Below are 113,434 nucleotides of genomic sequence, written 5' to 3' on the forward strand. Positions count from 1 at the left end.
GAGCCGGCCGAGTTTGCTCACACCGGCGAAGCGTACTGGCTCAAAGATTTTCTTCCCGTATATCTCGGGAATCGCGTTGCTGCTGATCTCCAGCGTGCGCGGTTGGGTATTCCATGCCATCCATGCATCTCCTTCAGAAAGCGCCGCGTGTGCCGGTGCGCGTCGGCCAGGTGAATATTTCGCCGCGCATGGAGGCAGATGCGAATCCGTTGCGCGAATTAGCCGCGGCGTGACTCAGTGATATCAATCAGTTCTTTCTGCTAGTCCCGGGCGAATTACGGGTCCACCATTCGCGCCTCAATCTTATTTAGTTATACGAATTTATTATCCAATCATCGCGCGACATAAGATCAACAATTATGTGGGGTAACAAGTCACTTTCCACACATGGGCTACCGCGATGCTTGCTGTGCATCAGAGACTCGATCGTGACAGCATCGCCGTCCCCTGTCGCACCGCATGCGAAACGCGTCGGCGTGACGCACGCGCGGGCACCGCGCGCGAAGTTCGCAAATGCCATCGCCGTCTGCTACCCGAACGCTCCTATCCTGGTAACCAGAACGCAGCGGACAGTCGTCACCCCAACCCACCGTCCAGATAACAAAATGGATATATCCGCGCTCGCGCCCCCCAACCTTGTCCACAGAAATTGTTCAAAGCCCTGTGCGTAACCTTGGGACATCGAAGCTAACTCACTGATGCGCATCGGATTACGCGCATGACGCGCGCGATTGGCACCGTATTCGTCAACACACCCTATCGCCCAGCGGATTTATCCACAGAAATCGTGAGCAACCCTGTGCATATCTCGCCGACACATTGCACAGGTCCTTGAACGCACAGAGAATTTCCTCCTCGCCTGCACGCCCGACACGCGATCGCCTCCTCTGCCCAGTCGCGCAAGCCCATGCGCCATGACTAAAAACGTCAACCTCCCCCCACCAAAAGCCCTAAAGAAATTAAGGAAAATGCCGTTATTCCCGGCATGTTGTTGGGTCTGCGTAGACCCCCCTGGAAGGAAACCCATGCGCAACAATCAACCCGTCACGCAGCAGGAGTTCGACTACCCTGCTTCGCAGATGCTTGTCTCGGCCACCGATCTCAAAGGCCGCATCCAGTATTGCAATCCCGCGTTCGTCGCTGTCTCGGGCTTTTCGAAGGACGAGCTGATCGGCAAGGCGCACAACATCATCCGCCATCCCGACATGCCGGCCGAAGCGTTCGCCGACCTGTGGGACACCGTCAAGGCCGGCCGTCCCTGGACCGCGCTCGTCAAGAACCGCCGCAAGTCCGGCGACCACTACTGGGTGCGTGCGAACGTCACGCCCGTGTCCGAGCAGGGCACCGTGGTCGGCTATCTGAGCGTGCGCGTCAAGCCCACGCGCGACGAAGTGCGCGAAGCCGAAGCGCTCTACGCGCAGATGCGCGAAGGCCGTCTGCGCGGCGTGCGTCTGCTGCACGGCGACCTCGCGCGCACCGGCCTCGTCGGCGCGATGAAGTCGGTGATGCGTCTGCCGATCGCCACGCGCATCGCCATCGGTTACGCGCTCGTGCCCGCCGCGCTCGCGGCCGCGGGCTTCGGCGCCTATCAAGGTCTGCCGCCCACGCCGTTCTGGTGCGCGTTCGGCGCGGCGGCGGTGTGCAGCGTCGCCGCCTGGCGTCTCTCGACGCGTCATCTCGGCGAGCCGCTCGCGCAGATGTCGGAGGCCTCCACGCGCATGGCCGCGGGCGACCTCACCGCCACGCTCGCCATCGCCTCGAAGGACGATCTCGGCGACGTGCTGCAAGCGCTCAATCAGCTTCAGGCCAATCTCACGGCGATCGTCTGCGACGTGCGCTCGCAGATCGACGGCATGCTCGACGCCGCGCACGAAATCTCGACCGGCAATCTCGACCTCTCGCGCCGCACCGAATTGCAGGCGGCCTCGCTCGAAGAAACGGCCGCCACGATGGATCAGCTCACGACCACCGTGCAGGCCAACGCCGAAGCCAGCACGCGCGCGCTCGATCTCGCGCGCGAGGCGAAGGAAGCGGCCGCCGAAGGCGGTTCGATCGCGGGCCGCATGGAGCGCACGATGTCGGGCATCACCGACGCCTCGAAGCGGATCGCCGACATCACCGGCGTGATCGACGGCATCGCGTTCCAGACCAACATCCTCGCGCTCAACGCGGCCGTCGAAGCGGCGCGCGCGGGCGAGGCGGGCCGCTCGTTCGCGGTCGTCGCGGGCGAGGTGCGCATGCTCGCGCAGCGCTGCGCGGCATCGGCGAAGGAGATCAAGCAGGTCGTCGATGCGAGCGTCCACGAGATCGCGCGCGGCACCGAACTGGTCGGCCACACGACTTCGCAGATGCGCGCCATCGACGAGGCCGTGAGCCGTGTGCAGTCGATCATCGTCGAAGTCGCGAACGCGAGCGGCGAGCAGGCCGAGGGCATTCGCCAGGTCAATCAGGCCGTCGCGCATCTGGACAGCGCGACGCAGCAGAACGCGGCGCTCGTCGAGCAGGCGGCCGCCACCGCGCAGCGCCTCGCCGAACAGGCCGACGTGCTCGACGAAGCCGTGCGTCTGTTCACGGTCGCGGGCAGTCAGTCGACCTTGACCACGTCGTCGGCGCGCACGAGCGTGCGGCCGGCGCGCGCCCACGCGCGAGAGGCAGAAGCCATCGAGGCGTGACCACCGGGCCCGGCCTCGCGGTACCTTTCGCGCGACGAAAGCGTACCGTAAGCGCCTATCGAGGCCCGATCCGCGCCTGGCTCACGTCGTGTCACGTCGTGTTCAGCACGGCGCGCATTGTTCAGATAGATCGGCGTTAGCCCCATCTCGACAGCATGTTCGCCACGCCCCAAACTGAACTTGTCAGCGCTCATCACGTGGGTGTCTGATCCGAGTAACAACGGCGTTTCGACGGCTCGCCTGGCCTCTACCGGGCGAGCCGTTTTTTCTTGCTCGATCGGTGAGAACTTTCGGGAGCCCGCGTGGCGGCGCGCCCACGGCGCGCGGACCACTAGAGCCGCATTGCGTCACGACCATGACAACGGCGCGCGCCGCAATACGTGCCGCATCCACCGTTGCATGGCGCGCAAAAATGCGTGAAAACGCGCGTAGTCGCGTTACACTCACCGGACGGACTGGACGCTTGCGCCGTTGTGTGCGCCCGCGCTCACTCGATCGAGACGCCACGCGAACGAGACCGTACAATGATTTGGCCATCTATCTGGCCATGCATCGCACGCAGCCCCCGCAACCGGCCGGTTCGACCACAGTTCGACCACCCAAACGCACGAGGACAACATCAATGCGCATGACCGGGTCTTCTGGAACCATGACCCTGCTCACCGAGCATGACGAAGCCACCGGACGCGAACTGCGTACGCTGCGCCTCGAATCGGCGGCCGACGGCAAGAGTCTATTGCTGATCGAAGTCGACGAGCGCAAGGCGGGTATCCACCGCGAAGTGCGTTACGAAATCACGCCCGCAGAGTTGATCGCGGCCATTCGCGCACAAGGCGCCGAGATACCCGGGGAATCGCATAACCGGTAAGCCGGACAGTCGGTCCATCACGGGCGTTCCGCCCTCGCCCGCCGCCGCGCTCGCACGGCGTCGTGGTCATCCCGCGCGCCGTGTTCGCGGCGCGCGTTTTTATCGGCGATTGATGTTTCGTGCATGAGTTTTGCGTAGGCATTTCATGCATGAATTTCGCGCATGAACCGGCGACGTCCGACGCGTGTTCACACGCATGCCGCGCGCATCGTTCAAGCTGCCCGCACGCACAATCACGACTCAATCGGGACCCACCCCGGACTCAACCAGGGACGCCACACGAGCCGCATGACACGGCCCGCCGCCCGCGCCACCGCTTAAGCGCACCGGATCCGCATTCGGCGTATGCTTTGGCGCTCGCTTGCACGCCTTCGAAATGCGTCCATAATCGTTACGTTACTCTTGCCATTGCGCCGCGCCGTTTCACCGGCAGCGGCTTTCAGGCCACGGAAGTAAGCCGATGCTACATGACCTCATCGCGCAGTACGGGCCTGCGCTCGTGTTTTTGAACGTGCTCGCCGGCTCGCTCGGCCTGCCCGTGCCCGCGATGCCCGCGCTCGTGCTGTTCGGTGCGATGGCCGCCATGCATCCCGGATCGATCGGCCAGCAGGTCGCGCCGGTGCTCGGTCTGTCGATCGTCGCCATGCTGATTGGCGACAGCGTCTGGTTCCTCGCCGGCCGCCTCTATGGCGGCAACACGCTCAAGACGCTCTGCAAGCTCTCGCTCTCGCGCGACACCTGCGTGAAAAAAACCGAGCGCTTTTTCGGCCGCTGGGGCGTGCGCGTGCTCGCCATCGCCAAGTTCGTGCCGGGGCTGTCGCTCGTCTCGGTGCCGCTGGCCGGCGCGATGGGCACGCCGTATCGGCAATTCGTGGGTTTCGACGGCATCGGCGCGGCGCTCTGGTCGGGCACCGGTCTGCTGATCGGCGTGCTGTTCGCCCCGCAGATCGACATGATGCTCGCGGGCGCGAGCCGCCTCGGGCGCTTCGCGGCGGTCGTGGTGGTCGCGCTGCTGCTGCTCTACGCGATGTACCGCTGGCAGCGCCGCCGCCAGCTCATCAAGAAGCTCGCGAACGCACGCATCACCGTGGACGATCTCTATCGCGCGATGGCGAACAAGCCGCCGCCCGTGGTGTTCGACATCCGCTCGGAGGAAAAGCGCAAGCTCGATCCGTTCATCATTCCGGGCGCCTTGTTCGCCGACGAGCGCCAGCTCGAAGAGATCCTGAGCAAGTATCCGCGCGAGCAGAAGCTTGTGATCTACTGCTCGTGCCCCAATGAAATTTCCGCGGCCTGGATGGCGAAGAAGCTCGTCGAGGCCGGTTTCACCGACGTCGTGCCGCTGCTCGGCGGTCTCGACGCCTGGCGCGATTCGGGCCGCACGCTCGAATCGCTGTCCCTGGCGCCGCATCCCGAAGTACCGGTCAGCATCACGCCGAAAGCGATCTGATTCCCGCGTGGTTTCCCGCGTTTTTTCTCGCGCGGATCCGGGCCGCTTTCTGTCCGCATCGTGTCCGTTTCGCGCGCGGCGCCGCCGCCTCGCGCGCACGAGGAGAAACGCCTGATGGGCTCTCTAGCCACCGAGCCGCCTCGCTACGAGGCTGCGCCGTCCACGCCTGAATCCGCCTCGCATTCCACGCTGTCCGACACCCAGCCGCAACCCGCCGAGGCGCCGTTCTCGACGCTCTCCACGCGGCGTCACCAGATGTTCCCCGAGCTGACCGAAGACGAAATCGCGCGCCTCTCGCGCTTCGGCGAGCAACGCCATTGGGAAGCCGGCGAGTGGCTGTTCCACACCGGTGAGACCGGCCCCGGCATGTTCGTGCTGCTCTCGGGTTCCGTGAAGGTGTTCCAGCGCGACGGCCTCGGCCGCGAGCGGCTGATCGTCGAGCATGGGCGCGGCCATTTCCTCGCCGAAGTCGGCCAGTTGTCGGGCGGCCCGGCGCTCGTGGACGGCATGGCGCTCGAACCCGTCGATGCCGTGCTGATTCCGCCCGAACGCCTGCGCGCGGCCATCGTCGCCGAAGCCGAACTGGGCGAGCGCATCGTGCGCGCGCTGATCCTGCGGCGCGTCTCGCTGATCGAAAAGGGCGCGGGCGGCCCGATCCTCGTCGGTAAGCACGACGACCCCGCGATGCTCTCGCTGCAAGGCTTCCTCTCGCGCAACGGCCATCCGTATTCGGTGCTCGACGAGCGCGACGCAAGCAGCATGATCGGCGTGATCGAACGCTTCGCGGCGCGCTGCGAGGACCTGCCGCTCGTGATCTGCCCCGACGGCTCGGTGCTGCGCCATCCGTCCGCGCCCGAACTCGCGACCTGCCTCGGCCTGCTGCCCGAACTGAACGGCGAACGCGTCTACGACGTGGCCGTGGTCGGCGCGGGCCCGGCGGGCCTGGCGACGGCGGTCTACGCCGCGTCCGAAGGGCTTTCGGTGATCGTGCTCGACTCGCGCGCGCCGGGCGGCCAGGCGGGCGCGAGCGCGCGCATCGAAAACTATCTGGGCTTCCCGACCGGCATCTCGGGCCAGGCGCTCGCGGGCCGCGCATTCGTGCAGGCGCAGAAGTTCGGCGCGCACGTGGCGATTCCGGTCACCGTGAAAAAGCTCCATTGCGACGAGCAGCCGCGCCGCCTCGAAACCTGTAGCGGCGACGTGCGCGCGCGCAGCGTGGTGATCGCGAGCGGCGCGATCTACCGTCGCCCGACCATCGCCGGGCTCGACCGTTACACCGGGCGCGGCGTTTACTACTGGGCCTCGCCGGTCGAAGCCAAACTCTGCAAGCACGAGAACGTCGTGCTCGTGGGCGGCGGCAATTCGGCGGGCCAGGCGATCGTCTATCTCTCCACGCACGCGCGCCAGATCGACGTGCTGATCCGCAAGGCCGGTTTCGAATCGACGATGTCGCGCTATCTGATCGACCGCATCGCCGCGCTGCCGAACGTGACCGTGCATCCGGGCAGCGAGATCGGCGCGCTCGACGAGGACGAAGCCGGGCTCGCCGCGATTCGCCTGAAATCGCCGTGTCCGGCGGGCATCGACCACTTCGATGCGCGTCATCTGTTCCTCTTCACGGGCGCCGATCCGAACACGAACTGGCTGCACGATTGCGGCGTGGCGCTCGATCCGAACGGCTTCGTGCTGACCGGCGTGGGCGACGAATCGTGCAGCCTCGCGACCTCGGTCGAAGGCGTCTACGCGATCGGCGACGCACGCGCGGGTTCGACCAAACGCGTCGCGGCGGCCGTCGGCGAAGGCGCGGCCGTGGTCGCGCAGATTCATCAGATGCTCGGCGCGTCGCCGGTGCCGAACGCGACCGTCACGCCGGTCGCAGCGATGGCGGGCCTGCATGCGTGACGACGACGGCTGCGAGACCGCGAGCGCACCCGAAGCGGCGCTCGCGCGCAGTGGCGTGACGCTGCCGCTCGCGGCGGTGCGCACGCTGCATCTCGCGGCCCAGGGCCTGCTCGCGCCGCCGCGCCGCAAGGCCACGAAAGACGACGTGCTCGACGCGATCCGCCGCATGGCGCAACTGCAGATCGACACCATCCACGTGGTCGCGCGCAGCCCGTATTTCGTGCTGTTCAGCCGCGTGGGCGCGTACGATCCGCGCTGGCTCGACGCGCATCTCGCCGAAGGCCGCCTGTTCGAATACTGGGCGCACGAAGCCTGTTTCGTGCCGATCGAAGACTACGGCCTGCTGCGTCATCGCATGCTCGACCCGTCGGACATGGGCTGGAAATACGCGGGCGAATGGCACGCCAAACATCGCCGCGAAATCGACGCGCTGCTCGAACGCATCCGCGCGAACGGCCCGGTGCGCTCGGCCGATTTCGCGCGCGCGGCGGGCGAGAAAGGCGACGGCTGGTGGGACTGGAAACCGGAAAAGCGCCACCTCGAAGTGCTGTTCGCGATCGGCGCGCTGATGGTGGCCGAGCGCCGTAATTTCCAGCGCGTCTACGACGTGACCGAGCGCGTGCTGCCGCATTGGCGCGACGCGCGCGACCTGCCCACGCGCGCCGACGCCGAACGCGCGCTGCTGCTGCGCACCTGCAAGGCGCTGGGCGCGCTGCGCGCCGACTGGGCCGCCGACTATTACCGCCTGCCGCGCCGCCCGTACACCGAGGCGCTGCATGCACTCGCCGACGCGGGCCATCTCGTGCCCGCGCGCGTGGAAGGCTGGAAGCACGACGTCTTCGTGCATCGGGATTACGTGTCGCTCATCGACGAAACCGCGAGCGGCGCGCTCGCCTCGACGGTCACCACGCTGCTCTCGCCGTTCGATCCGGTGGTGTGGGATCGCAGGCGCGCGGTGGCGCTGTTCGATTTCGATTACGCGATCGAATGCTACGTGCCCGCGCACAAGCGCAAGTACGGTTATTTCGTACTGCCGATATTAAATCGCGGCAAGCTGATCGGACGCGTCGATGCCAAAGCGCATCGCACGCAGGGCGTGTTCGAAGTGAAGTCGCTGCATCTGGAACCGGGCGTGCGCGTGAGCGGCCGCCTCGTGACCGACTTGCGCCGGGCGCTGCAACGTTGCGCCGACTGGCACGGCACGCCGGAATTGAAGGTCGGCGACGCGCCGGGCGCACTGGCCGCGGCGCTGCTCGCCGAATCGTGATGACGGGAGCGTGAAGGCCTGCGGTTTCGCGCAGGCCGCCCGCGTCAGCGCTCGATCTTCACGCGCAGTTCGCGCGCCGCTTCGAGCAGGCCCACATAGCCCGAGCGGGCGTGTTCGGGCAGGTCCGGGTCGCCGACCAGCGCGCCCAGCGTTTCGATGAGGCTATACACGAGGCCCTTGGCCGCGCCAGCCGCGATATTGCCGCTCCGCACGCCTTCGTCGACGTGCGAGAACGCCGCGTTCAGATGTTCCAGATCGGGTTGCGGCGTGGCCCCGGAGGGCGTTTGAGCGTCATGCTTTTGCGTGTCGTCGCTCGTCATGATGAACAGGTTCCTCTTGCTGAAACGGAATCGAAAGAATGCCTTAATGCAGTTATATACCCATCGCGTGCAGCCGTCCAATGGCGACCCCGAGGCGACCCTGAGCGTCGCGCGACCGGCTCCCGAATCTTCTCACCTTTGCGCGCGCCGTGGAGTCGAAGCCGCCAGGACTGTTTGATGCAGCGACGGCGCACCCGCGCGAATACCCCTGAAAAACAGGCGTCGATTCGACGCTGCGGTCTTCTCGGGCGCGCCGCGCGCAGGGCAAAATGCCCGCCTGGCACGCCGCATCGGCGCACTCCCGCAAACGCTCACCTTAACGTCGCCAAAGCCGCGCGACGCCCGCATGACGGTCGCACGAAGCGTGCCGCGATCCTTTCCCGCCTGGCGCCGCGATTACGTTTTATCCCTTGTTTGAAGGGCTAAACCGTTTCGTCGATGAAAACCGGCTCGATGTATCCACGCTCGAACGGTGCGCGTTTCTCGCCCGCCACACTCACTCCCGAAAAGGCTCACCTGTCGGCGATTCGCCCGACTGGACGCCATCTCGGCGTCATCTCCACGCCGTCTTGACGCCGCCGCCGCGCATCCCCAGACTGTGCGGATTCTGTCCACCGCCCAGCCCGCCCGCGCCATGAACCAGATCACGCCCTTCGTGCCCGACCGCTTCCGCAACGCCGCGCCGCATTATCTGATCGGCCGTCCCGCGTATTCGCCCGCGCTGATTCGCCGCGTCGCGCAGCGCGCCGGGCTCGACGGCACGCAGCGCCTGCTCGACCTCGGCTGCGGCCCCGGCCAGCTTTCGCTGGCCTTCGCGAGCTGGGTCGCGAGCGCCGTCGCCATCGATCCGGAACCCGCCATGCTCGAAGTCGCCGCGCAACTCGGCGCGGGCATCGCGCCCAATATCGACTATCGCCAGGGCAGTTCGTACGATCTCGCGCCGGACCTCGGGCATTTTCATCTCGCGGTGATCGGCCGCGCGTTTCACTGGATGGATCGCGTCAATACGCTCGCGCGGCTCGATGCGCTGCTGGGCGAACGCGGCGCGGTCGCGCTGTTCAACACCACGCAGCTCGACGATCCGCAGCGCCCGTGGGCCGCGCAATACCGCAATCTGCTCGACCGCCACGCGAACACCGACGCCGCCCGCGAGATGCGCCGCTCCGCCGATTACGAAAGCCATACCGACGTGCTCGCGCGCTCCGCGTTCAACGCCATCGAGCGGATTTCGGTGATCGAATACCGGCGCGTGAGCGCGGAACAACTGAAGGCGCGGCCCTTGTCGATGTCGAGCCTGTCGCGCGAACGGCTGGGCGATAAACTCGACACGCTGCTCGCGGACATCGACATGCTCGTCGCCACGCAGGGCAACGACGGCTGGTTGACCGAACGGATCGAATCGAGCGTCACGTTCGCCACGCGTACCGAATGACGCTTATCGAATGACGTCCAGCGAATGACGTGAAGCGGCGTGTTGCGGTATCGTATGACGATGCACCGACACGCCCCAGGAGACGCAATGAGCTATGCCACGAAAGCCCCCGCGCGCAAGGAGATCGATGCGCTGAGCGGCCCCGCCGTGCTGGAGTTCGGCACCGACTGGTGCGGCTATTGCCAGGGCGCGCAGCCTTTGATCGGCGACGCGTTCGCGAAGCATCCGGGCGTGCCGCGCATCAAGGTCGAAGACGGCCCCGGCCGCGCGCTTGGCCGCTCGTTTCGCGTGAAGCTCTGGCCCACGCTGATCTTCCTGCGCGACGGCGCGGAAGTCGCGCGCATCGTGCGTCCCACGGGCGCCGCCGAAATCGACGACGCGTTCAACACGCTCGCCTGAGCGCCCGCCGTTCGGCTTGTTCCTCGCGCCGGGCTTATTCGAGCCCGGCCAGCAGATCGTCGACAGCGCGATACACGCGCTCGACCACCTCCGGCCCCACCTCCGCCTCGAGCGCCTGATAGCGCGCCTCCAGTTCCTTCGAAATCGCCTTCACGAGCTGATGGCTTTTCTTCGTCAACGTGACGAGCACGCGCCGCTGATCGTCGGCGAAACGCGCTTTCGTCACGAGACCGAGCGCCTCCATGCGCGCGAGCACGCCCGCCATGCTCGGGCTCGAAATCGTGCAGATATCCGAAATCTGGCGCGGCTCCAGCGGCCCGCTTTCGTTGAGCGCGCGGATCACGCGCCACTGCTGTTCGGTGAGCCCGTGCGCGGTGATCAGCGGACGAAAGCGCTCCATCATCTTTTCGCGCGCGCGCAGCAGCAGCATGGGCAGATTGCGATGCGCGACGCGCGTGGTGGTGCGTGAGTTCTCGGACATGATGGCTTCGTTGATGGCGCGGAATCGAATAGTCGGAAAGTCAGATGAGGCAGGCGGCGAAGCCCAGGGGAAACCCGCGAAATCCTCGCCGATGGTTGACGCTCGATGATCGCCAGCGCAAACTCACTCACATATTAGCATTTTCGGGAAAGCACGACACACCATGTTTGCCCTTGCCGATCATCTGCTGCATCTCGAAGGCGAAGCGCTGCCGCGCGACGTCAGCGCCGCGACAGCGCATGCGCTGCTCGCCAGCGGCGTTCGCTGCCGCGCGCCCGTTTCGGGTGCCGTCTACGGCACGCTGCTCAACGACCGCCACGCGCTCGAAGCGCTCGGTGACGCGATGAATGCGCCACCGTACAAGGCACTGCCGCGCGCGCCCATTCTCTACCTCAAGCCGCGCAATACGCTTGCGGGCCACGGCGCGCGCGTGATCGTGCCTGATGCGAATGGCGTGCAGGTGGGCGCTTCGCTGGGCATCGTCATTGGCCGCACTGCCGCGCGCGTTCAGGCACACGATGCGTTCGACTACATCGCGGGCTATACGCTGGTCGCCGATCTGTGCGTGCCGCATGCGAGCGTCTATCGGCCTTCGGTGCGCTTTCGGGCGCGCGATCATTTCTGCGTGATCGGTCCCGCGTTGATCGCTCGCGAATACGTTAGCAATCCCGATGATATGGCGATACACGTCGATATCAACAGCGCGCCGCGCTTCAGCGCCACGACCTCGACGAGCGTGCGCGGCGTCGCGCAACTGCTCGCCGACGTCACCGATTTCATGACGCTCGCGCCCGGCGACGTCATCACGCTCGGCGTGCCGCACGGCGCGCCCGTCGCGCACGCAGGCCAGCGCGCCACGCTCGCGATCGGCGACTGGCCCGCGCTCGATATCGCGTTCGCCGCACAAGGAGACGCAGCATGATGCGAGCACGCGTCGCCTACGCAGGCGCCATTCACGAAGCCACGCCCATCGTTACCGCCGACGGCCCGCGCGTGCGTCTCGCCGACGGACGCGTGCGCGACGAGCGCGACGTGGTCTGGCTCGCGCCGTTCGAACCGGGCACGATCCTCGCACTCGGCCTGAACTACGCCGAGCACGCGAAGGAACTGCAATTCACCAAGCAGGAAGAACCGCTCGTCTTTCTCAAAGGACCGGGCAGCGTGATCGGCCATCGCGGCGTCACGCGCCGCCCCGACGACGTCACGTTCATGCACTACGAGTGCGAACTCGCCGTCGTGATCGGCCGCGCCGCGCAACACGTCAAGCGCGAGGACGCGATGCAGTACGTCGCCGGCTATACGATCGCGAACGACTACGCGATCCGCGACTATCTGGAGAACTACTACCGCCCGAATCTGCGCGTGAAAAATCGCGACGGCGGCACCGTGCTCGGCCCCTGGCTCGTCGACGCCGCCGATATCGCCGACGTCAACGCGCTCGAATTGCGCACTTACGTGAACGGCGATCTGAAACAGCGCGGCAACACGCGCGATCTCGTCACCGGCATCGCCGAACTGATCGAATATCTGAGCGGCTTCATGACGCTCGCGCCCGGCGACGTCATTCTCACCGGCACGCCCGAAGGCGTCGTCAACGTGAACGCGGGCGACGAAGTCATGTGCGAAATCGACGGCCTCGGCCGCCTGATCAACACGATCGCGTCCGACGCCGAATTCGGCCGCGTCTCCACCACGGCCTCCACCACGGAATAAGCACGCCATGCGCATCGACCATCTGATCGACGGCCGCGCCCACGCGGGTCGCGATTACTTTGAAACCGTGAATCCCGCGACTCAGGACGTGCTCGCCGAAGTCGCGCGAGGCGGCGCCGAGGAAGTCGATCTCGCCGTGCGCGCGGCGAAAAACGCGTTTCCCGCGTGGGCCGCGAAGCCCGCGAGCGAGCGCGCGAAACTCGTGCGCAAGCTCGGCGAACTGATCGCGAAGAACGTGCCCGAGATCGCGCAGACCGAAACGAAAGACACGGGCCAGACGATTTCGCAAACCGGCAAGCAACTCGTGCCGCGCGCCGCCGACAACTTCACGTATTTCGCGGAAATGTGCACGGCCGTGGACGGCCACACCTATCCCACGAACACGCACCTGAACTACACGCTGTTTCATCCGGTGGGCGTGTGCGCGCTCATTTCGCCGTGGAATGTGCCGTTCATGACGGCTACGTGGAAAGTCGCGCCGTGCCTTGCGTTCGGCAATACGGCGGTGCTCAAGATGAGCGAGCTCTCGCCGCTCACGGCGTCGATGCTCGGCCAGCTCGCGCTCGATGCGGGCATTCCAGCAGGTGTCCTGAATATCGTGCACGGCTATGGTCAGGAAACGGGCGAGCCGCTCGTCGCGCATGCCGACGTGCGCGCCGTTTCATTCACCGGATCGACGGCGACCGGCAACCGCATCGTCAAGGCCGCCGGCCTCAAGAAGTTTTCGATGGAACTGGGCGGCAAGTCGCCGTTCGTGATCTTCGACGACGCCGACTTCGAACGCGCGCTCGACGCCGCCGTGTTCATGATCTTCTCGAACAACGGCGAGCGCTGCACGGCGGGCTCACGCATTTTCGTGCAACGCTCGATCTACGCACAATTCGCGGAGCGCTTTATCGAGCGCGCGAAACGCATCACGGTCGGCGATCCGCTCGACGAGAAGACGCTCGTCGGCCCGATGATCAGCCCCGGTCATCTCGCGAAAGTGCGCAGCTATATCGAACTCGGACCGAAGGAAGGCGCGACGCTCGCGTGCGGCGGTCTCGATGCGCCCGATCTGCCGGAGGCCTTGAAACAAGGCAATTTCGTACGCCCGACCGTGTTCGTCGATGTCGATAACCGCATGCGCATCGCGCAGGAAGAGATCTTCGGGCCGGTCGCCTGCCTGATTCCGTTCGACGACGAAGCCGACGCCGTCCGCCTCGCCAACGACATCGCCTATGGCCTGTCGAGCTATGTGTGGACCGAGAACACGGGCCGCGCCTTGCGCGTGGCCGCCGCGATCGAAGCGGGCATGTGCTTCGTGAACAGCCAGAACGTGCGCGATCTGCGCCAGCCCTTCGGCGGCACCAAGGCCTCGGGCGTGGGCCGCGAAGGCGGCACGTGGAGCTATGACGTGTTTCTCGAACCGAAGAACGTGTGCGTGTCGATGGGCGCGCATCACATACCGCACTGGGGCGCTTGAGTCACGCAGCGCGCACGGGCACACGCGAAAAACAGGAGACCGCGATGGGCAAACTCGCGTTGGCGGCAAAGATCACCCACGTGCCGTCGATGTATCTTTCGGAACTCGATGGCCCGCACAAAGGCTGCCGCCAGGCCGCCATCGAGGGCCACCAGGAAATCGGCCGCCGTTGCCGCGAACTCGGCGTCGATACGATCGTCGTGTTCGACGTGCACTGGCTCGTGAACAGCGAATATCACATCAATTGCGCGCCGCATTTCGCGGGCAATTACACGAGCAACGAGTTGCCGCATTTCATCAAGAACCTACGTTATGCGTACTCGGGCAATCCCACGCTCGGCCATCTGATCGCCGATGTCGCCAACGAAATGGGCGTGAAAACGCGCGCGCATAGCGACACCACGCTCGGACTCGAATACGGCACGCTCGTGCCGATGCGTTATATGAACGCCGATCAGCACTTCAAGACCGTGTCGGTGGCGGGCTGGTGCAACTGGCACGATCTCGCCAGCAGCGCGCGCTTCGGCCTTGCGGTGCGCAAGGCCATCGAGGAACGCTACGAAGGCACGGTGGCGATACTCGCGAGCGGTTCGCTGAGCCATCACTTCGCGAACAACGGCAGCGCCGAGCAGTTCATGCACAAGGTCTGGGACCCGTTTCTCGAACAGACCGACCGCCAGGTGGTGTCGCTCTGGGAACGCGGCGACTGGAAAACCTTCTGCGCCATGCTGCCGATGTACAACGAAAAATGCTGGGGCGAAGGCGGCATGCACGACACGGCCATGCTGCTGGGCGCGCTCGGCTGGGATCGCTACGAAGGGCGCGCGGAAATCATCACGCCGTATTTCGGCAGTTCGGGCACCGGGCAAATAAACGCCGTGCTGCCGGTCACGCCTTTGCAGGTTCGATAGCTGTTTTCATACGCGCCCGATCTCAGGAGACACGCACCGTGCCGCATCTCACGCTTGAATACAGCGCCAATCTCGCCGATGCCGCAAGTATTGGCGCACTCTGCGCCACGCTCGCGCAGGTGCTCGACGCGCAGCGCGACGCGACCGGCGCGCGTGTCTATCCGCGCGGCGGCATCCGCACGCGCGCCCTTCGTTGCGAGCAGTATTTCATCGCCGATGGCGATCCGCACCACGCGTTTCTGCACGGCTGCCTGAAGATCGGTGCGGGCCGCAGCGCCGAAGTGCGCCGCGCGACCGGCGACGCGCTGTTCGCCGCGATCAAGCAGCAATTCGCCGAGGCGTTCGAGACGCACGGGCTCGCGCTTTCGCTGGAGATCGTCGAGTTCAGCGAGGAAGGCGCGTGGAAGCACAACAATCTGCACGCGCGGCTCAAGGCCTGAGCGCGCGGGCGAACCGGACATCATCATGCTAGATCCGCAACGCATCCGCGAGCTGGCCGCGCAACTCGACGAAGCCGAGCGCACGCGCACGCAACTGCGCCACTTTTCGCGCGCGCATCCCGAGATGACCATCGACGACGGTTACGCGATCCAGCGCGAGTGGGTCAAGCTCAAGCTCGCGGCGGGCCACGTCGTCAAAGGGCGCAAGATCGGTCTCACGTCGCGCGCGATGCAGCGTGCCTCGCAGATCGACGAACCCGATTACGCGCCGCTGCTCGACAGCATGTTCATTGCCGCAGGCACCGACATTCGCGCGGACCGCTTCATCGCGCCGCGCGTGGAAGTCGAACTGGCCTTCGTGCTGAGCCGTCCGCTGCAAGGCTCGGACGTCACGCTGTTCGACGTGCTCGACGCGACCGCTTACGTCACGCCCGCGATCGAGATCATCGACGCGCGCATCGAGCAGTTCGATCGCGACACCCAGGCGCCGCGCAAAGTCTTCGACACGATTTCCGATTTCGCGGCGAACGCGGGCGTGGTTCTTGGCGGACGTCCCGTGAAGCCACTCGATGTCGATCTGCGCTGGGTGGGCGCGCTGCTCTACAAGAACGGCGCGGTGGAAGAAAGCGGCCTGGCCGCCGCTGTGCTCAATCATCCGGCAACGGGCGTGGCGTGGCTCGCGAACAAGATCGCGCGCCACGACGAACGGCTCGAAGCGGGCGACGTGATTCTGAGCGGATCGTTTACGGCGCCCATCGCGGCGCGCGCGGGCGATACGTTTCATGCCGATTACGGTCCGCTCGGCGGCATCGGTTTCAAATTCGTCTGATCGTGCACCGCGCAATTCATCAATATCCCTAACTAATTTCATGCCCGTTATCGTCAATCCGTTCAAACAGGCGCTTGCCGAAAACCGTCCGCAAATTGGCCTGTGGGCCGCGCTCGCCAACGCCTACGTGACCGAACTGCTCGCGACCACGGGCTTCGACTGGCTGTTGATCGACGGCGAGCACGCGCCCAACGATCTGCGCAGCACGCTGGCGCAGTTGCAGGCGGTCGCGCCTTATGCCACGCATCCGATCGTGCGTCCCGTTCGCAACGACGCCGCGCTCATCAAGCAGCTGCTCGACATCGGCACGCAAACACTGCTCGTGCCGATGATCGAAAGCGCCGACGAAGCGCGCGCCGCCGTCGCGGCCACGCGTTATCCGCCGCTGGGCGTGCGCGGCGTGGGCAGCGCGCTCGCGCGCGCGTCGCGCTGGAATGGTGCGGCCGATTATCTGCATGGCGCGGCCGAGCAACTGTGCGTGCTCGTGCAGGTGGAGACGGCGAACGCGCTGGCGCAACTCGACGACATCGCCGCCGTCGAGGGCGTGGACGGCGTGTTCTTCGGCCCGGCGGATTTGAGCGCGTCGATGGGCTTGCTCGGGCAGCCCGGCGCGGCGGCGGTGCGCGCGGCGATCGTCGATGGCATCCGCGCCGTGCGTGCGCGCGGCAAGGCGGCGGGCGTGCTTGCCGCCGATCACGCCATCGCGCGCGAGTACCTGGAAGCGGGCGCGACCTTCGTGGCCGTGGGCAGCGACGTGAGCCTGCTCGCGCGCAGCGCGAGCGATCTGGCCGCGAAATTCCGCCAGCCCGCCAGCTGAACGTGCCTTAACGCGGCCTCGATTTCAGGCTCAATCTTCCGCGCCGCCCTGCTCGACCAGCTTCGCGAGCGCGGCGTGCAACACCTCGCGTTCTTGCGCGCTGAGCACGGCGAGAATCGCCTCGTTGCCCGACTTCGATATCGCCGACGCGCGCCGGTACGTGTTGCGCCCCTGCGCCGTGAGCTTGATCAGCACGCCGCGCGCATCGGCGGCATTGGTGGTCTTTTCGAGCAGGCCGCGGCGCTCCAGCACGTCGGTGGCGCGGCTCGCCTGGCTGCGGTCGAGATTCGATGCGCGCCCGAGATCCGACACCGAAATCGGCCCGAACGCGCCCACGCTGATCAGGAGCCGCGCCTCCGTGAGCGACAGCGCGAGCGCCGACGCAAACGCCTCGTTCATCGTGCGGTCGGTCTGCTTTTTCAGCACGTGCAGCCGGTAAGTGAACAGTTCTTCGATGGGGTGTTTGCCCGTCATGGCCCGTCTCGCGCAAGGGTTCGATACAACTCGGATGCGTCGCCCGATGGCGTCGACAGCGTTAGCATACCATTGCAGAAAGCCTTTAAAACATGGCCTTTTACGCCAAATTTGATGCTTGCACACGCATTTATTTGAGCGTAGCATCAGCCCATCGACGAGGAGACGGAGACACCATGAGCGCAGTCCCCGAAGCATCCGCGCGTCCCGCCTGGTGCGAGCCCGAAGAATGGGCCGCCCGCGTGAAGCTCGCGGCCACCTATCGCGTGTTTCATCAACTCGGCTGGACCGAGCTGATCTTCAATCACATCACGCTGCGTGTGCCGGGCCCGCAGCCGAATGTGCTCATCAATCCGTTCGGGCTCACGTACGACGAAATCAAGGCCTCGAATCTCGTCAAGATCGATCTCGACGGCCACATCCTGAGTCCGAGCGAGTATCCGATCAATCCCGCCGGCTTCGTGATTCACAGCGCGATTCACGCGAACGTGCCCGACGCGCATTGCGTCATGCACACGCACACCACGGCGGGGCTCGCGGTCGCGTGCATGGAAGGCGGGCTCGCGCCCACGAACTTCTATTCGGCGCAGTTGCACGACATGGTCGCGTATCACGACTTCGAAGGCATCACCGTGCACGACGAAGAAAAGCCGCGCCTGCTGAAGTCGATGGGCGAACGCCGCCTGCTCATCCTGCGCAATCACGGCCTGCTCGCGCACGGCGCGAACCTCGCGCACGCGTTCGCGCTACTCTGGACGCTCAACCGCGCCTGCGAAATCCAGGTCGTCACCGATTCGATGCGCGGCCAACCCATTCCGATCGATCCCGCCATCACCGCGCGCGCCACGCGCGACGCGCTGCAGTTCTCGCCCGAGCATGGCGCGGGCGAAAACGTGCTCGCGGCGCTGATCCGCCGCGTGGAGCGCATCGATCCCTCATACAAGGAGTAAGCCGTGAGTCTTGCGCAGCCCAGCCATTCGCAGCCCGGCACGCGTTCGATCGCCGTGGTCGGCGCGGGCGCGATCGGCGGCCTGATCGCCGCGCGCCTCGCGCGCGCCCATCGCGACCTGCAGATCAGCGTGCTCGCGCGCGGCGCGCATCTGCAGGCGATGCGCCGCGACGGCCTCACTATCGTCGAAGGGCCGGACGGCGCCACGCGCTACACGGCCTACGTGAATACCGCCGACAACGCGGCCGATCTCGGCGTGCAGGACATCGTGTTCGTCTGCCTCAAAGGTCAGGCGCTCGTGCAGGCCGCCGCCACGCTCGCGCCGCTCGTGGGGCCGCGCACGCATATCGTCTCGGCGATGAACGGCGTGCCGTGGTGGTTCCTCCACGCGTTCGGCGGCGAGTACGCGAACGGGCGGCTCGAATCGGTCGATCCGGGCGGCGTGGTGTCGGCGGCGCTGCCGCCCGCGCAGACGTCGGGCTGCGTCGTGCATCTGTCGTCGGCGATCGCGGGGCCGGGCGAGATCCGCAAGGGCAACGGCAACGGGCTGATACTCGGCGCGGCGTCGCCGCAGATGGCCGCGCGCGCGGAAGAAGCGCGCGCGCTGCTCGCGCAGGCGGGCTTCGACGTGCAGGCCAGCGAGCATATCCAGCACGATATCTGGGCGAAGCTCTGGGGCAACATGACGATGAACCCCATCAGCGCGCTCACGCGCTCGACCGCCGACGTGATCCTCGACGATCCGCGCACGCAGGGCCTCGTCGCCGCCGTGATGGCGGAGGCGCGCGACATCGGCGAGGCGCTCGGCATTCGTCTCGCGATGACGATCGAGGAGCGCAACGCGATCACGCGCAAGCTCGGCGCGTTCAAGACGTCGATGCTGCAGGACGTGGAAGCGGGCCGCTCGCTCGAAGTGGACGCGCTGCTCGGCGCGCCCGACGAACTTGCGCGGCGCGTGGGCGTCGCGGCGCCGTCGCTCGGCATGCTGTACGGTCTCGCGCGGCAGCTCGACGCGAATCTCGAAGCGGCGCGGCAGGCGAGCGCGACGCGTTGAATTCACGGATCTCCGTGCGTTGCGCTTGCCAGCCCGGCGCGCTGCGGCCGCTGCACGCGAACGCGATCGGCAAGGCGATCTTCGGCGAACTCGTGCTCGGCACGAAACTCGATTTCGAGCGTTACACGGAAGTGACGGCCACCGATCTGCCGACGCTCGTTGAGCGTGCCGCCGCCGCGAAGGCGCGCGGGTGGTACGCGAACATCGGCGAGAGCGCGCCGGAACTGCGCGCCGTGGCCGCGGCGCTCGACTTCGGCGGCGACTTCTACGGGCTCTCGATTGGCGGGCCGACCGAGCGCATCCGCCAGCAGCTCGACACGCACGTCGACACGCTGCGCGACGCCAAGGCGCGCATTCTTGCGCATTGGCGCGAGAACGAGGCGGGCTGAGGCTGATTCAGGGCGCTCGCTTTACGTCCGTTCCACCTTTTTTGCGGACCCGCGACGGACCCGCAGTGAATCCGCGCGCGGCTGTGGCCTTGCTCGCCTGACGGCACGCAATCGGCATGAGGCGCATACTTTGGGCCTTCGCGCCGCGCGATTCACTTTCTGATTTCGCGTTCTGATTTCGGCCCTGATTTCACTGCGGATCGTGGTCCCGCTTTCACGCTGCGCGGCACGATATTTGCGACGCGACGTCGAATGTTCCGACGAAACGCGCAGGACACGTCGCGAGGCGCCACCCATCCGCGCGGTTCGCCAACGCGCCAGCCCGATGCGGGCCGCGTGCACCACGCACCCGACGCTGCCGCCGGACCTGACCGACCGGCTAAATGAGCCGCCGAGCGACGATCCGGCCATCGCCGCCAACCACTGACGCTCATCGACCGTCACCGACGCCCGACTCCGTTTTTGCCTATGCCCAGGATGCTCCTTTCTTCCGTCATACGATCGCTGCGCCTGCCGCGCGGCGCCGCCCTGCTCGCGGCGGTTCTGTGCGCGACCGCGCTCGCCTGGACGCCGTCCGCATCGGCTGCCGCCGCGTCCTCCGCCGCAGCCGCCGAGCCCGCGAACCCCGCCGCGCCGGTCGTGCTAACGCCCGCGCAGGCGCATGCCGCGCTCCAGGTGCTCGACGATCCGGTCCAGCGCGCCCACATCGAGGACACCCTGCGCGCCATCGCCGCCGCCGGCGCGCTGGCCACGCCCGCGTCGAGCGCCACGGCGGCGAGCGCGCCCGCGACGGCCTCCGCGGCCACCGCCGCTTCCGCGCCGCTCACCGATGCACTGCGCTCGAACGGCCTCGTCCTGCAACTCGCCGATCACGCCGCGCATAGCGTGCGGCTCATCAGCGAGCGGCTCGCGCACGCGCGCACGGCGCTGTTCGACACCGGGTCCGCGCGCGGCTGGTGGCGCGAACGCCTGAGCACGCCCGAGGGCCATGCGATGCTGCTCGGACTGCTGCGCGTGCTGCTGCTCACGCTCGTGCCCGCGCTGGCGATCGAGGCGCTGCTGCGACGCGCGCTCGCCAAGCCGCATCGCTCGATCGTCGCGCACGCAGCCGCCACGCTCGACGACTCCGTCGACGCCAGCGCGCCCGGCGCCGCGCCGCCAGCGCAACCGCAGACGCCGGAAGCGACCGGCACGGCCACCGCGCTCAAAGCCGAGACGCCATCCGGCGACGACGACGATGCCCTGCGCGCCGCCGCCGGCATGGAAGCCGCCGAAGCGCCCGCCAAGGACGCAAAAACCGCCGGACCGACTTCCGGCACCACCAGCACCACCAGCACCGCCAAAGCCACCGACGCCGATCCGAACGCCGGCCCCAACGCGAACCCGGCCGCGAATGCCGCCGCACGCGCAACCGTGACCGCCGCCGCCAGCGACGCCGCGCCCAACGAAGACCCGCTCACGCGCGCACGCGAAGCGCGCCATCGCAGCCGCGGCGCGCATCACTGGCGCCTGCTGCAACGCCTGCCCGCCGCGCTGCTCGTGACGCTGCTCGATCTCGTGCCCGTGATGGGCTTTGGCCTGATCGCCGCAGGCGTGCTCTCACTCTTTGGCGCCGACGATGCCGCGCCGGCCGCCGCCGTGGGCGAGCTCGTCGACACGTGGGTGATCTGCCGCATCGTGATCGCCGTGGGCGCCCTGCTGTTCGCGCCCGACTCGGACGCGTTGCGCCTGACGCGCATGAGCGCGACGTGGGCCGCGTTCTCGCAGCGCTGGGTCGTGCGCATCGTCGTGATCGGCGGCGTGGGCGGCGCGCTCGCGGGCGCGGTGCCGCTCGGCATGACCGAGGACGCCCATCTCGCCCTCGTGAAGCTCGTCACGCTGATCGGCCATCTCGCGCTCGTCGTGATGATCCTCCAATGCCGCAAACCCGTGGCCGCGTGGCTGCGTAACGTGGCCGCGCAGCGCGGCTCGCTGGCCTGGCTCGCGCACTGGTTCGCCGACATCTGGGCCGTGGCCGCGATCTTCGTGGTCATGGCGCTGTGGTTCGTATGGGCGCTCGACCTGCGCGGCGGCTATCGCGAACTGATGCGCGCGGGCGGCCTTTCGCTCGCGGTGCTGCTGGTCGCGCGCGTGGCCGCCATCGTCGCACTAGGCGCGCTCGGACGCGTGTTCGATCCGCTCGGCAACCGCGCCGACATGACCATCTCGCAACGCCGCGCGTACCGCTACTACCCTGCCTTGCGCCGCGTCGCGATTGCCGCGCTGTGGATCGTCACGCTCGACGTGCTGCTGCACGTTTGGGGCCTACGTCCCTCGCGCCTGCTGATGAACGCGCCGATCGGCCATCTGCTCGGCTCCGCGCTGCTCACGATCGCCGTGGCCGTGGCCGTGGCGATCGTCATCTGGGAGGCCGCGAACGGTGCCGCCGAACGCCGCCTCAACGCCTGGACCGACGCCGGCGATTACGTGCGCGCCGCTCGCCTGCGCACGCTGCTGCCGATGTTCCGCACCACGCTGTTCGTCGCGATCTTCGTGATCGTGGGACTCACCGCGCTTTCGCAGCTCGGCGTGAACACCGCGCCATTGATCGCGGGCGCGAGCATCTTCGGCGTGGCGCTCGGCTTCGGCTCGCAGAAGCTCGTGCAGGACTTCATCACCGGCATCTTCCTGCTCACCGAAAACGCGATGCAGGTCGGCGACTGGGTGACCGTGGCGGGCGTCTCCGGCACGGTGGAGTTCCTCTCGATCCGCACGGTGCGCCTGCGCGGCGGCGACGGCTCGCTCTACACCGTCCCGTTCAGCTCGGTGACGACGGTCAACAACACGAACCGCGGCATCGGCAATGCAGCGGTCAAGGTGGTGATCGCGCACGGCAACGACCTGCAACGCGCGATCGACACGCTCAAGGAGATCGGTGCCTCGATCCGCGCCGACGACGCCTTCAAGAACGGCATACTCAGCGACTTCGCCTACTGGGGCGTGGATCAGGTCGACGGCGCGAGCGTCACGCTCGTCGGCCAGATCCAGTGCAAGGACTCGTCGCGCTGGGGCGTGCAGCGCGAATTCAACCGCCGCGTGCTGGCGCTGTTCACGGAGCGCGGCATCGAACTGGCGAACCCGCAGCGCAATTTCGTGATCGGCGTGCCGCACGAAAGCGACGTGGAAGGCCGCGTGTTCGGCACCGGCGAGCGCGACGGCGATGACGCACGCCCGACGCCGCGCGGGAAGCCTTCCTGATCCCGGAAAAGCTCACCTTTGCGTATGCACGCTCGCCGTGCGACGCGCGAGACGTGACGGGACCTCACGCAGCGGCGGGGCTTTGCGCGCGATCGCATGATGCGATTCGCGCGTGAAGCCACCGCGATGCCGTGGCTCCCGAAGAAGCTCACCTTTGCGCGCGTAGCAATGCACGCGGGGTCATCCACTGCCGGCAAGCGCCGATTGATCGTGGCGCTCACGTGCATAGCGAATGAGCGTAACGATCTTGCGCGACTGCCGCACACACGAACCGACGTCGCGTTCGTTTAGCGTGCGGGTGAGGTCGTAGTCGGCATGGCGGCGTGCCTTCTTGAGCACCGCCAGTTCGCGCGAAACTTGAGACGCCACCGTTCGCCCGCTCACCAGCCTCGCGCCCCAGCCGGTTAACGCGTCGACAACCGCTCGATGCGATTCCGAAGACATCACCCGATCACGCGCCGGCGTGTACTCACGAGGGATGCTTGCGATACAGGCGTGAAAGGCGCCGTAGTACGAACGAGAAATGGCACTCCGCCTGTCCGCTTCACTTGCGGGCTCGCACAGCAGCCGCTCTGCCGTATCGATAAACTCCTCGGGCGTCATCAGACCGTTTCCATTTCACCGAGATTGATGGCAAACGTGCTGAGCACGGAAAGGCCGCCCGTCTCTTGCAGCACCTCCGTCAACGCCTCATCCAGCTGCTCCACCTCCTCGCGCTCCCTCGCGACCTGCACCGTCACATAAACGGCCTCGTCGCCGGGACCGTCGTCGACGAATTCGCAGGCCGCGAGCGCTCGCACGCGACGCGTGGCGAGAAAACCATATAGCGCGTCATGCAGCGCTTCGACGACCGACAGCGGGACCGAGTACTGATCCAGAATGGCCACCGCCTTGCGCCGATACCCCTCGGTTTCACGGTCCGTTGCGTTCGAATGTGAACTCAGCACCTGCGTCAGCTCCAGCGCGCGCACCCAGCGCCCCGCCTGCCACGCCATGTCGATTGCGCCGCGCAGTGCGAGCAGACTGGACGGCTGCGCCTCCCACGCGCGCTCGGCGACTTGCGCGGCTTCGCGAAACCGGTTGCAGGCCGCGAGCGCCACGGCGAAATTGATGCCGACCTGCGCGCCGCGCTCGCAGCGCATGGCGTTCGCGAACAAGGCTTCGACGGCCTCGCCGTCCCAGCGCTCGGCGGCCAGCATGCCGAGCGTTTGCCACGCGAGCGCCGGATGCGCGTCCATGCTTTCCTTCGCGATGCGCTCGAGGCGCTTGCGCGTGGCCGTGTCGAGCTCGCCCGCGTCTTCGTCGAGATGCGCGCAGATCTGGTTGAACGCCGCCGTGACCGCTTCCGCGGAAAGTGTCTTTCGATCCGTCGACATAATTCAGTTCTCCCTTCCGATGACCGCAAAAAATGCAACCGATACGATGCCAAATCGAGGCTAAATCGAGGCCAATCTGGCGTGCGAGATAACGTACGCCGTGCAGCGCACGCGTCGAAAAAATACTAGCAGCGGAGAATCGGCGTTTCTTTGAGGTTCGTACTGCGAAGCTGTCGATGGGACGAAAAAAAACGCTGCGGACAACGGCACAATGAGCCATCGTCCACAGCGTTTTTTAACCGGAGGAGCGCCGCGTGCGCTGCGTGCCTTGCGTCCTTTAAGCTTCCACGTCTTCGAGACTGAAAATTTCCGACTGGTCGTTATACGAGAAGATCTCGCCGTAACGGCCCCAGTCGATCACCGTGTCCAGCGTTTCTTCAGCGGCCGTGTCCGAGAGAAAATCCTCCAGTTCCTGCTCGAAACGCACGCGCGGTGCGCGGTGGCCCGGGCGTTCGTTGAGCACCTTCTTGATCCGCGCCGCGAGCGGCACGTTGCGCAGCAGGTGATCGGCGAACATGAGCTTGCGCGCCTGCGTGCCCATCTCGGCAAACACGCGCGCGGGCGGCGTGAGCAACAGGTCGCCGTCGCGCACATCGGCAAAACCCAGCAATTGCAGCATTTCCGCAATCGGGAACAGGTCGTCCACTTCGAGATGCAGCGAGCGCGCGATTTCCGGCATGTCAGCGCGGCCGTGGTACGGCGCGGCCGCCAGCGTTTCGATCAGACCGGCCATCAGGTTCGTCGAAACGTCGGGCAAACGGCTGCCCACTTCGAGACGGCGCGTGGTGGTTTCGGCCGCGTCGCGCGCGGTCATCTTCGCGTAGATCTCGTCCACGAGCTTGCGGAACGCCGGGTCCAGACGATTGCGCGGGTGTTTGAACGGCACCTTGATTTCGGCCACCACGCGCCCCGGATTCGACGAGAGCACGAGAATGCGGTCGCACATGAACACCGCTTCTTCGATGTTGTGCGTGACGATCAGCATCGACTTGATCGGCATGCGGCCCTGCGTCCAGAGATCGAGCAGGTCGGTACGCAGCGTTTCGGCCGTCAGCACGTCGAGCGCGGAAAACGGCTCGTCCATCAGCAGCAGCGCCGGGTCGACCACGAGCGCGCGCGCGAAGCCCACGCGCTGACGCATGCCGCCCGAGAGTTCGCGCGGGTAGGCGTTTTCGAAGCCGTCGAGACCGATCAGGTCGATGGCGGCCAGCGCGCGCTCGCGGCGCTCGCGCGCGGGCACGCCCTGCGCTTCGAGACCGGCTTCCACGTTCTGCAGCACCGTGAGCCACGGAAACAGCGCGAAGGTCTGGAACACCATCGAGACGCCCTTCGCCGGGCCTTCGAGCGGCTTGCCGAGCCAGTTCACCTCGCCCGCGCTCGCTTCGATGAGGCCCGAGATGATGCGCAGCAGCGTCGATTTACCCGAGCCGGAGCGGCCGAGCAGCCCGACGATTTCGCCTTCGCGCAGCGAGAGATTGACGTCGTCGAGCACGAGGCGCTCGTCGTCTTTCTTCGCGAAACCGCGCGACATGTGCTTGACGGAAAGCACTTCCTCGCCAAGCGTGGGCCGCACGGGCAGCAGGTCGGATGAGACGATTTTCGGATTCAGCATGATGTTTTACTCCATCTCAATCGAGCCGCAGCCGGGACTCGGCGTAGGTGTACAGCGGGCGCCAGAGCACGCGGTTGAACAGCGTCACGAACAGGGACATCATCGCGATGCCCAGAATGATCTTTGGAAAATCGCCGGCGGCGGTCATCTGCGCGATGTAGGCGCCAAGCCCGTGCGCTTCGAGTCGCGTATCGCCCCATTGCACGTATTCGGCAACGATGCTCGCATTCCACGCGCCGCCCGAGGCCGTGATCGCGCCCGTGATGTAGTACGGGAAAATGCCCGGCAGGATCGCCTGACGCCACCACTGCCAGCCGCGAATGCGGAAATTCTTCGCCGCTTCCTTGTAGTCGTTCGGATAGGCGCTCGCACCCGCGATCACGTTGAACAGGATGTACCACTGCGTGCCGAGCACGATCAGCGGCGAGAGCCAGATGTCCGGGTTCAGGTGGAAACGCACGATCACGATCACGAACACCGGGAACAGCAGGTTTGCCGGGAAGGCCGCGAGAAACTGCGCGAGCGGCTGGAACTTTTCCGCGAGCGCCGGGCGCAGTCCGATCAGCACACCGAGCGGCACCCAGATTACCGAGGCAATCGCGATCAGCAACATCACGCGCAGCAGCGTGATGAGGCCGAGCACGAGCACATGGCCCACTTCGTCGAGCGAGACGCCGGTGCGCACGTAAGCCACCACGCGCCAGACCACGAACAGCGTGAGCGCGATCACGCACACGGCCCAGATGGCGTCGCCGACACGCGAACGCTTGCTGAGCGTGAGGTTCACGGCGGGCATCGCCTTCGGCAGTTGCACGCGGAACGGAATGCGCGCGAGCGTCGCGAGCAGGAAGCCCATCGGCACCAGCAGGCGGTGAATCAGATGCGTGCGGCGGATCAGGTCGAGCAGCCAGGACTCGGGCGCGTCGCCGGAACTGGTGTTTTCCATACGGAACTTGTCGGCCCACGCGACGAGCGGACGGAACAACAATTGATCGTAGGCGAGGATCACGACCGTCATCGTCAGGATCACCCAGCCGATGGCGTGCAGATTCTTTTCGGAAATCGCCTGCGCCAGATACGCGCCGATGCCCGGCAGCGTGATCGTGTTGTTGCCGACCGTGATCGCTTCGGAGGCCACGACGAAGAACCAGCCACCCGACATCGACATCATCATGTTCCAGATGAGGCCCGGCATCGAGAACGGCACTTCGAGTTTCCAGAAGCGTTGCCAGCCGGTCAGATGGAAACCCTTCGACACTTCATCGAGATCGCGCGGCACGGTGCGCAGCGACTGATAGAAGCTGAACGTCATGTTCCACGCCTGACTCGTGAAAATCGCGAAGATCGCCGCGAGTTCAGCACCGAGCACGCGCGAGGGAAACAGCGCGAGGAAGAACGTGACCGTGAACGAGATGTAGCCCAGCACCGGCACCGACTGAAGAATGTCGAGAATCGGCACCAGCACGAGTCCGGCGCGGCGGCTTTTCGCGGCAAGCGTGCCGTACACGAGCGTGAAGATCAGCGAGGCGATCATCGCCGCCAGCATGCGCAGCGTCGTGCGCATCGCATACTCGGGCAGGTTCGATGCGTCGAGCGAAATCGGCTGCGCCTTGAGCGTGGCGATCGGCGCCATCGTCTCGTGGAAGCCCACGGCCGCCATCGCGATCAAGCAGATGATGAGCGGGAACGCTACGAAGTCCCAGCGGTTGGGCAGCACGCGCCACGCCGAGGCGTTGGCCGTACGGTTCAGGTTGAATCTGAACTCCATTAGCGGCCTCCCAGGGCGATGGCATGCGCGACGCCGCGTGCGCGCGCAGCACGGCGAGTTGTTCGCATGGAGCGGTTGATCTGATTCATGTCTTGATGCACCGGCGATCTGGATGATGCGCGGCCCGTGCGTCGAGCGCGCCGCCATGCGGGCGGCAGCGCGTTCGGGCGGGGCCGTTCTTTCTTGTCCTAACTTGGGTCAGCCCCGGTCAACCTCGCCCCGACGCGCGGAACACACGCGCGCGCAAGTCGCGCCAGCGCGCGGCAAGGCGGGACGGCGCGCAAGGCGGCGTGCCGCTCGGGCGCTCGAGGGCGCCGAGCTGGTCGGGATGAAGGGTGTGCAGCGTTTGCGGCAGGTGCGGCAGAAGAAGGCCGAAGTCCATGCTGGATCTCCTCACGTCGCGCTCGGGGAGCGGACGCGGTTGCGAGGAAAGCCAGCAGACCCGGCTGCGCGCGGCGTACGCGCGTCAGCGGCTCACGTCTGCGCGCTTTCCTCAGGGAACGAAAAAAGGAAGCGGCATAACGGATAACTGTCACTGTCGGACATCGGAACTCCTTATCGTCACGGCGGCGCGCTGGAAACCGGTCCCAGGCGGCGCATGTGGCGGTCCGCGCGTCGCGCGACGGCCGCAAGGCGGACGATCGGCGTGACGAACGGACCGTGCCGCGAGCGAACAGGGCTCACGGCGCGATATCGGCCTGGCGCGCTGCGCATACGACGCTGCGGCGCCTGGTCGACGCTAAAAAGAGTGCACGAGAATGTACTGCTGGACGCGCACCATCTGCCTGGCTGGCAAGACGGCGGCTGAGAGAAAAGGGAGCGCGGACGTCCTGCCGGTCAGGCAGCGAAACTGTTCGAAGATCGACTACTGCTACTGTCCAAGGCGTCAGCCCCTTTTGTTAAGACGGGCGAATTTTAGTCACGCACGCTGTCGGAAGTCAACACGATTCGCGCCGCGCGTCAAATCCCGTGCCAATGCCGCCACAACGCCGCCAGACGGCGCATTGAGCGCGATGGCGGTGGATGCTCCGATTCGCGCTGTTGTCGCCGCGATTGTCCCTTTCATTACCCTGACACGCGGCAGGGTCGATCGGGGTCTGAACGCTGCGATATCGCTGCGTCGCGACTGCTTGTTGCGGCATCGCTTCAATCGCACGGGGCCATACCCGGGTCAGCGTCGACTCCGAAAGCCGTATCCGCAACCCGCGTGCCCGCGAATTCCGTCACGCGCGCTTGCGCGCCTGCCCGGTCTCGCCCGCGCGCATGCGCTCAAGACGCTCGCTCGCCTCGGTCAGCACCCACATCGGTGCGCTTTGCAGTTGCACGTCGTAGACGCTGATGACCGCGCGCACCGCCTCGAACTGCGTCTCGTCGAGACGCCATTCGCCCTGCGCGCCGCCGCGCGTGAAGCACGCGATGATCGCTTCGTCGGCGGGGCCGACCTGTTCGGGCGTCAGGTCGCCGTAACCGGCGTCCGTAATCGATTGCGCGAGCACGTGCGCGTGCAGGAGCGCCTGGGCGTCATGCTGGGAGCCGCCCGCGCGCAACGCGGCCAGCGCCAGATGCACCTGGAGCGCGAGTTCATCCGCGCTTGCGCGCGGCATCGGCAGCAACTCGGTCTTGGCCTTGTGGCGTCGAGCGCGCGTGGCCTGGAGGTGTTGCGCCGGAAAAGGGATCGTCTTGGCCATGTCACAGGAAAGAATCGGTTCAGGTGCAATAACGGCACGCTGCGCCCAAGGTTGAGCGTCGATTTGCGGCGAGGATGTAACTAAAGGTGTCCACGGCGGCGCGAACGTGCGGGAATGCGTGCCGATCTGCGCCGATGTGCGGGGTTTGGAGGTCAGCGCTCGTCGCCGCTGGCGCGGCGCGCGGCCATGAAAGCCTCGACGTGGCGGATCGCCGCCTCGCACTGATCGAGTGTCAGATGGTGGATCGACGGATTGGGCAAATCGAAGCCCAGTTCCTCGGCGAGCCAGCGCAGCGCGCGGCCGCGCGCCTCGAAGATATTGACCTTGTCGCGCCGCACCTTGGCCGCGACGAGCGGTTCGAGCGCGTCGTGCAGACGGCTCTTGGCGTCGCGCAGCGCGCCGTTGGCGAGGCGGCCGAGCGGCACGTTGCGCGTGCTACGCGCGGGCACGCCGATCCACGCTTCGCACGCGGGGCAGACCCAGAGCGTGCCGTGATCGTCGCGATACGGATAGGCTTCGTCGCCGAAACGCGCGAGCAGCGCCTTCGCGCCGCAGTAGTCGCAGAGCGGCTGCGGCAGCGCCTTGACCGGACGGCCTACGCGCATGGCGTGCTCCAGAAGGCGGACGTCGACGGTAGCTGGCGGGATGACTGGGACATGCTGGTGCTGATTGGGTTGTGGCCTGGGTTTGGCCAGAAAAGCTGGGCGTGGCGGCGCGGGTGCGCTTCCTTTCGCTTCGGCCCAAGGATACCGGGAATCGGCGCGTTTGCCTGGTGTCGGCGTGGCGAAACAGGTCGAAAAACGGTCGAAACGTGCCCAAAACAGGCCCAAATCCGCCCCGAATGCTGCGGATGAGACAGGATGACGCGGCAAACGACGTGGATCACGCCAGCATTCCTTCATCGCCAAGACGTCCGAAGCCGCGCACGACAGTTAGTTGCGACGATCGCCGTTAGTCGCTGCCGTTAGTCGCTGCCGTTAGTCGCTGCCGTTAGTCGCTGCCGTTAGTCGCTGCCGTTAGTCGCTGCCGTTAGTCGCTGCCGTTAGTCGCTGCCCTCAGTCGCCGTCGTTAGTCGCTCCCCTCAGTTGCCGCCGTTAGTCGCCACCGTCAGTCGCCACCGTTAGTCGCCACCGTCAGTCGCCACCGTCAGTCGCCACCCTCAGCCACTCACCCCGCCGCGCTCGCCGTCGCGGGCGCGTCCTCGCGCTCTAGCGAACGCGTATCCCGCAGCGCGGGAAAGAGCTTCATCCACAGCAGCGCCACGCCGATGGTCGCCACGCCGCCCACCAGCACCGCGGGCTGCGCGCCCCACCAGCCGGCGGTCAGGCCCGACTCGAATTCCCCGAGCTGATTCGAGGTGCCGATAAACAGCGAGTTGACCGCGCTCACACGGCCAAGCTTTTCGTCGGGCGTGCGCAACTGCACGAGCGACGTCCGCACGACCACGCTCACGACGTCCGACGCACCGAGCACCGCCAGCGCGATCAGCGAAACGACCACGTTATGCGACAGCCCGAACACGATCGTCGCGCAGCCGAACACGATCACGCCGCCGAACATCGAGAGCCCCGGGCGTCGGCGCAACGGAAAGTGCGCGAGCCAGATCGTCCCGGCGAGCGCGCCCGCTGCCGTCGCCGAGCGCAGCAGCCCCAGTTCGAGCGGCCCCGCGTGCAGGATGTCGCGCGCGAACACCGGCAGCAGCGCGGTCGCGCCGCCGAACAGCACCGCAAACAGGTCCAGCGACAGCGCGCCCAGAATGACCGGCTGCGAGCGGATGAACGCGATGCCCGAAAACACCGACTCCAGCGTCACCGGCGCGCGCGACGGCGGCCGCGCCTTGAGCGGAATCGCCGCCGAAAGCATCGCCGCGATCGCGAACGACACCGCGCAGGCCAGGAAGGCCGGCCCCGCGCCGAGTCCGTAGAGCAGGCCGCCGAGCGCCGGTCCGACGATCTGCGCGGTCTGCGTCGCCGAGGTCGACCACGCGGTCGCGTTCGGCAGTTGCGCGCGCGGCACGACGCCCGGCAGCAGCGACGAGATGGCCGGCGACTCGAACGCGCGCGCCGCGCCCACGCAGGCCGCCAGCACGTAGATCATCGGCGCGCTGAGCCAGCCGCCGAAGGTGCCGCACGCGAACGTCAGCGCGGCCACGCACTCGATGCTCTGGCACACGGCGGCGATGCGCCGGCGGTCGTAACGATCGGCGACATGGCCGACGACGAGCGTCAGCAGGAACATCGGCAAAAATTGCGCGAGACCGAGCAGGCCGAGCGCGAACGCACTCTTGGTGAGCGCGTAAATGTGCCAGCCCATCGCGACGGCCAGCATCTGAAACGACATCGAGCCGAGCACGCGGGCGCCCCAGAAACGCTGGAAACCGCGATTGCGCGCGATGCTCTGCGGCGCGTCGCCGGGAGCGGAAGAAGGTGTGTTCATGGACGGCGGAAGGCGGAAAGGGCGCGGCCGAGGCCACGGCGGCGCATATTTGCGGCGCGCAGGCGTCGCGTAAAGCGCCTGATTCTAGTCGATCGGGCGCCGCGTCGCCGGCGCGCCACGGATTCATGCGCATGAGCGATTATCGGCACCGATATATACATTAGAATATAACGACACCGCCAGCGATCCTTGCCGGGATCCGCGCGGCGACGATTTCCGCAGATGACACGAGGTGGGTAAGTGAGCAGTCGGCCACGGATGATGAATGCAGTTGCGCGCCCCGCGCCGCCGCGCGTGACGGCGACGATCACGGCGCTGCGCCCGGCGTCGGGCCATGAGCGCGCCGAGCGCATCCGCGATGTGATCGACGCGTTCCGGCGTCTGCGCGAGAGCGTCGAGCGCTTCAATCGCTCGCTCGCGCCGGACGCCGACGCAGCGTCCGCCAGCGCCGACGCCGCCACCTCGCTGCAACCGCTGCTGAGCTCGCTCGCGCGCCGCGCCGAACTCGCGGGCTTCGCGCGTCAGCGCGAGCTCAAGCGCGCGATCCGCGACGCGCGCCAACTCGACAAGACCCGCGACGCGCTGTTCTCCGATGCCTTCTGCCTCGATACCGAGGCCATGCGCGCGACGGCTGCCGAGCTGGAACGCATCGATACGGCGCTGGTTTCGCTGTGCGTCGAGCACGTGATGGCGCGCCATGCGCAGCGCGCGGAAGGCGCGGACGGCTTGACCCTCGCGCCTCAAGTCGCGAGCGCGACGACTTCGCCACGGCGCGCCGCGAAACCGCCCAAAACCGAAGCCGACGCGCCGTCCGAGCCCGTGACCGAACACCGCGACGCGGCCTGAAGCACGCGCCGCCGAGCCGCAACCGAAGCCCCAAAACGCAGGCTCCGTCGTCGTCCAGGCGACCCGACGGACACCGCTATATTCCGTGATATATTGCGCTGACGGTGCGCGCCCGACCGTTGCGCGTTCCCAACCGGACAGAGGTCACCATGCACGCACCGCCGTTTCGCCTCGCCCGCACGCCGGGTACCGCGACGCCGGACGAGGCGCCGCATCTGCGCGCCTTCGCCCCATCCGCCGACTGCTGCGGCCCTTCGCAAGACGAACTCGACCGCTCGCATCGACGCACGCGCCTGACCGAACTCGACGCGCATCTGCACTGCTCGATCATCGGCACCTGTCTTTCGACGCATGAACTGCGCAAGCTCGTGCCGAAGTTCGCGCCGCTCGACCCGCGCCACGCAAGCGATCTGGAGATCCATCACACGGCCGTCGAACTGGCGATCCAGGGCGGCGCGGGCGGCAAGGCGCTGCAAAAGGCGCTCGACACGCGCTATGCGGGCGCGCTGCGTCGCTTTGCGGGCGCGCGCGACGCCGACGCCGTGCTCGCGCTCTGGAACGAAGCGCGCGCCAACGGCGACATCCCGCCCGCCTACTGGGCGCTGATGAGCCATCCGGCCACGACGATGGACGTGCGCCAGGCCGCGTTCGGCGAGCTGCACATGCTCTCGCATCTGGTGGGCGCGGCGAATCGCGCCGATCTGCGCCGCCTCGTCGCGCTCGAAGCGGACAACGCCGAACTGCACGCGAAGATCGAACGCCAGCAAACGCGTCTGCACGAAATGAGCCGCGAGCGCGACAGTGCGCGCGATGCGCTCGCCGAGCAGACGGCGCGCAACGCGGCTCAGCGCGTCGAACGCGACGCGTCCGCGCTGCATACGCAAAACGCCGCCTTGCAGGCCGCACTGGCCGCACGCGACGCGCGCCTCGCGCTCGAAACGAGCCGCCGCGAAGCCGCTGAACAACGCGCCAACGCCGACGAAACCGCGCTGCACGCGCTGCGCACGCAACTGGACGACGCCCTCGCGCTAATCGATACGCTGCGCGCCGAAACGCAGGCACTGGAAGACGCCGCTCACCCCGACGACGACGATGACGACAACAGCGGCACGGCCCGCGCCCTGCCGCGCGACGCGCTCAAGAACCGTCGCATCGTCTATGTGGGCGGACGGCCGGGATCGAATCACGCGCTGCGGCGCTGGGTGGCCGCGGCGGGCGGCGAACTGACGGTGCACGACGGCGGTATCGAGGACCGCAAAGGTCTGCTCGCGGCGGCGCTCGCGGGCGCGGATCTCGCGGTGTTTCCGGTCGACTGCATCGACCACGATTCGATGAACACGCTCAAGCGCGTGTGCGAGCGGCATCAGGTGACGTATCACCCGCTGCGCACCGCGAGTCTCGCGAGCTTCGTCGAACTCATTACGCGCCTGCATACGAACGCGGTGCCCACGCTCACCGCCGTGCCGGTGTCGCGCTTCTGCCTGCGGCACGGTTGATACGCGCCAGCGGCGCGTTCGTTTAGCCCTTCACGAGCTTCTTGAGCGCGGCGATCTCGGTCGCGCAGGCCGCAGCCGCGCGCGCTTCGATACCGCGATAAAGGCGGATGATTTCCTCGCCGACGGGCGTGAGCATGCTGCCGCCGCCGCTCTGGCCGCCATGCTCCGAAACCGTGGCCGGCGATTCGAGCGCGCGGTTCAATTCGTCCATGAGCAGCCACGCGCGCCGGTACGACATGTTCAGGCTGCGCGCCGCCGCCGAAATCGAACCGTGTTCGTGCACCGCTTCGAGCAACTGCACCTTGCCCGGCCCGAGCGCGATGGTGTCCGCCTGCATCACGCGCATGCGAAAACGCACCTGCGGTTCGCGACGCGCGCCGGTCTCCCCGGCAGGCGCTTGTGCCGCCATCTGCGCGGCAGTTTGCGGCTTCGCTTTCGCTGATTCGCTCGTCTTCACGGTGGATGTCACGTTCGGGTTGGCAAGGGGCGAAGCGCCCGTCTGCGCGCGGTCTTTTGCGGATCTGGTCATGCGCGCAAGCATACACGATGGTTTTGCGCGCGCGCCTGGCCAAATGGCTAACGCGCGTGGCCGAAACAGAAGCCGAAATCCTCGCAGCCGGGACAACCCGGCGCGGGCCCTGGCACGTCGCCGTTCGCCAGCGCGAGTTCGCGCGCCAGCAGTTTCTTCCAGCGCAGGCCTTCGGTATTGCGCGCGACCACGGCGGGGAAAAAACGCTTGAGCATCTGCGTAACGTCCTCGCGTCCGCTCAGGCCGAGATCGCGCCACAGATGGTCGGGACGCAGGCAGGCGTGCGCGAGGATCGACGCGAGACAGTGCGCGTCCGCGTCATCGACATCGGGCGCTGCAAGGCTGAACAGAAAGCCGCGCATCGCGTCTGCGAAGGCTGCGTGCTTTTCATCGGCGATCGCGACGCCTGCTACGTTCGCCATGTTCGCCATGTTCGCCGACGGTTCACGCAGCACGTCCGCCAGCGAACCAGCCACGAAATGCCGCGCCGCGAGATCGGCGAATTCGGACGCGGACAAACCGAGCAACGCGCGTTCGCCGCGCACTTCGCGCGCCGCCACGAGCCGCGCGAACAGCCACGCATCCGCCGAAGGCGCGCCGCCTGGCATGCCCGTCAAACGATCGCGGCAAGCGGCGGCGAGACGCTCGAAATCGGGCGCTTCGTCGGGCGCTTCGTCTGCCGCTTTGTCGGGCGCCGGCTCGTTCACTTCGCGCTGCGTCATGCCGCGATGCAGCCGGTGCGTTCAGCCATCCACGCCGACGATCACGCTCGACGCCTTGAACAGCGCCGAGGCCGCCTTGCCCGCCGCGAGCCCGAGGCTGTCGACGCTCTGGTTCGTGACGATGGCCGCGATCTGCGCGCCGCCCGGCGCGGCGATCACGACTTCGGCGTTCACCGCGCCCTTCGTGACCGACGCGACGCTGCCCGCGATCACGTTGCGCGTGGACACCTTGCTCGCGTCGCCGTCGACCATGACGATCACCGACGAGGCCTTCACGAGCGCGAACGCGGGCTTGCCCGCCGCGAGACCCAGCGCCGCGGCGCTGCCGTGCGTGATGATGGCGACGATCTCCACCCCGCCGTCGGCTTGCAGCGTGATCTCGTCGTTGACGGCGCCGGGCTTGACGGCGGCGATCTGACCGGTGAAGTGATTGCGGGCGCTCGTGCGCATGATGGTCTCCATGTAAAGCCGCCGCGCGTCGCCAACCGTGGTCGGGCGCGCATGCGATGCGAAGGAAAATGCAAAGGGAAAGAAGGAGCCCAGTGTAGTCGTCCCGATGCCTCGCGCACAGGGGTGATACTAAAAATTGGCCGTTCGGCCAGGTATATAAACGCAGCACTCCTGTCGTAATATAGGGGCCTTTATAACGGAACGGGGTAGAACAGATGATCCGCAAGCTGATCGCATCGGTCGTGATGATGTCGGGCGTGCTCGCCGCAAGTTCGAGCGCATTCGCCGCCGATGACAACGACGTGAACGTGCTCTATGCAGGCTCGCTCGTGAACCTGATGGAGAAAAGCGTCGGTCCGGCGTTCGAGAAGGAAACGGGTCTGCATTTCAAGGGCTACGCCGCCGGTTCGAACAAGATCGCCAACGAGATCAAGGGCAAGCTGCGCCGCGGCGACGTGTTCATCAGCGCGAGCCCGAAGGTCAATGCGAGCCTGACGGGCGAAGCGAACGGCAATCATGTTTCGTGGTACGTGAATTTCGCCGAATCGCCGCTGCTGATCGGCTATAACGCGAAAAGCCGTTTCGCCAACGACTTCAAGACGAAGAAGTGGAGCGACGTGCTGCAGGAACAGGGCATTCGTCTGGGCCGCACCGATCCGAAACTCGACCCGAAGGGCGCGTTCACCGTCGAACTCATGACGAAGGCCGCGCAGGCGTATAACCAGCCGGACCTCGTCGAGAAGACGCTGGGCGCGCCGGAAAATCCCGAGCAGGTGCTGCCGGAGGAAACGCTCGTGGGCCGTCTGCAATCGGGTCAGCTCGACGCGGGCTTTTTCTACTCCACCGAAACGTCCGACCTGAAGATTCCGTCGATCCACCCGGCGCCCGAACTGAAGATCAAGGCGAACTACACGCTCACGATCCTCAACGACGCCCCCAACAACGCGGGCGCCGCGCGCTTCGTCAACTTCCTGCTGTCGGCGGAAGGCCGCAAGCTGCTCGCCGAACACGGCGTCGACGTGACGAAGCCCAGCGTGAACGGCAACGGCCAGGCGATTCCGCCTTCGGTCCAGGCCGTGATCGACGCCGCGCAGCAATGATCGCGCAATCATGACCCAACCCGTGCAGCGTGCCGCGAGGCCGCTCTGGTGGCTCGGCGCGCTGCTCGCGGTGTATCTGTGCGCGCCGTTTCTCGCCAGCATTCCGCAGATCGGCCAGGCCGACTGGAGCGGCGTCGACTGGCATCAAACCTGGTCGGCCGTCGCCGTCTCGGCGGCGAGTGCGAGCGTCGCCTCGCTCGTGATACTCGTGGGCGGCGTGCCGCTCGGTTATTGGCTCGCGCGTTCGCAGGCGCGCGGCGTGGCGCTGCTCGGCTTCGTCGTGCAGTTGCCGCTCGCGTTGCCGCCGCTCACGAGCGGCGTGCTGCTGCTGTTCCTGATCGGCCCGTATAGCGGCATCGGCCAGCTGTTCAACGGCACGCTCACCGATTCGTTCACGGGTATCGTGCTCGCGGAAACCTTCGTGGCCGCGCCCTTCCTGATCGTCGCGGCGCGCTCCGCGTTCGCGGCCGTCGATCCCGTTTTCGACGACGTCGCCGCCACGCTCGGCCATCACGCCGCGAGCCGCTTCTTCCGCGTCACGCTGCCGATCGCCTGGCCCGCCATCCGCGCGGGGCTCGCGCTCGCGTGGCTGCGCGCGTTCGGCGAATTCGGCGCGACCGTGATGGTCGCGTATCACCCGTACTCGCTGCCCGTCTACACCTACGTGGTGTTCGGCGGCCAGGGGCTGCCCGCGATGATGCCGCTGCTGCTGCCCACGCTCGGCATTGCGATCGTCTGCGCGGTGCTGTCCGTCTATACGCGCGGCGCGCGCGCGACGCTCGCGGTGAGCACCGACAACGGCGACGAACTCACCGCCATCACGCCCGCCGCCGCGCCCGAGCGCGCCGATCTGCGGCTCGCGTTCACCGCGCAGCGCAAGCTGGGCGCGTTCACGCTCGACGTCGCCTGGCAGCCGCATACGCGGCGGCTCGCGATCATCGGGCCGTCGGGCTCGGGCAAATCGCTCGCGCTGCGCATCGTCGCGGGGCTGGAGCCGAACGACGCCGGGTCGGTCACGCTCGGCGCGACCGATCTTGGCGCGCTGCCGCCGGAGCGTCGCCAGATCGGATACATGCCGCAGGACTACGGGCTCTTTCCGCACATGACGGTGGCGCAGCAACTCGCGTTTCCCGTCGATGCAGACGCCGCCAGCGCGCGCTACTGGCTCGCGCATCTGGGCCTCGACGCGCTCACGCAGCGTCTGCCGCGTCAGTTGTCGTTCGGCCAGCGTCAGCGCGTGGCGCTCGCACGCGCGCTGACGCGGCACAGCCAGCTGCTGCTGTTCGACGAGCCGTTCGCGGCGCTCGACACGCCGCGCCGCCGCCGCTTGCAGCAATCGCTGCGCGCGTTGCAGCGCGAGATCGGCGCGGTCACGGTGATCGTCACGCACGATCCCGACGAAGCCGCCCTGCTCGCCGACGAAGTGCTCGTGATCGAGCACGGCCGCGCACTCCAGGCGGGCGCCGTCGATGCGGTGTTCGCACGGCCCGCCAGCGTGCGCGTGGCCGAACTGCTCGGACTGCACAACATCGGCGAAGGTATCGTGCGAGCGGCGGGCGAGATCGAGACGGCGTCCGGGCTGCGGCTGCGTTTCAGGAATCCTGCGGATGCGCCGCTCGCGGTGGGCGCGCGCGCGATGTGGCGCGTGTCGCCGCGTGCGCTGCGCGCCGCGCCCGATGGCCGCTACGAAGGCCGGCTCGCGGGCACCTCGCTGCGCCACGGCGACCGCTACGTGACGATCGAACTGGGCGGCGAAGCGTTCGACATCGCCGCCGACGATGCACCGCATGCAGTGCAGACTGAGGTGCTGCGTTTCGAGATCGACGAAGCGGGCGTTTCGGTTTGGGCGGCGGCGGGGTCCTGAAAAGGCTCACCTTTGGGTGAGCGTCGGTTCTGGAATGGATCGTTATCGGAGAGAAAAAGCCCTGTTTTCAGGGCTTTTTTTCGTCTGGTGAAGTTCGGAGGCGGTTGAATCTGCGGGTCCTGAAAAGGCTCACCTTAGGCGCATTCGTGTGTGCGCGCGAGTGATCGCCACCGCATGCCCGAGTTCGAACTTCGCACCCTTCGCGATCAAAAGATTCGCATCGTTTAACCTGGGACTACCAAGAAAATCTTGCGGAATACGCAGAAAAACGCGTGTTTCAGCGCCTTCCGCGTGCCTGAACGCCTCACGGTTTCACCCACGCATTCGGTGATGAACAAGCGGCTCGCTGACCTCACCGCGCGCACCTTGATCAGTGCGCGGCGCGCGGCTCCCGAAAATCCTCACCTTGAACGATTGGCGTACGCGCGATCATCGCGTCGGCGGGTCGCGCCGCATCGAATCGCTTGACCTGGGAGTCCCAGGAAATTTTCTGCCTTGTTTTACAGGCTCAAAGCGTGATTTCTTTCTGCCGTGAAGGAAACAAGGTGAGTATTGAATACGCGTGCGACATCACCTGAGCGTATCCGCGTTGGAGTGCGTAACGATTCCCCTCACTCCTGAAAACACTCACCTTTCCCTCAATTCGCACCACTCGACTCAAATCACGAATCGGCTATCGGCGTCCAGCACGCTCGGCAGCGGCACGAGATCCTTGCGCGCAAAGCGCACCAGCGAAAACGCGCGCAAGCCGGCCGGACTCGCCGGAATGTGCGCGAGCGGCACGACGATCGGCGCGCCCGCCGCACCGCCAGCACTCGGCGCGTCCGGCCCGAGCAATACGTTCATCGGGCTCAAGCGCAGCGAGCGCATTTCGACGTTCGCGTGCTGCGCTGGATGCGCCAGCACATCGCAGATCACGCCCAGTTCGTGCTCCAGCGCGTCGGTCTTGAGTCCGAGCGCCGCGAGCGCCTGCTCGTTCGCGGCAATCTGCGCCTCCAGATGCGCGAGTTCCGTCGCGTTCGCCATCGCCCGTTCGCCGACCATCTTGTGCGTGCCCGCGCCCTGGCGCGTCAGTAATTGCAGGCGCGTGCGCAGCAGCGCGCGCTCCTGTTCGAGCGCGTCGCGGCGTGTTTCGTCGGCGCTGATCTGCGCGAGGCCTTCGAGCGCGATTTGCTCGATCACGCGCTGCACGATCAGCGTGCGCAACTCGGCTTCGGTTTCGCCGCAGACGCGCACCTGATGGTCGTCGAAACTCAGAGTCGTCTGGACGACGTCCGCGTGCACCTGGTCGCCGTGCTGCGCGACGCCGAACGCGCGGCGCTCGCTCATCGCCATGCCGAGCACCGCATAGGTTTCGTTCGCGAACGGATGGCTCTCGAACCACGCATGCAGTTCGACCGAGCGGCTCAGCACGTGCGCGATCTCGTCGGGCGCGGCGAAAAACGCATGAATATAGGGATCGTCAAGCCAGTTCGCGGCGCTCGCCTCGTGCGCGGGCGGCAGGTTGCGCACGACGTCGCTCACATAGGTGAGCGACTGCGCGAGCGGGGGCGTGAGGCGCGTGCGCCAGTCGCGCGCGAGCTTGAGCGCCGGGCTGAGTTCGCTCAGGCGCTCGGCCAGCGCGCGTGTCTGTTCGGATTGAGGGTCCGGCCGCGCAGGCTTGCGCGGCCACAGTCGGTCGAATAAACCCATGTGACGGCTCCGTAGCGCCGCACCGGCCGGTGGGTTCGAGGTGGCGCCTGGCCGGCGCGCATCGTCTTCGACTATACCGCTTCGCCGCTCGCGTCCGATCAGAAGCCGGCAACGGAATTTGTGCTCGATGTGTGGATGCGCTCCCGAAAACGCTCACCTTTGGATTTACAGCCAGACACTCAACGTTAAAAAATCCGCGAAGTAACTTGATGATATCAAGCTACAAATTGCGTTTTCGTGTCGAGTCAGTGAAGAACGGTTCCCGCAAACACTCACCTTTTGCGTTTGGCAGCGTAGAAGTCGAACAGGTGAGCATGGTGGCTCGACCGATCTCACGTTTCCTGGCACTCCCCAGGTCCGGCTCCCGAACGTTCTCACCTTTGTCGGCGCATCGCGCGCCAACGCCTCCCGTATTCCCTCACCTTTGACATCGACACGTTCGCCGAAAAAACCACCACTCAATATTTCGCATGTCGAACCATTCATTGCGACTCGCAAGCGATCAGCCGACTCATTGCGATCCGCGTTCGACGTCATGGCCTTTGCGCACACGAACGCGACGCTTTCCCGGGAACACGATTTGCGCAGCGGCGCCGGCGCGTGTCGCCGTGACATCAGGACAAACCCGCGTTGCACGCGCCCCGAACGAGACAGCGCAAGCGGCGCCGCCCAGCGCCCGGGTTTTAGAGTGATTCGTTCAATTGACAGCGGCCAATGTCATGATCCAATCTTCAGCGCATAAATTATTACGAGACAGGGAGGCAGACACATGTTGGAGAGCATTGTCCGCTGCGTCGCGCTGGCCGCAGCCGCGACGCCGTTACTCGTCGCTTGCGGTGGAGGCAACGCCAGCGACCCCGCACCGGTCACGCCGGCGCAATGTTCGGGCTCGACCTGCACGAACCAGGGCGCGCCGACGAGCCAGCCGGCCGCCACGGCGCTGTGCCCGGCCGATGCCGATATCGCGAAGAACACCTATCTGGGTGGCGCGGGCAGCGGCGAAGTCGTGAGCCTGAGCATCGATCCCACGAAGATGACCTACTCGCTCACCTATCTCGCCTCGCCGATTCCGGCTCAGTCGAGTTCGGTGCAAAACACGCGTGCGGGGCTCACGATCACCGGCGCGGTCCAGCATCCGCCCACCGGCGCGCTGCCGACGGCCGCGCAGATCGCCTGCGCGTTCCAGCTTCAGCAAGGCACCGGCACGCTCAACGGCAACACCTACACCACGGCCTATAACGCCAACAATCCGCCGACCATCTACGTCGGTTACGGCGTGGCGGGCGGCGGCATTCCCGGCGCGACGGTCAATCTCGGCGGCGACAGCACCGCCGCGCTGCTGTTCCCGAACGTGCAGTCGCGCACCTTCGACTTCTATCCCTTCCTCGCTTTCTCGTCGGTCAGCACGAATATCGCGGACCTGCAAGGCAACTGGAACGCGCTGCTCTATCACATCGTGCCGACGCAGAGCTTCGCCTCGGCCGCGACCACGGCGCAGGAAACCTACGACGCGAACGGCAATTGCAGCGTAACGAGCGGCGCGACCAACACGCAATGCGACACGGCTTCGTCGCAATGGGCCGCCGACGCCAACGGCAGCTACTTCACGAGCGCCAACGCTCCGCACATCATCACGCCCTCCTTCTCGGCGCTGGCGAACGGCGGCGCGAGCCACCTGATTCTCGGCAAGCTCAACGGCAAGATCGTGCCGGTGGTCGTGCGCACGGGCTACGTGAACGAGAACCTGCTGACGATCGCGATCGACGACGAATCGGGCATCGCGATGATGGCGCCGGCCACCACGCTCACGTCCGGCTCGTTCGACGGCAGCTACATCGGCGCCGATTCGAACTTCGCCTACACGGCCACGCTCATCAACGGCCAGACCGCCGGCTTCCTCAAGCCCTCGACGATGACGACGCAGAGCACCTTCACGCTCGATTACACGCAGACGCATCCGGGCCTGATCGGCGCAACCGACAACAACGGCAACGCGGGCAACGTGATCGCGGTGGGCGGCCTCTACGGCATCTTCCTGAACGGCGAGGAGAACGGCGGCGTGACCGCGACCTCGGCGAACAGCCAGACGAGCAACTCGCCGTATTTCGGTGTGGGCGCGCTGATCCAGCCGCAGTAATGCTTGCCTGGCACCGGTCCGATATCGATTGATACGGATACCGAATCAATAAGCAGAAAGCTCGAACGGGGCGCAAAGGACAGGGAGCCTGCGCCCCGCCAACAAGAATATTCGGAGACGCGGTATGACATTGAAGCATTCCGTGAAGCACCTCGCGAAGCTCTCGGCGCTCGGCGCGCCGCTGATGCTCACGCTGAGCGCCTGTGGCGGCGGTGGCAGCGGCAGCCCGCCGCTGGTCGAAACCGCGCTGTGCCCGACCTCGCTCGACTACAACACGGTCTACACGGGCGGCGGCGGCGATGGCGAAGTCGTCAAGCTCCAGCTCGACACCACGAAGAAGACCTGGCAGATCACCTATGTGGAGTCGCCGATTCCGGCCACCACCGGCACGGTCACGCCCACGCGCAAGGGCCAGGTGGTCACGGGCACGATTAGTCAGGAGACCGCATTACCGACGGCCAAGCTCAATCAATGCGCGTTCCAGCTCAACGGCGCGAGCCTCGATGCGAACCGTCCAGCGCGCGTGTTCATCGGCTTCGGCGTGGCGGGCGGCACGATTCCGGGGGCGGAAATCCAGTTCGCGGGCTCGGGCGGCATCGGCGTGGTGCCGGACACGAAATTCCCGTATTACCCGTTCATCGGCTTTTCGACGCTCGAAACCAATATCGCCAACGTCGCGGGCACGTATAACCAGCTCGGCTATCACCAGGTGCCGTCACAGAACTTCCTGCCCGCCGCCGTCGACGCGAAGATCACCATCAACGCCGACGGCACGTGGCAGGAATGCGATAACAGCGGCGTGAACGCGGGCACCTGCCAGCAGCCGGGCACGAACTTCACGCAGTCGAGCGACGGCAGCGGCGTGTTCGAAACCGACAACTTCAAGGGGCAGGTCAAGCCCACGCTCGTCACCGGCAAGAACGCCGCGAAGGGCTTCATGATCGTCGGCAAGCTGCGCAACCAGCTCGTGCCGGTGCTCGTGCGCACGGGCGTGGCGTATCCGCAGGTCGGCGTCGATCCGCAGAGCGGCGCAACCGGCCCGGTCGCCGACGACGAATCGGGCATTTCGGTGCTCGCGCCGCAAACGGCCATCGCGCAGGGTTCGCAGGACGGCGAGTACATCGGCGTGGACAGCGAATTCGATTACCGCACGCTCGCGCTGTCGGGCACGCAGGGCACGCTGCTCGATCCGTTCAATGCTTCGCAGGCGGCGCTGGCGACGGCGCTCGATCTGAACTTCGCGCAGAGCGTGCCGGGCGTCGTGACCACCACGCATGTGAGTGCGTCGACCGGCACCACACCCACCGGCAAGATGATTTTCACGGGCGGCGTGTTCGGCTTCCTCGACCTGACGAATGCTTCGTCGCCGTACTTCACGGCGGGCGCGTTCGTGCAGTAGTCCGCACTCACGCCCGCCACGCGCATCGATCGACAGGTAACGATGCCGTGCCCATGAGGCAACCGCTCTCCGTGTGCGCCGCGCCGCCGGCAACGCGCACACGGGCCGCAAGGCGCGCGCAGGACCGGCCGTTCATGAGACGGCCGCCGCGCGCAGGCAGGTTTGCCCGAACCTGAGAGAAACAGGGAGGAACAACAATGATGAGACGTCTCGCGCTGGCGGCGGTGGCCGCCGGCTTGTCCACGGCTGCGCACGCCCAGCATGCGGGCGACAACGTGGCCGTGCTCGGCTGGTTCCACGTCGCGCCCCAGCAATCGAGCACGCCGCTCACCACGACGGTCGCGCCCACGCCGATCAACACGCCGCTGCGTCTGCCGAGTTCGTTCACCTCGCCGGGCACGGGCCTGTCGACGAACCACGCGAACACGGTGGGCCTCGTGTTCAGCCACTTCCTGACCGATCACATCGCGGTCTCGACAGTGGCGGGCGTGCCGCCGACGTTCAAGCTCTATGGCCACGGCACGATCAAGCCGCCGGGTCCGGCAGGCGCGCTCGGCAGCCAGAATCTCGGCGATCCGGCCACCAATCCGATCGTGCAGAGCGTGCGGCAGTGGAGCCCGGCGCTGATCTTCCAGTACTACTTCCGCGACGCCGATGCGAAGTTCCGCCCGTTCGTCGGGATCGGCGTCTCGTATAACTGGTTCTCGGATATTCAGCTCAACCCGAACTTCGTGAAGGCGACTCAGGACAATCTGGGCGCGGTGCTCGCGGCGGGCGCGGGCAAGCCGGGGCAGACGCAGATCAGCGCGAAGGCGTCGTCGTCGTGGCAGCCGGTGTTCAATCTCGGCGCCGAATATCAGCTCACGCAGCATCTCGGGCTCGTGGCGTCGCTCACCTATATTCCGTTGAAGACGACGTCCTCGGTGATCATCAAGGCCGCCGACGGCACCGAACTCGGCGTGAGCCGCGCCGAACTCAAGGCCAATCCGCTCATTTCATTTCTCGCCGTCTCTTACAAGTTCTAACCGGTGCTGACTCACGCGCGCCGCGTTACGCGTGCAGGCCCACATTGGCGGCGAAATAGCGAGGACAGAGTGGGAACAGCGTCTCGCGCGAGCACGGCGGCTCGCGCTAAAATCGGCGCATGCCGAAAACGCCCACGACTCCCGTTCCCGATTCCGCGCCCGAGCGTCCCGACGTCAGCGAGTACACCGTCGACGAACTCGCGCGCGTGACCGGCACCACGGTGCGCAACGTGCGCGCCTATCAGGACCGCGATCTGCTCATGCCGCCCGACAAGCGCGGCCGCGTGGGCATCTATAACGATTCGCACGTGGCGCGGCTCAAACTCATCAATCACCTGCTCGCGCGCGGCTATACGCTCGCGAATATCCAGGACCTCATCAAGGCCATCGACGACGGCGGCGATCTGCGCTCGATCCTCGGCCTCGAAAATGCGATCGGCGGTCCGTGGTCGCATGCGCGGCCCAAAACCTATTCGCTGCCCGAACTGATCAAGCTGTTCGGTCCGCAGGCGCCCAGCAATCTCACGCGTCTCGCCGAATTCGGCCTGCTGGAGCGCAAGGGACTGTCGTTCGTCGCGCGCAATCCGGCCATGCTCGACGCGGCCGCGGCCACGGTGCGCGAAGGCATTCCCGCGCGCGACCTGCTCGAAGTGCTGGAGAAGGCGCGGCCACATTTCGACGCTATCGCGCGCGTGCTCGTGGAAATGGTGGTGCGCCATCTCGACCGCTACGACGCGGGCGCGCTGCCGCCCGCCACCGATATGCCGGGGCTCGTCGAAGCGATCTGGCGGCTGCGGCCGCTTTCCACGGTGTTCGTCGAGAACGAGATCCTGCGCGCGCTCGAAGCGCAATCGAGCGAGTATCTCGGCGGCCGCGTTGCGACGATTCTGGAGGCCAAGCTCGGCCAGCGTGCGAGCGGCAATTCCAGCGCGACCGCCAGCGAGAGCGCCGATACCGATACCGATGCCGATGCGCCCGAACCGGCGCGCAAGCGCGCGTCGCGTACGGCGAAGAAACCGGCAGTCAAAAAGCGCTGATTTTTCCGCCGTTCCTCCGCTGATTCCTGGCTGTTTCCTTCTTTAGCGCGCGCCGCAACCGGCGCGCGCCTGCCGCGTTCGCGCGTCCTCGCGCTGCGTTTGAAGCGTTTCAAACGCCCTCACGCGCTTCCAGCCCCGTTTTTTCATCGCGGATTTTCCCGCGCGTTCGCTCGCCCTGAACACTCGCCATCGGCCTGAAACCCAAGCCAGGCGGGCGTTTGCACGCGTGCTATCGACGCGCGAACTTTGTCCCGAGTGCTCCCTCTAGCCCCTTGCGCGATCCCGCCGCGCGCACTATGTTTACATCATTCAATGTCACAGTTAAAAATGAATCATAGGGAGACGCTCTGGATGAACGCACCCACCCGGTCTTTGGGCGAGCCGCTCGGCGTCGCCATCATCGGCACCGGCTTTGCGGGGCTGGGCATGGCGATCCGCCTGCTTCAGCGCGGCCAAACCGACTTCGCCGTGTTCGAGAAGGCCGGCTCGGTGGGCGGCACCTGGCGCGATAACCATTACCCCGGCTGTGCGTGCGACGTGCAATCGCACGTCTACTCGTTTTCGTTCGCGCCCAATCCGCGCTGGACGCGCATGTTCGCGCCGCAGCCCGAGATTCGCGCGTATCTGAACCGCTGCGTCGACAAATTCCGCCTCTCGCCGTGGCTCAACTTCGACCACGAATTGCAGAGCGCGCAATGGGACGACGCCGCGCATTGCTGGCGCCTCGCCTTCGCGAACGGACGCCGCCTCAGCGCGCGCGTGCTGATTTCGGCGATGGGCGGTCTCTCGCGCGCCGCGCTGCCCGCGATTCCCGGCGTGGAAAGCTTCGCGGGCAAGGCCTTTCACTCGCAACACTGGGACCATGGCTATGCGCTCGACGGCAAGCGCGTGGCCGTGATCGGCACGGGCGCGAGCGCGATCCAGTTCGTGCCGCAGATCGCGCCGAAAGTCGCGAAGCTCGATCTGTTCCAGCGCACGCCACCGTGGATCATGCCCAAGCCCGACCGCGCGCTCTCGCGGTTCGAGCAATGGATGTTTCGCACGCTACCGTTCACGCAGAAGGTCATGCGCACGGGCCTGTACTGGATGCTCGAATCGCGCGTGCTCGGCTTCGCCATTCATCCCTCGCTGATGAAGAACGTGCAGAAGATCGCGCTGCGCCACATTCGCCATCACGTGAAAGATCCCGCATTACGCGCGGCCGTCACGCCCGACTACACGATCGGCTGCAAGCGCGTGCTGATCTCGAACGACTACTATCCGGCGCTCACGCGCGAGAACGTGAGCGTGGTGACAAACGACATCGCGCGCATCGACGCCACCGGCGTGATCACCGCCGACGGCCAGCATCGCGAAGTCGACTGCATCATTTACGGCACCGGTTTTCAGGTCGCCGATCCGTTTCCGCCGGGCGCGATCATCGGGCGCGGCGGCGTCGATATCGTCGAGACGTGGCGCAATGGCGCGCATGCGTATCTCGGCACCGCACTACCTGGTTATCCGAACTTTTTCATGCTGGTCGGTCCGAACACGGGGCTCGGCCACAACTCGATGGTGTTCATGATCGAGTCGCAGATCGAATATGTGCTTGGCGCGCTCGACGCCATGAAGAAAGACCGCGCCGATTCGATCGAGGTGCGCCCGAACGTGGAAGCGCGCTACAACGAGCGCATCCAGCAGAAGCTCGAACGCGCGATCTGGTCGGTGGGCGGCTGCAAGAGCTGGTATCTCGATCCGCGCAACGGCAAGAACACCACGCTCTGGCCGGGCTTCACCTGGCGCTTCCGCCAGGCCACCGCGAGCTTTTCGATCGGCGAATACCAGGTGTTCCGCAAGCCGCATCATCAGGATGCCGAAGTACCGTTGAGCGTCGCAGCACACACGACCGAGGCCGCCTGAGCGGCCCATCAGGGAGAGGGAGAGCACTGACATGAAACACTTCGACAACAAGGTCGCCGCCATCACGGGCGCGGGCTCGGGCATGGGCCGCTCGCTCGCCGTGCAGCTCGCGGGCGCCGGCTGCCATCTCGCGCTCGCCGACAAAAACGCCGTCGGCCTCGCCGAAACCGAGCGCATCGTGCGCGCGCTCGCGCCGTCCGTGCGCGTGACGACGCGCGTGCTCGACGTCGGCAAGCGCGACGCGATGTTCGCGTGGGCCGACGAAACAGCCGCCGCACACGGCCGCGTGAACCTCGTGTTCAACAACGCGGGCGTAGCGCTGTCGAGCACCATCGACGGCATGTCGTACGACGATCTCGACTGGATCGTGAACATCAACTTCTGGGGCGTGGTACACGGCACGAAGGCATTTCTGCCGCATCTGAAAGCGTCGGGCGACGGCCATATCGTCAACACGTCGAGCGTGTTCGGCCTGTTCGCGCAGCCGGGCATGAGCGGCTACAACGCCACCAAGTTCGCGGTGCGCGGCTTCACCGAATCGCTGCGCCAGGAACTCGACATGATGAAGTGCGGCGTCTCGGCCACCTGTGTGCATCCGGGCGGCATCCGCACCAACATCGCCCAGGCAAGCCGCGTCGCGTCGAACATGGTCGGCTTCATGGTCGCGAGCGAGCAGCAGGGCAAGGACGAATTCGAGAAGTTCTTCATCACCACCGCCGATGACGCCGCGCGCACGATCCTCACGGGCGTGCGACGCAACGCGCGGCGCGTGCTGATCGGGCGCGACGCACGCGCCGCCGACTGGCTCGCGCGCGTGCTGCCGTCCGCCTATCAGGCGCTCGTCGTAATGAGCGCGCGCCGCGAGGCCGCCAAGGCGAACAAGCGCGCCAAACGCGCCTCGCGCGAGGCGATGCTCAACGGCGGCGCAAGCAACAACAACGCAGGCAATAATCAGGGAGAAACAGCATGATCATGCCGGTCCGACGCGACATCCGCTTCGCGTTACCGCCCGAGCGGGCTTGTGACTGGCACGTCGAGGGCGTGCCGGTCACTCACTTCTTCAACGCGCTGTCGCTGCTTTTTCCAGCGGGCGAGCGCTTTTTCATGGATGCCGTGCGCCACTATCGCGACCAGATCGACGACCCCGACCTCAAGAAGCAGGTGATGGGTTTCATCGGCCAGGAGGCGATGCACACGCGCGAGCACGTCGAGTACAACGACCTGCTTCAAGCGGCGGGACTGCCCGCGCACAAGCTCGACAAGCGGCTGTGGGCGATCCTCAACTTCGCGCGCAAGGTGTTGCCGCCTTCGCTGCAACTGGCGCAGACGGTCGCGCTCGAACACTACACGGCCATGCTCGCGGATCTGCTGCTCGCCGAAACCGGTTCGCGCATCGAAGGCTCGGTCGAAGGCTACAAGCAGATGTGGCTCTGGCACGCGCTCGAAGAAACCGAGCACAAGGCGGTCTCATACGACGTCTGGAACACCGTCATCAAGCCGGGGCCGAAACGGTATCTGATGCGCACCGGCACGATGCTCGCGACCACCGTGCTGTTCTGGGTCATCGTGTTCGACTATCACCTCGCGCTGATGCGCCGCCACAAGCGCCGCATCGGCAAATTCAGCGGCTGGTGGAAGCTGTTCAAGTTTCTCTACGGTCCGCGTCACGGCGTGTTCCCGAGCATCGCGATGGAATGGCTGCGCTTTTTCAAGCCGGGTTTTCATCCGTGGGATCACAACAACCGCCAGCACCTCGAACGCATCGACGGCCTGATTTCGCAGATCGACGCTACCAACGCGCAGTACGCCTCGCAAGCCGCGCCGCGCCGCGTGCCGCTGCATCCGGCGGGCGCGCCGAAAGCGGCCTGACGCATCATGACCGCGATCGACACTTTCGAAGTCGAAGCCGGCGATGTGCGGCTCGCGGCCTACGCGAGCGGCCCGCGCGACGCGCCGCCGCTTGTGCTCGTGCATGGCTATCCCGATTCGGCGCGCGTGTGGGATGCGTTGCGGCGCGAACTCGACACGCGCTATCGCGTGATCGCCTACGACGTGCGCGGCATGGGCGCGTCGAGTGCGCCTTCGGGTCGCGCGGGTTATCGGCTCGATGCGCTCGCGCGCGATCTGATGACGGTCGCCGACGCCACGTGCGGCACGCGGCCGTTTCATCTCGTCGCGCACGACTGGGGTTCGATTCAATGCTGGGAAGCCGTGACCGATCCGGCCAACGCGGCGCGCATCGCGTCCTACACGTCGATTTCGGGGCCGTGCCTCGATCACGTCTTTCGCGCGCCGTCGAATGTCCGGCAGACGCTCAAGTCCTGGTACATCGCGTTTTTTCATCTACCGCTCGTGCCGCAACTCGTCTGGCGCCTCGGCGGCGCGGCGCTCTGGCCGTGGTGGCTGCACAAGACCGAGGGCGTGCGCGCCGAACGCGACCCGCATCAGTTGCGCAATTGCCTGAACGGCTTGCAGCTTTATCGCGCGAATTTCATCGCGTGCGCGCGGCGGCCACGCGAGCGGCGCACGCAGGTGCCCGTGCAATTCATCGTGCCGCGCTTCGACCGCTATGTGACGCCCGCGATGTCCGAGCACGTCGCGCAATGGCTCGGGCGTTACCGGCGCGAGATCATCGACGCGCCGCATTGGACCGTGGTCCGCGACGCGCCGCTGATCGCCGCGCGCGTGCATCGCTTTATCGCGTGGGCGCGCAACGAGGCGTCGATGCCCGTGCAGGCCAGCGATGCGTCGACGGCGAGCCAAACGCGCGCGAATGTGTTGCCTGAACGAACCTGAGAACCACGGTTGCCGCTTTCGTCGTCATGCGTGAAAACGCGGTCATAACAACATCGAGACACACTCATTCGAAGAGGTCCGCCGGTGAACGTCATCGCCCTGCCCCTTGCAAGCGGAATCGTCGCGATCGTGGCCGTGTGCGCCGCGCTCGCGCTCTACACGCGGCGCGCCACGCGCCGTATCGAAACCGCCGTGCCGATGGATGGCCGTCACATCGAGATCGACGGCGAGCGGTTGCACTACGTCGAGTTCGGCAATCCCGGCGGCCAGGCCGTGTTGTTCGTGCACGGCCTCTGCGGACAGTTGCGCAATTTCGCCTATCTGCCGCTGGAGGCGCTCGCGCGCGACCATCGCGTGATCCTGCTCGACCGGCCCGGCTCCGGCTACTCCACGCGCGCGCCGGATGGCGCGGCGAACATTCGCGCGCAAGCCGATATCGTCGCGCACTTCATCGCCGCGCTGCGGCTCGAACAGACCGTGCTCGTTGGCCACTCGCTCGGCGGCGCGCTCGCGCTCTCCGTCGCGCTCGATCATCCGCAATCGGTGGCGCGCCTCGCCCTGATCGCGCCGCTCACGCACGCTCAAACCGAGGTGCCGAAGGCGTTTCGCCCGCTCGTGCTGCGCTCGAACGCCGTGCGCCGCTTCGTCTCGCGCACCTTCGCCACGCCGTTCGGCCTCGCCACCAGCGCGAGCACGCTGCGCGCGGTGTTCGCGCCCGAAGCGGTGCCGCGCGACTTCCGCACGCGCGGCGGCGCGCTGCTGAGTCTGCGCCCGCAAGGCTTCGTGAACGGATCGCGCGACCTCGTCGCCATCGAGGACGCCGACGATCTCGACCAGATGACCCAGCGTTATGCGCGCCTGACCGTGCCCGTCGACGTGCTGTTCGGCCGCGACGATATCGTGCTCGACTGGGCGCGTCATGGCGAGGCATTGCGGCGCGCGTCGCCGCTCGTCTCGCTCAAGGTCGTGAGCGGCGGCCATATGCTGCCCGTCACCGCGCCGTCGACGACCTACGACTGGCTGTGCAGCGCGATCGCGGGCACGGCGCACGCGAGCGCGGAACGCACGTTCGGCGCCGATCGGCATCATGCGCACGACTTGCCGCTCGACGCGCCCATGCAAGGCCGACCGGCGATCTGAGCGACGCGCGGCGACGCGCCGCTAGAGTGACTGCTCGGTACTGATGCAAGCGGATTGCGAGGCGTCGTTGCTATCGTAAGGGCGGCCGTGACGTTGCCACGCGCGTACGCGGCCCCCAAAACAAAGACAGACTGGAGACGACCATGGCAGCCCAACCGCAAGCGCAGACGGCGGCGCCTGGCGCGCAACACGCCGCGCCCGACACCGACGGCATCTGGTACGCGTCTTATCCCGCCGGCGTGCCGCCCGAAATCGATGTTACGCAATACGAAACAATCTCACAGTACTTCGATGAATGCGCCGCGCAGTTCAGAGAGCGCGTGGCTTATGTGAGCGTGGGTTCGTCGCTGACTTATGGCGCGCTCGCACGCAAGGCCGAAGCGTTCGCGGCCTGGCTGCAAAGCGTGGGCATCGCGCCCAGCGAACGCGTCGCCATCATGCTGCCGAATACGTTTCAGTACCCCATCGCGCTGTTCGGCGCGCTCAAGGCGGGCACCGTGGTCGTCAACGTCAATCCGCTCTATACGCCGCGCGAACTCGCGCATCAGCTCAAGGACAGCGGCGCGCGCGCGATCGTGGTGTTCGAGAACTTCGCGAAGACGCTTGAAGAGGCGCTGCCCGGCACGCGCATCGAGCATATCGCGGTGACGGGTCTCGGCGATCTGCTCGCGGACGGCCTCAATTTCAAGGGCCGTCTGCTCAATTTCGTGCTGCGCCGCGTGAAGAAGATGGTGCCTGAATACACGCTGCCGAACGCGGTGCGTTTGCGCGCGGCACTCGACATCGGCGCGCGGCGCACGCTCGCGAACGCACTGCGCACGAGCGGCGACCTCGCCTTTCTTCAGTACACCGGAGGAACGACCGGCGTGGCGAAAGGCGCGATGCTCACGCACCGCAACATCCTCGCGAACGTCTTGCAGGCGAAGGCGTGGTCGGCCTCGCAACTAAGCGGCGAAGTGGAAACCGTGCTCACGCCGCTACCGCTTTATCACATCTATTCGCTCACGGTGAACGCGCTGATCTTTCTCGGGCTCGGCGGCCGCAACATCCTGATCGCGAATCCGCGCGACACGAAGCGCATGATGATGATCCTGCGTCGCGAGACCTTCACCGGCATCACGGCGATCAACACGCTCTATAACGCGCTGCTCGACAACGACGAGTTTTGCCAGCGCGACTTCTCCGCGCTCAAGCTCGCGATGGCGGGCGGCATGGCCACGCAGAAAGCGGTCGCCGACCGCTTCAAGGCCGTGACCGGACAACCGATTGTCGAAGGCTACGGGCTCACGGAGTGCTCGCCGATCGTCGCGACCAATCCCGTCGATCTGAAGAACATGCGCGATTTCGAAGGCTCGATCGGCTTGCCCGTGCCGTCGACACAGGTGCGTTTTCGCCGCGAGGACGGCACGTGGGCGAATGTCGGCGAGCCCGGCGAACTGTGCGTGAAAGGCCCGCAGGTGATGCTCGGCTACTGGAATCGCCCCGACGAGACCGCGCAGGTGCTCGACGGCCACGGCTGGCTCGCGACCGGCGATATCGGCGTGATGGACGCGCAAGGCTTCATCAAGCTCATCGATCGCAAGAAGGACATGATCATCGTGTCGGGTTTCAACGTGTATCCGAGCGAGATCGAGGACGTGGTGGCGATGCATCCCGATGTGCGCGAAGTGGCCGCCATCGGCGTGCCCGATCCCGTGCAGGGCGAGCGCGTGAAAGTGTTCGTGGTCGCGCGCGATGCGTCGCTCACGGCCGATGCGGTGATCGCGCATTGCCGTCGTCAGCTCACCGGTTACAAGGTGCCGCGCGTCGTGGAGTTTCGCGATTCGCTGCCGCAGACCAACGTCGGCAAGATCCTGCGCCGCGCGCTGCGCGACGAGGAGATCGCCAGGCAACGCGCGGCGTAGATCGCGCGGGCCTCACCGGCTTTTATCGAGCAGGCCAACATAAACAGGGAGACGCATTATGAACACCGAAGCATCGCTTTCTTCGCTGCCTCGCAAACCGTTGCATGCGAGACGTGCAATACACGCGATAACTTGCGCGGCGCTCGCATTCGCGTGCGCAGGCGCGTTCGCGCAGGACGACAACGCCGCCAGCGCGGACACCCAGACCAGCACCAGCGCTGCCGCGCCCACGCCCGCCGAGGTGAGCAAGCTTTCCGTCGATCAGCAGGTCCGCTGGCTTCAAAAGGCGCAAAAGAGCGGCGCGCTCGTGAAGATGGACGACGCGCAGCTCACCGCGCTGTTCCAGGCGCTCGATCCGCTCGTGGTGCCCACGCTCATCAAGCTCGGGCCGTCGGGGTATCCGTCGTATGAATTCACGCTGTCGCGCTGGGAGCGCCTGAACGGCAAGTGGCCCGGCAAGCCCGCGCACATGCTCGTGAAGCTGGACCACGAGCCGCTGCGGATCTACGCGAAGTGGCTGCCCGACGGCGAGCATTCGGGCGAGGAAGTGATCTACGACGCCTCGAAGAAGCCCGATGAAATGTACGGCCACCTGGGCGGCCTGCTCGGCGTGATGCCGATGTGGACCGCGCTCGACGGCACACTCGCGCGCTCGCAGTCGAATCACAAGATCACCGATCTGGGCACCGAGTTCATCGTCAGCCAGTTCATGACCGACGCGAAGAAGTACGTGGAAGTGGGCGCGTCGTACAAGCCCGATGTCGAGGTGAAGACGATCAACGGCGTGCGCGTGGTGGCGCTCACCTATACGTCGCCGAGCGGCAAGCCGCAGTTCTATGCGAAGAAGCAGACGCTCGGGCTCGATCTGCGTCATCCGTATTTCCGCACCGTGGAAGCGTACGGCGATGACGGCCAGATCTTCGAGAAGATCGTGATCGACAGCATCACGCCCAGGAGTTTCGACGCCGAAGCGTTCGATCCGAAGAATCCCGACTACAAGTTCTAGCGCGGCAAAGGTGAGGGTTTTCGGGAGTTTGGGCGCGGTGAAGCGCATGTTGCATCACGCGCTCACCGGAAAAAGCGGCCCATGACTCCTGGAATTCCTCACCTTTTGCTGTTTTCGGGTGCTACGGAGGGCGTTTTGCGCGCCTCGGGTGATAGATCGGCGTACCAGGCGACTCACCGTGACACACCATCGCCTGGAATTCCTCACCTTTCTGCGGATTTAACCGCTTGCGGTGAATACGCGATGCGCGCCGACGCTCACCCTCGACGCGCATCTCCTGGAACAGCTCACCGATACTTCTGCAACTCCGGGTCCGTGATCGGCTGCGCGGGCAGATTGAGCAGGCCCGGCAGCGCGCTCAGCTTCGGCACGCCGTCGTAGTCGGCCCAGCGGCCGCCCGAACCTTGATAGATGATCGCGGGCGTGCCCTGAAAACCGAGGTCCTGGAACAGCTGCATATTGCTGTCGAGCTGCGCCTTCGCCGAAGCGGGAATGGTCGCGAGCGGCGCGATGCCGCCCGATTCGTCCTTCTCGTTGTAGTGCGTTTCGAGTTCCTTCAGGAGTGCCGCGCGGTCTTTCGCTTGCAGCAGCGCCGCCGCCTTGCCCGGCGAATCGGGCTTCAGAAAGCCCATCGGAATCCAGTGCACCTGGAGGCCCGCCGCTTCATACGGTTGCAGCGCCTTCCACACCAGGTGACAGAAAATACAGTTCGGGTCCATGAAGACGTAAAGCGTCGACTTGACGTTCGCGCCGCTCGCGCCTTCGACGATCGCGTTCGCGTTCTGGAATCGCGCGGCCGCCGTTGCGGGCAGCCAGGCGGTCGCGGGGTCGTCCGCAGCCATGGTGGGGGCCGCCGCGCCGAATGCGCTCGCGGCGATCAGGATGCTGATCCACTTCTTCATTGTTCACCTCAGGTTCGTGCCGCGCGCGTCGAATGCAGGCGCGTTGCCCGCGCGCGGAGCCCGTATCTTATGGCGCGGGCGTGGCGCGCCCCTGACGCGAACCTGGCAGGAATGTCAGGTGGGTCGCGCGCAGGCGACTGAAGGTGAGAGTTTGCGGGAGGTGGAGGGGGCGGTGAACCTGGGGGTCCTGAACGCTCGACGTGCGGATCCGGCACGAAGGCCGCATCCCTTCAGAACTTGAAGCGCAACTGAAACCCGATCGTAAACGGCAGATCGTCGGAAGGAATCGGCGGAATAACGATGAAGTTCACGCCGACGCGCTTATACGCGACCATCACGATCGGCGCGACGACCGGACCGATGGTGTGATCGTGGCCGAGGCCCCAGTTGCCGTAGTTGTAGCCGGAGATGATGCCGCCCATCGCGGCGAGCCGCACGAAGCCCCAATGCAGGAATTCGGGCGCCCAGACCGCGCCGCCGTAGTACGAGGGACGACGCAACGAATTGCGGAAGCCGCCCGCCGTGAGCGCCCAGGTATCGCTCGGCCAGCATTCGATGCCGAGGCCCGGATTGAACTGCTCGAAATCCTTGTCGGGATTGATGTGATACGAGCCGACCATGGCGTCGACCCAGAGGCCGCCGCCGCACCAGTCGGCGGCGCGCGCGCTGCTCGCCGCGCCCAGCATGCCGAACGCGCACATCAGCCAGGCCGCGACGTGGCGGCGGGCAGGCCTCGTGCGTTTGCCGCTGTAGGTGCCGATGCGTGAAGTCGCGTCTATTTCTACGCTGTTCCCTGCGCTTGTTCGTGCGCTTGTTCGTATTGAACCGCTCGTCCCTGAACTGCCTTCGCGCGCTTGCCAAAACCGCATGGATTCTCCGTCCTCGCTCGCGGCGGATCGCATCGGTCCGCGCGCTCGCTGTTTTGTTCTTCGATGTATTCCGGCGACTGGAAACTGTACCGCAAGGCGCCGCACGCGCCTATCGCAACTCTCGAGCCCGCGCTCGGAACGCGCCTTGCGGCGGGCTCGCGGCCCGCTTGCAGTCGTCGACGCCACGTGGCGCCGCGGGCATCATGCCAGCCCGATGAGTCGTGGCGATGAACACGCGCCGATCCGATATCGGCGCGAGGCATGAAGAAACGCGGCGAAGAAATGCAGCGAAGAAACGCAGCAAAGAAACGCAGCGAAGAAACACAGCGAAAAAGCACGAAGGAGAACCGCGCGGACGCGGCTCAGAGCCCGAGATCGCTCAGGCCCGGATGATCGTCGGGACGGCGGCCGAGCGGCCAGTGATAGAGACGGTCGGCTTCGCGGATCGGCAGATCGTTGATACACGCATGGCGGCGCGCCATCAGGCCGTGCTCGTCGAACTCCCAGTTCTCGTTGCCGTAGGAGCGGAACCAGTTGCCCGAATCGTCGTGCCATTCATAGGCGAAACGCACGGCGATGCGATTGTCCGTGTACGCCCACAGTTCCTTGATGAGCCGATAGTCGAGCTCGCGCGCCCATTTGCGCGTGAGAAAGCCGACGATGGCCTCGCGCCCCGTGACGAATTCCGCGCGGTTGCGCCACACGCTTTGCGGCGTATAGGCCAGCGAGACGCGCTGCGGATCGCGCGTGTTCCAGCCGTCTTCCGCGCCGCGCACTTTCTGGATGGCGGTTTCGCGCGTGAACGGCGGCAGCGGCGGACGGACTTCGGCGGCGCTCTGAACGGTATCACTCATGGTCGGACTCCTGGAAACGGGCGGCGCGCCGGGTTGGCGTCCGCGAGAGGTTGCGGGTTCTTGCGGCTTGAAAGCGACGATTCGGCTTACGGCGTGAGCGCGTCGAGCATCAACTGGGCGGCGGCGCGCGCATCGAGCGCCGCGTCGGCTTCACCGCTGACGAGCGCCACGCCGATTGCGCCGTCGATCAAAATCAGCCATTGGCGCGCGAGCCGCGCCGCCACGCGCCGGTCCGCGCCCGTGGCGGCGGCCCACGCATCGCTCTGCTCGCGCACGAACGCGAGCAGGCGCGCCTTGTGCTCGCGCGAGACGCGGCGGATCGGATCGTCGGGCGACGCTATCTCGCCCGCGGCGTTCAGAAACGCGCAGCCGTGAAAATCCTCGGAGGCGAACCACTCGCGCAGCACGTCGAACATGGCGAGCAGACGCGTTCGCGGCGTGCGGCCACGTGCGAGCGTGCCGTCGATAAACCAGCGCATCCAGCGCTCGTCGCGGCGTTCGAGCGCGGCGGCCACGAGCGCGTCCTTCGAATCGAAATACGTGTAGAAGCTCTTGCGCGCGGCGCCCGCCGTGCGAACGATCGCATCGACGCCCGTGGCGTGGATGCCGCCCGCGTAGATCAGCGCCTCGGCAGCTTCGAGCAGGCGCTCGCGGACGTCGGTGCTGGGGGCGTTGTCGGTGGTGGTGCTCATGGCGAAGGCTCTTGTTTCAACAGCTGCGGCAACGTGGATCGAGGTAGAACGTTCGTTCTCCATGACGCGTAGAGTAGAACGATCATTCTCCAGCGTCAAGCAAAGATTTTGCGCGGGCTGCACAATATGAAAAAATGGTGGGGAGATGGAAGAAACGCGCGCCGCCAAACGTACTGATTGAATGACGTCGCGCTGTGTGTCGTGCAAAAGGTGCGAATCGATTGTCCAAACGACGCACGCGTTGCACGCACATCGCAGCACCACAGGAGCCCTCATGAACCGCCGTTCATTCTCCGCGCTGGCCGCGCTCGCCGCCACCTGCGCGCTGCTCGCCTGCACGCCGCTGCGCGTGGTCACGCACAGCGTGAGCGCCAGCGAAACCGCCGCGCCCACGGGCACGTACACGCTCGATGCGCATCACTGGAGCATCGTGTTCGACGTCGATCATCTGCACTACACGCGTTTCACGATGCGCTTCGACCGCGCGAGCGCGACGCTCGACTGGCGCGCGAACGGGCTCGACGGCGCCTCGGTGAACGTGTCGATCGACGCCGCCAGTCTCGACACCAACGTGCCCGCGCTCGACCGCATGGTCACCGGCACGCAGATGCTCGACGCGGCGCAGCATCCGCAGATCCGCTTCGCGAGCACGCGCTTCGTGCGCGGCGCGGACGTCAACGGCAAACCGGCAGGCAAGCTCGAAGGGAATCTGACGATACGCGACGTGACGCAGCCCGTCACGCTCGACGTGGTGTTCAACGGCTACGCGCCGAATCCGCTCACGAAGCAGCCGACGCTCGGCTTCTCCGCGCATGGCGCGTTCAGCCGCGCGAAGTTCGGTTTGTCGACGTGGTATCCGGCGGTCGGCGACGACATCGACGTGCGTATCGAGGCCGAATTCGAGCAACAGGCGCAGCCCGCCGGACCGGCCTCGCCATAAGCTGTGACTCAGGCCGCCTGGGTCCAGTCGAGAATCACCTTGCCGCTCTCGCCCGAGAGCATCGCGGCGAAGCCCTTTTCGTAATCGTCCACGCCAAAGCGGTGCGTGATGATCGGCGACAGATCGAGGCCGCTCTGCAGCATCGCGACCATCTTGTACCAGGTCTCGAACATCTCGCGACCATAAATGCCCTTGATTTCAAGGCCCTTGAAGATGACCTGATTCCAGTCGATGGCGGTCTGCGCGGGCGGAATTCCGAGCAGCGCGACCTTGCCGCCGTGGTTCATCGCTTCGAGCAGCGCCGTGAAGGCGCTCGGCACACCCGACATTTCGAGGCCCACGTCGAAGCCTTCGGTCATGTGCAGGTCGGCCATCACGTCGCGCAGCGATTCGCGCGACACGTTCACCGCGCGCGTCGCGCCCATCTTGCGCGCGAGTTCGAGCCGGTAATCGTTGATGTCGGTGATCACCACGTTGCGCGCGCCCACGTGCTTCGCGATCGCCACGGCCATGATGCCGATCGGCCCCGCGCCCGTGATGAGCACGTCCTCGCCGACGAGGTTGAACGACAGCGCCGTATGCGTGGCGTTGCCGAACGGATCGAAGATTGCGGCGAGATCGTCGGAAATTTCGGGCGGAATCTTGAACGCGTTGAAGGCCGGAATCACGAGATATTCGGCGAACGCGCCCTCGCGGTTCACGCCCACGCCCGTCGTGTTGCGGCACAGATGACGCCGTCCCGCGCGGCAGTTTCGACAGAATCCGCAGGTGATATGACCTTCGCCCGAGACGCGGTCGCCAATCGCAAAGCCGCGCACTTCCTGGCCCATTTCGACGATTTCACCCACGTATTCGTGGCCCACGTGCATCGGCACGGGAATGGTTTTCTGCGCCCAGTCGTCCCACTTCCAGATATGAATATCGGTGCCGCAGATCGCCGTCTTGCGGATCTTGATCATCACATCGTTATGGCCGACTTCGGGTTTCTTCACGCGTGTGAGCGTGAGGCCGGGCGCGCGTTCGAGTTTGGCAAGCGCTTTCATGATTGTTCGTTTTCCTTATTGAATCACGCCAAGCTGCTTGCCGACGCGTGCGAACGCGGCCACGGCGCGCTCGACCTGTTCGGGCGTATGCGCCGCGCTCATCTGCGTGCGGATGCGCGCGCGCCCCTTCGGCACCACCGGATACGAGAAGCCGATCACGTAGACACCTTCGTGCAGCAGCGCGTCGGCCATCTTCGATGCAACCTGCGCGTCGCCGAGCATCACCGGAATGATCGGATGTTCGCCGGGCACGAGCGTGAAGCCGAGCGCGCTCATCTCGCGGCGGAAATGCGCGCCGTTTTCCTGCACGCGGCGGCGCAGTTGCGCGCCCTCGTCGCTCGCGATCAGTTCGAGCACCGCGAGCGAGGCGGCGGCGATGCTCGGCGTGAGCGTGTTCGAAAACAGATACGGACGCGAGCGCTGGCGCAGCAGGTCGATCACCGGCTGCTTCGCGGCCACGTAACCGCCCGACGCGCCGCCGAGCGCCTTGCCGAGCGTGCCGGTGATGATGTCCACGCGCTGCGCGACGCCGCAATGTTCGGGCGTGCCTCGGCCGTGTTCGCCGATGAAGCCCACGGCGTGCGAGTCGTCGACCATCACGAGCGCGTTATAACGATCGGCGAGATCGCAGATGCCCTTGAGGTCCGCGATGATGCCGTCCATCGAGAACACGCCGTCGGTCGCGATCAGCTTGTAGCGCGCGCCCGCTTCATCGGCCTCGCGCAGCTTCGCTTCGAGATCGGCGAGATCGTTGTTCTTGTAGCGATAGCGGCGCGACTTCGAGAGCCGCACGCCGTCGATGATGCTCGCGTGATTGAGTTCGTCGCTGATGATCGCGTCTTCGTCGCCGAGCAGCGTTTCGAACAGGCCGCCATTGGCGTCGAAACAGCTCGAATAGAGAATGCAGTCGTTGGTTTGCAGGAACTCGGCGAGCGCGCTTTCCAGTTGCTTGTGCACCGTTTGCGTGCCGCAGATGAAGCGAACCGACGCCATGCCGAAGCCGTCGCGATCGAGTCCGTCCTTTGCGGCTGCGATCAGGCGCGCGTCGTTCGCGAGGCCCAGATAATTGTTGGCGCAGAAGTTCAGCACGTCGCTGCCGTCGGCCAGTCCGATCGCCGACGATTGCGGCGTGGCGATCACGCGCTCGCTTTTGTAGAAACCGTCGGCGCGGATCTGGTCGAGCGTCGCGCGCAGGTGGTCGAGATAGGGTGTGGCCATGGCATAGTGCTCCAGACAAGGGGGGCCGCGGCTGTTATAGTCGCCGTCAGCTCTGAGCGAATATTTTCGTTTTTTCGAACTCAAGTTCGGTATATCGAACAACTCTAATCGATGAGGCAGCGTATGGCAAGCAGCGGTGCGAACAGTGGCGCAAAACCCGGTGGCGGTTCCGGCGCGCGCAAATCCCGCGCCAAGGCGGCGGTTTCTGCGGCTTCCGCGACCGATGCGCCGCTTCCCGCAAGCGCGCCGGCCGCGCCGCCGCGCGTCGGCGAACAGATCCAGCGGCTGCGCGCCGAGCGCAAGATGACGCTCGACGAACTGTCGCGCGCGGCGGGCGTGTCGAAATCCATGCTATCGGAAATCGAGCGCGACAAGGCGAACCCGACCATCGCCGTGGCGTGGCGGCTGACCAACGCGCTGGGCGTGAAACTCGATTCGCTGTTCGCCGCACCCAGGGCACCGGACGCGATCAGCGTGGCCGGGCCGCACGACATTCCGACGCTGCTCGGTCACGACGCGGGTTATCAACTTCGTGTCTGGGGTCCGATCGAACTGGCGGGGCATTTCGAGTGGTATGAGCTGACGCTCAAGCCGGGCGGCGCGCTCGTGTCGAACGCGCACGAACCGGGCACGCGCGAGCATCTGACCGTGCTGCAAGGGAGTATCGACGTGGAATCGGCGGGCGAGCGTCAGCGCCTGAAGGCGGCCGATACGGCGCGCTATATCGCCGATCAGCCGCACGCGATCCGCAACGTGGGCAAAGGCGAGGCGCGCGCCTTGCTGGTGGTGATTCACGGCTGAGGTTGAGTCTAAGACTGTGCCTCAGCTTCGCTGTGCGTAGTTCACGAATCATGCGCACGCGGCCTGAGCGTTCCGGCCGACGCACGAAACTAGCCATTCGGACAGGCTGCAAGATCGGCTCGACTACTGTATATTCATACAGTAAAAAGAACGACCGGAGCCGTCATGGACCTTTCGCCCACCCCGAACGACCAGGCACTCGCCGCCTTGCGCTTTCAGTCAGCCGCGCGCGACCTGGAGCACATCGTGCGCAGCATCGCGCAACGCTACATCGGCCAGCAGGTGCCGCTCACCTGGCGCCTGCTGCACGCGATCGAGGCGGAAGCGCTCGCGGACCTCGGTTTCGCCAGCCGTCACGATGCCCTCATGCTCGGGCTGTTCCAGCGTCCAGGCGACCTCGCTTATCCCGAAACCGACGACACGGTCGACTTCGGTCATTCCAATGCACTTCCGGCGGTGTTTGCCTTCGCCGTGTCCGCCTACGAGCAGGCCGCGCAAACGGCTGAGCAGACTCAACGCGAAAACCGTCGCCGTGAGGCCGTCCGGCGCACCCGCGCCTGGGGCGGCTGATCGCATGTCTCGCGCGCGTCAGTCTGTGAGGACGCGACACACACGTCACGTCCACAGCACGCCTTTTCTCAACTTCGCTACAATCGCATCAGTAATGCAACTAACGGAATGACCGCGATGATTTCCCCACCCCACGATCTCTTCGACCAGCAACGCGCCGACTGGCAGAACGATCCTGTCGCGGCCTTCGACGCCTGGTTAGTTTCGCAAGATCTTCGCCGCTCATCCGCCGACATCTATCGCGTGCAATGGGGGCGCTTTCTCGAATGGCTCGCGCTCAAGCGGCAAACTATTCTGTCGGTCGACACGGGCACGATCTCCGAATTCGTCGCCGGGCTCGACGTGAAAAAGCCGCAACGCCTGCGGTATCTGCGGCTCATCGAACGCGTGCTCGATCACGTGCGCCAGATCGAACTGGCCTCGGCGAATCCCGCCCGCTTCATCGCCCAGGACGGCGAAGCCGCCTGGCGCAACGCGCGCGAAAACGATCCCACTGGTTTTCTGACGGCGGCGGAACGTGCGGCGGTCATCGGCCAGTTGTTTGCTCCGCTCACCGAGCAGTCGGCGGCCAAGCGCTGGCGCGAGCGACGCGACCGCGCGCTCGTCGCCGTCTTTCTAGGCGGCGGCCTGAAAACCGGCGACGCCATCGCGCTCACGCTCGACGCCACCTCGATCGGCTCGGAATGGCTCACGATCGAAGCCGATAATCCGGCGCTCACGCATAGCACGCGGCTCGCGCCGTTCGCCGTCGACGTGATGGGCGCGTGGCTCGAAGCGCGGCGGCTCGCGCAACTGCCCGGCCAACTGGTGTTTCCCGGCTCGCCGAACGGACGGCCGATGCACAAGGCCACGGTTCTGCGCGCGATCGACGCGCAAATGGAAGCGGCCGGCATCGCCAGCACGCGCGCCGAGCGCGCGAGTCCGCAGACGCTGCGCAACAGTTTCGCCGCGGATCTGTTCGAACGTGGAGTGGATGCCGATCAGGTCGGGCAGTGGCTGGGTTTCATGCAGCCGATTTCATCGGGACGACTGCATCGCGCGTGGCGCGTGTGGACCGAGCGCGCGGCAACGGCGCAAGCGATGGCTGAAGCCGAGACTCAAACGCAATCGAAAGCGGACAACAGCAAAGCGTCGCGCGACGCCTGAAAGTCCCGCTATTTCAACGGGCAGCGGCGTGGCCGCTCCCGAAAAGACTCACGCCAAACTCGCGCGACAAGTCCTGTAAAAGCTCACCGCGCGAGACCGCGGGTATCACGCTTGCCGACGGAAAATCGCGCGACGGCTTCTAGGCGTGACGCGCCCGAGCCCGAGCTGTAGTCGCACTCGGGGCACGACAGTTCGAAGCGGCCGTCGACCTGGGAAAGCTCGGGCTCGCCGTCTTCGCAACTCGGGCAGCGAGAGGGGAGGGCTACGTGGCCGTCCACCAATGTGCCGAGCGCCGCCAATTCTTCATCGCCGAGCCGTCCGGCCGCGGCCAGCGAACACAATACCTGCGCCACCGAACCATCGACGCCCTGTTGCGTGCGCAGTTGCGCGACCTGGCGCGTCAGTCCATCGACTTCATCTGAACGCTCGCGCAACACCGCATCAAGCCGGTCGGCGCGCGCCTTGGCCGTGGCCAGTTGCTGGATGAAATCGAATTCCTTCTTGCTGGCTTCGCGCTGCGCCGCCTGCCACGTCGACGACATCGTGCGCAGCGAATCGAGTTCCACCAACATTGGCTTCACGCGGCGTTCGGCTTCGGCGAGCGCGTCCTTGATCTGCTGGGCGTAGTGCTCGGTGCTTCGGCGCATTTCTTCATGCAGGCCATCGATCCGGTCGCGCAAACCGGCATTGGTGGTCTGCTCGGTTTCGATCCGTTTTTGTAGCGAGTCGTTGTCGGCTTCGAGCCGGCGCACCGTCGCCTGCAAATTGTCCTGATGCGATGCGCCATGCGCCGACGATGCGGCAAGCTGATTTTCGAGTTCGCGCACACGAGCCCAGGCAGCCTCGGTACGCGTTTCGCTGCGCTGAAGCAATTCGTCGGCGGCCAGTCGGCGGGCTTCCGCATCGCGCAGAGCCTGGTCGGCATCCTGTCGGCCCACTTCGATCTCGTCGCGTTCGGCTTGCAAGGTCTGACGGGCGATCGTCCGAGCCTCTTCGAAAAGCGCACCGAGCAATTCACCGGCGCGTTCTTCCAGTGCAGGCGGAATCGCGCCGCCGCCGACGCGGACTTTCGACGCGGTGCGGATGCGTTGCCAGAACAGTTCGATATCTTTGGGGATGTCGCTGGCGCTGCCGGTCTGCGTGAGATCGCGGACGGTGGCCATCGAGGGTCGGATGCCGAAATCGAAGAACAAACGCTTGCAGGCGTGAAGCGATAAATCCTGCCGTCGGGCGCCGTCGCTGCGCAGGCGTTCGAGTTCTTCGCGGATAGCGACGCGTTCTTCGTCTCGGATCATGAGGGTCTCAGCGAGCAGTAACGGACCGAATAATAACAAATTACGTAGTATTCGATACGCTTTCTTCGAGACGAGGGAGAACGGCTCAAGCGTGAGCCAAATTGGCTCGAAGAAATCGCGTCGTGACGGTCAAACGCTGGCGATTCCGTGAAACAAAGCGAGCTTTGTTCCATAAGCCATTGTAAACGTTTGGTTTTCCAATGGCGATAGCATTTTGGCGACTGTTTCACGGTGGTCGGATAAACCACAGAGCCTGCGTGTTTGCGGTGGGGGAGTGGGGGTTTCTTCGAGGACGCAGGAATCGGTTTGTTCTTGAGAGCTATAAAAGTAAACACCCTTGATACCCGTTAAAAACGTTAACGCCACGGCAAACCCTTATCAGACGGGGCTTCCAGCCCGATCAGGTGAAGCTTTACGGGAAACCTGGTGAGGCTCTACGGGACACGCGGGTGATGAGGTTCAGGGAAGCCGGTGAGGGCCTGCGGGAAAGAACGTGAGCGGATTCAGGGAACGGCCGATTCTTGACTCTAGAGCAAGGGTGAGCGATTACGGGAGGAGACCGTGCCCGAGCCCGCAGCAGGTGGGGCCAGGTACTGCTGTTACGTGAAATGCAACGGTGAGCGGATTCGGGACCGATGATTGGCGCGGTTTTCGGCGTTAATTTGGCCGTTGAAAAGCCGTCGGTGAGAGAAACCGGGAAAAAACGACGAGCAAAGGTGAAGCTTTTCGGGAGCAGAACGGGCATTTTGGCCGAATCGGGCCGATTTGGGCCCATTCGATCCGGTTCGATACCCCAAGGTGAGACTTTACGGGACGGCAATAATGATTCCCGTGGCGAACGGCGTGCCGGTTTGCCGGGCATCGGACCGGTCTGAGCGGCCAGAGGTGAGGTTTTACGGGAGATTGCGGCGATGCCACGCAATGTTTTCTGCAGGCGACAGGCGTTCTGGGTTGCGTGAGGCTTTTCGGGCAGCCGTTTGGCGCTTTTTTTAGCCTTAAGGTGAGACTTTTCGGGGGAAAGTTGGCGTTCACTAACGCTAGAAGGCTGATAAATCAGGCGATCAAACCTGGCACAACGATGTGGCGGAAATCTAAAGGTGAGGTTTTTCAGGAGCAGCGGACGCGCACCCTGAGACCCGGTTTCAGGTCTCGTTATGCGGATATGGTGAGCGTTTTCGGGAGTTGCCAGCCGGTGGATTTCCGGCTGGCGGCTGTGGATAAGCCTCCGAATCCATTGGTTTTTTCCTGAAAGCCGTCGAGTGGTGAGCTTTTTCAGGAGCGTAGGCGACGGTGAGCGGGTGATTTCGATTTCTGGAACCCCATGGGGCTGCGAATTCCTGAGGTGAGCTTATTCGGGAGAGGTTGGGCGGCTAGTTTCACTCACTGAAGTGATGAAACGGACGCCAGGCCTTGCACCTTGATATCTCAATGGTGAGGCTTTTCAGGAGAAAGTTGGGCGCCATGGCGGGTTTCAACGGTTCGATAGCGGCTGCTGGATGCTGAAATCCGCCGCCTCAGGCCGACCAGGCCTGGTTAAAGATGCAAAAGACCGCCTGGGAGCCCGCTTTTTACGCCTCATTACGCCACCCCTCGAGCCGCCCCGCGCGCGCATCCAGGAAATCGCGAAATGTTGCGTTTGCGCCAGGAAAATTTGAGGTGAGATTTTTCGGGAGCGTTGCGACACCGTCATGGCGCGTGGTTGTCGTGCGCTTTCGTGCCAGGCCGCAGCCCTGCGAGCATGCGGCGGATCGGGCCGCGGAGCAAAGGTGAGCGTCTTCGGGAGCCCTTCGCGGTGAGCCGTCCCGCGAACGGCGGCTTCACCGGCAATGGTGAGAGTCACCCTATAGACGGGTTTCACCCCAGACGGTATCCTTTCGCGAAATTCTCACCTCGACCCGACGCATGGCCACGAAGCGCGTGAAAAAAACCGATGTGGTGAGCCCGAGCTCGGCCGAATTGCGCAAGGCCGTCGAGGCAATCGCGATTCAGCCGAAGAGCGGCAAGATCACTCTGCTGACCCGCAAACTCTTCAACGTGCTGCTCGCCGTCGCGCAGCAGGCGGACGAGGGCGGCGATACCTATCGCGCGCTGCTCTCTGACATCGTCGCGAACTCGGCGTTCGACTCGAACGATACCGCGCTCGTGAAGGAGCATCTGCGGCGTATGGTGTCGGTGCAGGTCGAATGGAGCCAGGGCACCTCGAGCCAGAAGCCCGGCCGCAAGTGGGGCATCTCCACGCTGATCGCCGACGCCGAAATTCTCGAAGATCCGACCACGCGCCGCGTCTGGGTCGAATTCTCGTTCGCGCCCAAGATCAAGAAGAAACTGCTGGACCCGGTCCAGTACGCACGCCTGAGCCTGCAATTCCAGAGCCAGCTGCGCAGCAGCGCCGGCCTCGCGCTCTACGAAATCTGCGTGCGCTATCTCACGAACCCGAGCCATCTGACGATGCGCGAAACGTGGGAATGGTGGCGGCCGATTCTGTCGGGTACGCCCGATACCGAAGCCGGCGACGAAGCGAAACGCGAATACAAGTATTTCAAGCGCGATTACCTGCGTCCGGCCATCGCGGAAGTCAACGCGGTGACCAACATCTTCGTCGAGCTGATCGAGCATCGCGAAGGTCGGCGCGTCGCCGAGATCCAGTTCCGCGTGACCGAGCGCAAGCAGCCGATGCTCGCGCTCGACGAGCACCCGAACGTCTTCGACAGCACGCTGGTCGACCGCATGGTCAAGATCGGCATTCCGCTCAAGGAAGCGCAATCACTCTACGCGGACAGCGAGGAAAACCGCATTCGCGCGGCGCTCCAGTTGACCGAGCAGCGCATGCGCAGCACGAGCCTGCCGCCGGTGCGCAGCGCCGCCGCGCTGTTCAAGGATGCCTTGAAGAAGGGTTACGCGCCGCCGGTCGAGACCGCGGTGGAAAAGCCGGCGGTCGCTGGACGCGTGGCCGCGGGCAGCGTAACGGCCGACGATCCCAAGGCGCGTCTGATGGACGAATACGCGGCGTACCGGCGCAAGGAAGCCCGCGCGCTCTATGACGAGCAGGGCGACCTCGATCGCGAAATGGCGCGCAATTCGTTCGAGAACGACGAACTGCCGGGCCTCGGTGCCCACCTGCGCGATGACTGGCGTCGACGCGGCCTCGACTCGAAACTGGCCGACACCGCATTCTTCGACTGGCTCGCCCGCAAGACCTGGGGCGAACCGACCGATGGCGATCTGCTCGCGTTCACGCTGAACCAGGCGCGCGCCGCCTGAAGAACGGAACGACGCGGCGCTGACGATCCCGCACGCCGCCCCACGCAATTCGCCGGACCATAAAAAAACGGTCTTCACGTATCGAACGTGAAGACCGTTTTTTCTTTTGTCGCCGCAATCAGGCTTTCAGCATTTCTTCGATCTGATGAAGGATCGCATCGCGTCGATCTTTCGAGAGTCCCTTGAGACGTAACTCGAGTCGATCGTCGCCGTACGACTTCAGATCGCCGACCGCCATGCCGTCGAGCTTGATCTCGAGCCGCTGCGCGTAGCGCTGACGGCCGGCCGGCTTCGGGCTTTCCTGCGGTGCGGCCCGACCCTTGACGATGTCCGCCACCTGACGGGTGCTCAGATCGTCGGCGAGAATCCGGTTGATCAGACGCAGCGTGGCGTCGGTGCCGCGCGCGCCGTGGTAGCGGCCCACCTGATAGGCCATGTTCGAACCGAAGCGATCCGGGCGCGCCACCATCTCATGCATGACCAATTCGGGCAGCTTGCCGATGGACAATGCGACCGCCACCGTCGATTCGTCGAGGCCGAGATGGTCCGCGAGTTCGCGCTGACTCTGGAAATGCTTGTCGTCGATAAACCGCTTCCAGACGACTGCATTGTCGAACACCGTCTGCGAGTCACGCTGGACGTTCAGATCGTAGCCGAGCTTGTAGCTCTCCAGACCGATCGGCAAGTCGACGACGATGGCCTTGACGACTTCCTTGTTGGCTTCCTTGAGCGCGCGCACGCGACGCCCACCGTCGCTCACGTAGTAGCTGCCCGGTGCGGCGTAGTCGGGGATCACATGGATCGCCTGCTGCTGGCCTTGCTTCGCGAGATTGACCGCCAGTTCGGCAATCGACGTCTTCAGATAGAAGTGACGCGGATTGAACGGGCTGGCCTTGATCGCCTTGAGCGGCAGTTCGATGATCTGGCCAGGGCGATAGCCCTGCTCCAGACGCCACGCGCGATACTCCGCAGACTCGTTTTCAACCGGCGCGATTGCGTCGTCGGCGGGGACGGCGATCGGCTCCGGCTGGCTCGAACGGCCGGTCGTCTCGCGGGCTTTGGGCTTGTCCTGGACGAGGCCATCGATGGCGTTGAGTCGGTCGAGCGCCGTGCGCTTCTCGCTGCTCGTGGTGTCAGGGCGAGCCTGAAAACCTTTGGCAAATTGTGAGGGCTTCATTCAGGGTCCTTTATGCGCATAAAGTCAGGGGAGCATCTCTGCGATTTCGTCGGCGCAGGCACGCACCTCCATCGCAGCGAGCCGCGCACCGCGGTCGCTCATTTGCAGCACCGTCTGGCCGAGAGCCATGGCCTGCTTATACGCCTCGCGGGTCGGAATCTGGGTTTTGAGCAAGGGGAAGCCCAGTTCTTCCAGCGCACGCTTCAACTCGCGCGTGAGCATGCGCTTCTCTTCGGTCTTGTTCAGCAGGAAGACGGCCTTGAGGTCCTCGTTCATCACTTGAGCCTGCTGGATCAGTTTGACGAGGCCGACGCTCGACCAGTAATCCGCGGGTGACGACGACGTAGGAATGACGGCGACAGTCGCGGCAAGCAGGACGACGCCCGAGACTTTTTCGGTGATCGACGGCGGGCAGTCGACCACGATGATGTCGTAGTCACCGATGAACTTCTTGATCTCGCGATGGATCTGGCCACCGGCTTCGGAGAGGTTGACCACCGGGAACGGAATGCCTGCGTCGCCATCGGACGAAGCGCTGGCCCAGTGAACGAGCGTGTTTTGGCCGTCGGCATCGACCACGAGCACGCGCTTACCTCTTTCGTGGAATGCTGCGCCGAGATGCATCGCGATCGTGCTCTTGCCGACCCCGCCCTTTTGCTGCGTGACTGCGATTATCTCTGCTGCCAATTGGTTTTCTCCTTTTGCTAATCGTTTTGGATTTTACCTGGATTGAGTTGTGATTCAATGATTGAGTTTGTTATTTTCGATCTTCAGTGTGAACGTTAGCCATTCGGCCAAGGTTTATGCGCATAAAGTCGGGGCGTGGGTGGTATTGCCTGAGCCGTGACGACCACGATCGCTCGCGACAGACGACAGACACGGCCGGTGTCGATGCGGCGATAGATGAATGGCGGCCCGAATTGAAGTTGTCGACGTGGCAGAAAAGATCACGCCTGAAATGAGCGATGGAATCGGTGCCCGGCTGTGATCCGCGTGTGAGCGCTCAGCGTTAGAGCAACGAGATGAATGCGCGCGCACCAGTCGCCTTGGCCATGGGAACCGAGTCGGCATCTTTATGCGCATAAAGCTCTCATGCGCATACGCCTCCCCAAACGCATAACATCCTTCCGCGATCCCCCCACGGCTTTATGCGCATAAACCTCGCGAGTCCACGCGCCACGCCATCGTGGGTTTGCGGTCCTGTCCTGCCCTCTTCGCCATTGCCCGTTAAAATCAGCGCGACCGTACGCCGCAGGGCAAAGACCATTACAGTGACGCGACCAGCGTAAGCGCAACTGCCGCCAACATCGGCGCGATGCCTGGTCCCAGTCCACGACCGACCACCCGTCGCTTCAAGCCACCTTGCGCGCGATAGCAGCAATCGCAACCACTACGGTCAGCCACTCACCTCTCACGACAGCAACCGAACAGATGATCACGATCTACCACAACCCGCGATGCTCGAAGTCTCGCGCCACCTGCGAGCTGGTCTCCAGCACCTACAACACGGGCGACGAGCCCGTTGAAGTGATCGAGTATCTGAAGACGCCGCCGACGGTCGAGCAACTCAAAGCCCTGCATGCGATCCTGGGCGGTGCGCTGCGCGACATGATGCGTACCGGCGAAACCGAATACACGGAACTGGGCCTCGACGCCGCCACAGTCACGGATGCTCAGCTCTACGAAGCAATCGCGAGCCACCCGATTCTGCTTCAGCGTCCGATCGTCGTCCGCGATGGCCGGGCGGTGATTGGCCGTCCGCCGGAAAACGTCGCCGCGCTGTTTGCCTGACGCGCAGCGCGCGCCACGCGGATCACCCGCGAGACCGGAAGCCGGCACGGATCATCCAGCACGCCCGATCCGGGCCGATTCGCGTCGATGACGTTTGAAAACATAGTGCGCGCGCACAGGTGAGCCCTACCCCGCTCGCCCGATCGACCCCAGCGCGCAGATAAAGAACGCAACCAATCCGGCGCTCACCCGCCAACCGACAACAACGAGACTTCAGTGGAATCACTTGCAACTCTCCCGCCGTGGTCGTTCCACGACACACGGCTGATCCTTTCCTGCCTGCTGGGCCTCGCGCTGATCATCATCCTGATCAGCGTGCTCAAGCTCGCGCCGTTTCTTTCGATCCTCGTCGGCACCTTTGCGGCCGGCTTCGCCGCGGGCGTGCCGCTCGAAGGCGTCGCTAGCGCGTTCAGCAAGGGCGCGGGCGCGCTGCTCGGCGATGTCGGCATCATCATCGCGCTCGGAGCGATGCTCGGTGCGCTGATGGCCGAGTCCGGCGCGGCCGACCGGCTCGTGACCACCCTGCTCGATCACTCCACGCCGCGCACGCTGCCGTGGATGATGGCGCTCGTCGCCGTGATCATCGGCTTGCCGCTGTTCTTCGAAGTGGGCCTCGTGATGATGGTGCCGATCATCTTCGTGATGGCGCGCCGCTCGAAGCAGCCGATTCTGCGCATCGCAATTCCCGCGCTCGCCGGCATGACCACGCTGCACGCGCTGCTGCCGCCGCATCCGGGTCCGTTGATCGCCGTGAGCGCGCTGCATGCCGATCTCGGCATCACGCTCGGTTTCGGCGTGCTCGTCGCTGTGCCGGCGGTGATCCTCGCGGGTCCGCTCTACGGTTCGTGGCTGTCGCGTCGCATGCACGTCGACGAGCCCGAGGATCTCGGCAAGCTGTTCACGAGCCACGACACGCAACTGGCCGCGCCCAGTTTCGCCGTTTCGCTGCTGACCATTCTGCTGCCCGCCGTGCTGATGCTCTGCCGCACGATCGCGAAACTCGCGCTCACGCCGGACACGCTCGCGTTCACGATTCTCAATTTTCTCGGTGAGCCGCTGATCGCGCTGGGACTCACCGTGTTGTTCGCGATCGTCGTGCTCGGCTGGTCGCGCGGCATGGCGCGCGAGCGCGTCGGCAACATCCTGCGCAAGAGCTTGCCGCCGATCGCGGGTCTGCTGCTGACCATCGGCGCGGGCGGCGGACTCAAGCAGACGCTCGTGCTCGCCGGCATCAGCACGACCATCAGCAAGATCGCCGTCGGTGCGCATCTGCCGCTGCTGCTGCTCGCCTGGCTGATCGCCGTCGCGTTGCGCCAGGCCACGGGCTCGGCCACCGTCGCGACCACCGCGACGGCCGGCATCGTCGCGCCCGTCGTCACCGGTTTGAGCGCCACGCACAACTCGCTGATGGCGCTCGCGATCGGCGCGGGCTCGGTGTTCTTCTGCCACGTCAACGACGCGGGCTTCTGGATGGTGCGCGAGTACTTCGGCCTGAAGCTCAAGCAGACCGTGTTCGTCTGGTCGATCCTGCAAACCATCGTGTCGGTCGTCGGTCTCGTGCTGACGCTGGTGCTGTGGAGCTTGCTGAACTGAGGCCGATGAATGGTCGGATAACGTTGTCGGCGCGATTCCGACCGAGGCCCGGTCCCATGGGGCCTCGTGCGGAGTTGTCCACAAGGTTGTGCCCAAAATCTGTGGATAAACTCGCGCTACCCTCGTTTATCCACAGGCGCGCCTAGCCCTGCCCTGCTGACGGACGTGCGGCATACGCGCGGCGGCGCGCGCGCCTATGATGTCGTTTCGTTCCACCGCGCATCGCGCGCTTTCGAGGAGAGGGAAATGGCTTATCAAGTTGCGGTCGTGGTCGGCAGTCTGCGCAAGGAATCCTTCAATCGGCAACTCGCGCACGCGGTCGCATCGCTGGCGCCGGCCGACTTCTCGTTCGAGTTTCTCGACATCGGCGTGCTGCCGCTCTACAGCCAGGACTACGACGCCGATTTCCCCGAGGTCGCGCGTCAGTTCAAGCAGAAGATCGAGGCCGCCGATGCGCTGCTGTTCGTCACGCCCGAATACAACCGCTCGATTCCCGGCGTGCTGAAGAACGCGATCGACTGGGGTTCGCGGCCGTGGGGCAAAAATTCGTGGACCGGCAAGCCGGGCGCGGTGCTCGGCACCTCGCCGGGCGCGGTCGGGACGGCGCTGTCGCAGGCGCATCTGCGCAACGTGCTCGCCTATCTCGATGTGGTGACGCTCGGTCAGCCGGAGATGTTCATCAAACACGATGCCAGCAGGATCAACGAGAAAGGCGAGATAGTGAACGACGATACGCGCAAATTCCTGCAAACCTTCGTCGATCGCTACGTCGATTGGGTCAAGCGTCAAGTGGGCCGCTGAAGCGGACTGCCGACGAGCGTCGGTGCAATGGGATGGTGCGACGTGATGGCATAAAAAAGCGCGGCTCAGGCCGCGCTTTTTTCGTTTAATGCAGCGTGGGCCGCGAGCCGGTCACGGGGCGATCCGGCGCATCGGAGGCGCGGTGATCGTGCGAATCCTCTTCGTACTCGATGAATTCGTCGGGGATGCTCTGCGCGCCGCTGGCCGTTTGGGTGGCTTGCGGCGCGGCCGGGACGTCCACGTGCGCGGCGTGTGACGGCGCCTGCGTCCCCATCACGGCCCCGGCGCCCGGCGCGCTCGCCGCCGTGAGGACGGTGGCTTCGGCCTCGCTCGCGGGCCGCGCGGGATCGGCGACGCCCGGCTGCGCCGCGGCGGACGCAGTTTGATCCGCCGTGCCTTCCGGCGCGACGCGGCGGCGCATCGCTTCGGCGAGCTTGGCGATGCCCAGTTCCTCCAGCGCCGAATGCTCGCGTGCGACGGGATCGGTGTCGGCGGCCGCCGACCACGCCCAAGTGCCGCCGCGAATCGCGACTTCGAGCGCGTGCTCATCGCGCAGCGTCTCGCGGGCGAGATCGGCGCGCGCCTCGTCGCTCACGCGCACGCCGATCAGCACGTTGCCGCCCGGCGCACTTGCGGCGTCAGCGGCACCCGGCGCGTGCGGCGCGGGTTCGGGCACCGCGCCCGCGTTCGCGCGCACGTCGCCGGTCGTCGAAAAGAAGCTCGACACCAGCCGCTCGATGCCGGCCAGCACGCCGGCTTCGTGCACCGGCAATTCGATGTCGTTCAGCGCAAAGCCGCGCTGCAACAGCGCGTCCTGCGCATGCCGCGCTGCATCCCAGGTCTCGAAGAGACCCGTCACGGTCTGTTTCATGGCTCACTCCTCGCCCATCGGGCAATGGTGGCAAAAGCGGGTGGCAAAAAGCAGTGGCGAAAGCGTATGACAAAGGCTGAAATCGCGACGCAGGCGCGTTCGCTGCGCTCACAAAACTCGCGCGAAAGCAGCGAAAAAACGCAGCCGGAAACCCGCAAACGCGCCCGCCGACGCCCGGTTCAGCATGCAGCAATCCGCGTGCCGCGCGTGTGAATTTCCGGCCTGAATTTTCGACCTAGAGCGTTGCGTCCCGTTCCCGGCGCGTGTTCGTCTGCAGGTCGCGCTGGATCGCTTCGAGCAGCTTCTCCAGCAAGGCGATGTCGAACGGTTTCGACAGCACGCGCACGTCCACGTGACGCGCGCGATCCAGTTCCTCGGCGTAACCGGTGACGAGAATCACGGGCAGTGTCGGCTCGCAGTTCTGCAACGCCTCGGCCAGATCGATGCCGTTCATCTCGCCGGGCATGTGGATGTCCGAGAGCACGAGATCGAAATGCGCGAAGGGCATCGCGTCGTCGCCGCTGGACGTGTCGAGGTGGCCGGCCTTGACGAGCGTGAGCGCGCTCGCCGCGTCGTTCGCGCAGGTGACGTGATGTCCCATCATCTGCAGCAGCGCTTCGGTGCCCGCCGCGACTTCGTCGTTGTCCTCGACCAGCAGCACGCGCAGACCGTTGGGCGGCGCGACGCTGTCCTCGCGCGGCGCCGGTTCGTGCGCGACGGCGGGCGCGGCCGCGGCGCGCGGTAAATACAGATGCACCGAGGTGCCCGCGCCGATCGCGCTGTCGATCGCGGCGAGCCCGCCCGAGCGCTCGCAGAACGCGAACACCTGCGGCAGCCCGAGCCCCGTGCCCATGCCCTTCGGCTTGGTCGTGTAGAGCGGTTCGAACGCGCGCGCGAGCACGTCGGGCGACATGCCGACGCCCGAATCTTCCAGCGAGACGTGCACGAACTCGCCGTCGAGCGGAAAGCCCTCGCCGGGCCGGAACGCGATATTGCGCGCGCGCACCGTGAAGCGGCCGCCGTTGGGCATGGCGTCGCGCGCGTTCACGGCGAGATTGATCAGCGCGAGTTCGAATTCGGCGACGTCGACGTTCACGGGCCACACGCTTTCATCGACTTCGACGACGAGCGAGACCTTCGCGCCCAGCGACGCGCGCAGCAGTTCGCGGCACGCGGGCAGCCAGCGTCCGGCGTGAATCGTCTCGTTGCGCAGCGGCTGCTTGCGCGCCACGCCGAGCAACTGGCGCGTGAGCGACTGGCCGCTCTTGAGCGCGCGCTCGATCGCCGAGAGTTCGCGCTCGAACGCCGCCGCGCCGCGCCGCCGCGCGATCTGCACGTTGGCGGAGACGATCATCAGCAGATTGTTGAAGTCGTGCGCGACGCTGCCGACCAGATTGCCGAGCGCTTCCATCTTGCGCGACTGGCGGTAGGCCGATTCGATCGAGCGGCGCATCGACGCTTCGGCCTGCCAGCGCTCCCACGCTTCCTCTTCGGCGGCGAGGCGGCGCAGCGAGAGCCAGATCACGCACCAGAGCGCGATCGACGGCGTGAACATCGAGATGATCAGCACGCTCAGGTGCCGGTACCACGCGGACCAGATCGCCGAGGCGCGGTACGCGCAGGTCACATAAACCGGATACGCGCCGACGCGGCGGTACGCGAGGATCACCTTGTCGTCGAGCAGTTGCGAGCGCATGTGCACGACGCCCGCGTCCTTGCCGCCCGCGAGCGCCGAGGCGAACGGCGAGCCCGGCGTGATGCCGGGCTGGCTGGCGGCATTCGAGGCGCCCGACGCGCTCGAAGTACCCGACGCGCCTGATGCGCCCGACGCGCCCGTGACGTTCCTGGCGCCGCGCGGCGGCGGCTCGAACGCGAGGATCGCGCCGTCGCTGCGCACGAGGCCGAGCGCCATCGGCGAGTCGGCGCCCAGCAGTTCGCGGTAGAAGGTGCCGAAGTAGGCGGGCCGCAGCGCGACCGAGACGAGGCCGGCGAACTGGCCTTGTGCGTCGTGGCGCGCGATGCCGGTGTTGAACACGGTTTCGCCGCTCACCTGGCCTTGCATCACGCGCGAGACGTGATCGATCATGCGGCCCGCGCGGATGCCCACGAAGTCGTCGCGCGTGAGGATCGAGACGGGCGGCGGCGGCGAGTAGCGGCTGCTCGCGAGCAGATCGCCGTCGCGGCCGAAGATGGAAACGGCGGCCACCTGCGGATAACCGCCGCCGATCGCGTCGAGTTTTTCGTGGATCTGCGTTTCGTTCTGGCGGATGCCGTCGTCGTCGAGCTCCTGCACGCCGTCCACGATGCGCGCGTCGAGCGCGTCGTTCATGTCGAACACCTTGAGCGCGTGCTCCTCGGCCACGCGCACGGTGCGCAGCGTGACGTCGGTGGCGTCGGATTCGCGCGTGCGCAGGTCGTTCCAGGCCATCGTCGCGACATAGACGCAAGGCAGGACGATCGCCGCCGCGAGCAACGCGATCAGCGTGCGGCGGCGGACGGTGAAGTCGTGGCTGGGCGCGGCCGGAAACGGCGCTTCATCGGTGCGCGACGGAGCGGGCGAGCGATCGTCTGGCCCGGCGGGCCGGTCGGGAATCATCGTACGAATAGGGGGTGGAAAGCTGCGGCGGACCTTCTGACATCATAAACGACCGTAGCGTTCCAACCGGGCCGCAGGCGTGCCTGTTTGCGGGGTCGATTGAGCGTCTGATCGCGCCCCGTTTGCACGCCGATCTTGTCTCGATTGCGCCCCTATTTGCCCCTGCTTGCGCTCCCTTTTGCGTGTCCCTTTGCCCTCCCTTTTGCCCTCCCGATCGCCGCCTGCTGCGGCGGTTTGCAGCCGCTAGCGCGGCGCGCGGCGGCGGAAAAAGTTAAATTCGCCCGCCCCAGGACGAAACGTCGCAAAAAAGAAGGAATTTTTCGGACAGACAGGTGATTGCGCGAAAATCCGCGTAGCGCAAACGTACACAAAAGGATAATTGTCGGCGCGGATTCATTCGTTTGATTATTTATTTTCCGAAAAGGCCGAAAAGAAAGTCAAATTTGTTCGCCTAACGATTATCGACGAGTTGCATTTCATTTCATTTGCTTCGAGAATTCGGGGCACGATAAATACGTATGAAAAATGCCGGTGCAAGCTGCGCCCTTTTTTGTCGCGCATTTGCCGCGCATTTGCCGTATTCATTTTGTAAGTCGGTCCGTCCGCTCAGGCAGCGGGGCGGGAGCAGCGGCGGATTTCGGGGCGCCGCTCACCGGACCCGACAGATTGGCCGGATTGACCCGATCGGCCTCGCCCGCCGCGCTTGCCGCCCTTTGTCATATGCGGTAATTCACGCCTCGCGCTTAAAATACGCGTCCGCCCTAAAGAAAGTGCGCACGCGGCCGTTAATACGTCTTAACGCATTCCGTCCAACGCACATTCACTCAGCATATCCATGTCCTTGCCCATCGTGATCGCCGACGATTCGCTGTTAGCCCGCAAGGTGCTCACGAAGGCGCTTCCCGAGGACTGGGACGTCGACATCTCGTACGCGTCGAACGGACATGAAGCGCTGGCGCTTTACCGCGCCGGGCGTGCACCGGTCATGTTTCTCGATCTGACGATGCCCGGCATGACGGGCTTTCAGGTTCTCGAAGCCATGCAGCACGAGGACCTGAATACGTTCGTCATCGTCGTATCCGCCGACGTCCAGCCGCGCGCCCAGGAGCGCGCGCTCGCCTTGGGCGCCATGGCGTTCGTGCCGAAGCCGGTCACCCAGGAGGCGCTGCTACCCATCCTGAAGGAGTACGGGTTGTATGCCTGATCGAGTGTTCACGGAACTGCAGCGCGACGCGCTTCAGGAGATCGCCAATCTGGGAATGGGCCAGGCCGCCACGCGTTTGTCGGGGCTCCTGAATGCCTTCATCGAGCTGTCGGTGCCGCGCGTGCGCGTGGTCGCCGTCAGCGAGGCGGCCGACGCGCTGCGCGAGATGACCGGCATCGACGGTCCGGTGACGGCCGTGCGCCAGGGTTTCCGTTCGGAGATCAAGGGCGAGGCGCTGGTGATTTGCCGCAGCGGCGAAATCGCGGAACTCGGCGCGCTGATCGGCGGCCCGTTCGCGGAATCGACCTGGGACGCGCTCACAGAGCAGGAACTGATCTTCGACGTGGCGAACGTGCTGACCGGCGCGTGTGTCTCGTCGATGCTCGACCAGCTCGGGCGCCTGCCGGTGTTTTCGCAGCCGGGCCTGCTCGGCGACGCCGTCACGCTCGACGAAGTGTTCCAGCCCGGCCTGCTCGCCTGGGATCTCGCACTGCTCGTCGAAGTCAATTTCGCGCTGGAAGACCAGCGTTTTCGCGCGCATCTCGTCATGCTGATGGCCGAAGAATCGATCCATCACGTGAGCCGGGCCATCGACGCGCTGTTGCACAGCCTATGACTACCCCTGAATTGCCGTTGTCGTCGCCCTCGCTGTCCGACCTCGTGGTCGAACGCGTGGGCTTCGGCCTGTTCGTGCTCGACCGCGACATGAACGTGCTGATGTGGAACCGCTTCATGCAGGACCACAGCGGCGTGTCCGCCGAGGACGTGATCGGCCGCCCGATTTTCGAGCGCTTCCCCGACCTGCCGCGCGCGTGGCTCGCGCGCAAGGTCGAAAGCGTGTTCCAGCTCGGCAGCTTCGCGTTCAGCTCGTGGGAGCAGCGGCCCTATCTGTTCCGCTTCGATCACGACCGGCCCATCACGGGCGGCGTGGACTACATGCAGCAGGACTGCACCTTCATGCCGCTGATGCGCGAGCGCGAGGTGATCGCCGTGTGCGTCACGGTGTCCGACGTCACGCACGTGAGCGTGATGCAGCGCGAGCGCGAAGACGCCGTGGCCAAGCTGCGCGAATACGCCGACCGCGACGGCCTCACGGGCATCGCGAACCGGCGCTTCTTCGAGTCGCGCCTGATCGAGGAATTCTCGCGCTGGCAGCGTTACGGCGGCGATCTGTCGGTGCTGCTGTTCGATCTCGACCACTTCAAGAAGATCAACGACGAATTCGGCCACGTCGCCGGCGACACGGTGCTGCGCTCGATGGCGCAGCGTGTGGCCGACGTGGTGCGCAAGCAGGACGTGTTCGGCCGTTTCGGCGGCGAGGAATTCGCGCTGCTGCTGCCGTGCACGCCGCTCGACGACGCGCTGCATGTGGCCGAGAAGATCCGCCACACGATCGGCGACACGCCCGTGGACGTGCAGGGCGTGGTTGTGCCGGTCACGGCGAGCGTCGGCGCCGCGGCGGCGCGGCCTGGCTCGATCGACTACGAAGTCATGATCAACGAGGCCGACGCCGCGCTCTACAGCGCCAAGCGCCAGGGCCGCAACCGCTCGGTGGTGCTGCTGCACGAGCTGTCTTAGCTCCTAGTGGCGGATCGCGCCTTCTGGGGCGGTTTCGTCGAATATGGCGGACGATGGCATGATTTGACGCAGCGTTGTCTGCCATAGCCTGACGATGATGCGCCGGTAGCTCGCCGATCGATCACCGATTGATCCACCGATTGATCCACCGATTGATCGACGGAAAGCCGGCACCGCCGCCAACGTTTGCCCCCGCGCGCCGGCGCGTTTCCATTTGTCCCTGATTGCGGCGCGGTTCCCGACTGCGGCTGCCCGCAAAGGTTGATATACTTTGGCCCGTTTCCGGCCTCGGACCCTGAACGGCGTTCGAGAGAGCCGGTGCCTCGCGCGTGTCCGCGCGCGCGGGCGACCCGCTCCATGCGGGCCCGAATATCTGAAACGCCCCGTCGAGGGCGACCCCAGCGGAGATCGTCTTGGCTGTTTCCAACCTCGTCGTGGACGATACACATCAAACCGACGCCGCCGCCGCATCGTCGGGCAGCTCGTTTTATCTGGCGATGCGCATTCTGCCTGCCGCGCAGCGCGACGCCATGTATCAGGTCTACGCCTTTTGCCGCGCTGTCGACGACATCGCGGACAGCGACCTGCCGCGCGCCGAGCGTGCGGCGGGGCTCGACCAATGGCGCGCCGACATCGACGCGTGCTACGCCGGCACGCCGCGCGCCTCGCTGGCCGCGCTCACGCGCCATATCCACACGTTCGGGCTGCAGCGCGAGGACTTCCACGCGATGATCGACGGCATGGCCATGGACGCCGCCGAAGACATCTGCGCGCCCGACGAGGACACGCTCGACCTCTATTGCGACCGCGTCGCGAGTGCGGCGGGCCGTCTGTCGGTGAGAATTTTCGGGATGGAAGAGGAGCCGGGCCGGCTGCTCTCGCATCACCTCGGCCGCGCGCTGCAGTTGACCAACATCCTGCGCGACATCGACGAGGACGCGGGCATCAACCGCTGCTATCTGCCGCGCGAACTGCTCGCGCGCGAAGGCATCGCGGCCACGGCTCCGCACCCGATCGCCGCCGATCCCCGCCTGCCGCGCGTGTGCGCGACGCTCGTGGAACGCGCGCTCGGCCATTTCGCCGCCGCCGACGCGATCATGGACCGCACGCCGCGCGTCCAGGTCAAGGCGCCGCGCATCATGTCGGGCGTCTATCGCGTACTGCTCGAACGCACCGTGGAGCGCGGCTTCGACCTGCCGCGCACCAAGGTCGCCAAACCGCGCGCGCGGCTCATGTGGATCGTGGCGCGCTACGCGCTGTTCTGATGCCTCGGCTCGTCCACGTGATCGGCGCGGGGCTTGCGGGCCTCGCGACGGCCGTGCGGCTGCAGCGCCGGGGCGTGCAGGTCGCCCTGCACGAAGCGGGCGCCCAGGCAGGTGGACGATGCCGTTCGTACTATGACCGCACGCTGGCGGCCACGCTCGACAGCGGCAACCATCTGGTGCTGGCCAATCACACGCACACGCTCGATTACGTGCGCGCGATCGGCGCCGCCGACGAACTGACGGGACCGGCCGAACCGGGTTTCGCGTTCATGGATCTCGCGGCGCGCTCGCGCTGGAGCGTGCGTTTCTCGCGCTCGCGCGTGCCGTTCTGGATCGGCGACGCCCAGGCGCGCGTGCCGGGCACCCGCGTGTCGGACTATCTCGCGCTGCTGCCGCTGCTGTTCGCCAAACCGGGCCGCACGGTCGCGCAGACCATGCGCAGCGACGGCCTGCTGTGGGAGCGTCTGGTGCGCCCGCTGCTGCTCGCGGGGCTCAACGTCGAGCCGCGCGACGCGAGCGCGGAACTCGCCGCGGCGATGCTGCGCGAGGCGCTGGCGGCGGGCGGCGAGACGCTGCGGCCGCTGGTGGCGCGCAACGGCTTGTCGAGCGCGTTCGTCGATCCGGCGCTGCGCATGCTCCAGCATGGCGGCGCGGCGATCCGGCTCGAATCGCCGCTGAAGGCGATTGCCTACGACGACGCGGCGCGCCGCGCCGTCGCGCTCGATTTCGACAGCGGCCGCGTGCGGCTGGGCACGGACGAAGCCGTGGTGCTGGCGGTGCCGCCCGACGCGGCCGCCGCGCTGGTGCCCGCGTTGCAGACGCCGCAGCGGTTCACGTCGATCATCGACGTGCATTTCGCCGCCGAAGCGCCGCCAGGCCTCGCCACGCCGATGGCGCTCGTCAACGGCACGGCCGACTGGCTGTTCGCCGGCGCGGGCCGCCTCTCGGCGACGATCCACGACGCCGGCTCGCTGGCCCTGCTCGCGCCCGACGTGATCGCGCAGCGCGTCTGGGCCGACATCGCGAACGCGGCGTCGCTGCCCGTGGCGCCGCTGCCCGCGTGGCAGGTCGCCGGCGACGCGCGCGCGACCTTCGCCGCCGTGCCCGACGAGGAACTGCGCCGCCCGTCGGCGCGCACGCGCTGGACCAACTTGATGCTCGCGGGCGACTGGACGGCTACCGGCCTCCCCGCAACGATCGAAGGAGCGATCCGCTCCGGCCGCAAGGCCGCGGACCGGCTCCTGTCTGAACCTTAGGAAGTGCCGATGAACGACTTATCCCAAGCCATGCCGACCGACGAGACGGCGAGCGTCCTGAGCGCCGCCAGCCTGGCGCCAACGCTTGCGCCCGCGCTCGACGACGGCGCCGCCGCGCTGCCGGCCGGAACCCTCGACGCCGCCGTTGCGCGCGCGACCGACGCGATCCTCGCCGACCAGCGCGCCGACGGCCACTGGGTCTACGAACTCGAAGCCGACGCCACGATTCCCGCCGAATACGTGTTGCTCGTCCACTACCTGGGCGAGGAAGCGAACCTCGAGCTCGAACAGAAGATCGCGCGCTACCTGCGCCGCATCCAGCTGCCGGGCGGCGGCTGGCCGCTGTTCACCGACGGCGACATGGACGTCAGCGCGACCATCAAGGCTTATTTCGCACTCAAGATGATCGGCGACGCCGAAGACGCCGAGCACATGGTGCGCGCGCGCGAGGCGATTCTCGCGGCGGGCGGCGCGGAAAAGGCCAACGTCTTCACGCGTATCCTGCTCGCGCTGTTCGGCGTGGTCACGTGGTACGCAGTGCCGATGATGCCGGTCGAAATCACGCTGCTGCCGAAGTGGTTCCCGTTCCATCTCTCGAAGGTCTCGTACTGGGCGCGCACCGTGATCGTGCCGCTGCTCGTGCTCGGCGCGAAGCGTCCGGTCGCGAAGAACCCGCGCGGCGTGCGCATCGACGAACTGTTCCTGAGCGCGCCCGTCACGACCGGTTTGAACGAACGCGCGCCGCATCAGAGCAAGGGCTGGTTCGGTTTCTTCCGCGCCGTGGACGGCGTGCTGCGCGTGACCGATCCGCTGTTCCCCAACTACCTGCGCCAGCGCGCGATCGACGCGGCGGTGGCCTTCGTCGACGAACGCCTGAACGGCGAAGACGGCCTCGGCGCGATTTTCCCGGCGATGGCGAACGCCGTGATGATGTACGACGTGCTCGGCTATCCGGCCGATCATCCGCATCGCGCGATCGCGCGTCAGTCGGTCGAAAAGCTCGTCACGGTGCACACCGACGAAGCCTACGTGCAGCCCTGTCTGTCGCCCATCTGGGATACGTCGCTGGCGGCGCACGCGCTGCTCGAAACCGGCGACGCGCGCGCGGAGGAAGCCGCGCGCCGCGGCCTCGAATGGCTGCGTCCGCTGCAGATTCTCGACGTGCGCGGCGACTGGATCTCGCGCCGTCCCGACGTGCGTCCGGGCGGCTGGGCGTTCCAGTACGCGAACCCGCACTACCCCGACGTCGACGATACGGCCGTGGTCGTGGCCGCGATGGATCGCGTCGACAAGCTCAACAAGACGAATGCCTACGCGGAAGTGATGTCGCGCGCCCGTGAATGGGTGGTCGGCATGCAGAGCAGCAACGGCGGCTGGGGCGCGTTCGAGCCGGAAAACACCCACGAGTACCTGAACAACATCCCGTTCTCGGACCACGGCGCGCTGCTCGATCCGCCGACCGCCGACGTCTCGGGACGCTGTCTGTCGATGCTCGCGCAGATGGGCGAACTGCCCGTCGCGAGCGAGCCGGCGCGCCGCGCGTACAACTACATCCTCGAAGAGCAGGAAGCGGATGGCAGCTGGTACGGCCGCTGGGGCATGAACTACATCTACGGCACGTGGACGGCGCTGTGCGCGCTGAACGCGGCCGGTCTCGAACACGCCGATCCGCGCATGAAGCGCGCGGCGCAGTGGCTGATCTCGATCCAGAACGAGGACGGCGGCTGGGGCGAGGACGGCACCAGCTACAAGCTCGAATATCGCGGCTACGAACGCGCGACGAGCACGGCGTCGCAGACGGCCTGGGCGCTGCTCGGGCTGATGGCGGCGGGCGAAGTGAATCATCCGTCGGTCGCGCGCGGCATCGCGTGGCTGCAACAGACGCAGCAGGACCACGGTCTCTGGGACGAAACGCGCTTCACGGCGACCGGCTTCCCGCGCGTGTTCTATCTGCGCTACCACGGCTATCGCAAGTTCTTCCCGCTGTGGGCGCTCGCGCGCTACCGCAACCTCAAACGCGACGGCGCAACGCGCGTCACGGTCGGCCTGTGACGATGGCGGCCGCATTGAAGCCGCGCGCGGGCGGCGCGCTGCCCGTGATCGCCGTGACCGGCATGGCGTTCGAGGCGAGCATCGCCGCGGGCAAGGGCGGCGACGGCATCGAGGCCGTTTACGCGGCGCGCGCCGATCTGCTGCAACGTGCGCTCGACGCCGCGCTCGATCGCGGCGCGGCGGGCGTGATCAGCTTCGGCACGGCGGGCGGTCTCGGGCCGGATCTCGAACCGGGGACGATCGTGATCGCCGAGGCGATCGACGGTCCGTTTGGCCGCGTGCAATGCGACGCAGCCTGGAGCGAACGGATGGCGGCGGCGCTGATGGCTTCGCCGCTGGCCGCGCAGACGCGCCGGGGCATCGAAGCCGCAGTGGCCGCGCCGCTCACGGGCGCGGCGGACAAGGCGGCGCTGCATCAGTCGAACGGCGCGCTGGCCGTCGATATGGAATCGCATCTGGCGGCCGCCGCCGCTGCTGCGCGCGGCCTGCCGTTCGCGGTGTGCCGCGCGGTGGTCGATCCGGCGTGGCGCAGCTTGCCCAAGGCCGCGATGGCCGGACTGCGCGATGACGGCTCCACGGCCATCCTGCCGATCCTGCGCGAACTCGCGCGCGATCCGCTGCAACTGGGCGGCCTGCTGCGCGTGGCCGCCGACGCCGGTGCCGCGCGCAAGGCGCTGACGGCGGCGCGGCGCGTGCTCACGACATCTGGCGCTTTTTCCCCGCGCTGATTCCTGCTGATCCCTTTGTTCACGATTTCGCGCCAGACTGTTGCTGGCGCGGAATATTGAAATACCTAGGGAAAACCCCTATCTCTGGTAACATCCTAGTGTTAACCCTAGGTCCACGCCTTCTCGATCTGGGGGCGGATCACGCATAGGGAGTTACCAATATGAATTTTCATACTCGCAAGTGGGTCAAGCCGGAAGATCTGAACCCCAATGGCACGCTGTTCGGCGGCAGCCTGCTGCGCTGGATCGACGAAGAAGCGGCCATTTACGCGATTTGCCAGCTCGATAACCAGCGCGTCGTGACCAAGTTCATCTCGGAGGTGAACTTCGTGAGCTCGGCGCGTCAGGGCGACATCATCGAACTGGGCATGACGGCCACCGACTTCGGCCGCACGTCGATCACGCTGCGTTGCGAAGTGCGCAACAAGGTCACGCGCAAGAGCATCCTGACGATCGAACGGATGGTGTTCGTGAACATGGACGCCGAAGGCAAGCCCGCGCCGCATGGCCGCGACCGTATTCGTTACGCTGAAGAGGCGTATGAGCGCTATCGCCAGACGGTGCACACGGCGGTGGATGCCACGGCGGTTGCGGCAGCCCGGGAAGCCGAGCGCGAGGCGCTGAACGAAGGCGAAGCGGTGCACTGAGCGGTTTTGCTGTGCGCATGAAAAAACCCGGCGGGGCGAAAGCCTTGGCCGGGTTTTTTTGTGGTTTGTCGAATGGGGCGTCTGCGTTCTGAGTTGTCGCTCTGCGGGCTTGCTTGATGTCATTGATTAGCCAGACTAGACTAAGTAGCGTGTCGAGGAGCTAACATGACCTACGTGAACATGCTGGAAGCCAAATCGTCGCTGTCCCGCCTCGTCGAGGACGTCGAGCTGGGACGCGAAAAAGAAATCATCATCGCGCGCGGCGGGCGGCCGGTTGCGCGTCTCGTGCCGCTTGCCACGGCAACGCCGGTCGAACTGCGTATCGGTGTGGCCAAAGGCGCGTTCGAGGTGCCCGACGATATCGACGCCCATAACGACGACGTTGCTGCGTTATTCATGGGAGGCGGTGCGTGAACGTGCTGCTCGATACGCATGTTGCGCTATGGGCCATCGCGGACAGCCCGAAACTGCCGGCGGCGGCGCGCGAACTCATTCTGGCGGAGACCACCACGATCTACGTGAGCGTCGCAAGCATCTGGGAGATCGGCATTAAATTCGCGCTGCAACGTGGCGACATGCTGGTATCCGGTAAGGAGGCGCTGCGGTATTTCCGGCAGGCGGGGTATCGCGTACTGTCTATTGAGGCGGAGCATGCGATCGCCGTCGAAGAACTGCCGGCGCATCATCAAGACCCATTCGACAGGCTGCTTGTCGCGCAGGCATTGACGGAGCCGCTACGGCTCGTCACCCACGATCGCCAGGTTGCGAAGTACAGCGACACGATCGTGCTGGTCTGATCCTGGTCTCAGTAGCGCTCAGCAAAGAAAAACCCGGCGGGGCGAAAGCCCCGGCCGGGTTTTTTTGCGTCTGCGCCGCTCGACTTCGAGCGGCGCGAATCAGCGTGCAATCAACGCGTCATCAAGGCGCCGATGCCGGTTTGGCGGGCACCGCCGTGGCCGAAGCCGCAGCCGGTGCCGAAGCTGCTGCAGGCGCAGAAGCCGCTGACACGCCCGAAGCCGCATGCGCCGCCGCACCAGCAGCAACACCCGCCGTCCCGGCCGCCGCCGCTGCACCGGCACCCGCTCCAGCCGCAGCCGCGCCATTCGCGCTGCCCTCGCCCGGATCTTCGTAGTTCGGCAGACCGTTATCCGACGCGCCGCCCTTGGCCGGAGCGGCCGCACCACCCGCGCCATCGGAAGCACCCGGATCGTCGTAGTTCGGCAGCCCGTTCTCCGTCTTGCCCGCGCCACCGCTGTCATCCGACGCACCCGGATCGCCGTAATCCGGCAGCGGCGCATTGTTGTTCTGCGAGCCGCGAATCATCGACTGGCGCTGCTGGCGGTACGCGTCGCGCACGAACGAATACTTGTCGAGCGCCGCCTGTTGCAGCAGATCGGTTGCGCCCAGCAGATCGGCGCGCGCGCTCACGAACTGCGCGATGTACATCGGGTTGCGCACCGCGGGTTCGATGTAGTTGAGGATGTTGAACTTCACATCCACGCCCATGCCGATGCCGTCGCGCACCGAGCTCGGCCCGAACACCGGCAGCACTAGATACGGGCCGGCCGGCACGCCGTAATGGCCCATCGTCAGACCGAAGTCCTGATGGTGCTTCGGCAGGCCAGCGGGCGTCGCGAAGTCGATCAGACCGCCGAGACCGAAGGTCGAGTTCATCGCGAGACGCATGAGGTCTTCGGTGGCGTCGGTGATCTTCAGCTGCAGCAGGTCGTTGGCGAAATTGCTGACGTCGCCGAGATTGGAAAAGAAGTTCGTAAGCGCCTGCCGGATCGGCTGCGGCGTGACTTTCTGATACCCCTTCGCGATCGGTTGAGCAATGTGCGTATCGAGCGCGTCGTTGAACGTAAAGATCGCGCGATTGGCCGGTTCGAACGGATCACCCGGCTTGCGGTCGGGACCTGTGGCGCAGCCCGACGTCACGAGGAGCGTCAGGCTCGCCGCCGCCATGGTGAGCGCGGCTTGTTTCTTCTTCATTAATCGATCCCCTGCTTATGCGATCGTGCGCGCCTGGCGCGCGGCTTGCCCATCAGCACCGGCTGGAACACCACGGCGCCGATCAGCGTACAGAACAAGGACAACGCGAGCAGTTTGCCCATGCTCGACGTGCCCGGATGATGCGAAAGCCACAGGCTGCCGAACGCCGTGGCCGTGGTTGCGGCCGAGAACAGCACCGCGTGCGTGAGGCTCGAATGCAGCAGGCCGGTTTGACCCGCGCGCCAGGCCATCACAAAGTAGATTTTGAACGCGACGCCGACGCCGAGCATCAGGGGAAGCGCGATGATGTTGGCGAAATTGAGTTGGATACCGAGCACAACGCACAACTCCAGCGTCACGAGCGCCGATACCAGCAGAGGAATCAGCGTGCGCAGCACGTCGCCGAAATGACGCAGCGTGATCCACAGCAGTGCGGTGATCAGCAGCACCGACCACCCCGCCGCCTGCAGGAACGCGAGAATGATCACGTTGGCCGAGTGCAGGATCGAGATCGGGCCGCCGATGGCGTTCGGCTCCGCCGCCTTCACGGCGTGCGAGAAGCGCGCGAGCATGGCGTCGTCGTTGGGATCGACGCCCGCCGGCACGCGCGGCGCGATATCGACGATCGCCTGGCCCGTGATCGGCGACACCCAGTCCAGCTCCATCGCCTTCGGCAGATTTTCGCGCGTGATTTCCGACGGCTGCAGCAGGCGTTCGAGCTGCGCGAACGCAAGCTTGAGCGGCTGGCTGAAGGCCTTTTCGGCGCGGTCGCGCGTGGCGGCGTCGGCGTTCGCGAGCTTCGTCAGGCCGTCAGACAGATGCTTGGCCTCGGCCGCGCCCGGACCCGGGTGATCGCCCGCCGCGAGCGCGAGCTGGTTGGCGGCGCGCTTGAGCGTGTCGACGCGCACCGCGTCCGTGACCGGCGACGACGGCTGCTGCGTGAGCGCCGGCATGAGCTGCTGCGCCGCGCTCGAAATCAGCATCAACTTCTGCTGCTGGTCGTCGGGAATCAGCGAACTCAGCGTGGTCGCGCGGCCCACTTCGGGCAGCTTCGAGAGCTTCGCGGCGATCTTGTCGGCGTCGGCGAGCGTGGGCGCGAGCACGCTCACGTCGTTGATCGAAATGACCGGCGAATTCTTCAGCGCAATCAGCGTCGCCATCGACTCCGTATGCGGGTCCTTCAGGTGCAGCGGATTGAAGTCGAAACGCAGATGCAGCAGCAGCGGCGTGGCGCCCAGCACCACGATCAGCGTGCCGATCAGCACGGGATTGCGATGGTCGGCGAGCCATTTGTCGACCGGCGCGAGGAACGCGAAGCCCGGCGAGGCGCGCTCGCCCTTCGGCTTGAACACGCTGATCAGCGCGGGCAGCAGCGTCATGTTCGCGAGGTACGCGACGAACATGCCCACGCCCGCGATCTGGCCGAGTTCGGAGAGGCCCTTGTAGGCGGTCGGCAGGAACGAAAAGAAACTTTCGGCGACGGCGATGGCGGCCAGCGTGAGCGGCACGCCGATCAGGCGCGCGGTCTTGAGCAGCGCCACGTCGAGCCGGTCGTCCTGGAAGCGTTCCTCTCGATACTTCACGCCGAACTGCACGCCGAAATCGACGCCGAGCCCCACGAACAGCACCATGAACGCGACCGACAGCATGTTGAGCGAGCCGATCATCAGCAGGCCGAGCGCCGCCGTGATGGCGAGCCCGACCACCAGCGTGATGAGCACCGCGCCGATGAGACGGCCCGAGCGCAGCGCGAGCCACAGGATCACGAGCACGACGATGGCCGTGATCGCGCCGTTGAGCGCGGCGCCGTCCTGCACCGAGGCGAATTCGTCGTCGGCGAGCGGCTGTTCGCCGGTCAGGCGTATGCGTGCGCCGTATTCCGTGTCGAGATGCAGCGAGGCGGCCGTGTCGCGGATCGCCTGCGTCGCGCTCGCGCCGGCCTTGAGCGCCGCGAAATTCAGCACCGGCTGCACCGTCACGAACGAGAACGCGGGTTTCGCGGCGGCGTCCTTGTCGACGAGCGCGCGCCACGAGAACGCGGCGGGCTTGCCCGCCAGCACCTGATCGACGGTGTCGGCGGCGCTGCCGAGCAGGCCCGCCATTTGCGGCAGCTTGACCTGACCGATCGTCAGCGGCAGTTGCAGCGTGGTGATCAGCGTGCCCGCGAGGCCCGCGAGACTCGGATCTTTCGCGAGCTGGTTGATCAGCGGGCGCGCCTGCACGAGCTGGCCCGTGGTCGACAGCACCGTGGGCGTGGACGGGAACAGCAGGCCGTTGTGCTCGAAGAACGGGCCGCCCGCAGGCTGCGAGACCGCGCTGAATTCGCGCGAGTCCTGCTTGAGGGCGTCGGCGAGCTTGTCGGCGGCGGCGTCGGCGAGTTCGGGCGCGGGCGCTTCCACCACCACGAGCAGCGAGCTGCCGCGTTGCGGGAACGCCTTGTCCTTGGCGTCGCCGAGCGCGGCCCATTCGGCGCTGTTCTCGACGAGGCCGCTGATGTCCGTGTTGATCTTGAAATGCTTCACGACGTACGCGCCGCTCAGGACGGCCAGTACGATCGCAAGTGCGATGACCCACGCCGCGCGGCGAACCGACCAGGCGACGAGGTGAATGATGAATGGCTTCAGCATAAAGGCGAGGGGAGCCTTGGCGATTAATATTCTTGAACGAAGCGCTCAAGTATACCGGCCTCGCCCGACTCGGCGCGCGTCGCGCACACGAGCGCAAACGTCAAAGCCGTTATACTGGTCCGGCCGGGGCGGGATCGAGCCCCAGACGTGCCATTCGAACAGGCCGGTGTAGTGGCCCGTTTTATCGGCGCCTGATATTTACTGTTCCAAAAACGCGTATGAAACGTTATCTGACCGCATTACTCACCGCCGCCTTCCTGTCGGGCGTGTCGGGCGCCGCCTTCGCGCAGTCCTCGCCGGACGCCATCGTCAAGGCGGCCGTGGAAGGCACCGTGAAGGCCATGCAGGCCGACCCGCAAGCGCGCGGCGGCGACATGAAACAGATCACGCAAGTGGTCGAAACCCATTTCGTGCCGGCCACCGATTTCCAGCGCACCACGCGCATCGCGATCGGCAAGGCCTGGACCACGGCCACGCCCGAACAACAGCAGAAGCTCTATGAGCAATTTCAGCTCCTGCTCGTGAAGACCTACGCCTCGTCGCTGGCGCAACTGCGCGACACCCAGGTCAACTTCAAGTTCGTGCCGTCGAACACCGGCGCGAGCGCGAAAGACACCGTCGTGCAATCGCACGTGCTGAGCAACGGCGGCGACGACGCCATCGACTATCGCCTCGAACGCACGGCCAACGGCTGGAAGATCTACGACATCAACATGATGGGCGCGTGGCTCATTCAGGTCTACCAGACGCAGTTCGCCGACCAGATCGCCAAGGGCGGCATCGACGGGCTCATCAAGTTCCTCGTCGATCACAACGCGCGCAGCTAAGGCCATCGGTTCAGCCCGCAGCTTCGCATAAAAAACGGCGCGTCCTCGCAAGAGGCGCGCCGTTTTGTTTTGGGGAGCGAGCGGGCCGTTGCGCGCCCTCGCCCGCTCACTTCCTGCGGTTCTCCACCGCGAACTTGATCAGCTCCGCCTGCCCTTCGATGTCGAGCTTGCGCTTCAGATTGAGCCGATGCGTCTCGACCGTGCGCACCGAGAGCCCTTCGCGCTGCGCGATCTGCTTGCTGGAGAGCCCTTCGGCGAGCGCGTCGAGTATGTCGCGCTCGCGCGGCGTCAGGCGCTCGATGGGCGTGTCCCTGAGCGACGCCTGGATCATGCGCGCGCCGAGTCCCGCGCTGAAATACGTCTGTCCCGCGAGCACCGCCTCGATCGCGCGCACGATTTCCGTGGCCGGCGAATCCTTGAGCACGTAGCCGCTCGCGCCCGCGCGCACGGCTTCCGTCACGTATTCGACGTTGTCGTGCATCGACAGCATCAGCACGCGGATCGCCGGAAAGCGCTCGTGAAAGATGCCCGCGAGCGCGATGCCGTTCATGCCGGCCATGCCCACGTCCATCAGCGCGAGATCGGGTTCGAGCGTGGCGGCGAGGCCGATCGCCTCGTCGGCGTTGCCCGCCTCGCCCGCGACTTCGAGGCCCGGCACGGCTTCGAGACGCGCGCGCAGGCCGTCGCGCACGAGCGGATGATCGTCGACGAGCACGAGGCGCGCCGGTTTGCTGGGGTCGTTCATGTGTGTCTGACTTCGTTCGTTGTGTCGGCGACGTTCGCCGCGCGGATCGGCACCCACGCGCTCACGACCGTGTGGCCGGGCTTCGAGCTGACCGTGAGCGTGCCGCCGAGCGGTTCCAGGCGCTCGCGCATGTTGCGCAGGCCCATGCCCGCGCGCGGATCGGCTTGCGCGTGCGCGACGTCGAAACCGCGGCCATTGTCGGCGATCGAGAGCGACACCGCTTGCGGCGTGACCGCCAGCGTGAGCGCCGCGCGCCGCGCCTGGGCGTGCTTGACGATGTTGGTGAGCGCTTCCTGGGCGATGCGGAACAGCACGGTGTTGACGGCGTCGGGCAAGGGCGCGGCGCTCGTCGGCGTGCGGGTGCGCGTGCGCGGCGGGCAGTCGCCCGAAAGCGTGAAGCCGATCTCGATCTCCGACTCCTCGGCGAGTTCGCGCGTGAGCTGTTCGAGCGCGGCGGCGAGACCGAGATCGTCGAGCATCGCCGGACGCAGCGCGTGCGAGATGCGCCGCACTTCGCGCAGCGTGTCCGAGAGACGCGTGAGGCCGGTCGCGAGCGAGGCTTCTGCGGCGGGAACGCGCGTCTCGCCGCGCTCGAAGCGCGCGAGCGCCGATTCGAGCAGCAGTTTCGCCGACACCAGCATCTGGCTGATGCCGTCGTGCAGTTCGCGCGACAGGCGCGCGCGCTCCTGTTCCTGCGATTCGACCACTTGCTGCGCGAGGCGCTTGAGCTTCGCATCGGTGCTGCGGTATTCGCTCACGTTGAGCACGAGCGCGCCGAGCGCGATCACGCCCACGCCCGCGAGCGCGATCACGCCGAGCCATTGCAGCGTGCGCTCGATATTCGCGGAGGCGCGTTCGTCGATGTGCGCGAGCGTCGAATCGACGTCGTCGAGATAGATGCCCGTGCCGATCATCCAGCCCCAGCGCGGCAGCGGCACGACATAGCCGAGCTTCGGCGCGAGCTTGCCCGTGGACGGACGGTGCCACATGTAGCGCACATAGCCGCCGCCGTGCTGCGCGGCGGCCACGAGTTGCTGGATCGTCAGCGCGCCTTGCGGATCGCGCAGATTCCACAGGTCCTGGCCGACGAGGCCGGGCTCGCGCGGATGCATCAGCGAGCGCCCGTGCAGGTCGTAGACGAAGAAATAGCCGTCGGGGCCGAAGTCCATTTTTTGCAGCACGGCGAGCGCGGCGCGCTGGCGGTCGGCTTCGCTGGCGGTGGCGGGCAGCGCGGTGCGGGCGGCGAGATCGGCGAAGTTGGCGGCGGCGTTGGCGGCGTTGGCGGCGGCGTGGGCGGCGCTGGCCGGATCGGCGGAATCGGGCGTGGAATCCGGTGCATAAAGCGGCGCGATCGCACTGGTGGCGAGCTCAACGTAATGGCGCAGCTCGATTTCCTTGCTCGACAGATACGCGGCCTGCATGGTCGCGTGCTGGGTCTGCGCGAGCGCGGTGGCCTGCTGGCGCACGCCGATCCCGATCCCCGCGATGGCCGCGAGAAACGGCACCACGGCGAGCAGAAAGATTCGGGTCTTCAGAGTCATGATGAGCGGCTCGATGCGCGGTTCGCGCCTACGTAATATCACGTAGTTCGCTTACGTAGTTGTCCGCTTGTGGCGCACAAGGCGAAAGCGAATACTACACGCCCATAGCGTGGCGCAACTGCGCCACCTGCCGCGCCGCCTTCGACTAGTATGAAACGAAGCACGGCGCGTCGCGCGCCGGTCCCGATGCCGGGCGCGCGAAAAAGACCACCCAACGAATCTATAAATAAGACAGGAGACACCGCATGAGTCGGGCATCCAGTTTTGTCGTCTGGACGATCGTCGCGCTACTCGGCGCGTTCGCGTTCGGCACCATCGCGCTCGCGCACGGCGAGCGAATCAGTGCGTTGTGGGTCGTGATCTGCGCCGTGTGCGTGTATCTGATCGCGTACCGCTTCTACAGCCGCTTCATCGCCACCCAGGTGCTGCAACTCGACGGCCTGCGCATGACGCCGGCCGTGCGCCACAACGACGGGCTCGATTACGTGCCCACCAACAAGTACGTGCTGTTCGGCCATCACTTCGCGGCGATCGCGGGCGCAGGCCCGCTGGTCGGCCCCGTGCTGGCCGCGCAGATGGGCTACATGCCCGGCATGCTCTGGATTCTCGCGGGCGTGGTGTTCGCGGGCGCGGTGCAGGACTTCGTGGTGCTGTTCCTCTCCACGCGCCGCGACGGCCGCTCGCTCGGCGACCTCGTGAAGATGGAGCTGGGTCCGGTTCCGGGCGTGATCGCGCTGTTCGGCACCTTCCTCATCATGATCATCATTCTCGCGGTGCTCGCGCTGATCGTGGTGAAGGCGCTGACGAACTCGCCGTGGGGCACGTTCACCGTGGCCGCGACGATTCCCATCGCGATCTTCATGGGCCTGTATGTGCGCTACATCCGTCCGGGCAAGATCGGCGAGATCTCGATCATCGGCTTCGTTCTGCTGATGGCGTCGATCGCGTTCGGCCAGCACGTGCACGATTCGCCGACGCTCGCCGCCTGGTTCACGTTCACGGGCACGCAGCTCACGTGGATCCTGATCGGCTACGGCTTCGTCGCTTCGGTGCTGCCGGTGTGGCTGCTGCTCGCGCCGCGCGACTACCTCTCGACCTTCCTGAAGATCGGCACGATTCTCGCGCTCGCGATCGGCATTCTGATCGTCGCGCCGGAACTCAAAATGCCCGCGTTCACGAAGTTCATCGACGGCACCGGTCCGGTGTGGTCGGGCAACCTGTTCCCGTTCCTCTTCATCACGATTGCGTGCGGTTCGGTCTCGGGCTTCCACGCGCTGATCTCGTCGGGCACCACGCCCAAACTGATCGATAACGAAACCAACGCGCGCTTCATCGGTTACGGCGCGATGCTGATGGAATCGTTCGTCGCGATCATGGCGCTGGTGGCCGCTTCGGTGATCGAGCCGGGCGTCTACTTCGCGATGAACGCGCCGCTCGCCGTGCTCGGCACGACGCCGGACGCGGTCGCGCAGACGGTCGGCCAGTGGGGCTTCGTGCTCACGCCGGACATGCTCACGCACACGGCGCAGGCCGTGGGTGAAACGACCATCGTCGCGCGCGCCGGCGGCGCACCGACGCTGGCGGTCGGCATGGCGCAGATCCTGCACCAGGTCGTGGGCGGCGAAGCGATGATGGCGTTCTGGTATCACTTCGCGATCCTGTTCGAAGCGCTGTTCATCCTGACGGCCGTCGATGCGGGCACGCGCGCGGGCCGCTTCATGCTGCAAGATCTGCTCGGCACTTTCCACCCGTCGCTCAAGCGCACGGAGTCGCTGCCCGCGAACCTGATCGCGACGGCGCTGTGCGTGGCCGCGTGGGGCTACTTCCTGTATCAGGGCGTGGTCGATCCGCTCGGCGGCATCAACACGCTGTGGCCGCTGTTCGGCATCTCGAACCAGATGCTCGCCGGTATCGCACTGATGCTCGCGACCGTCGTGCTGTTCAAGATGAAGCGTGAGAAGTTCGCGTGGGTGACGGCGCTGCCGACGCTGTGGCTGCTCATCTGCACGCTCACGGCGGGCCTGCAGAAGATCTTCGACAGCAACCCGAAGGTGAGCTTCGTCGCGCACGCGCAGAAGCTTTCGGCGGCGCTCGACGCGGGCAAGGTGCTCGCGCCCGCGAAGTCGGTCGAACAGATGCAGCGCATGATCTTCAACGACTATGTCGATGCCGCGCTCTCGGGCCTGTTCATCTTCGTGGTCGTGAGCATCGTGGTGTACGGCCTGATCGCGATTGCGCGCGCGCGCCGCATCGATCGTCCGACGGTGCAGGAAACGCCGTACGAGGCGATGCCGGCGAACGGCGCGGCCGTGGCGCATCGCGTGCATTGATCGACATTTCACGCACTCACTTTACGCACTGAACGGAGCGCATCATGTTCTCGGAACTTCGCGACAACGTGCAGACGGCGGGCCGCTATCTGGGCCAGGCGATGCGTCTGATGGTCGGTCTGCCGGACTACGACGGCTACGTCGCGCACATGCGCGCGACGCATCCCGATCGTCCGGTGATGACCTACGAGGAGTTTTTCCGCGAGCGCCAGAATGCGCGTTACGGTTCGGGCGCGGGGAAATGCTGCTGAGGCGCGGGCTGGAAGGTGAAATGAGCCGCGGCTCATGCCGGTAAAAAAAGCGCGATGGCGAGAGCCGTCGCGCTTTTTTCATGGGCGGCGCAAAGCGCCTACACTACGCGGATTACGGCCGCACGCCGTGTCACGAGGGTCGCCGCCGATCATGTCCGCCCGCGAAGAATTCGATGCCTCGCCGCCTTCCGGGTCCACGGACGCGCTCGAAGATCCCGCGCTGCTGCGCCGCCTGTTGCGCGCGAAGGACCGCATGGACGCCGCCTCGCACGAAGCCTGGCCCGTCAAGCGGCTGGCCGCCGTGAGCGGCGTCTCCGAAGCGCATTTCGCGCGCTCGTTCAAACGCGCCTTCGGTCTGCCGCCGCATCGCTATCTGCTCACGCGGCGCATCGAGCAGGCCACCACGCTCCTGCGCGACACCGACCTCGCCATCACCGATATCGCCTTCGCCACGGGCTGGGAAAGCCTCGGCACTTTCGGGCGGATCTTTCGCGACATCACCGGCAACAGCCCGGGCGTGATGCGCGAGGCGGCGCGCGCGAACATGGCCGAACTGGGCAGCGTGCCCGCCTGCGTGCTGAAGGCGGCGCAGCGCCCCGATCTGACGATGGCAGTTTTGGAGAAGCGCCGCCGCGCGGCGAAGGCTACAGTGCGGCCATCATCCAACGCGCGGCCGAAGGCCGGGGAGACATCATGAATCAGGGCAACGAGCAGGCGAGTCAGCAAGGCGTCAACGTCGTGGGCATCTACGTCGACGATCAGGACGCGGCGCTCGCGTTCTACGTCGACAAACTCGGCTTTCGCGTCCATACGGACGTGCGCAACGGCGCGTATCGCTGGCTGACGGTCCAGCATCCCGAGCAGCCGTCGTTCCAGCTCGGACTCTTCACGCCCGGCCCGCCCGTGCACGACGAGGCCACCGCGCAGACGCTGCGCGCGATGGTGGCCAAGGGCGCGATGCCGCCGCTCGTGCTCGCGGTGGCCGACTGCCGCGCGCGCTACGCCGAATGGTCGGCGCGCGGCGTGGAATTCACGCAGGAGCCGACCGAGCGCTACGGCAGCATCGACGCCGGATTCCGCGATCCGGCGGGCAACGGCTGGAAGATGATTCAGTCGTGATCTTGTTGTGACGCCCAAAAGAAAAAAGCGCAACGGTCTGCACCGTTGCGCTTTTTTGATTCAGCCATCGCGCCTTGCGGCGCGACCACGCTGAAGTCGCTCTGAACGCAGCGCTTAGCCCGCCGCGACCGTCACCGGCTTCTTGGTCTTGGCCGAGTTCTGGATCTCTTCGAGCTTGATCTCGACGTGACGCGAGAACACGTATTCCGCCGGACGCTGGGTATCCAGCGGGATGTCCTTGACGAATGCACCTTCGGTCTTCGGGCCGGTCAACGCGACCTTCAGCGCCTTCAGCGGATGCGCGACCGTGTCCATCACGGCGGTCGCCTCGAAGCCGCAGTGGACCATGCAGTCCGCGCACTTCTCGTACTTGCCCGTGCCGTACTTGTCCCACTCGGTCGTTTCCATCAGTTCCTTGAAGGTCTTCACATAACCTTCGCCGACCAGATAGCACGGCTTTTGCCAGCCGAACACCGTGCGCGCCGGGTTGCCCCACGGCGTGCATTCGTAGGTCTGGTTGCCGGCCAGGAAGTCGAGGAACAGGCTCGACTGGCTGAACGACCACTTCTTGCCGTTGTTGCCGCGCTTGAAGATTTCGCGGAACAGGTTCTTCGTCTTGTCGCGGTTCAGGAAGTGCTGCTGGTCCGGCGCGCGCTCATACGCGTAGCCCGGCGACACCGTGATGCCGTCCACGCCGATCGAGTGAGCCGTGTCGAAGAACTTCGCCACGCGTTCCGGCTGCGCGTCGTTGAACAGCGTGCAGTTGATGTTCACGCGGAAGCCGCGGCGCTTGGCTTCCTTGATGGCCGCGACGGCCTTGTCGTAGACGCCTTCCTGCGAGACCGAATGGTCGTGCGCTTCGCGGTCGCCGTCGAGGTGAACCGACCAGACGAAGTACGGGCTCGGCTCGTAGTCGTCCATCTTCTTTTCCATGAGCAGCGCGTTCGTGCACAGGTACACGAACTTCTTGCGCGCCATGATGCCCTTGACGATCTGGGGCATTTCCTTGTGCAGCAGCGGCTCGCCGCCTGCGATCGACACGACCGGCGCACCGCATTCGTCCACGGCGCCGAGGCACTCGTCCAGCGACAGACGCTGGTTCAGGATGGGATCCGGATAGTCGATCTTGCCGCAGCCGTTACAGGCCAGGTTGCAGCGGAACAGCGGCTCGAGCATGAGCGCGAGCGGATAGCGCTTATTGCCGCCGAAATGTTGGCGGAAGATGTACGCGCCAACGCGGACTTTTTGTAGCAGCGGAATAGACAAGACGTCCTCCTTAAACTTCGCGCGCGACGAGCGGTTGCAACAGCTTCGACGGCAGCTTGAATTCGACTTTTTCTTCACGGCCCGCCATCGTCGACACCTCGACAGGCCCCAACGCGCGCAGCGCGTCAATCACGTTTTCCACCATTTCTTCGGGCGCCGACGCACCGGCCGTGATGCCGACCGTGTGTGCGCCTTCGAACCACTCGGCCTTCACTTCCGAGCCGTCCGCCACGAGGTAGCTCGGCAGACCCGACTCGCTGCCGATTTCGCGCAGACGATTCGAGTTCGAGCTGTTGGTCGCGCCCACGACGAGCAGCACGTCGACCTGCGAGGACAGATCGCGCACAGCCGCCTGGCGATTCTGCGTGGCGTAGCAGATGTCGCGCGTGTCGGGACCGACGATGTCGGAGAACCGCTTGAGCAGCGCGTCGATGATGCCGCGCGTGTCGTCCACCGACAGCGTGGTTTGCGTCACGTACGCGAGCGGCGCGTCGAGCGGCAGCTCGAGCTTGGCCACATCGGCCTCGCTCTGCACCAGCAGCACGGTGCCCGGAATCTGGCCGATCGTGCCTTCCACTTCCGGGTGACCGGCGTGGCCGATCAGGATCAGCGTGCGGCCGGCGGCCACGTACTGGCGGCCCTGAACGTGAACCTTGGTGACGAGCGGACAGGTTGCGTCCAGCACGTCGAGGTCACGGACTTCGGCTGCGCGTTCGACCGTTTTGGCAACGCCGTGGGCGCTGAAAATGGCGACTGCGCCCTCGGGCACTTCGTCGAGCTCTTCCACGAAACGCGCGCCCTTGTTACGCAGGTTTTCGACCACGTGCCGGTTGTGGACGATTTCATGGCGCACGTAGACGGGCGCGCCGTGCTTCTGCAATGCGCGATCGACAATCTCGATCGCACGGACAACCCCCGCACAAAAGCCGCGGGGTTGGGCAAGGATGACTCGCATAAGGTGGCGAACTCCGACTGCCGCGGTTACCGAAAGGGGCGTGTCAGCCCCGCTCGCCGCGACCATCATTATTAATAAGAAGCTAGTAAATGCTTGATCCGCCAGGGGATGGCGGAAAAACCAGACGCGCATTTTAACCCCATCGCCCCGTGTTTGCTGGTTGGCGAACGAGAAGGTGCGGCGCGCACGCGACGATAATCGAATAGGGCCCCGTTTTGGCCTCTATTCGGGCGCGGCTTACGGGCCGTGACAGCGCGGTGTCAGGCAAATGTCAGGTGCGCGGCGATACGGTGACAAGGCCGTGCTGGCGGGGGCGCGGCGGGTTTTCGTCAGGTGATTGAAAGCCGTTCGGGGGCGGATGCGGCGCGGATTCGCCGGCACGCGCGCGCTTTGTCCGACGGCCGGCGGTGGCGCGGTGCAACATGACGCGGGAACCCTTAAACTATCGCTCCCCGCCGTCCGTGCGCCAGAGGCCGGGCGGGACCGACCCCAATGGACGCCATGGAACCCGACCACTACGACGAATTTCCGGTAGCGAAGCTGTTGCTGCCGAAGGCGCTGCGTGCGCCTGTCGGCGTGATCTACCATGTCGCGCGCGCGCTCGACGACATCGCGGACGAAGGCGACTGGCTCCCCGAGGAGCGTCATGCGCGGCTCGCGGACTTTCGCGACGGCCTCGACGCCGTTGCTGAGGGCCGCACGGCGCCCGTCCATCCGATGCTGTTCGCGCGGCTCGCCGACGTCGTGCGCCGCTGCCGCCTGCCGTTGCAGCCGTTCTACGATCTGGTGTCGGCGTTCGATCAGGACATCGACACCACGCGTTACGCCGACCGGCTGGCGCTGCTCGACTTCTGCCATCGCTCCGCGAATCCGGTCGGCCATCTGATGCTGCATCTGATCGACGAGGCCTCGCCCGCGAATCTCGCCGATTCCGATTCCATCTGCACGGCGCTGCAGCTCATCACCTTCCTGCAGGACGTGTCCGCCGACTGGCAGCGCGGCCGCGTCTACTTGCCGCAGGCCGAACGTGCGCGTTTCAACGTGAGCGAGGCGCAGATCGCCGCGGGCGTGGTGGACGACGCGTGGCGCGCGCTGATGCGCCACGAGGTCAACGAAGCGCGCGCGCTGATGCTGAGCGGCGCGCCGCTCGCGCTGCGCGCGCCGGGGCGCTTCGGCCTGGAGCTGTGCAGCGTGGTGCACGGCGGCCTGCGCGTGCTCGAACTCATCGAGCGCGCCGATTACGACATCTTCCGCGTGCGGCCCGCGCTGCGCGCATCCGACTGGGCCGTGGTGCTGATGCGCACGGCGGCCATGTGGCTGTCGCGCCGCGTAGGCGTGCGCGCGCCTTCGATCGAGAGTAATAACGCATGATGACAACGATTCTCTTTGCCGTGTCCTGCCTGTCGCTGGTGATCTGGCTCGTACTGCTGTTCGGGCGCGGCGGCTTCTGGCGCTCGCGTCCGGCCGCGCCGCTGCCGCTCGTCGAGCCCGCGGCGGGCTGGCCGTCGGCGTGCGCCGTGGTGCCCGCGCGCAACGAAGCCGACGCGATCGGCGAAGCCGTCGCCTCGCTGCTCCAGCAGAACTACGGCGGCGACTTCCACGTGATCGTCATCGACGACCACAGCACCGACGGCACCGCCGAAGCCGCGCGCGCCGCCGCGCTCGCGCTGCACTGCCCGGAAAAGCTCACCGTCATCAGCGCGAAGCCGCTGCCGGCGGGCTGGTCGGGCAAGGTCTGGGCGCAGTCGCAGGGCATCGAGGCCGTGCGCACGCTCGGTCTGGACGCCGACTATCTGCTGCTCACCGACGCCGACATCGGCCATCCGCCCGACGCGCTCGCGCAGCTCGTGGTGCGCGCGCAGGCCGAGAAGCGCGACCTGGTTTCGCTGATGGTGCGTCTGCGCTGCGACTCGTTCTGGGAAAAGGCGCTGATTCCGGCCTTCGTGTTCTTCTTCGCCAAGCTCTATCCGTTCGCGTGGGTCAACAATCCGCGCAACAAGACGGCGGCGGCGGCGGGCGGCTGCATGCTGGTGCGCCGCACGGCGCTGGAGGAAGCGGGCGGTATCGAGTCGATCCGCGCCGAACTCATCGACGATTGCAGCCTCGCCGCGCGCATCAAGCATCGCGGCCAGGGCCAGCATCCGATCCGTCTGGACGTGGCGGCGAAAAGCGTGTCGCTGCGCCCCTACGATTCGTGGAAGGACATCTGGAACATGATCGCGCGCACCGCGTTCACGCAGCTGCATTACTCGGCGTGGCAGCTCGCGGGCACGCTGCTGGGCATGGCGGTGATCTATCTCGCGCCGCCCGTGGTCGCGCTCGCGCTGGGCGCGCAGGGCTGGCCCGCGTGGCTCGCCTGGGCGCTGATGTGCTGCGCCTATGCGCCGATGCTCGCGTACTACCGCCGCTCGCCGCTGTGGGCGCCGTTCCTGCCGCTCGTCGCGCTGTTCTACGTGGGCGCGACGTTCGCTTCGGCGTGGCGCTTCTGGCGCGGCAAGGGCGGCCAGTGGAAGGCGCGCGTGCAGGCGCCGGTGCAAGGGCGCTGAGATTCGCCGCTTCAGCCGTTCAGCAGAACAGTAAAAAAGCCGCCGCGTTTTCACGCGGCGGCTTTTTTTACGTCGATGCGGTAGGTCGAGGCGGCGCGGTTTAGCGCTGCGTCAGCATCATGTACATCTGCACGACCATGTCGGGCGAGAACGTGAACGGCACCCAGCCGTGACCGTTGTGGCGCAGCACGAGCAGACGGTCGCCGTTCGACTGCTTCTGCACGGCCATCGTCGGATTCTTCGTCGAAGCGAAGCGCCAGCCGGGCGGAATGCCGGGCGGCGGCTCGGGCTGCATCGAGGCGCGCGCGTTCGCGAGTTCCTCGATCAGCTGGCCGACCTGCATCGGATGCAGCGACACGGTCTGACCGCCGATCGTCATCGTGATCTCGTTCTGCGACGGGCGGCCGACTTCGAGCAGCGGGCCTGCGGCGTTCGCGGCTGCTTCGGCGTTCGCGGGCTGGTCGGCTGCGGATTCGACGGTTTCGACGACTTCAGCGGCTTCGTCAGCCGCGGATTGCAGTTCGGCCTGCGGCGCGGCGACGGCTTGCGCAGGCGCGCACGGCTGCGCCGGCGCAGCGACGGACTCGGCGTCTTCGAAAGGCGAAGGCGGGACTTCGAGCTTCGGCGGGGCTTCGAACGCGGGTGCGTCGTCGGGTGCGAGCGCCGTGGCGGGCGCTGCGGCAGCCGGCGTATCGACGATATGCAGCGCGGGCGCGGTGCGGACGGCCTGGATGAGCTGATCGACACCCACTTCGAGCGCGCCGATCTGGTCTTGAAGATTCATGCGAGGCTTCTCTGGTAAGACCCGCGATTTTACCCATAGCGCACGCGCATTGCCCGTCCGCCGTTGTAAGCATGTCGCAACAAAAGTTGTAACAAAGTGCGCGAGAAGCCGCCGGAAGGCCGCAAATCGGGCGTTTCCGGCGGCGCGTGCCGAGCTTCGCGCGACCTGAGCGCGCCTTACTTCGCGTTCAGATAACCCGCTTCACGGAACCACGCGAGCGCGTCCTTGAGACCTTCGCGATACGGCCGCGCCTGATAGCCCAGCTCGCGCTCCGCCTTCGCCGACGTGAAATACATCTTGTTTTTCGACATCTTCAGCGCGTCGACGGTCACGAACGGCTCGCGCTTCGTGATGCGCGCCACGGCTTCCGCGCCCATCGCGAGCGGATAGAGCGGCCAGCGCGGCAGCGCGATCGTCGGCGGCTTGCGGCCCACCATCCCGGCGATGTCGGCGAGCATCTGCTGGAGCGGCAGGTTTTCGCCGCCGAGGATATAGCGCTCGCCGATGCGTCCGCGCTCCAGCGCGAGAAAGTGGCCGTTCGCCACGTCGTCGACGTGCACGAGGTTCAGGCCCGTGTCGACGAACGCGGGCATCTTGCCCGTCGCCGCCTCGACGATGATGCGGCCCGTGGGCGTGGGCTTCACGTCGCGCGGACCGATCGGCGTCGACGGATTGACGATCACGGCGGGCAGGCCGTCCTGCTCGATCATGCGCTCGACCGCGCGCTCGGCGATCACCTTGCTGCGCTTGTACACGCCGATCGCCTGATCGGCCTTGAGCGGCGAGGTTTCGTCGGCGGAGTTGCCCGAGCTTGTGACCTTGAGCGTGGCCACGCTGCTCGTGTAGACGATGCGCTCCACGCCCGCGGCGAGCGCGGCGCGCATGGTGGCTTCGGCGCCTTCGAGATTGGCGCGCTCGATTTCGAGCGGATCGGGCGCCCACAGGCGGTAGTCGGCGGCCACGTGGAACAGGTAGCGCACGCCGTCGAGCGCACGGCGCATCGAGGCTTCGTCGCGCATGTCGCCGGTGACGATCTCGACGTCGAGCGATTCGAGGTTCTTGCGCGGGCTCGTCGCGCGCACCAGCAGGCGCACGGCAAAGCCTTTTTCCAGCGCGATGCGGGCGACGGCCGAGCCGACGAAGCCGGACGCGCCGGTGATCAGCACGAGGTCCTTGTTAGCGCGGGAAGTGTCGGTCATTCTGGATTTCGCTTTCGGGTTCGATGAGCGGCGCGCCGTTCACGCCGGCCGCCGCAGTGGCACGGATTGTACGTGGCGCGACGGCGGCGCGTGCGCGCGCAGGGTCGCGGCAATCGCGTCTACAATGCCGACCGTATCGTGCATGCATGGCTTAAGGAGATCGAACGATGAGCGAACCGGATCTGGATGCGCGCCTGGAAACGTATTACGTGCGCGTGCGCGGAACGGTGCAGGGCGTGGGCTTTCGTCACGCGACGGTGCGTCAGGCGCACGCGCTGCGCATTCGCGGCTACGTCGCCAATCTTGAGGACGGCTCGGTCGAGGCCGTGATTCAGGGCTCGGCGAATCAGGTGGACCGCATGCTGTCGTGGCTGCGTCACGGGCCGCCCGCCGCGCGCGTGAGTTCGGTGGAGAGCGAGGAGCGCCGCACCGAGAAGCGTTACGAGCGCTTCGAGCAGCACTGAAAACCCATCGACGAAAAAACGGGGCGCTTGCGAAAGCGCCCCGTTTTCGTTTCGGCCAGGGATCACGCCCGGGATAAAAGCTCGCGCGCGTCAGCACACCTCTGCGCACCTCAGCGCACCGCGAGCAGGCTCTCCGCGAAGCCCCACTCTTTCTCGATCCACTGATGCGCGCACTCGAAGCCCGCATCGGCGGCGATCGCGGGGATTTCGTCGGCGTGATACTTGTGGCTGCTTTCGGTCCAGATGGTCTCGCCCGCTTCCATTTCGATGTTCAGACGCGCCGCGCCCACGTGCGCCTCGACGTGGCGCTTCGCGCGCAGATGCATCTCCACGCTGCGCACGTCGGGATTGAAGCGCGCGACGTGCTCGAAGTCGTGCAGGTCGAAGTCGCCGTCAAGCTCGCGGTTGATGCGCGAGAGCAGGTTCAGGTTGAACGCGGCCGTGGCGCCGATCGAATCGTCGTAGGCGGCGATCAGCGTATCGACGGGTTTGACGAGGTCGGTGCCGAGCAGCAGCGTGTCGCCGGGGCGCAGCATCGCGCGGATGTCGCGCAGAAAACGCGTCGCCGCGAGGCGCGCGAAGTTGCCGATGGTGCTGCCGAGAAACAGCACGAACAGGCGCTCGCCGTCCTTGCGCTGGCGGCTCACTTCGGCGAGACCGGCCAGATAGTCGCGCTCGTAGCCGACGATCGAAATGCGCTCGATGTCGGCCAGTTCGCGGCGGCACAGTTGCAGCGCGGTGCGCGAGATCTCGATCGGGCAATACGCGGTCGGACGCTTGCGGCACAGCGCTTCGAGAATGCGGCGCGTCTTGCGGCCGCTGCCGCTGCCGAGTTCGGCGACGGTGACGTCGGCGGGCAGCGCTTCGACGATCTCGTTGGCGTAGCGCGTGAGCAGGCGTTCCTCGGCGCGCGTGACGCCGTATTCGGGCAAGACCGTGATGACTTCGAACAGCGCCGAGCCGACTTCGTCATACAGATACATCGACGGCAATTCCTTCTGCGGGGCGTGCGTGAGACCCGCGCGGACGTCGGCGGCGAAGGTGGAAGGCGGGCTTTGCTGCGGCGTGGGGCGGGACGCAGGAAGTGTCATGCGGGCTCCGTTTGCGTTGGGCGGCTGGCGGCCGGTGCGCGGCGAAGGGTGCCGTGACGCGCGGCGGCCGAAGGTCGGTTCCGTAGCGAGACTTACGTTCTAGTCCATCATCGCGTGCAATTCACGAACTAAATTGGCGGTTTCGCTGCCTCGGCAGACGCCGCATCGGCCGTGCCCGCCGTATCGGCGCGGCTTGCGGGAGACTAGAATGCCGGCAGTCCGGCTCGCGCGAACGCCGCGTCCGGCTGCCGCTAAATCAATACAACATTCAAATGACAACGCTTTTTTCAGCGTCCGCCGCGTTGGACGGACGCGCCGCCGTGTTCTCCGCGCCTCGCGCCCGTCCCGCTTCCTTGTGCGCCGCGTCATGTCGATAACGTACGAACCCGGACGCGGCATCACGCTTTCCGTGACCGCTTCGGCGCTGTTCGCGCTGATGTCGGCGTATACCTTGCTGCTCGCGCCGCTCGGCGGCCTCGACATCTTCGCGTGGCGCGTGATCTGGACCGTGCCGGGCGCGCTCGCGCTGGTGGTGCTGCGCAAGCGCCTGCCGCACCTGCGGGAACTGGTGATGCGCGCGATCCGCGAGCCGCGCATCGCGCTGATGCTGGTGGTAGGCGCGGCCCTGCTCGGCGTGCAGCTTTGGGTGTTCCTGTGGGCGCCGCTGCACGGACGCATGCTCGAAGTGTCGCTCGGCTACTTCATGCTGCCGCTGGTGATGGTGCTGGTCGGGCGCTACTACTACCACGAGCGCCTGGAGCCGCTGCAATGGATCGCGGTGGCCTGCGCGGCGGTGGGCGTGGCGCACGAGCTTTGGGCCACGCACGCGTTTTCGTGGCCGACGCTGATCACGGCGCTCGGCTATCCGCCGTATTTCATGCTGCGCCGCAAGATCCACGCGGATTCGCTGGCGATGTTCGCCGTGGAGATGGTGCTGCTGCTGCCCGTCGCCTTCATCGAAGTGCATGCGGGCGGCTCGCTCGCGATCGTCGGCCAGCATGCGCTGCTCGCTTGGGTGCTGCTGCCGGGCTTGGGCGTGATCAGCACGATTGCGCTCGCGACCTATCTGAAGTCGAGCCGGCTGCTGCCGATGGCGCTGTTCGGCGTGCTCGGCTACGTGGAGCCGGTGTTGCTCGTGATCCTGTCGGTGACGATGCTCGGCGAGCATCTAGGCGTGCGCCAGCTCGCGACTTATGTGCCGATCTGGCTGGCCGTGGCGCTGACGGCGCTGCATGGCGCGCGCCTCGTGCGCGTGTCGCGCTGAGGCGCTGATTGATCGATGCGCCGGGGCGGCGATGCGCGCTGCCGTGACGTAATCGCGATGCGCGAGCTTGCGATGCGCTCGCGCCCGGCAGGCTCGACGTATTCAGCGCACTCAGCGCGCGTGCTGCGCGCGCGGCGGATTGATACGCGTCGGGCCGGTTTTCGCTTCGATCGCCTCGCGCAACGCGGGACGCCAGCCGAACGCGAACAGCGCTTCAGCGAGCACGAACAGCGGACCGACGATCAGGCCGATCACATCGTCGACGAAAGCGGGCTTGCGATGTTCCCAGGCCACGTGCCCGACGAACTGAAAGATCCAGCCGACCACGAACAGCCCCACGCCCGCCGCGAGCCACACGGCCGTCGACTCGCGCGCGAGCCACGCGCCGCAGGCGAGGCAGAGCGCCGAGAACACGGCCATCATCGCGCCGAGCGGCACGTCGAGCACGAAGTAATAGAGCGTCGCGCCGCCGAACAGCAGCCACGCGGGCGAGAGCGGCACGGCGGCGAGCGGCCACGCGGCGACGGCGAAGGCGGGACGCGAAAGCAGCACCGCGAGCGCGAGCACGATCATCGGAATGCCGACGAAATGCGTGGCGATGTTGCGGGCATCGCGGTGATAGCCGGCGTATTGGGTCAGCTGCTCGGTCAGGTTTCTCATGGATGCCCCTCTGTCTCCAAAATCATTATGATCGTCGGGCGCGCGGCCGCGAACCTTCGGCTAGCCGACAATTCGGCGAATCGGCGATTCAGTGATTCGTCGACGACCGCGCCTTTTGCCCGTGCGCCTTCGCGCAGGCACCGACCCGATCCGATGACTTCGACCCGCCCTCCTTCCGTCGCTCCCACGTCTCCCGCCGTGATCGCGGTGCTCGAACGCAGCGCCTGGTTCGCCGCCGCGCCCGCGCCATTGCGCGAAAGCTTGCGCGCGGCGGGCCGCGTGCGTGCGTTGCGCGCGGGCGAGCGCCTGTTTCTGCGCGGCGATGCCGCCGACGGCCTCTACTGCGTGCTCGACGGCGCGATGCGCGTCGGCGCGGCCAGCGTGGCCGGACGCGAGGCGCTGCTCGCGGTGGTCGGGCCCGCGCACTGGTTCGGCGAGATCGCGCTGTTCGATGCGGGCGTGCGCACGCACGATGCCTACGCCGAACGCGACTCGACGCTCTTTCACGTGCCGCTTGCGCCGCTCGCCGCGCTGCTCGACGCCACGCCCGCTTACTGGCACGCCTTCGGCCTGCTGCTCGCGCAGAAGTTGCGCTTTGCCTTCGACGCCATCGAGGAAAGCGCGCTCCTGCCCGCCGCCGCGCGCGTGGCGCGACGTCTGCTCGTGCTGGCGGCCGATTACGGCGGCACGCAGTCTGCGCGCCGCGTGGTGAACGTGCCGCAGGAAGATCTCGCGCTGATGCTCGCGCTCTCGCGTCAGACCGTGAACCAGATCCTGCGCCAGTTCGAGCGCGACGGCCTCGTGCAGTTGCGCTACGGCGAAATCGAGATCGTCGACGCGGTGAAGCTGGAGCAGCAGGCGCATTGATCTCGACAATGCCCGCCATGAAGCATCGCGGTATCAATATTGATCGACAAGATCAACATTGATGATCGCGCAAGACGAGTACCCCCGCGCCATTGCAGCGCCGCGCCGTTTGCATCGACAATGACGCGGCTTACGTTGCTTTCGACCGGCAAGTCCGGCCTTTCGACCTCGCGGATTTCCGCGTTCCCTCTTTCGCTTCATGACCGACCGCGTCGTTGCCGCCTTCGATTTCGACGGCACCATCACCACGTCCGATAGTTTCCGCGCCTTCATGCTCGACGCCGCCGGGCCCGTGCGCTTCGCCTTCGCCGCGCTGCGCTGCCTGCCGTGGCTCGCGGGCATCGCGCCCGGCTGGGCCGACCGCGGCCGCACCAAGGCGCGCTTTCTGCGCGCCGCGCTCGGCAACGTGCGGCGCGAGACGCTCGAAGCCGCCGCGCAGCGTTTCGTCGAAACGCGTCTGCCCGATCTGCTGCGCCCCGAGATGCTCGCGCGCATCCGCGAACATCAGGCGCTCGGCCACGAAGTCGTGCTTGTGAGCGCGTCGCCGTCGATCTATCTGCGCAAATGGGCGCCGGGTGTCGGCATCGGCACCGTGCTGGCGAGCGAGCTGGAATGGCGCGAGGGCGTCTACACTGGACGGCTCGCGGGCAAGAACTGCTGGGGCCCGGAGAAGGTCGCGCGGCTGCGCGGCTGGTGGGGCGCGCAGCCGCCCGCCACGCTCTACGCTTACGGCGACAGCCGCGGCGACCGCGAAATGGCCGAACTCGCGAACCACGCATGGATACGCGGCGAGGCGCCGCTGCCCGCGCTCGCGCCGCAAGGCGGCTTCGCGCCGGGCTGAGCGCGCCGCCCATCCCCGCTACGAACACGCAGACACTCGAACAAACACAAGGAGACGCACCCATGAACGGACAATGGACCCAGGTGACTTCGCGCGACGGCGGCACGTTCCGCGCCTGGACGGCGCTGCCGCCCGAAGGCAGCGGGCCGGGTCTCGTGCTGCTGCAGGAGATCTTCGGCGTGAACGCGTCGATGCGCGCGCTGGCCGAGCGTTACGCCGAAGAAGGTTACGTGGTGATGGTGCCCGACCTGTTCTGGCGTCTGGAGCCGGACGTCGATCTGGGTTACGAAGGCGCCGACATGGCGAAGGCGCTCGATCTCTACGACCGCTTCGACGTCGATCTCGCCATCGACGACATTGCGCAGACGCTCGCGGCGCTGCGCGCGCATCCTTCGCAGCGCGGCAAGGCGGGCGCGCTCGGCTGGTGCCTGGGCGGGCGGCTCGCGTATCTCGCGGCGGCGCGCACCGATGTGGATTGCGCGATCGGCTACTACGCCGTGGGCCTGGAAAACGTGCTGAACGAAGCCGGGACGATCCGCTGCCCGCTCATGCTGCACTTCCCCGCCGAGGACAAATGGTGCGACGCCGCCACGCGCGAGCGCATCGAAACGGCGCTGGCGGGCAAGCCGGGCGTCGAGCTGTACACGTATCCGGGCTGCGATCACGCGTTCGCGTCGGCGGCGCGTCCGCAATACGACAAGCCCGCCGCGATGATGGCGTACTCGCGCACGCTCGCGATGCTGCGCCGCGTGCTCGGCCCGATCTACGACTTCAACGCGCTCTGGGAGGAGCACTGCTATCACGAGTTCGTCACGCGCAATCCCGACGACGTGATGCCGACGATGGTCGCGCAGCCCTACGTCAACCACATCCCGACGATGACGGGCGGCGTCGGCCACGACGAACTCAAGCGCTTCTACACGCACCATTTCGTGCATTCGAATCCCGCCGATACGCGCCTGATCCCGATCTCGCGCACCATCGGCTCGGACCGCGTGGTGGACGAGTTCATCTTCTGCTGCACGCACGACCGCGAGATCGACTGGCTGCTGCCGGGCCTCGCGCCCACCGGCAAGTATTTCGAAGTGCCGATGCTGGCCGTGATCTGCTTTCGCGGCGCGAAGCTCTATAACGAGCACATCTACTGGGATCAGGCTTCGGTGCTCGCGCAGATCGGCGCCATCGATCCGACCGGGCTGCCGATCGCGGGCATCGCGAGCGCGAAGAAGCTGCTCGACGAAACGCTGCCGTCGAACACGCTCATGTCCGCCTGGCAGACGAGCGAAGGCAAGCCGTTCTGAGGCGCGCGGCGCGCGCCCTGCGCGCCGCCGCTGCCGTTTTAACGATCAGTGATCAACGATCGACGATCACTGAAACGGATTGTCGACGACGCCGGGCTTCGCGTCTGGCTCGTCCTTCACCTGCGCGGGCAGATGCGGATCGGCCTGCAGCTTCGCGACCACGCTGTCGAGCGCGGCCTTGAGCGCGAGCGCGGCGGCGAGGCCGCGCTTGTCGCGCGTGAGTTCGAGCGTGCCGGCCAGCGTCACGCGCGTGGTGCCGTTCGTGAGCGTGAGGGCGTCGCCCTGGACGTTGAGCACGTCGTCGTCGTTTGCGTATGCGTCGAACCCCATTGATTTCTCCTTGAGCGTGATGCGCGGGCCAGCATTATAAGAAGCCGCGCGCGACGCGATCAAACGGTTGCACACCGTCGCCGCGGCTTGCGCGCTTTGTGCGCGTCAATGTGAATTCATTGTCAAAAATTGCGCGCATGGCGGCTTTGCCGTTGATAACCGTCAGAAATCTCGTGCGAATCCGCAGCACTTTCCAGTAAAGCGAAGATCATGACGCACCTGCGCCGCGCGGCGCGGATGAATCGTGCAGCTTGAACAGGGAGTGCGTCATGGGAATTCTAGACAAGGCGGGTGACATCGCCCGTGTGGCGGTCACCGCCGGGTGGGTCTCGCTGTTCGCCGCCTGCACGTTTACGCCGTGGCAGTCGCTCTCGCGCGAAGGCGACGAAGAGGCCGCCGCGACCGCGCACACGCCGGCCGACACGGGCGCTGTCGTGGCGTCGCCGGTCGCCATGCCGCTCGTGACGACGTCCGCGACGCCGGTGGCGGCAACGTCCGCCGCCGCCGCGCCCACGGGCTTCTATCGCGTCAAGGCCGGCGACACGCTGTATCACATCGCCTCGACCTACAAGCAACGTGCCGCCGATATCGCCGCGTGGAACAAGCTGCCCGCGTCGGGCCAGGTGCAAAAGGGGCAATTGCTGCGGGTGACGCCGCCTTCCGCATCGACTTCATCGACGCCATCGACGCCATCGACGCCATCGTCGTCGGTTGCCGCCGATGCCAAAGCCTCCGCTTCCGCCGCCTCAGGCAGCGCGGCGAAATCCGCCGCCGCCGCCGCGACCACTGCCGCTACGAACTCAGCCGCTACGACTTCAGCCGCGAACGCACGCGCCACCAGTCGCCTCGTCTGGCCGATGAGCGGCGCGGTCACGCCGACGTCCGTCGGCAAGTCGAAGGCCATCGCCATCGCGGGTGCGCCGGGGCAGCCGGTCAAGGCCGCCGCCTCGGGGCGCGTGGTCTACGCGGGGAGCGGCATGAAGGCCTACGGCAAGCTCGTGATCGTCAAGCACGACGCGCATCTGATCACCGCTTACGGGCGCAACGGCAAATTGCTCGTCAAGGAAGGCGAGACCGTGAAGCAAGGCCAGACGCTCGCGACGAGCGCCGCCGATGGCGCGGGCAACGGTGGTGTTCTCTTCGAAGTGCGCGAGGACGGCAAGGCAGTCGATCCGCAGACGCGTCTGCCGCGCGCGACGCCCTGATCTCTCGCGATGCTTCTTCGGCGATTTATTCGCATGTCGAAATATCGTTTGTCCACCTGACTGGAAACCCGCATGAACAGAAGGCAATTCCTCGCGACCGGCGGCGCTGCGGCCGCCGCGCTGACGACGCTCGCGCTCGGCGCATGCACGACCACGTCCGCTTCGGCGGGCGATGCCGCCGCCGAGAATATCCGCGCGCGCCGCGACATCAACAACGACGTGGACGCCGCGCTCGCGAAGCTCTATCGCACTGTGAAGGGCTCGCGCGAGTTGATCGGCAAGGCGCGCGGCGTGCTCGTGTTCCCCGATGTGGTGGGCGCGGGATTTGGCGTCGGCGGCCAGTACGGACGCGGCGCGCTGCGCGTGAGCGGACGCACGATCGGCTATTTCAGCACGACGTCGGGCTCGTTCGGCATGCAGGTCGGCGCGCAGTCGCGGGCGATTTTCTACGCGTTCATGACCCAGGGCGCGCTCGACCGCTTCAAGCGCAGCAGCGGCTGGGCGGCGGGCGCGGACGCCACCGTCGCACTCGTCAAGATGGGTGCGAACGGCACGCTCGACACCACCACGGCCATCAATCCCATCGAGGCCATCGTGCTGACCAACGCGGGGCTCATGGCGGGTGTTTCGCTGGAAGGGTCGAAGGTTTCGCGGCTGGATCTTTGACGAGATAGCCGACGGTGGCCGCTCAAACCCTCGCTACGCCTTCGCGCATGCCTGAGCGTATTTTTCCGCTTTGTACGTTTTATCGTCGCTGTATGTCTTTAGCGTACAATCGCGAAAAAACGTACAGGATGCCCATTATGGAACTGTCCGACCGCCTCACCCGGGCGAAACAACAGACATTGGCGCAGGCGTGCGAGGCATTCGAGGATGCGACGCAGCGTTATACAGCGAAGCCCGCCCGCATGCCGCGCTCACGTGCCGCGATTGCGGACGCGGCGGTGAGCTTCAAGATTGCGGGCAAGCGTTTCGACATGCTGGCAGTCGTCGAACCCCAGGCCGACCGGCAATACACCGCCGGCATGCTGCATCGGCGTCATGCAGGCGAAGGGGGCGATCCGGCGCGCGCGCTGCTGCTGGTCACG

At 66.0% G+C, this 113,434-nt stretch carries 103 protein-coding genes (1 of these 103 cut by a window edge); 66 read left to right on the top strand and 37 right to left on the bottom strand.

Going from position 1 to position 113,434, the window contains the following annotated elements; all coding sequences use genetic code 11:
• Positions 1–1,025: 1,025 nt before the first annotated feature.
• The 5 genes from U4Y88_RS19980 (at position 1,026) to U4Y88_RS20000 (ending at position 8,159) form a co-directional block, all read left to right on the top strand.
• Positions 1,026–2,672 (top strand): methyl-accepting chemotaxis protein, encoded by a 1,647-nt coding sequence (locus tag U4Y88_RS19980; protein WP_321785860.1) that lies wholly within the window; start codon positions 1,026–1,028, stop codon positions 2,670–2,672.
• Between the two features lie 622 nt (positions 2,673–3,294).
• Positions 3,295–3,540 (top strand): hypothetical protein, encoded by a 246-nt coding sequence (locus U4Y88_RS19985; protein WP_224006375.1) that lies wholly within the window; start codon positions 3,295–3,297, stop codon positions 3,538–3,540.
• Between the two features lie 460 nt (positions 3,541–4,000).
• Positions 4,001–4,990, top strand: coding sequence for a DedA family protein/thiosulfate sulfurtransferase GlpE (locus tag U4Y88_RS19990; protein WP_224006372.1), 990 nt, complete (start codon positions 4,001–4,003; stop codon positions 4,988–4,990).
• A gap of 114 nt (positions 4,991–5,104) precedes the next feature.
• A complete protein-coding gene (locus tag U4Y88_RS19995; protein WP_224006369.1) occupies positions 5,105–6,892 on the top strand; it encodes an FAD-dependent oxidoreductase in 1,788 nt (595 codons plus the stop codon).
• A complete protein-coding gene (locus tag U4Y88_RS20000; protein ID WP_321785863.1) occupies positions 6,885–8,159 on the top strand; it encodes a winged helix-turn-helix domain-containing protein in 1,275 nt (424 codons plus the stop codon). The genes U4Y88_RS19995 and U4Y88_RS20000 overlap by 8 nt, the downstream gene beginning before the upstream one ends.
• Positions 8,160–8,203: 44 nt before the next feature.
• On the opposite strand, the gene U4Y88_RS20005 is transcribed toward U4Y88_RS20000, so the two are convergent.
• Complete coding sequence (locus U4Y88_RS20005; protein WP_065064380.1) at positions 8,204–8,479, bottom strand: hypothetical protein; 276 nt, start codon at positions 8,477–8,479, stop codon at positions 8,204–8,206.
• Between the two features lie 634 nt (positions 8,480–9,113).
• Here U4Y88_RS20005 and U4Y88_RS20010 point away from each other — a divergent pair.
• A complete protein-coding gene (locus tag U4Y88_RS20010) occupies positions 9,114–9,911 on the top strand; it encodes a class I SAM-dependent methyltransferase (RefSeq protein WP_321785865.1) in 798 nt (265 codons plus the stop codon).
• 87 nt (positions 9,912–9,998) lie between these two features.
• Entirely contained in the window at positions 9,999–10,310 is a 312-nt protein-coding gene (locus tag U4Y88_RS20015; protein WP_310634145.1) for a thioredoxin family protein, read from the top strand.
• Between the two features lie 34 nt (positions 10,311–10,344).
• On the opposite strand, the gene hpaR is transcribed toward U4Y88_RS20015, so the two are convergent.
• Positions 10,345–10,740 (bottom strand): homoprotocatechuate degradation operon regulator HpaR, encoded by a 396-nt coding sequence (gene hpaR, locus U4Y88_RS20020; RefSeq protein ID WP_224006451.1) that lies wholly within the window; start codon positions 10,738–10,740, stop codon positions 10,345–10,347.
• Between the two features lie 214 nt (positions 10,741–10,954).
• Between hpaR and U4Y88_RS20025 the strand changes: the two genes are divergently transcribed.
• Genes U4Y88_RS20025 through hpaI form a run of 7 tightly spaced genes read left to right on the top strand, consistent with a single transcriptional unit; the run spans position 10,955 to position 16,966 of the window.
• The gene (locus U4Y88_RS20025) at positions 10,955–11,713 is read left to right on the top strand and encodes a fumarylacetoacetate hydrolase family protein (RefSeq protein WP_321785867.1); all 759 of its coding nucleotides are present in this window, start codon (positions 10,955–10,957) and stop codon (positions 11,711–11,713) included.
• Positions 11,710–12,504 carry a fumarylacetoacetate hydrolase family protein gene (locus U4Y88_RS20030; protein ID WP_321785869.1) on the top strand — a complete coding sequence of 265 codons (795 nt, stop codon included), beginning with the start codon at positions 11,710–11,712 and terminating at the stop codon, positions 12,502–12,504. Before U4Y88_RS20025 ends, U4Y88_RS20030 begins: the two co-directional genes overlap by 4 nt.
• Positions 12,505–12,511: 7 nt before the next feature.
• Complete coding sequence (hpaE, locus tag U4Y88_RS20035; RefSeq protein ID WP_321785871.1) at positions 12,512–13,969, top strand: 5-carboxymethyl-2-hydroxymuconate semialdehyde dehydrogenase; 1,458 nt, start codon at positions 12,512–12,514, stop codon at positions 13,967–13,969.
• 44 nt (positions 13,970–14,013) lie between these two features.
• A complete protein-coding gene (hpaD, locus tag U4Y88_RS20040) occupies positions 14,014–14,880 on the top strand; it encodes a 3,4-dihydroxyphenylacetate 2,3-dioxygenase (RefSeq protein ID WP_321785873.1) in 867 nt (288 codons plus the stop codon).
• Between the two features lie 38 nt (positions 14,881–14,918).
• Positions 14,919–15,320, top strand: a complete 402-nt coding sequence (locus U4Y88_RS20045; RefSeq protein WP_321785874.1) for a 5-carboxymethyl-2-hydroxymuconate Delta-isomerase — start codon at positions 14,919–14,921, stop codon at positions 15,318–15,320.
• 25 nt (positions 15,321–15,345) lie between these two features.
• The gene (hpaH, locus tag U4Y88_RS20050; protein ID WP_321785876.1) at positions 15,346–16,149 is read left to right on the top strand and encodes a 2-oxo-hept-4-ene-1,7-dioate hydratase; all 804 of its coding nucleotides are present in this window, start codon (positions 15,346–15,348) and stop codon (positions 16,147–16,149) included.
• A 40-nt stretch (positions 16,150–16,189) separates the two neighbouring features.
• Positions 16,190–16,966, top strand: coding sequence for a 4-hydroxy-2-oxoheptanedioate aldolase (hpaI, locus tag U4Y88_RS20055; protein ID WP_321785878.1), 777 nt, complete (start codon positions 16,190–16,192; stop codon positions 16,964–16,966).
• 30 nt (positions 16,967–16,996) lie between these two features.
• On the opposite strand, the gene U4Y88_RS20060 is transcribed toward hpaI, so the two are convergent.
• The gene (locus U4Y88_RS20060) at positions 16,997–17,440 is read right to left on the bottom strand and encodes a MarR family winged helix-turn-helix transcriptional regulator (protein ID WP_321785880.1); all 444 of its coding nucleotides are present in this window, start codon (positions 17,438–17,440) and stop codon (positions 16,997–16,999) included.
• 176 nt (positions 17,441–17,616) lie between these two features.
• Here U4Y88_RS20060 and U4Y88_RS20065 point away from each other — a divergent pair, with 176 nt between their 5' ends.
• The 4 genes from U4Y88_RS20065 (at position 17,617) to U4Y88_RS20080 (ending at position 23,069) form a co-directional block, all read left to right on the top strand.
• On the top strand, positions 17,617–18,390 hold the full coding sequence (locus U4Y88_RS20065; protein WP_321785882.1) for a class II aldolase/adducin family protein: 774 nt from the start codon (positions 17,617–17,619) through the stop codon (positions 18,388–18,390).
• Between the two features lie 3 nt (positions 18,391–18,393).
• Positions 18,394–19,443, top strand: coding sequence for a 2-dehydropantoate 2-reductase (locus U4Y88_RS20070; RefSeq protein ID WP_321785884.1), 1,050 nt, complete (start codon positions 18,394–18,396; stop codon positions 19,441–19,443).
• Positions 19,440–19,832: an IclR family transcriptional regulator domain-containing protein gene (locus U4Y88_RS20075; protein ID WP_321785886.1), complete on the top strand. Its 393-nt coding sequence runs from the start codon at positions 19,440–19,442 to the stop codon at positions 19,830–19,832. Before U4Y88_RS20070 ends, U4Y88_RS20075 begins: the two co-directional genes overlap by 4 nt.
• A gap of 468 nt (positions 19,833–20,300) precedes the next feature.
• Complete coding sequence (locus tag U4Y88_RS20080) at positions 20,301–23,069, top strand: mechanosensitive ion channel family protein (protein ID WP_321785888.1); 2,769 nt, start codon at positions 20,301–20,303, stop codon at positions 23,067–23,069.
• Between the two features lie 180 nt (positions 23,070–23,249).
• Here the strand turns inward: U4Y88_RS20080 and U4Y88_RS20085 are convergent, their stop codons facing one another.
• From U4Y88_RS20085 to U4Y88_RS20120, 8 genes are all read right to left on the bottom strand, one after another.
• Positions 23,250–23,672 (bottom strand): hypothetical protein, encoded by a 423-nt coding sequence (locus tag U4Y88_RS20085; protein ID WP_321785890.1) that lies wholly within the window; start codon positions 23,670–23,672, stop codon positions 23,250–23,252.
• Positions 23,672–24,445 carry a hypothetical protein gene (locus U4Y88_RS20090; protein ID WP_321785892.1) on the bottom strand — a complete coding sequence of 258 codons (774 nt, stop codon included), beginning with the start codon at positions 24,443–24,445 and terminating at the stop codon, positions 23,672–23,674. Before U4Y88_RS20090 ends, U4Y88_RS20085 begins: the two co-directional genes overlap by 1 nt.
• A gap of 277 nt (positions 24,446–24,722) precedes the next feature.
• Entirely contained in the window at positions 24,723–26,057 is a 1,335-nt protein-coding gene (locus tag U4Y88_RS20095; protein ID WP_224013255.1) for an AAA-associated domain-containing protein, read from the bottom strand.
• 16 nt (positions 26,058–26,073) lie between these two features.
• Positions 26,074–27,825, bottom strand: coding sequence for an ABC transporter permease (locus U4Y88_RS20100; RefSeq protein WP_224013254.1), 1,752 nt, complete (start codon positions 27,823–27,825; stop codon positions 26,074–26,076).
• Positions 27,826–28,033: 208 nt separating this feature from the next.
• Entirely contained in the window at positions 28,034–28,207 is a 174-nt protein-coding gene (locus U4Y88_RS20105) for a hypothetical protein (RefSeq protein WP_321785894.1), read from the bottom strand.
• Between the two features lie 841 nt (positions 28,208–29,048).
• Entirely contained in the window at positions 29,049–29,513 is a 465-nt protein-coding gene (locus U4Y88_RS20110; RefSeq protein ID WP_321785896.1) for a hypothetical protein, read from the bottom strand.
• A gap of 152 nt (positions 29,514–29,665) precedes the next feature.
• Positions 29,666–30,118, bottom strand: coding sequence for a zinc-finger-containing protein (locus U4Y88_RS20115; RefSeq protein WP_224013251.1), 453 nt, complete (start codon positions 30,116–30,118; stop codon positions 29,666–29,668).
• A 562-nt stretch (positions 30,119–30,680) separates the two neighbouring features.
• A complete protein-coding gene (locus U4Y88_RS20120) occupies positions 30,681–31,949 on the bottom strand; it encodes an MFS transporter (protein ID WP_310630379.1) in 1,269 nt (422 codons plus the stop codon).
• A gap of 258 nt (positions 31,950–32,207) precedes the next feature.
• Between U4Y88_RS20120 and U4Y88_RS20125 the strand changes: the two genes are divergently transcribed.
• Positions 32,208–32,795 carry a hypothetical protein gene (locus tag U4Y88_RS20125; RefSeq protein ID WP_321785898.1) on the top strand — a complete coding sequence of 196 codons (588 nt, stop codon included), beginning with the start codon at positions 32,208–32,210 and terminating at the stop codon, positions 32,793–32,795.
• 149 nt (positions 32,796–32,944) lie between these two features.
• The gene (locus U4Y88_RS20130) at positions 32,945–34,291 is read left to right on the top strand and encodes a DUF2325 domain-containing protein (protein WP_321785900.1); all 1,347 of its coding nucleotides are present in this window, start codon (positions 32,945–32,947) and stop codon (positions 34,289–34,291) included.
• A gap of 22 nt (positions 34,292–34,313) precedes the next feature.
• On the opposite strand, the gene U4Y88_RS20135 is transcribed toward U4Y88_RS20130, so the two are convergent.
• From U4Y88_RS20135 to U4Y88_RS20145, 3 genes are all read right to left on the bottom strand, one after another.
• Positions 34,314–34,700 carry a winged helix-turn-helix domain-containing protein gene (locus tag U4Y88_RS20135; RefSeq protein WP_224013264.1) on the bottom strand — a complete coding sequence of 129 codons (387 nt, stop codon included), beginning with the start codon at positions 34,698–34,700 and terminating at the stop codon, positions 34,314–34,316.
• A 167-nt stretch (positions 34,701–34,867) separates the two neighbouring features.
• The gene (locus tag U4Y88_RS20140) at positions 34,868–35,542 is read right to left on the bottom strand and encodes a nitrogen fixation protein NifQ (RefSeq protein ID WP_321785902.1); all 675 of its coding nucleotides are present in this window, start codon (positions 35,540–35,542) and stop codon (positions 34,868–34,870) included.
• Positions 35,543–35,563: 21 nt separating this feature from the next.
• Positions 35,564–35,992, bottom strand: coding sequence for a TOBE domain-containing protein (locus U4Y88_RS20145; protein ID WP_310630374.1), 429 nt, complete (start codon positions 35,990–35,992; stop codon positions 35,564–35,566).
• Positions 35,993–36,207: 215 nt separating this feature from the next.
• Here U4Y88_RS20145 and U4Y88_RS20150 point away from each other — a divergent pair, with 215 nt between their 5' ends.
• Both U4Y88_RS20150 and U4Y88_RS20155 read left to right on the top strand, forming a co-directional pair.
• The gene (locus tag U4Y88_RS20150; RefSeq protein ID WP_310630373.1) at positions 36,208–37,092 is read left to right on the top strand and encodes an extracellular solute-binding protein; all 885 of its coding nucleotides are present in this window, start codon (positions 36,208–36,210) and stop codon (positions 37,090–37,092) included.
• Between the two features lie 10 nt (positions 37,093–37,102).
• Positions 37,103–38,956 (top strand): ATP-binding cassette domain-containing protein, encoded by a 1,854-nt coding sequence (locus tag U4Y88_RS20155; protein ID WP_224013244.1) that lies wholly within the window; start codon positions 37,103–37,105, stop codon positions 38,954–38,956.
• 657 nt (positions 38,957–39,613) lie between these two features.
• Here U4Y88_RS20155 and U4Y88_RS20160 read toward each other — a convergent pair.
• Complete coding sequence (locus U4Y88_RS20160; protein ID WP_224013243.1) at positions 39,614–40,648, bottom strand: hypothetical protein; 1,035 nt, start codon at positions 40,646–40,648, stop codon at positions 39,614–39,616.
• Positions 40,649–41,417: 769 nt separating this feature from the next.
• On the opposite strand from U4Y88_RS20160, the gene U4Y88_RS20165 reads away from it, so the two are divergent.
• From U4Y88_RS20165 to U4Y88_RS20215, 11 genes are all read left to right on the top strand, one after another.
• Complete coding sequence (locus tag U4Y88_RS20165; RefSeq protein WP_321785904.1) at positions 41,418–42,785, top strand: DUF2957 domain-containing protein; 1,368 nt, start codon at positions 41,418–41,420, stop codon at positions 42,783–42,785.
• Positions 42,786–42,969: 184 nt separating this feature from the next.
• On the top strand, positions 42,970–44,184 hold the full coding sequence (locus U4Y88_RS20170; protein WP_321786269.1) for a DUF2957 domain-containing protein: 1,215 nt from the start codon (positions 42,970–42,972) through the stop codon (positions 44,182–44,184).
• Between the two features lie 200 nt (positions 44,185–44,384).
• Positions 44,385–45,209: an OmpW/AlkL family protein gene (locus tag U4Y88_RS20175; protein ID WP_224013262.1), complete on the top strand. Its 825-nt coding sequence runs from the start codon at positions 44,385–44,387 to the stop codon at positions 45,207–45,209.
• A gap of 119 nt (positions 45,210–45,328) precedes the next feature.
• Positions 45,329–46,246 (top strand): MerR family transcriptional regulator, encoded by a 918-nt coding sequence (locus tag U4Y88_RS20180; RefSeq protein ID WP_321785906.1) that lies wholly within the window; start codon positions 45,329–45,331, stop codon positions 46,244–46,246.
• A gap of 351 nt (positions 46,247–46,597) precedes the next feature.
• Positions 46,598–48,145 carry an NAD(P)/FAD-dependent oxidoreductase gene (locus tag U4Y88_RS20185; protein WP_321785908.1) on the top strand — a complete coding sequence of 516 codons (1,548 nt, stop codon included), beginning with the start codon at positions 46,598–46,600 and terminating at the stop codon, positions 48,143–48,145.
• A 31-nt stretch (positions 48,146–48,176) separates the two neighbouring features.
• On the top strand, positions 48,177–49,115 hold the full coding sequence (locus U4Y88_RS20190; RefSeq protein WP_321785910.1) for an SDR family NAD(P)-dependent oxidoreductase: 939 nt from the start codon (positions 48,177–48,179) through the stop codon (positions 49,113–49,115).
• Entirely contained in the window at positions 49,112–50,014 is a 903-nt protein-coding gene (locus U4Y88_RS20195) for a metal-dependent hydrolase (protein WP_321785912.1), read from the top strand. The genes U4Y88_RS20190 and U4Y88_RS20195 overlap by 4 nt, the downstream gene beginning before the upstream one ends.
• Positions 50,015–50,017: 3 nt before the next feature.
• Positions 50,018–50,941 carry an alpha/beta fold hydrolase gene (locus tag U4Y88_RS20200; RefSeq protein ID WP_321786271.1) on the top strand — a complete coding sequence of 308 codons (924 nt, stop codon included), beginning with the start codon at positions 50,018–50,020 and terminating at the stop codon, positions 50,939–50,941.
• 84 nt (positions 50,942–51,025) lie between these two features.
• Positions 51,026–52,081, top strand: a complete 1,056-nt coding sequence (locus tag U4Y88_RS20205; RefSeq protein WP_321785913.1) for an alpha/beta hydrolase — start codon at positions 51,026–51,028, stop codon at positions 52,079–52,081.
• A gap of 143 nt (positions 52,082–52,224) precedes the next feature.
• Positions 52,225–53,985 carry an AMP-binding protein gene (locus U4Y88_RS20210; protein ID WP_321785915.1) on the top strand — a complete coding sequence of 587 codons (1,761 nt, stop codon included), beginning with the start codon at positions 52,225–52,227 and terminating at the stop codon, positions 53,983–53,985.
• 58 nt (positions 53,986–54,043) lie between these two features.
• On the top strand, positions 54,044–54,991 hold the full coding sequence (locus U4Y88_RS20215; RefSeq protein WP_321785917.1) for a DUF1571 domain-containing protein: 948 nt from the start codon (positions 54,044–54,046) through the stop codon (positions 54,989–54,991).
• A gap of 287 nt (positions 54,992–55,278) precedes the next feature.
• On the opposite strand, the gene dsbG is transcribed toward U4Y88_RS20215, so the two are convergent.
• The 4 genes from dsbG to U4Y88_RS20235 all read right to left on the bottom strand — a co-directional run bounded on the left by dsbG (position 55,279) and on the right by U4Y88_RS20235 (position 58,308).
• On the bottom strand, positions 55,279–55,893 hold the full coding sequence (dsbG, locus tag U4Y88_RS20220) for a thiol:disulfide interchange protein DsbG (protein ID WP_321785919.1): 615 nt from the start codon (positions 55,891–55,893) through the stop codon (positions 55,279–55,281).
• A 230-nt stretch (positions 55,894–56,123) separates the two neighbouring features.
• The gene (locus U4Y88_RS20225) at positions 56,124–56,594 is read right to left on the bottom strand and encodes a hypothetical protein (protein WP_224013232.1); all 471 of its coding nucleotides are present in this window, start codon (positions 56,592–56,594) and stop codon (positions 56,124–56,126) included.
• 530 nt (positions 56,595–57,124) lie between these two features.
• The gene (locus tag U4Y88_RS20230) at positions 57,125–57,616 is read right to left on the bottom strand and encodes a nuclear transport factor 2 family protein (protein ID WP_321785921.1); all 492 of its coding nucleotides are present in this window, start codon (positions 57,614–57,616) and stop codon (positions 57,125–57,127) included.
• Between the two features lie 86 nt (positions 57,617–57,702).
• Positions 57,703–58,308, bottom strand: a complete 606-nt coding sequence (locus tag U4Y88_RS20235; protein ID WP_224013230.1) for a TetR/AcrR family transcriptional regulator — start codon at positions 58,306–58,308, stop codon at positions 57,703–57,705.
• A gap of 274 nt (positions 58,309–58,582) precedes the next feature.
• On the opposite strand from U4Y88_RS20235, the gene U4Y88_RS20240 reads away from it, so the two are divergent.
• Complete coding sequence (locus U4Y88_RS20240; protein ID WP_321785923.1) at positions 58,583–59,248, top strand: YceI family protein; 666 nt, start codon at positions 58,583–58,585, stop codon at positions 59,246–59,248.
• 8 nt (positions 59,249–59,256) lie between these two features.
• Here U4Y88_RS20240 and tdh read toward each other — a convergent pair whose 3' ends face one another.
• Positions 59,257–60,291, bottom strand: coding sequence for an L-threonine 3-dehydrogenase (gene tdh, locus U4Y88_RS20245; protein WP_321785924.1), 1,035 nt, complete (start codon positions 60,289–60,291; stop codon positions 59,257–59,259).
• A gap of 15 nt (positions 60,292–60,306) precedes the next feature.
• Positions 60,307–61,509, bottom strand: a complete 1,203-nt coding sequence (locus tag U4Y88_RS20250; protein ID WP_321785926.1) for a glycine C-acetyltransferase — start codon at positions 61,507–61,509, stop codon at positions 60,307–60,309.
• Positions 61,510–61,620: 111 nt separating this feature from the next.
• On the opposite strand from U4Y88_RS20250, the gene U4Y88_RS20255 reads away from it, so the two are divergent.
• From U4Y88_RS20255 to U4Y88_RS20265, 3 genes are all read left to right on the top strand, one after another.
• A complete protein-coding gene (locus tag U4Y88_RS20255) occupies positions 61,621–62,310 on the top strand; it encodes a helix-turn-helix domain-containing protein (protein ID WP_415774474.1) in 690 nt (229 codons plus the stop codon).
• A 165-nt stretch (positions 62,311–62,475) separates the two neighbouring features.
• Positions 62,476–62,880, top strand: coding sequence for a DUF2471 family protein (locus U4Y88_RS20260; protein ID WP_224013225.1), 405 nt, complete (start codon positions 62,476–62,478; stop codon positions 62,878–62,880).
• 120 nt (positions 62,881–63,000) lie between these two features.
• Positions 63,001–64,026, top strand: coding sequence for a tyrosine-type recombinase/integrase (locus U4Y88_RS20265; protein ID WP_415774482.1), 1,026 nt, complete (start codon positions 63,001–63,003; stop codon positions 64,024–64,026).
• An 83-nt stretch (positions 64,027–64,109) separates the two neighbouring features.
• Here U4Y88_RS20265 and U4Y88_RS20270 read toward each other — a convergent pair whose 3' ends face one another.
• Positions 64,110–65,321: a DNA-binding protein gene (locus U4Y88_RS20270; protein ID WP_321785932.1), complete on the bottom strand. Its 1,212-nt coding sequence runs from the start codon at positions 65,319–65,321 to the stop codon at positions 64,110–64,112.
• 1,902 nt (positions 65,322–67,223) lie between these two features.
• Between U4Y88_RS20270 and U4Y88_RS20275 the strand changes: the two genes are divergently transcribed.
• Positions 67,224–68,582: a replication initiation protein gene (locus tag U4Y88_RS20275; RefSeq protein WP_224013222.1), complete on the top strand. Its 1,359-nt coding sequence runs from the start codon at positions 67,224–67,226 to the stop codon at positions 68,580–68,582.
• 118 nt (positions 68,583–68,700) lie between these two features.
• Here the strand turns inward: U4Y88_RS20275 and U4Y88_RS20280 are convergent, their stop codons facing one another.
• Both U4Y88_RS20280 and parA read right to left on the bottom strand, forming a co-directional pair.
• Positions 68,701–69,759, bottom strand: coding sequence for a ParB/RepB/Spo0J family partition protein (locus U4Y88_RS20280; protein ID WP_321785934.1), 1,059 nt, complete (start codon positions 69,757–69,759; stop codon positions 68,701–68,703).
• A gap of 24 nt (positions 69,760–69,783) precedes the next feature.
• Complete coding sequence (gene parA, locus U4Y88_RS20285; RefSeq protein WP_224013220.1) at positions 69,784–70,446, bottom strand: ParA family partition ATPase; 663 nt, start codon at positions 70,444–70,446, stop codon at positions 69,784–69,786.
• 744 nt (positions 70,447–71,190) lie between these two features.
• On the opposite strand from parA, the gene arsC reads away from it, so the two are divergent.
• The 3 genes from arsC to U4Y88_RS20300 all read left to right on the top strand — a co-directional run bounded on the left by arsC (position 71,191) and on the right by U4Y88_RS20300 (position 73,944).
• On the top strand, positions 71,191–71,550 hold the full coding sequence (gene arsC, locus U4Y88_RS20290) for an arsenate reductase (glutaredoxin) (protein WP_224013219.1): 360 nt from the start codon (positions 71,191–71,193) through the stop codon (positions 71,548–71,550).
• 216 nt (positions 71,551–71,766) lie between these two features.
• Positions 71,767–73,143, top strand: a complete 1,377-nt coding sequence (locus U4Y88_RS20295; RefSeq protein WP_321785936.1) for a gluconate:H+ symporter — start codon at positions 71,767–71,769, stop codon at positions 73,141–73,143.
• Between the two features lie 246 nt (positions 73,144–73,389).
• Complete coding sequence (locus U4Y88_RS20300) at positions 73,390–73,944, top strand: NADPH-dependent FMN reductase (protein WP_224013217.1); 555 nt, start codon at positions 73,390–73,392, stop codon at positions 73,942–73,944.
• Between the two features lie 85 nt (positions 73,945–74,029).
• Here U4Y88_RS20300 and U4Y88_RS20305 read toward each other — a convergent pair whose 3' ends face one another.
• Together U4Y88_RS20305 and U4Y88_RS20310 are read right to left on the bottom strand one after the other, a co-directional pair.
• Positions 74,030–74,815, bottom strand: a complete 786-nt coding sequence (locus U4Y88_RS20305) for a hypothetical protein (protein WP_321785938.1) — start codon at positions 74,813–74,815, stop codon at positions 74,030–74,032.
• A 235-nt stretch (positions 74,816–75,050) separates the two neighbouring features.
• Positions 75,051–77,411 carry a hybrid sensor histidine kinase/response regulator gene (locus tag U4Y88_RS20310; RefSeq protein ID WP_321785940.1) on the bottom strand — a complete coding sequence of 787 codons (2,361 nt, stop codon included), beginning with the start codon at positions 77,409–77,411 and terminating at the stop codon, positions 75,051–75,053.
• 835 nt (positions 77,412–78,246) lie between these two features.
• Between U4Y88_RS20310 and U4Y88_RS20315 the strand changes: the two genes are divergently transcribed.
• From U4Y88_RS20315 to U4Y88_RS20360, 10 genes are all read left to right on the top strand, one after another.
• Positions 78,247–78,615 carry a response regulator gene (locus U4Y88_RS20315; RefSeq protein WP_065061652.1) on the top strand — a complete coding sequence of 123 codons (369 nt, stop codon included), beginning with the start codon at positions 78,247–78,249 and terminating at the stop codon, positions 78,613–78,615.
• Positions 78,608–79,231 carry a chemotaxis protein CheC gene (locus U4Y88_RS20320; protein ID WP_065061651.1) on the top strand — a complete coding sequence of 208 codons (624 nt, stop codon included), beginning with the start codon at positions 78,608–78,610 and terminating at the stop codon, positions 79,229–79,231. Before U4Y88_RS20315 ends, U4Y88_RS20320 begins: the two co-directional genes overlap by 8 nt.
• Positions 79,228–80,193 carry a sensor domain-containing diguanylate cyclase gene (locus U4Y88_RS20325; RefSeq protein WP_405045081.1) on the top strand — a complete coding sequence of 322 codons (966 nt, stop codon included), beginning with the start codon at positions 79,228–79,230 and terminating at the stop codon, positions 80,191–80,193. Before U4Y88_RS20320 ends, U4Y88_RS20325 begins: the two co-directional genes overlap by 4 nt.
• Before the next feature lie 413 nt (positions 80,194–80,606).
• Positions 80,607–81,458: a presqualene diphosphate synthase HpnD gene (gene hpnD / locus U4Y88_RS20330; protein ID WP_224013214.1), complete on the top strand. Its 852-nt coding sequence runs from the start codon at positions 80,607–80,609 to the stop codon at positions 81,456–81,458.
• The gene (gene hpnE, locus U4Y88_RS20335; RefSeq protein ID WP_321785942.1) at positions 81,458–82,714 is read left to right on the top strand and encodes a hydroxysqualene dehydroxylase HpnE; all 1,257 of its coding nucleotides are present in this window, start codon (positions 81,458–81,460) and stop codon (positions 82,712–82,714) included. The genes hpnD and hpnE overlap by 1 nt, the downstream gene beginning before the upstream one ends.
• Positions 82,715–82,723: 9 nt before the next feature.
• Complete coding sequence (shc, locus tag U4Y88_RS20340) at positions 82,724–84,766, top strand: squalene--hopene cyclase (RefSeq protein ID WP_310632574.1); 2,043 nt, start codon at positions 82,724–82,726, stop codon at positions 84,764–84,766.
• 2 nt (positions 84,767–84,768) lie between these two features.
• Positions 84,769–85,494, top strand: coding sequence for a phosphorylase (locus U4Y88_RS20345; RefSeq protein ID WP_321785944.1), 726 nt, complete (start codon positions 84,769–84,771; stop codon positions 85,492–85,494).
• A gap of 161 nt (positions 85,495–85,655) precedes the next feature.
• Positions 85,656–86,141: an acyl-CoA thioesterase gene (locus tag U4Y88_RS20350; protein ID WP_224013211.1), complete on the top strand. Its 486-nt coding sequence runs from the start codon at positions 85,656–85,658 to the stop codon at positions 86,139–86,141.
• A 165-nt stretch (positions 86,142–86,306) separates the two neighbouring features.
• A complete protein-coding gene (locus tag U4Y88_RS20355) occupies positions 86,307–86,555 on the top strand; it encodes a type II toxin-antitoxin system Phd/YefM family antitoxin (protein ID WP_321785946.1) in 249 nt (82 codons plus the stop codon).
• On the top strand, positions 86,552–86,938 hold the full coding sequence (locus U4Y88_RS20360; protein WP_321785948.1) for a type II toxin-antitoxin system VapC family toxin: 387 nt from the start codon (positions 86,552–86,554) through the stop codon (positions 86,936–86,938). The genes U4Y88_RS20355 and U4Y88_RS20360 overlap by 4 nt, the downstream gene beginning before the upstream one ends.
• Before the next feature lie 121 nt (positions 86,939–87,059).
• Here the strand turns inward: U4Y88_RS20360 and U4Y88_RS20365 are convergent, their stop codons facing one another.
• Together U4Y88_RS20365 and U4Y88_RS20370 are read right to left on the bottom strand one after the other, a co-directional pair.
• Complete coding sequence (locus U4Y88_RS20365; RefSeq protein WP_321785950.1) at positions 87,060–88,133, bottom strand: VacJ family lipoprotein; 1,074 nt, start codon at positions 88,131–88,133, stop codon at positions 87,060–87,062.
• The gene (locus U4Y88_RS20370) at positions 88,133–90,760 is read right to left on the bottom strand and encodes an MMPL family transporter (protein WP_224013209.1); all 2,628 of its coding nucleotides are present in this window, start codon (positions 90,758–90,760) and stop codon (positions 88,133–88,135) included. The genes U4Y88_RS20365 and U4Y88_RS20370 overlap by 1 nt, the downstream gene beginning before the upstream one ends.
• A gap of 218 nt (positions 90,761–90,978) precedes the next feature.
• Here U4Y88_RS20370 and U4Y88_RS20375 point away from each other — a divergent pair, with 218 nt between their 5' ends.
• A complete protein-coding gene (locus U4Y88_RS20375; protein ID WP_224013208.1) occupies positions 90,979–91,587 on the top strand; it encodes a phospholipid-binding protein MlaC in 609 nt (202 codons plus the stop codon).
• Positions 91,588–91,693: 106 nt separating this feature from the next.
• On the opposite strand, the gene U4Y88_RS20380 is transcribed toward U4Y88_RS20375, so the two are convergent.
• Positions 91,694–92,332 (bottom strand): response regulator, encoded by a 639-nt coding sequence (locus tag U4Y88_RS20380; protein ID WP_224013207.1) that lies wholly within the window; start codon positions 92,330–92,332, stop codon positions 91,694–91,696.
• Complete coding sequence (locus tag U4Y88_RS20385) at positions 92,329–93,873, bottom strand: cache domain-containing protein (RefSeq protein WP_321785951.1); 1,545 nt, start codon at positions 93,871–93,873, stop codon at positions 92,329–92,331. Before U4Y88_RS20385 ends, U4Y88_RS20380 begins: the two co-directional genes overlap by 4 nt.
• 245 nt (positions 93,874–94,118) lie before the next feature.
• Between U4Y88_RS20385 and U4Y88_RS20390 the strand changes: the two genes are divergently transcribed.
• The 4 genes from U4Y88_RS20390 (at position 94,119) to U4Y88_RS20405 (ending at position 97,573) form a co-directional block, all read left to right on the top strand.
• On the top strand, positions 94,119–96,203 hold the full coding sequence (locus U4Y88_RS20390; protein WP_224013205.1) for a carbon starvation CstA family protein: 2,085 nt from the start codon (positions 94,119–94,121) through the stop codon (positions 96,201–96,203).
• 44 nt (positions 96,204–96,247) lie between these two features.
• Positions 96,248–96,454, top strand: a complete 207-nt coding sequence (locus U4Y88_RS20395) for a YbdD/YjiX family protein (protein WP_027820406.1) — start codon at positions 96,248–96,250, stop codon at positions 96,452–96,454.
• Positions 96,455–96,605: 151 nt separating this feature from the next.
• Positions 96,606–97,151: an AraC family transcriptional regulator gene (locus tag U4Y88_RS20400; protein ID WP_321785953.1), complete on the top strand. Its 546-nt coding sequence runs from the start codon at positions 96,606–96,608 to the stop codon at positions 97,149–97,151.
• Complete coding sequence (locus tag U4Y88_RS20405; RefSeq protein WP_321785955.1) at positions 97,148–97,573, top strand: VOC family protein; 426 nt, start codon at positions 97,148–97,150, stop codon at positions 97,571–97,573. Before U4Y88_RS20400 ends, U4Y88_RS20405 begins: the two co-directional genes overlap by 4 nt.
• 114 nt (positions 97,574–97,687) lie before the next feature.
• Here U4Y88_RS20405 and hpnH read toward each other — a convergent pair whose 3' ends face one another.
• Positions 97,688–98,839 (bottom strand): adenosyl-hopene transferase HpnH, encoded by a 1,152-nt coding sequence (gene hpnH / locus U4Y88_RS20410; protein ID WP_321785957.1) that lies wholly within the window; start codon positions 98,837–98,839, stop codon positions 97,688–97,690.
• Positions 98,840–98,849: 10 nt separating this feature from the next.
• The gene (gene ispH, locus U4Y88_RS20415; protein WP_205993742.1) at positions 98,850–99,794 is read right to left on the bottom strand and encodes a 4-hydroxy-3-methylbut-2-enyl diphosphate reductase; all 945 of its coding nucleotides are present in this window, start codon (positions 99,792–99,794) and stop codon (positions 98,850–98,852) included.
• 501 nt (positions 99,795–100,295) lie between these two features.
• Here ispH and hpnC point away from each other — a divergent pair.
• Both hpnC and U4Y88_RS20425 read left to right on the top strand, forming a co-directional pair.
• On the top strand, positions 100,296–101,165 hold the full coding sequence (gene hpnC / locus U4Y88_RS20420; RefSeq protein ID WP_224013259.1) for a squalene synthase HpnC: 870 nt from the start codon (positions 100,296–100,298) through the stop codon (positions 101,163–101,165).
• Positions 101,162–102,340 carry a glycosyltransferase gene (locus U4Y88_RS20425; protein WP_224013202.1) on the top strand — a complete coding sequence of 393 codons (1,179 nt, stop codon included), beginning with the start codon at positions 101,162–101,164 and terminating at the stop codon, positions 102,338–102,340. Before hpnC ends, U4Y88_RS20425 begins: the two co-directional genes overlap by 4 nt.
• A 100-nt stretch (positions 102,341–102,440) precedes the next feature.
• On the opposite strand, the gene U4Y88_RS20430 is transcribed toward U4Y88_RS20425, so the two are convergent.
• Both U4Y88_RS20430 and hpnA read right to left on the bottom strand, forming a co-directional pair.
• Positions 102,441–103,124: a hypothetical protein gene (locus U4Y88_RS20430; RefSeq protein ID WP_321785958.1), complete on the bottom strand. Its 684-nt coding sequence runs from the start codon at positions 103,122–103,124 to the stop codon at positions 102,441–102,443.
• 176 nt (positions 103,125–103,300) lie between these two features.
• Entirely contained in the window at positions 103,301–104,323 is a 1,023-nt protein-coding gene (gene hpnA / locus U4Y88_RS20435; protein ID WP_065061633.1) for a hopanoid-associated sugar epimerase, read from the bottom strand.
• 167 nt (positions 104,324–104,490) lie between these two features.
• On the opposite strand from hpnA, the gene U4Y88_RS20440 reads away from it, so the two are divergent.
• Positions 104,491–104,787, top strand: coding sequence for an acylphosphatase (locus U4Y88_RS20440; RefSeq protein ID WP_205993738.1), 297 nt, complete (start codon positions 104,491–104,493; stop codon positions 104,785–104,787).
• A gap of 110 nt (positions 104,788–104,897) precedes the next feature.
• Here U4Y88_RS20440 and egtD read toward each other — a convergent pair whose 3' ends face one another.
• Positions 104,898–105,878 carry an L-histidine N(alpha)-methyltransferase gene (gene egtD, locus U4Y88_RS20445; protein WP_224013200.1) on the bottom strand — a complete coding sequence of 327 codons (981 nt, stop codon included), beginning with the start codon at positions 105,876–105,878 and terminating at the stop codon, positions 104,898–104,900.
• A 367-nt stretch (positions 105,879–106,245) separates the two neighbouring features.
• Here egtD and rarD point away from each other — a divergent pair, with 367 nt between their 5' ends.
• Positions 106,246–107,142, top strand: a complete 897-nt coding sequence (rarD, locus tag U4Y88_RS20450) for an EamA family transporter RarD (protein ID WP_321785960.1) — start codon at positions 106,246–106,248, stop codon at positions 107,140–107,142.
• Positions 107,143–107,253: 111 nt separating this feature from the next.
• On the opposite strand, the gene U4Y88_RS20455 is transcribed toward rarD, so the two are convergent.
• Positions 107,254–107,802 carry a DUF962 domain-containing protein gene (locus U4Y88_RS20455; protein ID WP_321785962.1) on the bottom strand — a complete coding sequence of 183 codons (549 nt, stop codon included), beginning with the start codon at positions 107,800–107,802 and terminating at the stop codon, positions 107,254–107,256.
• Positions 107,803–107,955: 153 nt separating this feature from the next.
• On the opposite strand from U4Y88_RS20455, the gene U4Y88_RS20460 reads away from it, so the two are divergent.
• The 3 genes from U4Y88_RS20460 to U4Y88_RS20470 all read left to right on the top strand — a co-directional run bounded on the left by U4Y88_RS20460 (position 107,956) and on the right by U4Y88_RS20470 (position 110,811).
• Complete coding sequence (locus tag U4Y88_RS20460; protein WP_310630592.1) at positions 107,956–108,669, top strand: Crp/Fnr family transcriptional regulator; 714 nt, start codon at positions 107,956–107,958, stop codon at positions 108,667–108,669.
• 199 nt (positions 108,670–108,868) lie between these two features.
• Complete coding sequence (locus tag U4Y88_RS20465) at positions 108,869–109,510, top strand: HAD family hydrolase (protein WP_321785964.1); 642 nt, start codon at positions 108,869–108,871, stop codon at positions 109,508–109,510.
• 62 nt (positions 109,511–109,572) lie between these two features.
• The gene (locus tag U4Y88_RS20470; RefSeq protein WP_321785966.1) at positions 109,573–110,811 is read left to right on the top strand and encodes a dienelactone hydrolase family protein; all 1,239 of its coding nucleotides are present in this window, start codon (positions 109,573–109,575) and stop codon (positions 110,809–110,811) included.
• A 66-nt stretch (positions 110,812–110,877) separates the two neighbouring features.
• Here the strand turns inward: U4Y88_RS20470 and U4Y88_RS20475 are convergent, their stop codons facing one another.
• Positions 110,878–111,141: a hypothetical protein gene (locus U4Y88_RS20475; protein WP_224013194.1), complete on the bottom strand. Its 264-nt coding sequence runs from the start codon at positions 111,139–111,141 to the stop codon at positions 110,878–110,880.
• Between the two features lie 269 nt (positions 111,142–111,410).
• On the opposite strand from U4Y88_RS20475, the gene U4Y88_RS20480 reads away from it, so the two are divergent.
• From U4Y88_RS20480 to U4Y88_RS20490, 3 genes are all read left to right on the top strand, one after another.
• Positions 111,411–112,346 (top strand): LysM peptidoglycan-binding domain-containing M23 family metallopeptidase, encoded by a 936-nt coding sequence (locus U4Y88_RS20480; protein ID WP_321785968.1) that lies wholly within the window; start codon positions 111,411–111,413, stop codon positions 112,344–112,346.
• A 72-nt stretch (positions 112,347–112,418) separates the two neighbouring features.
• Positions 112,419–113,012 (top strand): YSC84-related protein, encoded by a 594-nt coding sequence (locus U4Y88_RS20485; protein WP_224013192.1) that lies wholly within the window; start codon positions 112,419–112,421, stop codon positions 113,010–113,012.
• A gap of 137 nt (positions 113,013–113,149) precedes the next feature.
• Positions 113,150–113,434, top strand: the beginning of a protein-coding gene (locus U4Y88_RS20490) for a type IV toxin-antitoxin system AbiEi family antitoxin (protein WP_321785970.1). The gene runs 780 nt beyond the window's last position; only the first 285 of its 1,065 coding nucleotides appear in the window; the start codon lies at positions 113,150–113,152; its stop codon lies beyond the right edge, outside the window.

This window comes from Paraburkholderia sp. J94 (assembly GCF_905220285.1).
In the GTDB taxonomy this organism is placed as follows: domain Bacteria; phylum Pseudomonadota; class Gammaproteobacteria; order Burkholderiales; family Burkholderiaceae; genus Paraburkholderia; species Paraburkholderia tropica_A.

What these genes read in the sequence shown, in the direction of transcription:
- U4Y88_RS19980 (WP_321785860.1), top strand. Translation starts at nt 1,026, where the DNA reads ATGCGCAACAATCAACCCGTCACGCAGCAGGAGTTCGACTACCCTGCT.
- U4Y88_RS19985 (WP_224006375.1), top strand. Translation starts at nt 3,295, where the DNA reads ATGCGCATGACCGGGTCTTCTGGAACCATGACCCTGCTCACCGAGCAT.
- U4Y88_RS19990 (WP_224006372.1), top strand. Translation starts at nt 4,001, where the DNA reads ATGCTACATGACCTCATCGCGCAGTACGGGCCTGCGCTCGTGTTTTTG.
- U4Y88_RS19995 (WP_224006369.1), top strand. Translation starts at nt 5,105, where the DNA reads ATGGGCTCTCTAGCCACCGAGCCGCCTCGCTACGAGGCTGCGCCGTCC.
- U4Y88_RS20000 (WP_321785863.1), top strand. Translation starts at nt 6,885, where the DNA reads ATGCGTGACGACGACGGCTGCGAGACCGCGAGCGCACCCGAAGCGGCG.
- U4Y88_RS20005 (WP_065064380.1), bottom strand. Translation starts at nt 8,479, where the DNA reads ATGACGAGCGACGACACGCAAAAGCATGACGCTCAAACGCCCTCCGGG.
- U4Y88_RS20010 (WP_321785865.1), top strand. Translation starts at nt 9,114, where the DNA reads ATGAACCAGATCACGCCCTTCGTGCCCGACCGCTTCCGCAACGCCGCG.
- U4Y88_RS20015 (WP_310634145.1), top strand. Translation starts at nt 9,999, where the DNA reads ATGAGCTATGCCACGAAAGCCCCCGCGCGCAAGGAGATCGATGCGCTG.
- hpaR (WP_224006451.1), bottom strand. Translation starts at nt 10,740, where the DNA reads ATGCTGCTGCTGCGCGCGCGCGAAAAGATGATGGAGCGCTTTCGTCCG.
- U4Y88_RS20025 (WP_321785867.1), top strand. Translation starts at nt 10,955, where the DNA reads ATGTTTGCCCTTGCCGATCATCTGCTGCATCTCGAAGGCGAAGCGCTG.
- U4Y88_RS20030 (WP_321785869.1), top strand. Translation starts at nt 11,710, where the DNA reads ATGATGCGAGCACGCGTCGCCTACGCAGGCGCCATTCACGAAGCCACG.
- hpaE (WP_321785871.1), top strand. Translation starts at nt 12,512, where the DNA reads ATGCGCATCGACCATCTGATCGACGGCCGCGCCCACGCGGGTCGCGAT.
- hpaD (WP_321785873.1), top strand. Translation starts at nt 14,014, where the DNA reads ATGGGCAAACTCGCGTTGGCGGCAAAGATCACCCACGTGCCGTCGATG.
- hpaH (WP_321785876.1), top strand. Translation starts at nt 15,346, where the DNA reads ATGCTAGATCCGCAACGCATCCGCGAGCTGGCCGCGCAACTCGACGAA.
- hpaI (WP_321785878.1), top strand. Translation starts at nt 16,190, where the DNA reads ATGCCCGTTATCGTCAATCCGTTCAAACAGGCGCTTGCCGAAAACCGT.
- U4Y88_RS20060 (WP_321785880.1), bottom strand. Translation starts at nt 17,440, where the DNA reads ATGACGGGCAAACACCCCATCGAAGAACTGTTCACTTACCGGCTGCAC.
- U4Y88_RS20065 (WP_321785882.1), top strand. Translation starts at nt 17,617, where the DNA reads ATGAGCGCAGTCCCCGAAGCATCCGCGCGTCCCGCCTGGTGCGAGCCC.
- U4Y88_RS20080 (WP_321785888.1), top strand. Translation starts at nt 20,301, where the DNA reads ATGCCCAGGATGCTCCTTTCTTCCGTCATACGATCGCTGCGCCTGCCG.
- U4Y88_RS20085 (WP_321785890.1), bottom strand. Translation starts at nt 23,672, where the DNA reads ATGACGCCCGAGGAGTTTATCGATACGGCAGAGCGGCTGCTGTGCGAG.
- U4Y88_RS20090 (WP_321785892.1), bottom strand. Translation starts at nt 24,445, where the DNA reads ATGTCGACGGATCGAAAGACACTTTCCGCGGAAGCGGTCACGGCGGCG.
- U4Y88_RS20095 (WP_224013255.1), bottom strand. Translation starts at nt 26,057, where the DNA reads ATGCTGAATCCGAAAATCGTCTCATCCGACCTGCTGCCCGTGCGGCCC.
- U4Y88_RS20100 (WP_224013254.1), bottom strand. Translation starts at nt 27,825, where the DNA reads ATGGAGTTCAGATTCAACCTGAACCGTACGGCCAACGCCTCGGCGTGG.
- U4Y88_RS20105 (WP_321785894.1), bottom strand. Translation starts at nt 28,207, where the DNA reads ATGGACTTCGGCCTTCTTCTGCCGCACCTGCCGCAAACGCTGCACACC.
- U4Y88_RS20110 (WP_321785896.1), bottom strand. Translation starts at nt 29,513, where the DNA reads ATGGCCAAGACGATCCCTTTTCCGGCGCAACACCTCCAGGCCACGCGC.
- U4Y88_RS20115 (WP_224013251.1), bottom strand. Translation starts at nt 30,118, where the DNA reads ATGCGCGTAGGCCGTCCGGTCAAGGCGCTGCCGCAGCCGCTCTGCGAC.
- U4Y88_RS20120 (WP_310630379.1), bottom strand. Translation starts at nt 31,949, where the DNA reads ATGAACACACCTTCTTCCGCTCCCGGCGACGCGCCGCAGAGCATCGCG.
- U4Y88_RS20125 (WP_321785898.1), top strand. Translation starts at nt 32,208, where the DNA reads ATGATGAATGCAGTTGCGCGCCCCGCGCCGCCGCGCGTGACGGCGACG.
- U4Y88_RS20130 (WP_321785900.1), top strand. Translation starts at nt 32,945, where the DNA reads ATGCACGCACCGCCGTTTCGCCTCGCCCGCACGCCGGGTACCGCGACG.
- U4Y88_RS20135 (WP_224013264.1), bottom strand. Translation starts at nt 34,700, where the DNA reads ATGGCGGCACAAGCGCCTGCCGGGGAGACCGGCGCGCGTCGCGAACCG.
- U4Y88_RS20140 (WP_321785902.1), bottom strand. Translation starts at nt 35,542, where the DNA reads ATGACGCAGCGCGAAGTGAACGAGCCGGCGCCCGACAAAGCGGCAGAC.
- U4Y88_RS20145 (WP_310630374.1), bottom strand. Translation starts at nt 35,992, where the DNA reads ATGCGCACGAGCGCCCGCAATCACTTCACCGGTCAGATCGCCGCCGTC.
- U4Y88_RS20150 (WP_310630373.1), top strand. Translation starts at nt 36,208, where the DNA reads ATGATCCGCAAGCTGATCGCATCGGTCGTGATGATGTCGGGCGTGCTC.
- U4Y88_RS20155 (WP_224013244.1), top strand. Translation starts at nt 37,103, where the DNA reads ATGACCCAACCCGTGCAGCGTGCCGCGAGGCCGCTCTGGTGGCTCGGC.
- U4Y88_RS20160 (WP_224013243.1), bottom strand. Translation starts at nt 40,648, where the DNA reads ATGGGTTTATTCGACCGACTGTGGCCGCGCAAGCCTGCGCGGCCGGAC.
- U4Y88_RS20165 (WP_321785904.1), top strand. Translation starts at nt 41,418, where the DNA reads ATGTTGGAGAGCATTGTCCGCTGCGTCGCGCTGGCCGCAGCCGCGACG.
- U4Y88_RS20170 (WP_321786269.1), top strand. Translation starts at nt 42,970, where the DNA reads ATGCTCACGCTGAGCGCCTGTGGCGGCGGTGGCAGCGGCAGCCCGCCG.
- U4Y88_RS20175 (WP_224013262.1), top strand. Translation starts at nt 44,385, where the DNA reads ATGAGACGTCTCGCGCTGGCGGCGGTGGCCGCCGGCTTGTCCACGGCT.
- U4Y88_RS20180 (WP_321785906.1), top strand. Translation starts at nt 45,329, where the DNA reads ATGCCGAAAACGCCCACGACTCCCGTTCCCGATTCCGCGCCCGAGCGT.
- U4Y88_RS20185 (WP_321785908.1), top strand. Translation starts at nt 46,598, where the DNA reads ATGAACGCACCCACCCGGTCTTTGGGCGAGCCGCTCGGCGTCGCCATC.
- U4Y88_RS20190 (WP_321785910.1), top strand. Translation starts at nt 48,177, where the DNA reads ATGAAACACTTCGACAACAAGGTCGCCGCCATCACGGGCGCGGGCTCG.
- U4Y88_RS20195 (WP_321785912.1), top strand. Translation starts at nt 49,112, where the DNA reads ATGATCATGCCGGTCCGACGCGACATCCGCTTCGCGTTACCGCCCGAG.
- U4Y88_RS20210 (WP_321785915.1), top strand. Translation starts at nt 52,225, where the DNA reads ATGGCAGCCCAACCGCAAGCGCAGACGGCGGCGCCTGGCGCGCAACAC.
- U4Y88_RS20215 (WP_321785917.1), top strand. Translation starts at nt 54,044, where the DNA reads ATGAACACCGAAGCATCGCTTTCTTCGCTGCCTCGCAAACCGTTGCAT.
- dsbG (WP_321785919.1), bottom strand. Translation starts at nt 55,893, where the DNA reads ATGAAGAAGTGGATCAGCATCCTGATCGCCGCGAGCGCATTCGGCGCG.
- U4Y88_RS20225 (WP_224013232.1), bottom strand. Translation starts at nt 56,594, where the DNA reads ATGTGCGCGTTCGGCATGCTGGGCGCGGCGAGCAGCGCGCGCGCCGCC.
- U4Y88_RS20230 (WP_321785921.1), bottom strand. Translation starts at nt 57,616, where the DNA reads ATGAGTGATACCGTTCAGAGCGCCGCCGAAGTCCGTCCGCCGCTGCCG.
- U4Y88_RS20235 (WP_224013230.1), bottom strand. Translation starts at nt 58,308, where the DNA reads ATGAGCACCACCACCGACAACGCCCCCAGCACCGACGTCCGCGAGCGC.
- U4Y88_RS20240 (WP_321785923.1), top strand. Translation starts at nt 58,583, where the DNA reads ATGAACCGCCGTTCATTCTCCGCGCTGGCCGCGCTCGCCGCCACCTGC.
- tdh (WP_321785924.1), bottom strand. Translation starts at nt 60,291, where the DNA reads ATGAAAGCGCTTGCCAAACTCGAACGCGCGCCCGGCCTCACGCTCACA.
- U4Y88_RS20250 (WP_321785926.1), bottom strand. Translation starts at nt 61,509, where the DNA reads ATGGCCACACCCTATCTCGACCACCTGCGCGCGACGCTCGACCAGATC.
- U4Y88_RS20255 (WP_415774474.1), top strand. Translation starts at nt 61,621, where the DNA reads ATGAGGCAGCGTATGGCAAGCAGCGGTGCGAACAGTGGCGCAAAACCC.
- U4Y88_RS20260 (WP_224013225.1), top strand. Translation starts at nt 62,476, where the DNA reads ATGGACCTTTCGCCCACCCCGAACGACCAGGCACTCGCCGCCTTGCGC.
- U4Y88_RS20270 (WP_321785932.1), bottom strand. Translation starts at nt 65,321, where the DNA reads ATGATCCGAGACGAAGAACGCGTCGCTATCCGCGAAGAACTCGAACGC.
- U4Y88_RS20275 (WP_224013222.1), top strand. Translation starts at nt 67,224, where the DNA reads ATGGCCACGAAGCGCGTGAAAAAAACCGATGTGGTGAGCCCGAGCTCG.
- U4Y88_RS20280 (WP_321785934.1), bottom strand. Translation starts at nt 69,759, where the DNA reads ATGAAGCCCTCACAATTTGCCAAAGGTTTTCAGGCTCGCCCTGACACC.
- arsC (WP_224013219.1), top strand. Translation starts at nt 71,191, where the DNA reads ATGATCACGATCTACCACAACCCGCGATGCTCGAAGTCTCGCGCCACC.
- U4Y88_RS20300 (WP_224013217.1), top strand. Translation starts at nt 73,390, where the DNA reads ATGGCTTATCAAGTTGCGGTCGTGGTCGGCAGTCTGCGCAAGGAATCC.
- U4Y88_RS20305 (WP_321785938.1), bottom strand. Translation starts at nt 74,815, where the DNA reads ATGAAACAGACCGTGACGGGTCTCTTCGAGACCTGGGATGCAGCGCGG.
- U4Y88_RS20310 (WP_321785940.1), bottom strand. Translation starts at nt 77,411, where the DNA reads ATGATTCCCGACCGGCCCGCCGGGCCAGACGATCGCTCGCCCGCTCCG.
- U4Y88_RS20315 (WP_065061652.1), top strand. Translation starts at nt 78,247, where the DNA reads ATGTCCTTGCCCATCGTGATCGCCGACGATTCGCTGTTAGCCCGCAAG.
- U4Y88_RS20320 (WP_065061651.1), top strand. Translation starts at nt 78,608, where the DNA reads ATGCCTGATCGAGTGTTCACGGAACTGCAGCGCGACGCGCTTCAGGAG.
- U4Y88_RS20325 (WP_405045081.1), top strand. Translation starts at nt 79,228, where the DNA reads ATGACTACCCCTGAATTGCCGTTGTCGTCGCCCTCGCTGTCCGACCTC.
- hpnE (WP_321785942.1), top strand. Translation starts at nt 81,458, where the DNA reads ATGCCTCGGCTCGTCCACGTGATCGGCGCGGGGCTTGCGGGCCTCGCG.
- shc (WP_310632574.1), top strand. Translation starts at nt 82,724, where the DNA reads ATGAACGACTTATCCCAAGCCATGCCGACCGACGAGACGGCGAGCGTC.
- U4Y88_RS20345 (WP_321785944.1), top strand. Translation starts at nt 84,769, where the DNA reads ATGGCGGCCGCATTGAAGCCGCGCGCGGGCGGCGCGCTGCCCGTGATC.
- U4Y88_RS20350 (WP_224013211.1), top strand. Translation starts at nt 85,656, where the DNA reads ATGAATTTTCATACTCGCAAGTGGGTCAAGCCGGAAGATCTGAACCCC.
- U4Y88_RS20355 (WP_321785946.1), top strand. Translation starts at nt 86,307, where the DNA reads ATGACCTACGTGAACATGCTGGAAGCCAAATCGTCGCTGTCCCGCCTC.
- U4Y88_RS20365 (WP_321785950.1), bottom strand. Translation starts at nt 88,133, where the DNA reads ATGAAGAAGAAACAAGCCGCGCTCACCATGGCGGCGGCGAGCCTGACG.
- U4Y88_RS20370 (WP_224013209.1), bottom strand. Translation starts at nt 90,760, where the DNA reads ATGCTGAAGCCATTCATCATTCACCTCGTCGCCTGGTCGGTTCGCCGC.
- U4Y88_RS20375 (WP_224013208.1), top strand. Translation starts at nt 90,979, where the DNA reads ATGAAACGTTATCTGACCGCATTACTCACCGCCGCCTTCCTGTCGGGC.
- U4Y88_RS20380 (WP_224013207.1), bottom strand. Translation starts at nt 92,332, where the DNA reads ATGAACGACCCCAGCAAACCGGCGCGCCTCGTGCTCGTCGACGATCAT.
- U4Y88_RS20385 (WP_321785951.1), bottom strand. Translation starts at nt 93,873, where the DNA reads ATGACTCTGAAGACCCGAATCTTTCTGCTCGCCGTGGTGCCGTTTCTC.
- U4Y88_RS20390 (WP_224013205.1), top strand. Translation starts at nt 94,119, where the DNA reads ATGAGTCGGGCATCCAGTTTTGTCGTCTGGACGATCGTCGCGCTACTC.
- U4Y88_RS20395 (WP_027820406.1), top strand. Translation starts at nt 96,248, where the DNA reads ATGTTCTCGGAACTTCGCGACAACGTGCAGACGGCGGGCCGCTATCTG.
- U4Y88_RS20400 (WP_321785953.1), top strand. Translation starts at nt 96,606, where the DNA reads ATGTCCGCCCGCGAAGAATTCGATGCCTCGCCGCCTTCCGGGTCCACG.
- U4Y88_RS20405 (WP_321785955.1), top strand. Translation starts at nt 97,148, where the DNA reads ATGAATCAGGGCAACGAGCAGGCGAGTCAGCAAGGCGTCAACGTCGTG.
- ispH (WP_205993742.1), bottom strand. Translation starts at nt 99,794, where the DNA reads ATGCGAGTCATCCTTGCCCAACCCCGCGGCTTTTGTGCGGGGGTTGTC.
- hpnC (WP_224013259.1), top strand. Translation starts at nt 100,296, where the DNA reads ATGGAACCCGACCACTACGACGAATTTCCGGTAGCGAAGCTGTTGCTG.
- U4Y88_RS20425 (WP_224013202.1), top strand. Translation starts at nt 101,162, where the DNA reads ATGATGACAACGATTCTCTTTGCCGTGTCCTGCCTGTCGCTGGTGATC.
- U4Y88_RS20430 (WP_321785958.1), bottom strand. Translation starts at nt 103,124, where the DNA reads ATGAATCTTCAAGACCAGATCGGCGCGCTCGAAGTGGGTGTCGATCAG.
- hpnA (WP_065061633.1), bottom strand. Translation starts at nt 104,323, where the DNA reads ATGACCGACACTTCCCGCGCTAACAAGGACCTCGTGCTGATCACCGGC.
- U4Y88_RS20440 (WP_205993738.1), top strand. Translation starts at nt 104,491, where the DNA reads ATGAGCGAACCGGATCTGGATGCGCGCCTGGAAACGTATTACGTGCGC.
- egtD (WP_224013200.1), bottom strand. Translation starts at nt 105,878, where the DNA reads ATGACACTTCCTGCGTCCCGCCCCACGCCGCAGCAAAGCCCGCCTTCC.
- rarD (WP_321785960.1), top strand. Translation starts at nt 106,246, where the DNA reads ATGTCGATAACGTACGAACCCGGACGCGGCATCACGCTTTCCGTGACC.
- U4Y88_RS20455 (WP_321785962.1), bottom strand. Translation starts at nt 107,802, where the DNA reads ATGAGAAACCTGACCGAGCAGCTGACCCAATACGCCGGCTATCACCGC.
- U4Y88_RS20460 (WP_310630592.1), top strand. Translation starts at nt 107,956, where the DNA reads ATGACTTCGACCCGCCCTCCTTCCGTCGCTCCCACGTCTCCCGCCGTG.
- U4Y88_RS20465 (WP_321785964.1), top strand. Translation starts at nt 108,869, where the DNA reads ATGACCGACCGCGTCGTTGCCGCCTTCGATTTCGACGGCACCATCACC.
- U4Y88_RS20470 (WP_321785966.1), top strand. Translation starts at nt 109,573, where the DNA reads ATGAACGGACAATGGACCCAGGTGACTTCGCGCGACGGCGGCACGTTC.
- U4Y88_RS20475 (WP_224013194.1), bottom strand. Translation starts at nt 111,141, where the DNA reads ATGGGGTTCGACGCATACGCAAACGACGACGACGTGCTCAACGTCCAG.
- U4Y88_RS20480 (WP_321785968.1), top strand. Translation starts at nt 111,411, where the DNA reads ATGGGAATTCTAGACAAGGCGGGTGACATCGCCCGTGTGGCGGTCACC.
- U4Y88_RS20485 (WP_224013192.1), top strand. Translation starts at nt 112,419, where the DNA reads ATGAACAGAAGGCAATTCCTCGCGACCGGCGGCGCTGCGGCCGCCGCG.